We start from the raw sequence: 115,343 nt of genomic DNA, 5'->3' as shown, positions 1-115,343 counted from the left end.
CTGTTTCAGGGCAGCGAAGGCGCGTGCACCGGGTTCGGGTTGGCGGCGGTGGTCAACTTTCTGCTGTGGCGACGCGACCGCGCGTCCACCAAGACCAGCCCGCGCCAGCTCTATCATCTGGCCAAGCTTTATGACGAATGGCCGGGCGAAGATTACTCGGGATCGAGTTGCCGGGGCGCGTTGAAGGGCTGGCACAAACATGGCGTCTGCGCGCAGGAATTGTGGCCCTACACCGTCAAGCCCGATGGTTCGGTGCCGGCGTTCGAAGCACCCGCCGAGAATTGGGCCGTCGATGCCGTGACCCGGCCGCTGGGGATTTACTACCGCGTCGAAAAGGACGATGTCACCGCGATGATGGCGGCGCTGTATGAAGCCGGTGCGCTTTACGTGTCGGCCAATGTGCATCAGGGCTGGGCGCTGATGCGGCCCAAAGGTAAAAAAAGCCCGGTGGCGGCGTTCGAAAGCATGTCGCAACTGCCCGTGATCAAGTGGTCGGCACACAATCAGGGCGGTCATGCCTTTTCCTTGATCGGCTACACCAGCCAGGGCTTCATCGTGCAGAACTCCTGGTCGACCGACTGGGGATTTTCGGGCTTCGCCATCCTGACGTTCGAAGACTGGCTGGCCAACGGCACCGACGCCTGGACCGTCGCCCTCGGCGTACCGATCGAACACGGCGGGCTCTCCCAAAACTCGCGCCCCTCACGCGCCAGAGCCGATGTGCAATCACCGTTTCGCAACGCCCTGTCGCATTCCATTGCCAAGCGTGAGGGCTTTTCGTTGTTCACCGCCAGCACCCGCGATTCAGAACGCAAAGGGCCTGCGCTGCTGACCAAGGATCAGGCGTACGGCCTGACCATCGTCATGGAAAACAACGGCAGCATCGGCCCCCGGCTGACCGACGTGGAGAACGTTCGGGCGGGGGTCAAACGGATCGTCTACGAAGCGCCTCGCGCCTGGTACGACAAACTGCCCGCGGCCAGCAAACCCGCGGTGCTACGCATCGCCATCGTGGCCCATGGCGGTCTGAATTCCGAACAGGATTCCATCAACCGGATTTGCGCGATGGCGCCCTACTTCCTCGAAAACGGTATCTATCCACTGTTCGTGACCTGGCGCACCGGAGTGCTTGAAACACTGGCGGACATTATCCAGGACACCCTGCCGGGCGTGTTCGAGGCCGGCGGCATCAGCGACGTTTTGAAGCTGATAAAGGACAAAACCCTAGAAGGCCTTGATCGCACGGTCGAGCTGGCGACCAAAAAACTCGGCGGCGATCAGTGGAGCCAGATGAAGCAGAACGCCGAAGCCGCGGCCGTGGCGGGTTTCACCCCACGAGGGCTGGTGGAAATGGCAGACAACCTGAAAAAACTGGTCGACGACCTGGGCCCGAAAGAAGTCGAGCTGCATCTGATCGGTCATTCAGCCGGCTCGTTGATCAACGGCCACTTGATCCGACTGCTGTGGGCCCGAAAGTTGCCGACCGAGACATCGACGCTGATGGCCCCGGCGTGCACCCTCGACTTCGCCAACCAGACCTACCGCAAAGTCATGGAAGACGGCGGGCTCAAGCGCAAGGACTTCCACATTCACCTGATGTCCGACCAGCGCGAACAGACGGATAACGTCATTGGCGCGTACCACAAATCGCTGCTCTACCTGGTTTCCCGGGCTTATGAGGAACTGCAACGCATGCCGCTGCTGGGCATGGCCAGAGCCCTCGACGGGAGCTGCCAGGACTTCAGCGATCCCGATCTGGCGCTATGGAACATTGCCGCCCGGAACATGACCGAACAATGGAACAGCTTTTACTGGGGCAACAACATTCCGAGCGGTTTCGCCACAACCGGTCGCGGACTGCCGGACGCGCTCGCGCAAACCCTGCACATTTTCAACGAGCCGAAGATGAATTACGGCGCGGGCGTCAAGGCGGACACGTCCCACGGCGGGTTCGACAATGACATCAACGTCATCACCAGCATTTTTCTGACCATACTTCGACTCGCGCCGGGCTCGAAACTCGCGCAGCCGGTGGTCAACCTGAACTACTGAACACCATGCCCTTGTAGGAGCGAGCTTGCTCGCGATGGACTCAAGAGCGGCGCGTTCATTCAGAAAATACGCGCCATCGTTCACGTCCATCGCGAGCAGGCTCGCTCCTACAAGGGCGGGCGCGGCTCATTGCAATGATCGGAAATGCACAAACTGTACATCCATACAGATAAAGATTGCTCCATCGCTCATCAGCCGCCATTCTGTGCACCTCCCGGCAGCTGATGAACGATGGTGGTTATGCGGTTGTACCTCTGTGAAAAACCTTCCCAGGCCAAAGACATTGCGGCCGTGCTTGGCGCCCGGCGTCGCGGCGACGGCTGCTGGCTGGGAACGGACGTCACGGTGACCTGGTGCATCGGCCATCTGCTGGAAACCGCGCCGCCGGATGCCTACGACGCGCGCTACAAGCGCTGGGTGCTGGCGGATCTGCCGATCATTCCGGACAAATGGAAGATGACCGTCAAACCGCGCACGGCCAGTCAGTACAAGGCCGTCAAACGCTTGCTCAGTGAGGCCGATGAATTGGTGATCGCCACGGATGCCGACCGTGAGGGCGAAATGATCGCCCGGGAACTGGTGGAGCATTGTCGTTATCGCGGGCCGATCCAGCGGTTGTGGCTGTCGGCGCTGGACGATGCGTCCATTCGCAAGGCGTTGGCCGCGCTGAAGCCGGGGGCGGAGACGTTCAGCCTTTATCATTCGGCATTGGGCCGCTCACGGGCCGACTGGCTGATCGGGATGAACATGAGCCGGTTGTTCACCTTGCTGGGGCGCCAGTCCGGTTATCAGGGCGTATTGCCGGTCGGCCGGGTGCAAACGCCAACCCTGCGGCTGGTAGTGGATCGCGACCGCAGCATTGCCGATTTCGTCCCCGTGGCTTACTGGGCCATCGACGTGCAACTGCTGCACGACGGCACGGCGTTCACCGCACAGTGGCGCGCGACCTCCGACGCTTGCGACGATCAGGATCGCTGTCTCAATCAGGCGCTGGCGCAACAAGCGGCGGCGGCGATTGGCAACGCGGCGAGTGCCCGGGTGATCAAGCTACGCACCGAGCGGATGCGTGAAGTAGCGCCGCTGCCGTTCGATCTGGGCACCTTGCAGGAGGTCTGCTCGAAGAAGCTTGGCCTCGGCGCCCAGGAAACGCTCGACATCGCCCAGGCGCTCTACGAAACCCACAAGGTCATTACCTATCCGCGCAGTGATTGTGGCTATCTACCGGTCAGTCAACACAGTGAAGCGCCAGGTATTCTGGCAGCGTTGAGGCAGGCTGATCCCGCCCTCAACGCCTTGCAGGACTACCTGGAACCTCAGCGGCGCTCACGGGCGTGGAACGATGCGAAAGTCAGCGCTCACCACGGCATCATCCCCACTGCCGCCGCGAAGAATCTTGATCGGCTGGCGGGCAAGCAGCGCGCGGTCTACACCCTGATTCGTGCGCGCTACCTGGCACAGTTTCTGCCCAATCATGAATACGACCGGACCCAGGCCGACTTCGACTGTGCCGGCGAAGCCTTGCGTGCCGTCGGCAAGCAGATCGTCGAACCCGGCTGGAAACGCGCCCTGCCCGAGGCCCTCGCACCGGCCAAGGGCCGCGAAGCACCGGCGCCGCAAACATTGCCAACATTGGCCGAAGGGCGAGAGTGCGCGGTGGCCGACGTGAAGCTCAAGGACCTCTGGACCCAACCGCCCAAACCGTTCACCGAAGGCGATCTGATCAAGGCGATGAAGAACGTCGCCAAACTGGTGGAAGACCCCCTGCTCAAGCAGAAACTCAAGGACACCACCGGGATTGGCACCGAAGCCACCCGTGCCTCGATCATCCAGGGCCTGCTCGACCGTGGTTACCTGATCAAGAACGGCAAGGCCCTGGCCGCGACCCCGGCCGCTTTCAGTCTGATTGATGCGGTGCCGCGCGCCATTGCCGATCCGGGCACCACGGCGATCTGGGAACAGGCGCTGGACATGGTGCAAAGCGGCGAAATGAGCCTGGAAGAGTTCGTCACCAAACAAGCCGCGTGGATGAGCAAGCAGGTTGCCCGCTGCGCCGGCCTGAGCCTGACCATCAGCGGCCCGGCAAGCCCTGCCGGGCGCGGTGCCGCACCGTGGAAAAACAAAAGCAAACCGGCCAAGCGCAAACCCGCGACCGCTAGCAAACGCACAGCAAAACCGGCGAGCAAGGCTTGATCGAGCGATGGTCTACTGTTCATCTGATCCGGCGACATCAGGAGCGACCCCGCATGCCCACGATAGAACTGCACGCCGCACAGCGCGATGAACTGGAGACCATTGAAAACCTGATGCAGTTCTACCTGCACGACTTCAGTGAATGGCTGCCACTGAAACTCGGTGCGAACGGTTTCTTCAACATCCAGGACCAACAGGATTACTGGCGAAACCCCACCACTCGCCCGAATCTGATCAAGGTCGACGGGGAACTGGCCGGTTTCGTGACCGTGGATGACCACACCCATCTGACCGGTGCCGAATACAACATCGGCTACCTGTTCGTCAGCCGCCGCTTTCGTGGCCAAGGTGTCGCGACGTTTGTCGTTTCCACCCTCTTGAGCCAGTTCCCCGGTCAATGGCAGATTTTCCACATCGACGCCAATCAGTCCGCGCGGTTGTTCTGGGCCGGTGTGATCGACGATCTCGCCGGTGGCGCGTACACACGGCATCAGCAGCCGGTAGACGATTACCCCTGCACCTTTTACCGCTTCCAAAGCTCGCCACCATCGTCCTGAGTGGCGCTTTCCGGTTCCGCTTTCTCATTCCATTCAGCTTTGTCCGACAATATGTAGTGCTTGAAAATAATCACTACAAAACCGTTGACGCCTCCGATTTGCCCTTGCATGATGCAGACATCTCCCCGATCGGGAGTACGGCAACATGTTTGAGCAAGCTCGTCTGACCGCCGAGCTGTTTTTCCCGGATACACGCTGCCCACAAGGCAGATTGAAGAAGCTGACCTGGCCCGAACGTCCAGTACAAGGACGAGAAGCGCTGGCGATCAATCCTCATGAAGCTTGTGACCGACCCTGAAAACGTCGGTAGTGGACTGAAGGTTTTCGCTGCTTCTCTTCGTTGTGACGCTATTGCGTAGCAGTTATTCAACACGACTACATGCAACAGACGCGGAACCCCGTCATTTCGGCGGCCGACCGCTGACGTCCTGGTTTCGGTGCCAGGGATCAACTAACCGATGGGCTACCTGTATTAGCGAATCAACTTTGAAAGATCACCAAATGGTCAAGGGGCTTTATTATGAATCTGAACAATCAACCTACCATCGACGAACTGGCTCGTATGTTCGCTGCGCAAAAAGACAGCCAGGACAGCCATATCCTGTGGATCAGCAAGTCGGGCCAGGTGCATATCGACTGCCTGTCGCCGCATGCCCATGAAGCCGAGTTCGACCAGAACAACCAGAACCTGCTGGCCCGACTGAAGATGTACCGTCGCGGCCAGGGCTATGTCGGCAAGAAAGCCGCAGCCGACAAGGACTTCATCGGTAATGTTCTGCAAACGCTGAAACAGGCCTGGGCCTCACTGCAGAACCAGAATGAAGTTCGGGTGATTGACCGGTTCTACTGATAATCCAACACCATAAAAAAGGCCCCGCTCGAATGATCGAGCGGGGCCTTTTTGTTTGTCTCCACTGTGCCAAACGAAGCTATCGTTAAGCGTATGCGCTGTTGGTCTCTGGAGACTTGCGATGAAAAATAACCTGGTATTCCTGATGTTGCTGGTTATGACGAATGCTGCTCAGGCAAACAGCGTCGCCGGTGTCCCGTCATTCGCGGTGGAGTGCCCCGGCAAGTTCCTCGTCCAGGCGGATCAGGATGGACCGGTAATGATCAACAACAAGGAAGCCGAAACCAAAGCCATCAACGATCGTCGCTTCGAAGCCAAGGGTTCCGGCATCACGTTGTCCATCGTCCTGGCCGATGACGACTCGGTGGCCGTGTCCTCCACCGGCAAGGCCCCCAATGGTGTGTGCCAATCAGTTGATGACTGACGTCGACAACACCAGTTCCATAAAGGCCGCCGACGCCGCACTGTGATAATTATTTTTACGCCGCAGCAGCGCAGCCCCGCGCTTGGGCGCCTCTCCCAGCAACGGAATCCTGTGCAACGCGCGGTCCTGAGTAGCGATGGCTTCCGGCAGGATGGTGGCGATGGCCGTGTGCCGGAGGACTTCCAGCAACGTGCTCACCGAGTTCACCTCGATCACCACTTCAGGTGTGATCCGCTCTTGGGCGAAGTACTCATCGATACGGGTGCGGGTGACGAAGTCCTGCGTCAGTAACGCAAACTCCAGCTGCGCCACCGCTTCAGCGGATAACGCGACACGGCTTTCGTACAGCGGATGATCCCGCCCCACCATCACCCCGAGCGTCTCGGTAAAGGCCGGGATCGACTCGATGTCGGCATGCCTGACCTCATTAAACGCAATGGCGATGTCCAGTGAGTCATCCAGCAGCCCGGCTTCGATGTCGTCCATCGACAACTCGAAAATCTGCAGATGGATGTTTGGATAGCGCGCCACGTAGTCGCGCACTAACGGCCCGACCAGATACGCCATGAAGGTCGGCGTCATCGCCAGCCGCAACGTCCCGCGGGACAAATCCTTCACGTCATGCAGCGCCCGTTTGCCCGCCTCCAGTTCCACCAGCACCCGCCGAGCGCACTCGATGTAGGCCTGGCCGGCGTCGGTCGGTTTGACCGTGCGCGAGGTACGGTCAAAGAGGCTCACTCCCAGGGTTTCTTCCAGTTGGCGGATCTGTTGCGACAAGGTCGGTTGGGACACGTGCAGCGCCTCGGCAGCACGGGTGAAACCGCCGTGATCGGCGACCGCCAGCAAATAGCGCAAATGTCGGAGCAACATCAGGATTCAACCTATAGGCAAGACTTATGCAAAGCATTGTATATCGGTCTTGGACGCTATGAATCAATCGGCAGAAGATGGCTTCACACCCAAGCAACGCCACCCCGACAGGAGAAACCCCATGCAACAGTCCCACGCTTACAACGACCCGAGTCTGGCCCTGACCACGTCGATCCTCGATGCCAAGGCGCGGAAAAACCTGTCGTGGCAGGACCTGACCGACTGCACCGGCCTTGGTCTGGCCTACGTCACCGCCGCCCTGCTCGGTCAGCATCCACTGCCGGAAGCCGCCGCCAAAGTGATTGGCGAAAAGCTCGACCTGGACGCCGACGCCGTTAACCGCCTGCAAATCATCCCGCTGCGCGGCAGCCTCTCGGGTGTCCCGACCGATCCGACCATCTACCGCTTCTACGAAATGATCCAGATCTACGGCACCACCTTGAAAGCCCTGGTTCATGAGCAATTCGGCGACGGCATCATCAGCGCGATCAACTTCAAGCTCGACATGAAGAAAGTCGAAGACCCGGAAGGTGGCTCCCGCGCCGTGATTACCCTCGACGGGAAATTCCTGCCACTGCGTCCTTTCTAAGTGGATACCGGCCCGCACAGAGGTGCGGGCCAAACCCGACTCACCCATGAGGACATCGCTATGAAAACGCTTATCGAAGGTTTTTTGAAGTTCCAGAAGGAAGCCTTTCCGCAACGCACCGACCTGTTCAAACACTTGGCCACCACGCAACACCCCGGCACGTTGTTCATCACCTGCTCCGACAGCCGTGTCGTGCCGGAACTGCTGACCCAACAAGAACCCGGTGAACTGTTCGTGATCCGAAACGCTGGCAATATCGTGCCTTCCTACAGCCCGCATCCGGGCGGTGTATCGGCCACGGTCGAATACGCGGTTGCCGTGCTGGGCGTCACCGACATCGTGATCTGCGGCCATTCGGATTGCGGCGCGATGACCGCCGTCGCCAGCTGCAAATGCATGGACCACCTGCCCGCCGTCAGCGGCTGGTTGCAACACGCCGAGTCAGCAAAAGTGATCAACGAGTCCCGGCCTCACGCCAGTGACGCGGCAAAGGTAAGTTCCATGGTGCGGGAAAACGTGATCGCCCAACTGGCCAACATCCAGACACATCCGAGCGTGCGCCTGGCTCTGGAAAAAGGCCTGCTGAACCTGCACGGCTGGGCTTATGACATCGAAACCGGTTCGATCGATGCGCTGGATGCCAACAGCCGCACGTTCGTGTCGCTGATCGAACACCCGACCACCTGTGCCGTGCACGGCAAAGCGATGGAAGCGGCTTGATGAATGCCGCGACTGGAGCTCGAGTATCAGGCGCTGGCTGAGCAGCGCGCCCGGTTCACGGGAGCGCTGCTCAGCCAGCTTCATTTGTCGTCCGGTTTGGTTGACGATGATGGCCTGATCTCCGGGTTTTCCTCGGCGTTCGGCGGTGTTGGAAAGCTTCCGGGCGTGAACACGTGAGTCAGCAATTCCCTGCCATCGATTTCGACGACACCATGAACCGTGCGGGCCAGCGCAACGGCCTGCTCACACTGTTTATGGGTGTTGACTCGACCACTCAACATCACCGTGCCCGCAAGGGTTTTGACATGGACGTGCAGGCCAAGGGTCGGATCGGCCAACGCTATGGCCGACTTCACCCGGGCGGTCAGCCACGCGTCGTGTGCGGCCATTTCCAGCTGATGAGAGTAATGCTCGAAGGATTGAAGTTTCATGGCGGAACCTCTGTCTCAAGACACAGACGCAGACACCGTTAATTATAGTGCGGTCTGCGCTATCGGTCGGATACTCAGCGTTTGACCGACAGATCCGTCTGCGTCATGCGACTACGGATTGTAAACACCCCATCTCCCGAGAGAATCGCGCTGCGGGCAAACAGGCGGCCGCTCTCCCAGTTCGAAAGACCCAGTTCCGGTTTGTTCAGCGCGTATTGCCCGTCGACCCAACGCGTGATCCCGTTGCCGACAAACGGCGCGTTGACCGCGTTGTAGAAACGTTCATGGGCCTCGGCATTTTCACTGATCAACGACACGGTGAATTGCGGGCTGTAGCGATTGAACAAGGCGATGGCGCTGTCCAGGTCGTCGACGATTTTCAGGCTGACTTCCGGGGTTTCTTCCCATTCCCACTCGCGGCCCAATTGATCTTCGGGCAACGGTTCGGCCAACGCTTCAGTTTGATAACCTTCGGCGCGGCAGACCTCGACCGTCGCGTTCCTCCAATCGTAAGGCAAGTACGACTGGCTGCCCTCGACGATGTGCAGCTTGCAGCCCTCATCCCGTGCGGTGCCAGCCTGTTTCAAGGCGCGCAGAAACAGCGGCACCAGTTCGGCGGCGCGGTCGCGATGAATCAGGCAGACGTTCAAGGTGTTGCAGACTTTGCGGTCCAGGGAATTGCGCACGACGGCGGCAAAACGCTGGGCGTCGGCGTCCTTGTCGGCGATCAGCCAGGCGCCACCGGTGCCATGCAGGCTGACGGCGGTGCCGGCCTGTTGGGCGATGCTGCCCAATTGGCTGACGGCACGCCCCGAACCACGGGCCACCGCCAGCGACAGGCGCCGGTCCGCGAACATGGCCCAACCGGCGGCGTGATTGACACTTTCCACCAACGACACTGCGCCCACCGGCAATCCGGCGTCACTCAATGCCGGGTTCAACGCGTGAGTGACGATGGCTTGCGCCGTGCCCAAGGCATCGCTGCCAATGCGCAGCACGGCGGTGTTGCCGGTGCGCAATACGCCCGCTGCGTCGGCAAAGACATTAGGCCGGCCTTCGAAGACGAAAGCGACAATGCCCAGGGGCGAAACCACCTGCTCGACCTTCCAGCCGTCATGCTCGACGCAGCTGATCACTTTGCCGCGCGTGGCGGGCGCATCGCGCCAGGCCCTGAGGCCCGCGATCATGTCGCGGCGCATGCGCTCATCGGCCAGCAACCGCGTGGTCGAGCGTCCACGTGACTTGGCCCATTCGATGTCAGCGCGGTTGGCAGCCTCGATCAAATCCCAGCAGTCCTGATCTTCAAGGCGCTGGGCAAAGCAGTCGAAGAACGCACTGATCGCCTGATCCGAAACGGCGGCCATCGCCGTAAACGCCGCTTCGGCCCGCTCGATCGCTACCGCCGCCGCTTTCTGGTCCGCGACGGGAATCAGCAGCAACTCACCGCTGACCTGCTCCACCAGCAAGTGGTCCCCGGGCTGAAAGCGCAAGGCCAGTTCGGGGCTGACCACAGTGACGCGGTTACCAGCGAAAGGGATCGGCGTGCCAGCGACTAGACGTTCGAGCGCAAGAGACATGAAGCGGTTTCACCATGCAGGGGGCGGCCAGAAAATGTATAGCAAATTTCCGGGAGCGTCATTAACCGGCAGGCATCCGGCTCAGTGCAACCGGTGATCGCAATCCCCGCTGCCCGTCGTCCCGCGCCCCTACGCTAATAGAGGGGCATCAGCGTTTCCTGTTTTCCGAGGAGGCCGTCATGAACGATGAATTCAGAAGTCATGGCGCGGCGCTGGACGATGAAGGTCTGGCGGATGCGCTGGACCTGGCCAAAGTCAGTGCAGCGCAACTCTGGGCCGTTTTAGCAGTAGAAACCTCCGGCAACGGATTTTTTACCGATCGCCGTCCAAAAATCCTTTATGAGCGTCACGTTTTCAGCCGGCTCACCCAACGACGGTTCGACGCACAACACCCCGACATCAGCAACAAGCAACCCGGCAACTATGGTGCATCGGAGTCGCATCAATACGACCGTCTGAACATGGCCATGAGCCTGGACAGGGACGCTGCCCTGCAAAGTACTTCATGGGGACTGGGCCAGACGATGGGGTTCAATTTCCGCCAAACGAACTCGGCGGATGTCGAGGCGATGGTCAAAAGGATGGTGGCTGGTGAAAACGAACAGTTGCTTTGCGCCATTGGCGAACTGATCGAGGGCGGTTCTGTGAAACCCTTGCGCGCCAAGGACTGGGCCAACTTTGCACGGATTTACAACGGCCCCAATTACGCCATCAACAACTACGACTTGCGGCTCAGCGCTGCGTATCAGAAGTTCTCCTATGGCGGGACGCCGGACCTGAGGATCCGCATGGCGCAGGCCTATTTGACCTACCTCGGCTGGCATCCCGGTCCTGTCGACGGCATCGTCGGCAAACAGACCCGGGATGCGATGAATCTGTTTCAGGCAAGAGAGGATCTGGATCTCACCACGGTGCTCGATGACGGAACGCTGGAGCGTTTACGCATGCGCGTCGAAGCATTGCCGCTCTGACCTGCCGGTACACCGCTAGAACACCGACCAGCCAATCCGCTGGCTCAGCAACTCCAGCGCGGCCATGCCCGCGAGCGAGTTGCCAGCGGTGTTCAGTTCCGGCGACCAGACGCACACCGTGAACTGCCCCGGCACCACCGCGACGATCCCGCCGCCCACGCCGCTCTTGCCGGGCAGGCCGACGCGATAGGCGAAGTTGCCCGCCTCGTCGTAGAGGCCGCTGGTGGCCATGATCGAGTTGACTTGCTGGGTCTGGCGGGCGCTGAGGATCTGTTCGCCGCTGTGCTTGCAGAAACCGTCGTTCGCCAGGAAGCAGAACGCCCGGGCCAGATCCACGCAACTCATGCGCAGGGCGCAATGGCTGAAGTAACTGCGCAACACCGCTTCGACGTCGTTGTGAAAGTTGCCGAAGGATTGCATCAGGTAGGCCATGGCGGCGTTGCGCGCACGGTGTTGGTATTCGGATTCGGCGACCTTGCCGTCCACCATCACCTGCGGGTTGCCCGACAGGCGCCGGACGAAATCGCGCATCGACAAGGCCGGTGCGGCAAAACGCGACTGGTTGATGTCGCAGATCACCAGCGCGCCGGCGTTGATGAACGGATTGCGCGGGCGCCCGCGCTCGAACTCCAGTTGCACCAGCGAGTTGAACGGCTGGCCGGAAGGCTCGTGGCCCAGGCGTTGCCAGATGGCTTCGCCAGAATGATCGATGGCCTGCACCAGGCTGAACACCTTGGAAATACTCTGCACCGAGAACGGCGTGTGGGCGTCGCCGGCGCAAAACAGCTCGCCATCGTTGCCATACACGGCAATGCCCAACTGATTGGCCGGCACCGTGCCGAGGGCGGGAATGTAATCAGCCACCTTGCCCTGACCGATCAGGGGCCGAACTGCTTCAAGGATCTCGTTCAACAGCGCTTGCATGCCGGGTTCCGAAGTCTCGCCCCATGGGATTGCGGGGACACTGACGCTAGACGCTGTCGGTCAGCAGCGGATCACAGATTGCCTGAACACAATCTTGTAAACACCGCTCCCACAGTGATTTGCGTTGGCTGTGTATCAGTGTGTATACAGCACCGTTCCTGACACACCCCGCCCATAAAACCCCGCACCAACGACACATCACGGATACACCCGATTGATGAAATGTGCCTGTCGATTGGCTTAGCCGATCAAAGCGCTCAACTCACTCAATGCTACGGAGTATCACCATGTTCAAGCTCTCTACTTCCTCCCTGACCCTCGGCCTGATCATCGCGGGCGGCCTGGCCCTGTCCAACGTCGCGTCGGCTTCCGAGTCCGAAGCGTTCAGCATGAAACAGCTGGCTCACGGCTACAGCCAGGTTCAGGCCGACACCGCGGAAAAACCGGCTGAAGGCAAATGCGGCGAAGGCAAGTGCGGTGCCAGCGAGTAATCCCTGCGCGGGGCCGTCGGACCCCGCATCCCTGACTGAACGGAGACCACGTCCATGAACGCTGCAATCTCGTCGGCCGTGAAAGGCCTGCACCTGAACCTTGATCGTGCCGGTAGCTGGCTCGCCTCCCTGACTTTAAGGGTGTTCATCGCCTGGGAATTCTTCGAGTCGGGCCTGGAAAAGTGGAATGGCGACAACTGGTTCGCCGACATCCAGGACCGCTTCCCGTTTCCCTTCGACCACGTGCCCGCCACGCTGAACTGGGAACTGTCGATGTGGGCCGAACTGATCTGCGCACTCGCCATCCTTGTCGGACTGGGCACGCGGATTTCCGCCATCGTGTTGATCGTGGTCACTGTCGTGGCGACCGCTGCCGTTCACTGGCCGGCCGATTGGTCTACATTGAGTGAGCTGGCCCAAGGTTATGCCATCAGCAACAAGGGGCACGGCAACTTCAAACTGCCGCTGATCTACCTCGCCGCCCTGATGCCGCTGTTGCTCTCGGGTGCAGGCAAGCTCAGCCTCGATGCGTTGCTGGCCCGATTCTTCTGGCGTCGCAACAATCGCTGAAATGTTAATGTGGCAAGCTGCACCTCCCACCTCACTTGCGTAGACAGGAGCCACCATGAGCGTGACCACCCAATGGATCGAGATCGACAGCGCCGAAGGTAAATTCGGCGCTTACCTGGCCATTCCGCATACCCAAAAAGGCCCGGGGATCGTGCTGATCCAGGAGATCTTCGGCGTCAACGAACACATCCGTTCCGTCGCCGAGCAATACGCCGCCGACGGCTACCTGGTGATCGCGCCGGACCTGTTCTGGCGCAGCGGCCACCGTATCGAACTGACCTACGATGAAGCCGGCTGGAAACGCGCCGTCGAATTGATGAATGCCACTGACGTCGACAAGGCGCAGAAGGACATCGAACTGGCCATCGACGCCCTGAAAGCCCAACCGGGCCTGGACGGCGGGATCGCTTCCATCGGCTACTGCTTTGGTGGCCTGCTCTCGTACCACACCGCCGCCAACGGGCTGGTGGACGTGGCCATCGCCTATTACGGCGGCGGCATCCAGAATCAACTGGACCGTGCCGATGAAATCGAAGTGCCGCTGCTGATGCACTTCGGTGAACGGGACAGCCACATTTCCCTGGAAGCCGTCGAGAACATCGCCGAGCGCTTCGACACCAACGATAACGTTGAAATCGTCGTGTACCCGGAAGCCGAGCATGGCTTCAACTGCTCGCACCGCGACAGCTACAACCAGCGCGCCGCAGCCGAGGCCCATGGCAATACGTTGATCTTTTTGGGTATGGAACTGTAAGGCCGACGCCCACGAAAAAGGCACCTTCATCCAACGATGAAGGTGCCTTTTTTGTTCGTGGCGATGCTTACTGGGTCACTTCTTCCGTTTGGGCAGCGACAGCCGGCTTCGGCTGAGCCGTGCGTTCATGCACATGGCGATGGGGCGTGCGGTCGATGTTAAGGCTCAGGATTTCCGGACGGCTGTAGTGACCGCGGCCATCCATCTGGCGCTTGCGAATTTCGATCTGGAACAAGTCGATGTCGGCAATGACTTCGCCTTCACCTTCGGTCAGCGCGCCGACGACTTCACCTTGTGGATCGATGATCGCGGTGTAGCAGCCGCCGGAGATCGGGCCGATCTCGCAACCGGTGTCGGCCATGATTTGTGCCTGCTGTTCCGGGTACAACCAGGCCGTCGAGTTCACCACGAAGCACGCCGACTCCAGCGCGTGCATGCGGATGCTGACTTCCATCTGCCGGGTGAACCGCTCACCGGCGAACGAACCGGGGTACATCGCGGCGTGGATCTGTTCGCCGTCTTCTATCAAGGCGTAACGCGCCAGCGGGTTGTAATGTTCCCAACAGGCCAGTTGCCCGATGCGGCCGACAGCGCTGTCGGTGGCACGCAGGCCGGAACCGTCGCCCATGCCCCAGATCATGCGTTCGTGATAGGTCGGCGAAATCTTGCGACGTGCCTGAATCAAGGTGCCATCCGCATCGAACAGCAACTGAGTGTTGTAGAGGGTGCTGCCATCGCGCTCGTTGACGCCGATGGACACCACCATATTGGCTTCTTTGGCGGCTTTGCCGATTGCATCGGTGGTCGCAGAAGGCACGACGACTGCCTGGTCCAGCAATTTGTAGTGCTCATCGCCCATTTTGAACGGGGCCTGCACAAAGGAAAAATACGGGTAGTACGGCACCACGGTTTCAGGGAAAACGGCGAACTGCACGCCCTTCTCGCCGAGTTCACGAATCTTGTTGACGACCTTTTCTACAGTGCCTTCACGGCTGTAGAGCACAGGAGCGATCTGGACGGCGGCGGCTTTGACGATGGTCATGGCGGTGATCTCATTGAGGGAATGGGCTTCAACGAGATCTAGATTACGGAAATAATATTTTGTCTTAAATGTCGAATACGCAACCTTTTAGGACAAACCGTTTCTGTGAATCAATTGGATTTAGCGACTGCTACGCAGCCGAGCGGGACGGTGCGGCGTTCCGACAAGCTCCCTCGCCACAGTAGAGCGCTCGGTTTTAGATTTTCGTTTATCGCCCGACATCAACCTCGATTGGCCCGCTGGATGACTTGCGGCGGTTGGCCGAACGCGCGGATGAACGCCCTGCGCATACGTTCCCGATCACCAAAACCCGTCTCTGTCGCCACCACATCGATGGCGTGCCGGCCGGTTTCCATCATCAGACGCGCGGCCTCCACCCGCAGGTTCTCGACAGCCTTGGCCGGTGATTGACCGGTTTCGGCATGGAATACGCGACTGAACTGTCGCGGGCTGAGGTTGGCCGCGCTGGCCAGCGCCTCGACCGACAGCTCGGACTTCAGGTTCTGCTTGGCGTAGATCAACGCGGACTGGATGCGGTCAGTCTTGGGCTCGAGTTCGAGCATCACCGAAAATTGCGACTGCCCGCCCGCGCGTCGGTGGTAAACCACTAATTGCCGGGCTACGCGCCGCGCCACTTCGGCGCCCAGATCCTTTTCAACCAGCGCCAGCGCCAGATCGACGCACGCGCTCATGCCCGCCGCAGTCCAGACGTTACCGTCGTTGATGAAGATCCGGTCTTCTTCCACCCGCACTTTCGGGTACGCCCGCTGCAATGCCGGTGCATGACACCAGTGCGTGGTCGCCCGCCGGCCATCCAGCAAACCCGCTTCGGCCAATGCAATGGCTCCGGTGCAAATGGATCCCAGGCGTCGGGTGGTCCGACTGGCGCTGCGCAAAAACTCCACCATGCCGGGCGAGACGGGACGGATCAGGTTGTCACCCATCACCAGCAGCGTGTCGAACGGACGATGGTCGAACGCAGTGGTCTCCACGCCGAAACCGGCAGAGGTCTGCACGGTACCGCCGTGCTCGGACAGCAAGGTGATGGTGTACATCGGTTGGTCGGCGGCACCGTTGGCCATTTCGAAGGCCGCACACATGGCCAGCCCCAGCACCTGGAATTCGGGGTAAACGATGAGGCCGATTTTGTGCATGGCGGCAGTCTCTTTATGACCGTAAAGGAGGCTAGATAGCTTTTCTGGCCATCGAATTTGCACTGTACGCCCGAATCACGTCTATACCTAACGGAAAGCCGCTGTCCGACAACATGAGGCGCAGGCCGTGGACACCAAGGGATCTGGCATCAATCTGGCGTTTTGGCTGCCAGGCAGCGCCGTCATCCTCAGCCTGGTGGTGTCGATGTTTGCGCTCAACCGCGAACCGTTCCTTGAGCCGCGGCCCATCGGCGCGCAATTCCAGGCGCAACTGCCCATCGAAGCAAGACTCTGGCAGGACCCTTTCGATGCAGTCGAGCGGTATCGCAAGAAGCTCACGGACAGCAAGAATCCGGATGCCGAAAAGGTATGCAGTCCCGACCTGTCGCCCCTGACCGGTGATAAAACAGCCCCCGACCTCATGGTCGCGCTGGTCGAAGGCGGTCCGTATGCCGACGAAGTCGAACGGCGGCGACGCATGCGTTATGCACTGCTGGCGGGGTTCAAGAATTCTCACCGCGTGCCCGATCAGGAGCAGTACATCCACTGCCTGAGACTCGCCGCCAACCTGTCGCTTGAAGCCCCGCAAAAAAGCGCGTTCGTCGACGCACCTTATGAAGTTTTCGTCTCCAACCCCTTCGATCCGCCGACATCACTCGAAGGGGCTGCACCGCCACCTGAGCGCACGATCGTGTTCTGGCTGAAACAGGACGCGCTCGGCTCAACCCCGCTGCAACAACTGGAAACCCTGCGCGCCAGCCTGAAAAGCAAAGTCGCGGCGGCGTGCTCGCCAACGCCGTGCGCCGAGCCCCCTGGCGATGTCGTGCTGAAAGTCATCGGTCCCTCGACCTCAACCGTGCTGCGCGACATGCTTCAGGACCAGGACATCGGCAAGGCCACACCGACCGTGGAAATCTACTCACCGCTGGCAACGGCCGATAACGAGACACTGGATCGCGGTTACCAGAAGCGTTCGCCACCGCTGGAAACAAAAGCATCCATGAAGTTGCTGCGCACCGTCAGCGACGACGGCACCATGACGCAACTGCTGCTCGATGAGCTGAAGTTGCGCCGGGTGGACCCGGCCACCGGCGTGCGTTGCAGTGAAGGCAAGCTGAGTCGAATCGGCTCGCCCTGCACTCGCGATCTGCGCCGCAGCGGCAATCGCATCGCCCTGATTTCCGAGTGGGACAGTTTCTACAGCCGTGCCCTGATCGAAAGCTTCAAGACGCAAGTGGCCAACGATGCGCGCCTGGGCCGCGATGAAAAGAACCAGCGGGACGTAGTCGATCAGTGGATTTTGCGCTTCAGCTATTTGCGCGGTCTGGACGGGCGCCTGCCGGAGGAGTCGGCGAGCAACGATAAAACCGCCAGCAGCGATGCCAGTAAAAACACCGCAGGCGCCAACCAGATAGATCTCAGTCCGCTGGAGAAGTCCGACGGCAATTCCCAGCTCGATTACCTGCGGCGCCTCGCCGATCACATCGCCAACGAGGACGCGGCCTATCGACGCAACGGCGAAAGCGGCATCGGCGCAATTGGCGTACTGGGCGTCGATGCCTACGACAAGCTGCTGGTGTTGCAGGCACTCAAAAGCCGGATGCCGTACAAACTGTACTTTTCCACCGACCTCGACGCCCGCATGCTGCAACGGGGTCAGGCGCAAACCACGCGCAACCTGATACTGGCGGCGCCCTACGGACTGACGCTGACACGCGCCTTGCAACAAGACGTGCCGCCGTTTCGCGACAGCCTGCAAAGTGCCGTGTTCATTTCGGTGCTGGCCGCGCTGGCGCCGCAATCCTTCGACGCCAAACGGGCGAAGTTCGACTACTCCAAATCGGAGCTGCTGTCGCCGGGCATTTACGAAGTGGGCATCAGCGGCTTCATTCCTTTGGCGAGCCGGCTGACCGCCTCGCGCCCGGCCAACTGCGAGGCACCGACGCAATCCCAATCCGATCGCGGCGTGCGCCCGCACGACCTGATGGCGCTGCGCTGCCTCCAGGACCCATCGCCGCCGCCCTACCCTGAGCCCTCGAAATCCATCCGCGAGCGTTTCAAGCAGGCCCAATCATTTTTCTGGGCCGGACCGCTGACGATCACCCTGCTGATCCTCGCCGGGTTCATTGTCTGGTGGCGGATCGAAGGCCCGCAGGATGATCACGACACCCGGCTGTCCTGGGTGCGAGGCGTGCCGATCACGCTGTACATGGTGGCGGCGGCCTGCGCCTTTATCGCCACGCGGTTCTGGCACGCGGAGTTTCTCTGGTTCACCTTTGTGCTGATCCTGCTAGGGATCGTCTCATCGAACCTGACCCGTCGCTCCACCAGGCAACTGGCGTCCGCCAAGGAGGCGACCGGCAGCGCAAGCACCGGTTTATACGACTCCCGGGCGTGGTACATCGTGGTGCCTTTGGTGATGTTTATTCTCGCGCTGATGCTGGCGTACCAGATGCGCAGCACGTTGACCGAAAACGGCCTCGGCGAACCGATGTTCCTGTTTGAAGGCATCAGTGCCTGGCCAACCGTGGCCCTGCGATTGCTGGCCGTGCTGATTTCCCTGTCGGCGCTGGCATGGGGCTGGCGCAACCTGCGCATCAACCGGGCCGAGATCGAAACCACGTTCCACTTGCACCTGCACATGCGCAAATACGAAATGACCTTGTGGGGACAATGCCGACGCCTGATTCGCCGGGGCAAAGGCTGGACATTGCGCCGCTGGTGCAACGAGCTGGGGCATTGCCTGCTGCGGATTTTTTTCCCGCTGCTGAGCGCCAGCGAAGAATGGTCCAAATCCTGCATCCCCGCTCAAGCCGCTTGCACGGACGGGCGCAAGATGATTTCCATTGCACGCTTCTGGGGTGAGCACTGCGTCTGCGGGTCGTTTGGCGCCCGCCTGTTGCGGGCCATTCTGGCCACATGGCTGTACGTCGTGGTGACCAGCGTACTGTTTGTCGTCTGGCCCATGGAAGGTACGCCGGTTCGCGGTGAATCAACGTGGTGGATGTGGAGCTGGCTGATTCCGACGCTGGTGTTCCAGATACTGGTGTTCTGGGTCGTGGACGCCAATCTGTTGCTGACGCGATTTATCCGCCACCTCAGCGAGCATCACGCGATCTGGCCCGGCAGCTTGCAACTGCAGCACCAGAAAATCTTCGGCACCCTCAGACATCCGTGCATCGACGAGTGGGTGGATCTACAGCTGATCGCCAAGCGCACGTCGGCGGTCAACCGCCTCATCTACGCGCCGACGGTGGTGATGTTGATTCTGCTGGCCTCGCGCAGCAGCCTGTTCGACAACTGGCCGACGCCGCCCGGCCTGATGATTTCATACCTGCTGACGGCGTTGGTGCTGCTCATCTCCGCGCTGTCGCTACGCCGCGCCGCAGAAAAAGCCCGCACGGTGGCCCTGCAACGGCTCGACGCCTACCTGCTGGAAAACGCCGACGCGACGCCGGGCTACGGGAAATTCAAAATGATCCGCGAGCGGGTCCCAACGCTCAACACCGGCTCGTTCTCGCGCTACGCCGAAGATCCGCTGATCCGCGCGCTGCTGCTGTCGCTCACCGGTATTGGCGGCTCGGCCGTTGTCGATGCGTTGAACTATGCGAAGTTTTAGCGGGGGGCGCGCCCGGCAATCAATGCCGGGTCATCAACCCATGCAGCACACCGAACCGCAAGCCGGGTTCGGAAGGTGTCATGTGCGAAACGCCGAAGACCTTGAACGCCGCCAGCATCAGCACCAGTCCACCCGGCAGAATGCTCAGGCGATGACTCTGCAAACCGGCCAGTCTGAGCTGTTTGACGTGCCCCACTTCCAGCAGGCGCAACGACAGGCGCAGCAGGCCGCTGTAGGTGATTCCGCTTTGGCCTTCGTCGTTCAAACCGTTGGCCTTGAGGACTTTGGCCAGCATGCGTGCGGTGCCTGAAGAACCGATCACCTGCTGCCAGCCCAGCGTGCGATAACGGCGCGCCACGCGTTCGAACTGCAGCGTGGCGACACGCTCGGCCTCCAGCAGTGCCGGGGCCGTGATGCGACCACCTTGAAAGTAGCGCGCGCCAAAGGTGCCGCTGCCGATGGCAATGCTCTCGGTCAACAGCGGTTGAGCGCCCTGCCCCAGAATCAATTCCGTGGAGCCGCCACCGATGTCGATGACCAGTCGCTTTCGCTCGGTGCCGGGAACCGTATGGGCCACACCGGCGTACACCAGCCGGGCTTCTTCATGCCCGGAAATCACATCAATCCGAAACCCCAGATGCCGTTCGGCGCTGGCCAGAAACAGCTGGGCGTTGTCGGCTTCGCGCACTGCGCTGGTGGCCACCGCCCGCACACGACCGGGCTCGAAGCCACGCAGCTTTTTGCCAAATCGCGCGAGTGCCTGCCATCCGCGATCCAGCGCCATTTCGTCCAGCGCGCCGCCCTGAAACCCCTCCGCCAACCGAACAGGTTCACGCAGGGTCTTCACTTCCTGGATCACCAGTTGCTGGTTCCGTTTGACCGACTGGCCGATCATCATGCGAAACGCGTTGGAGCCCAGGTCAATGGCCGCAAACAGGGAGGCGTCCCCTTTCATTGAGGTATTCCTTGCAAAATTCTTCTGTCAGCCGACCCAGGTCCGCTGAACGTTCAAGACGGTTTGCAAGAATTTTTACATGGGTTCGATGACACCCAGATGACACCCTCTACCGAGCCTCTCCACCCTTGGGCTTATAAAAGAGAAACATGCTGGTCTGGGTGGTCTCGATGTATTTGCTGGCCCAATCGGGTTTCACAGTGCGGTCGTGAAAATATATCGCGCCGTTGGTTCGATCGTTGAGCTGCTTGTTGAGCGCCTTGCGCGCGATTTCCTTGGCGATCGCGTATTGGGTTTCTTCCTCAACCTGATCGGAACGCCCGTCACACCACCAGGAAAACTGGCAGTTCTTCGTTTCAGAACCCTGTTTGACCACCGCGCACACCGTGTCCGGAAAGCCTTCATGACCCAGGCGATTCATGACCACGCTGGCGACGGCTTCCATGTCGGCGGACGATTCGCCTTTGGCTTCCCAGTAGATCGAGCGCGACAGGCAGGTGATTGCATCGTCCAGCGGTGACGCTCCGGCCGGATCGACGGCCTGCACTTCGGAGGTGGTAATCGCTTCGGACTTGGGCACCGGTACATCGGCCCCCTTCTCTGCCGCTTTCTGTTCCAGCACTTCGGCCTTGTTTTCGGCCACTTCCTTTTTCTGTTCCTGTTCAGTCGCCAATGCCTGGCCGCCGAGTAGAGTGATTGCAAGGCAGGTTGCTATCCAGATAAATCGCATGATCGACCCTTCTGAGTGAGCCCGATTCAAAGCAACATCATGTCGACGCTGTACCGCGTCATCGTGGCGACATGGCTTGATTGTAGTTGCCAATTTTCATTACATAAGACGGCCAACAAACTGAATTTCGGTGTGAAAAGGCATTGCGCTCACAGGGGTGAAATCGCGCATCATGGGCGCAGTCAGATCAAGGGAGATTTCCATGCGTGTCCTGTCATCCGTTTTGCGTCTTGCCACGTTGTCATTGGGTTTGTTGTTTGCTGCGAAGGCGTTGGCGGCTGACGAGAAACAACTGATTGATTCGATCAACGATTACCGCAGCCAGATGCAGCGTTGCGCGGGTGAGGTATCGGCGGAACTGCCGCCGCTGGCGGGTGATCCACGTTTGGCGTTGTCTGCCACCAGCATCGGCAATCTGCAACAGGCCATGGTCGCCGCGAATTATCCGATGAAAAATGTGCAGGCGATCAGCCTGTCCGGGCCACGTGATGCAGCATCGGCGATGAAAGCGATCCAGGAGAGCTTTTGCCAGATCGTGCTGGACCCGCAATTCGTCGACATCGGTGTGAGCCGCCAGGACCGTGAATGGCGCATCGTGCTGGCCCGTCCACTGTTGAGCGCACGCTTGGGCGACTGGCAGGCGGAAGGTCAGAAATTGCTGGCCGAGCTCAATGTCGCACGCGGCCGGCCGCGCCAGTGCGGCACGCAATCCTTCGCCGCCGCCACGCCGCTGACCTGGAACGCCATACTGGCGACGGCGGCCGAGACCCATTCGCGGTCAATGGCCAACAACAATTACTTCGACCACAAGGACCGCGATGGTCGCACGCCGGGTGATCGGGCAGAACTGGCGGGTTACAGCGGCCAGCAGATCGGCGAGAACATCGCTGCCGGGCAAGACACCGTGCGCAAGGTGGTCGATGGCTGGGTCGCCAGCCCCGGTCACTGCGCCAACCTGATGAACCCGCAATTCCAGGAGTTGGGCGCGGCATATGCGGTGGACCCGAAGAGTGATTCGGGGATTTACTGGACGGCGATGTTTGGTACGCCGTAAGCCTTCGGATTTCCACGCAGCAACCCGGACTTCATTAATGGAGTCCGGATTCTTTAATCGGTAAACCCTTCATAGATTCCGTCGATCAACTGGTCATCTATAGTAATTGGACGCCCCGGCCCGTTGCTTCTAGCCTGCGCACACATAATTTCGTGAACAGCGCCCCACCTCCAATGTGGGCGCCTGCGCAGGCAAAGCACAATGATCGTCCGACCCAAGCCCAATCTGATCAACATCCTCACGTCGCTCAAGGGCTCGATCGCCAAGAAGATTGCGTTGCGCTGTCTGATGGTGACGCTGCTGGCCGCCGTCATCGTGCTCGGTGAAACCCTGCAACCCAACTATTTTGCCAAGGTGAACGCGACGCCCTTCACCCTGCTCGGTCTGTCACTGTCGATTTTCATGAGTTTTCGCAACAACGCCTGTTATGACCGCTGGTACGAAGCACGCAAAGCCTGGGGCGAAATGACGGTCGCGATCCGTTCGATGATTCGCGAAACCCAGATCATCAAGGATGCGAACGAGCGGCAAAAAATCCTGCACAACCTCTGCGGATTCGCCCATTCGCTGAACGCAAAACTGCACGCAAAAAGTGAACGGGAGGCTGCCGGCGACTGGCTTGAACCGATGCCGGAGGGCAACGTGCCTGACTTCAGCGGGCGTATTTTGAACCATGTCGGCCAGCAATGTTCGGCACTCGGCGAGTCCGGGGCGATCAGTGAGTGGCGCTATACGATCATGGCCAACCACCTGACGAGCCTGAGCCGGTCGCAGGCGGTCTGCGAACGAATCAAACAGACGCCACTGCCGTTCGCCTACACCCTGTTGCTACACAGAACCACCTACCTCTTTTGCGTCTTGCTGCCCTTCGCCATGGCCGAACCGCTGGGTTGGCTGACACCGGTTTTCATCGCCATCGTCAGCTATACGTTCTTCGGACTGGATGCGATTGGTGATGAGTTGGAGGATCCGTTTGGTCGTGATGAAAACGACCTGCCGACCCATGCGATGGTGCGCAACATCGAGCGTGAAGTCCTCGCGGCGCTGGGTGCGACACAACTTCCCCCAGCCCTTGAGCCCGTGGATTTTGTGTTGAGCTGACGCGCGATCGCCGAGTAGTACCTGGCGAATTCAGGCGTCCGCCTGGACCACCTCGATCCCCAGTTTTCGATAGTCTCCGACATCGCCCGACGCACCGCGAGGCGGCCTGCCAGCCGACCTGATTTCAGGTGTACGCGTTCCCCTGTGGGAGCTGGCAGGTGAACGCCTCGCCTGCTGCAAGAAGTCCATGAATATCGGGCGTTCGGCAAAGTATTTCAGACTGAGCGTTGGGTCTGGGCGAAGATCGTGCATTTATCCGTATGCTCCGCATCATCTATACGAGGTTAACGTCGTGCCCCGAAAATCCTGAGTGAGGTGGCGCGGGATTTATCGGTAGCCGAGCAAAAACATGCAGCGTAGTTCCTGTTCAGGACGAATGCATGAACGTTAGTGCAGAGTGGCCGGTGGCGCCGATAATTTCGAAGGGCAGCGATGCCCTGCCCGGTGCAATCAATGTCCGGCGATCACCAACGCAAGAATCCGAATGCCTTCTTGAATCTCCTGCGTCGTCAGGCCGGCATAGCCCAAAATGAGCCCCGCGGGTCGCTCGGACGCTGTCGACGCGGGGCCGGCAAACAGCGGCGAGAGCGGATAAACCCCGACCCCGCGCTCGAGCGCGGCCGCCTGCAACGAGGGCTCATCCCGAGCGCGAAGTCCCGGCAACAGCAGCACGCCATGCAGACCCGCGGCCATGCCGACCAACTGCCCCTGCCCCGCCAGATGCTGTTCAACCGCATCCAGCATTACTCTTCGCCGCCGTTCGTTCTCCCGACGCAGGCGGCGAACGTGGCGCTCATACATACCGCTTTCGATCAGCGAAGCCAGCACGTTTTGCTCCCAGCGCGATGAGTGACGGTCCGTCAGCCGTTTGGCTTCGCGGAAAACGTTAACCAACTCGCGCGGAAGAACCAGATAACCCAGCCTGAGCTGCGGTGACAGTGCCTTGGAGAACGTGCCGACATAAATGACGCGCGCCTCCGTGTCCATGGATTGCAGCGCGTCGATGGGACGCTGGCCATAACGAAACTCGCCGCCGTAATCATCCTCGATGATCCACGCGCGCTGTCGACTCGCCCACCTCAGCAGCTCCAGGCGCCGCGAAACGGGAAGCACCGCGCCCATGGGAAACTGGTGCGACGGCGTCACATAGGCCAACCGCACGCAGTCGTCTTCCGGCAGAGCGCTGGTATCCAGCCCGGAGGCGTCGACGGGGGTTGGCAACGCCGTCGCGCCGGTGGCCTCAAAGCAATACCTGGCCATGCGGTAGCCCGGCTCCTCAAAGACGAAGGCGTCTCCCGGGTTCAGCAGCAGCCGCGCGCACAGGTCGAGCCCCTGTTGCGAGCCATGCACCACGAGGATCTGGTCCGCCTCGCAGGTCAAACCTCGTGCGCGTCGCAGATAGCCTTGCAGCGCGCTGCGCAAACGCTCTTCCCCTTCGGGCTGGCCGTAATAATGGTTGGGCTGACGCTTGACCAGTTCGGCGCGGTAGGCGCGCTGCCACCCCAGGGCCGGAAAATCCCTAGAGGCGACCGAGCCGTACTTGAAGTCGATACGGACATGCGGAGTCGTCACGCTGTACGGCTTCAGAGCGGCCACACGCTGTCCGTACAGGGAAAGCGCTGGCGGCAAATGCTCGCTCGACGCGGCGTCCGCTTGGGTCTGCCCGGACGGGGTACTCCTCACGGAGCCTACCCGGGCGGCTTTTCCCGCCGACGTCACCACGAAACCCTCGGCGGCCAGTTGTTCGTAGGCCGCCGTCACCGTGGTTCGCGACACGCCAAGTTCGGCCGCCAGTGCCCGCGTCGATACAAGCCTGGAGCCTGCTGCGAGCGTGCCGTCTTCTATTTGCAGGCGCAGCCTGGCGTAGATACGGCGTTCCACGCCGCGTGCGGCTGCATCCGGTCTGGTTGAAAACTGGCCCATGGGAAAACCTCAAAACTGGCACTTTTTATTGTGCAGGTCGTGATCGAGATTATGGGTTCTCATCATTGCGAGTGAAATCCCCATGTGTCCGCACCCGGGTCCATCTCAAAAGGTTTTTCAGGCCGATAAAAACAGGGAGGCCGCGCCGTGGAACTGACTGTCACTACGCTCCTCGTCACGTTCGCCGGCGTCTTTCTGATCTGTTTCATGAAAGGCGCATTCGGCGGCGGCTTTGCCATTGTCGGCATCCCGCTCCTGTCACTGGTGATGGACCCGATCACCGCCGGTGGCCTGCTCGCGCCGTTGTTCATCGCAATGGATGTGTACGGCCTGCGTTACTGGAAGCCGTCCACCTGGTCAAAACCGGACCTGAAGTTGCTTGTACCCGGCCTTGTCGTCGGCATCGGCGTCGGCTATCTGCTCTTTCGCGTGCTGGACCACCGCGCGATCGCCATCGTAATGGCAGCGGTCACGCTGTTTTTTGTCGGCCTCTGGTTCAAGGCCGGCGGAGAAGTCAGGGTACGCCCGCGCTCATCGCCCAAGGCCGTGGCCGCCGGCCTCACATCGGGTATCACGACCATGGTCGCGCATTCAGGCGGGCCGCCGCTGGCGATGTACCTGCTACCGCTCGGCTTGAGCAAGCAGGTTTATGCCGGAACGACCAGCATGTTCTTCACCGTGGGCAATCTTCTCAAGGCTACCCCTTGGTTGCTCCTGGCCAGACCGACGGGCAGCGTGCTGAGCCTGATGCTGATCTGCCTGCTCGCCGTGCCTAGTGGTGTCTGGCTGGGCTGGCGGTTGCACGCAAGACTCAACCAGCGTCAGATGTACCGCGCCTGTTACGGCTTGCTGGTCGTCACGGCCGTGAAACTTCTGTGGGATGGTGTCGGCGGGTATCTCGCCTGAAACGGGTGCGTCGGGTATCGAAGCCGTCGGCTACACTTTGCTGTCCGCGCAGGGCAGCCGAGTGGCCAAATCCCTGTCTCCCGACCTGGAGGTATCCCATGAGCGATAACACCGAACTCACGTCTTTCACCGGCTGGGCCGCAACGGCGGCCGGTGCTCCGCTGGAACGCTACAGTTACGATCCCGGCCCATTGGGAGAAGATGAAGTGGAAGTCGCCGTGGAGTATTGCGGCGTCTGCCACTCCGACCAGTCGCTGATCGATAACGATTGGGGCATCAGCCAATACCCGTTTATCCCGGGCCATGAGGTGGTCGGCCGTATCGTGCGAATGGGCACACAGGTACGCGGTCTCGAAACGGGGCAACGGGTGGGCATCGGTTGGTACAAGGGCAGTTGCATGCATTGCTCTTCGTGTATCGGAGGTTCCCATCACCTGTGTGGCACGGCTCGACCCACCATCATCGGTAGCAACGGCGGCTTCGCCGACCGCGTGCGTTCGCACTGGGCCTGGGCACTTGCGATACCGGACGGCCTCGATCCGGCCATGGCCGGCCCGCTGTTCTGTGCCGGCTCGACGGTGTTCAACCCGCTGGTGGAATTCGACGTCAAACCCACTGACCGGGTCGGTGTGGTGGGCATCGGCGGCCTCGGTCATCTGGCATTACGCTTCCTCAATGCCTGGGGCTGCGAAGTCACGGCTTTCACTTCGTCATTGAGCAAGCAGGACGAAGCCAAGCGTCTGGGCGCGCACAACGTCGTCGCCTCCACCGACAGCACTGCGCTGAAAGCCATCGCTGGCACCCTGGATTTTCTTCTGGTCACCGCCAACGCCGACCTCGACTGGGCGGCCATGCTCGGCACCCTGCGCGGCAAGGGTCGCCTGCACTTCGTTGGCGTCGTGCCCGGCGCGATTCCGGTGCATGTGTTCGACCTGATTCCTCAACAGAAGAGCCTGTCCGCCTCGCCGGTCGGTTCGCCCGCAACCACGGCGACCATGCTGGAATTCTGCGCACGACATCAGATCCTGCCGCAGGTCGAGCACTTTCCCATGAGCCGGGTCAACGAAGCCATCGATCACCTGCGCAGTGGCAAGGCGCGTTATCGCGTCGTGCTCGACGCCAGCAAATGACAGGTCGGCGCGTCGGGTAACACCGCATGCGCCCTCATCCAGTTTGACCATGACCAGCGTAAGTGGAATTACAGTGTTGGGTCATGGTTCTTGCTGTCAGAGGTTTCGGTCGATGACTGGCGCATGTTGCGCCATCAGTTCAACCACCCAATCGATGAACACGCGCAGCTTGAGGCTGATATGCCGGTTCGGCGGAAAGGCCACGTAGAGCGGCATCGTATCGAGGTGCCAGTCTTCGAACAGCGGCACTAACTCGCCTCTTGCCTCAAAGGTTTTGGACATGTACTTGGGTAGCCAAAGAACACCCAGCCCGGCCAGACCGGCCGCAAGATAAGCATTGCCATCGTCGACGGCCAACACGTAGCGACCTTTGATCTGCACACTTTCACTGTGATTGCGCATGGCATAGGGCACCGGTTTACCAGTGCGCTCCCACAGGAAACCGACGATTCGATGATCCGACTCTTCCAGTTCTCGCGGATGCGAGGGCGTGCCGACCCGAGCCAGATAGCTCGGTGCTGCAAAAACGCCGAGCGGCAGATCAGCGACTCGCCGGGCCATCAGCGACTGATCCGTGAGTTCACCACCGCGCACCACGCAATCGACGTTCTCGTCGATCAAATCGACGATGCGATCGCTGACACCCATGTCGATCTGGATGTCAGGGTATCGCGCGTAAAACTCAGGCAATGCCGGCATCAGAATCATGCTCGCCAGCGGGCTCGGCACATCGACTCGCAGCCGGCCCCGGGGCAACGCCGAGGCGCCGGACAGACTGGTTTCAGCGTCATCGATGTCGGCCAGCAGTTTTATCACCCGCTCGTAATAAACGGCGCCATCGGCGGTGACGTTGACCTTGCGCGTCGTGCGGTTGAGCAATTTGACGCGCAACCGCGCCTCCAGTTGCTGTACCAGTTGGGTCACGGTGGTCTTGCTCATGTGTAGTGTTTCTGCAGCCTTGGTGAAGCTGCCCGCCTCCACCACACGCGCGAATGCCTGCATCGCATCAAAACGGTCCATCGCTGTCCCTTGTATCGATCAGATTGTTTGTATTTTCCAAACAGTGATCGCCAAGGTTGCTCGTTTATCGCCCGGGCGCAAGTCCTTACAGTCCCTTCAACGTTAGTTTCGGGTCAGTTCCGACCCCTTGATGGAGGTACTTTATGACAACGCGCGATGTGGCTTTTCCGTCCGGTCGCCAGGCGCTTTATGAGCGCAATCGCTACTCGCCGGCGATTTGCTCCAATGGTTTTTTGTTCGTGTCGGGGCAAGTCGGCAGCAAGGAAGATGGATCGCCCGAGCCCGACCTGGAGAATCAGGTCCGGCTCGCCTTCAACAACCTTAACGCGATCCTGGTCGCGGCCGGTTGCACCTTCGACGACGTGATTGATGCCACCGTCTTCATCGTCGATCCCGAATCGACGTTCGAAACGATCTGGAAGATCGTGCCGGAGTTCTGGGGTAGCGCGCCGCACCCGACGCTAACCGGGATTGGCGTCACGTGGCTGTATGGTTTCCAGTTTGAGATCAAGGTGATCGCCAGACTGCCGGAAACCGGCGAGAGGTGATCTGGCGCCTGCGCGGTATACCCGGGCAAATGGTGGCCATTGCTCACGGTCGTTAGGTTGCCACCACCCGGTCCTCTTCGAAGACACCTGCCAACTTATTGAAAGCAACAATATCGAGCGGTCGGCTCAGGAAGTAGCCTTGACCTTCATCGCAAGAAACCGCTTTCAGCAATTTCAGGTGTTCGGCCGTTTCGATGCCCTCTGCCGTAACGGTGAGTGACAACGCACGTCCCAAGCCCACGATAGCCCGGATGATAGCCTTGTCATCCTCGCTATCAACCAGCCTGTTCAAAAAGCTGCGGTCAATTTTCAGGCCATCGAAAGGGAATGCGCGCAGGTAGCTCAGGGAAGAATATCCCGTTCCAAAGTCATCCATCGATATCCGTACGCCGAGCCGCTTGAGCGTACGCATCACCTCAAGTGCGCCGGTGGCGTCTTCGAGCATGACGCTTTCGGTAATTTCCAGCTCTACTCGGGCAGGGTCGATCCCAGAGTCACAAAGTGCTGCCTGAATGCGCTCGACCAGATTGCCTCGTTTGAATTCGATCGGTGAAAGGTTGACTGATACGAACAACCTCTCCGGCCACTGTGCGGCACAACTGCAGGCGGTCTTGATCACCCAATTGCTCAAGGAAAGAATGAGCCCGGATTCTTCGGCAATCGGAATAAACGTGTCGGGTGGTATCAAACCGCGTTCAGGATGCTGCCACCGGACCAGGGCTTCGGCACCCATCATCTGCCCGTCAGCGATACGATAGCGTGGCTGGAAATGCAGCCGCAGCTCTCCGTGTTTGATCGCGAAACGCAAGTCGCTTTCCAGACGACGGCGCTCGATGATCCTGGCATTCATATCGCCCGCATAAAAGCGCCAGGTATTACGACCTGCGCCCTTGGCCTCGTACAGTGCGATATCCGCATAGCGAAGCAGCTCAGTCGCCTCGCAAGCGTCATTGGGTGCCATCGCGATGCCGATGCTGGCGCTGACGAACACTTCCTGCTCGTCGATCGCTATGGGCCGCTCGATGGACTCGATCAGGCGGCGACAAAGCGTCTCGACTTCTTCCTGGGAACCCACGTCAGTGAGGATCAAAACAAACTCATCCCCGCCGATTCGGGCGACAAGGTCCCCGTGACGCACGCAGTCAGCCAGGCGACTCGACACTTCATTCAGCACTCGATCCCCGGCGGCATGCCCAAGCAAATCATTGACCGGTTTAAAACGATCAAGGTCCAGACTGAGCATGACCAGCGGTTGATCTACGGTCGGCATCGCCTTGAGTTTGCCGTCAAGAAACTCTTGTAGACGTGTTCTGTTCGGCAGCCCGGTCAGGGCGTCGTGCTGAGAGAGAAATTCGATTCGTCGTCGGGCTTCAACTTCCTCCGTCACATCGGTAGCCGTGCCGCGGAATCCTCCACCTGTCATTTCTCGAGCCGCAAGACGCGTGATTCGCTCACGACCTTTGGTATCGACATAGCGGCATTGAATGCTGAGGTCCGGACGACGGCTCGGGATGCTGAGCCACTGAGATAACGTGCCCATTTCGGTGCTCAGCAGATCATTGATCACCGCACCGATCCAAGCCTCTCTGGACTGCCCCGTTACATATTCGAATCGCTCTGACAGATAGGTGAAACGCCAGTCAGCATCTATTTCCCAAACCCAATCCGAGCTGGCTTCAACGACATCGCGAAAGCGCGCTTCGCTGGTGGCGAGGGCGTCCTGACTGTTTTGCAGCGAGGCATAGCTGACATCAAGCGCCAGCGCACCCGCGGTCGTGCGACGCAAAATGGCCCACGTCATCAGGCATACCAATAGCGCGGCGATGCCGATCAATGGCAACCCTACTCCCAGTAGGCGCAGGCCTGGCCTCGACGAACTCCAATGCAGGCTGCCGGCCGCGCCGTCATTGCCCAGCGGATAAATAGTCGTAACGCCGAAGTCCTCGGGTGTGGCGACGTGCAGATGACTGACCCCAAAATCGTCGCCGATTCTTTCGAGCCTGGTGCTGTTCAACAGACTGACGAAAATCAACACCGACGGAGGTCCGTCGTCAGGCTCCACGGTCGGGTCAGTTCCCGGCGTAATGGCTGCTGCCGCGACGAGGGCGGGTACACCTGCGATATTGATGAAGGCGGTTGTCGGCGTTTCTGTCTCCGCTCCCGCACGCGCCTTATCGAGAATCCCGGAAAGGGACTGCTTGAGCCACTCTGCCGCTTCCACGGTTTTCAGCTCGCCCTTGATCACCGAGTAAACCGTACGATTGGCGGCATTAACGACAAACAACCCCTGGAATCCAAAATCCGCGTAGAGCGTAGGTCCGACGTTCTGCCTTACGAAGGCCCAGTCAGGGTCCACTTCAGCATGCAGGTGCTTGTACGCATCGCCCCAAAACGCGTAATCCTTGACGGTTGAACGCAGGGATTTTTTCAGCGATTGCATTGCCTTCTTCGTGTAAAACGCGCTTTCGACCTCCTCCGTGCGGTCTAAATCATGCGCAAGATAAACGAGTGAATAGCTGGCAAGTAGAAATACGGCTACCAATAAACCTGCGAACTTGAACAGCGAGGCGCGTGCCAGCCTCACGCTTGAGCGATGCGAGGGGGAATGGACGATAGAGGAGAGATTGTTCGGCATAAATTCCCGCTGGTCGTTGACGCAAGTCAGTTGCATATCATGCTATCGGCTGCTTTGGCAGAACGATGAGCAGCGGTAACCATGAGTGGCCGCTTTCCGTTAAAGTTTATGGTTCTGCTCCCAACACGATAAAGCCGTAAAGAAATTTTTCCCGGGAATGATCTGACGCCCGCGCAGTGCATGAATTGCAGCACCCTTTGTTGTCAGTTCAGCATTAAAATCCGCCGGTGCAGTCCACATTTTTAAGGATGATCAAGGTATGTCCACGCCCGACACTTCCCTGCAAGACACCGCCGCGCCAGAAGGCGTTTGTTATGGCTGCGGCGGCAGCAATCCGCACGGGCTGCACATCAAGAGTTTCTGGCATGAGGACGGCGTGCATGTCATTGCCGAGCACCTGCCCGAGGCCAAATATTGCGGCTGGCCGGATCTGGTTTACGGTGGATTGATCGCAATGCTGGTCGATTGCCATTCCAACTGGACGGCGATGGCCTATCACTACCGGATGGAAAACCGCGAAGTCGCCAGTCTCCCGCGCATCAACTGTGTCACTGGCAACCTGGGCATCAAGTTCATCAAGCCGACGCCGATGGGCGTACCGCTGACCCTGCGTGCGAAGGTGGAAGGCGAGGTCGGACGCAAAACCCGCGTCATCTGTGAGGTCTACGCGGGGGAGCTGCTGACGGCGGTTGGGGATTCCGTTTTCGTGCGCGTCGACACCGAGCAACTGGCGGCGGTTGCACATGGCCGGTAGTTTGCAACCCTCTTCAAAAACCTGAGCGATACAAGTTGGGCTACCAGGCTTTTCTTGGGTGCCGATTCCTTATGCTGCTATGCCAACTGGATAGATCCATGCCGCTAGAAACCCGCAACTTTATTCTTGAGACCCTTGAAGACCTCGGCATCGGTGATTTCCCTGCCCGCCCCTTCGACTGCGCCTTCGAATTGCTCGCCGCACCACCCAGCCGCAAGCGCCTGATCGTGATCGGCTTCAACGGCTCCCTCGCCGACGCCATCCACACCAATGCCGGCGCGGTGCACGCGGGCTACGAACAACCCGAGTTTTCCAATGTCGCCCATGGCCTGGAAGGCGGCTGGGGTTCGAAGACCCTGGCCCGGCGATTGACCGAGCTGCCCACCGAGCTTGGTTTTGACTGGCGCGACACCCTCTATACCAATGCGTTGCTGCTGTGCTCCGCTGATGCCGCGTCCATACAAAAAGTTGCGCAGCAATCTTCTGCGGCGAGCCTGGAATCGCTGACACGCAAATCAATGGATTTTTTCGAGCGGGTGACGGTGCCACTCGCGGAACCCGAGTTGATCATTGCTTACAGCAACGGCTTGGGAAGCCCATCGGCGGCCAGGATTCTGTGGGAGAGGTTTGGCAATGGAGAGGCACTGGATCACGTTGACGCTTCTTCCTACCGGGCGACTTATGGATTCACCGCCACCATTGGCAGCCGCAAGATTCCGGTAGTGGGGATTCGACATATGTCCAGATTCGTGCCGAGCGTTGAGGCCATCAAACTGGCTTGGGAACGGCAGAAAGCGTGCATCGGCAGTCAACCAGGCCCGTGTTAACGTGCGTACACCCTCATTTTTAAGTCACACGCCCATGTCCATCGCTGACAATCTTCTCGCTTTTACCTTCGCTGCCACGTTGCTGACCCTGACGCCAGGGCTCGACACTGCATTGATCTTGAGAACCGCCACGGTGGAAGGCAAACAGCAGGCGTTGCGCGCTGCGTTGGGAATCAATACGGGTTGCTTGTTGTGGGGCGCGGCGGGCGCTTTTGGTCTGGGCGCTTTGATTGCGGTTTCGGAACTGGCCTATGACCTGTTGAAATACTGCGGTGCCGCTTACCTTGCGTGGCTTGGATTGAACATGCTGTTGCGTCCGCGCAGCGCTCTGTCGCCCATGGAAACGGGCGCAAAGCCAGAGGCCAACTGGTTTCTGATGGGGATGACGGGGAAAATACCGGTGGCGAAGGAGCGTTCCTTCTTCGGGAAGTATTCGGCAGTGGCCTTGATCGCAATCGGGATGACGGCCAGGCCGAACGCACCGCACACCGCCGCGATGCCCTCGCCCATCGGCACTTATTTGACCAACCGCGTTTCCCTGGACGGCCTGTAACCGAAGTACGAGCTGTAGCACTTGCTGAAATGACTCGGCGACACAAAACCACACGCCACCAGCACATCCACCTGGGACAGCTCCGTGTGTTGAAGCAGTCGACGCGCTTCGGTAATGCGCAGTTCCATGTAATAGCGCTGCGGCGTGGTGCCGAGTTGTTCCTTGAACAAGCACTCCAGTTGTCGACGAGAACGACCTGCATAGACCGCCAGTTGCTCCAGCTCCAGCGGCTCTTCGAGGTTGGCGTCCATCAGCTTTACCACCTCGCGCAAGGGTGCGCTCACACAAGCATTTTCCGTCGGTTTGATGCGCCGGTAGCTTGACTCTTCGAACGCGAGGATGTCTTCAATACCCTCGACAATTCGCCCTGGCTAAAATTTCATTCGGCAGAATGGGTCAGCTTCCAATCAACGCCAACAGTGTGTGGAAGACGAAACGCATAAAGAGTCAAAAATGCAATCAGATAGGGGGGCTCTTACCCAGACGATATTGCAGATGAACATACTCGGGCCCTGCCTGCTGTCTTCGCTTTGTAAAGTTGGTTGTCAGCAGCTTCTATTAAAGCCTGGAACTCAAGATCACCAGTGGGCGTCAATGTAGCGACGCCTAGAGAAACAGTCACTACACGATCTACATCAGAAGCAGAGTGCTCGATACCCAGTGCTCGGATACGCTCTTGCATTTTTTCTGCAATTTCGACCGCCCCAGAAAGACCTGTATTGGGCAGGATGCAGGCAAACTCTTCGCCACCATACCGAGCGACCAGGTCAAAAGGGCGTCTAACCGTTTCAAATAACGCTTGTGCAACGGATTTCAGACAGCCATCTCCGGCCTGGTGTCCGTATCGGTCGTTGTAGCGTTTGAAAAAGTCCACATCCACCAAGATGAGCGACAGCGGCTTTTGCTCTCGATAGCACTGACGCCAATCCGCCAATATGTCCTCATCGAATTTGCGTCGATTGGCCACTCCAGTAAGGCCATCCATCAATGCCATGGAACGTAGCAGATCATTCTGTAGCTTCAAGGTTAGATGTGTTCGCACACGGGCTCTAACAATGGTGGGATTGATGGGCTTGCTGATGAAGTCCACCGCGCCAAGTTCCAGACCTATCACTTCATCTGACTCCTGCCGCTGTGCGGTGATGAAAATGATGGGAATGTCCTGGGTCGCAGGGTCAGCCTTGAGTCGACGGCATACTTCATGCCCATCCATACCCTCCATGACGACGTCCAGCAGAATCAGATCGGGCAGTTGACCCCGGCATACCGTCATCGCCTGCACTCCGCTGGTGGCCATGAACACATCGCAATCCCCGCGGAACAGCTCATGCAACACCCGGATGTTAGTCGGTTGGTCGTCGACTATGAGGAGTTTTGGACGGTTATAGGGATGCGGCAACCAAGTTTTCATCGACTGTTCCTTCAGGCTGATATCAAAAGTTCACGACCAATCGGCATCGCAGCGGAAAAGTCTAGCGACTGCACTATGACCACAAATTCGTCGAACCGTGGGCGTAGGGATGGCTGCGTTTTCGGTGCCAACGCGCCTGCCAGCTCTATGGCTTGAAGGTTGCCCGCTTCAAGCAATACCAAAAGCTCCTCTAGTGACTTTCTCCATTGCATCGGCGCCATTAAGTCCTCGCCAGCCTCGATCTTTACACGCGGGTTCTGACTAAACTCAACATTCAATTGCTCAAGGCTTTGTTGCAATAACTTGCTCAATTCGTCAAACCATGTCGCGTCAGCAAAGAATTTCGCGACAGACTCTGCATCTGCGTGTTTTAGTGTGTGCTCCAAGTTGCCTGCCAGCAGCGACAGCGCCTTGGCCCCCATTGTTCCACTGCTACCTTTAAGGGTATGGAGCACGAAAGCTGCCCCCGAGGCATCTTGCCGCTGGATCTGATCGTGCAACCGGGCAAGCTGCTTTTCCGAATCCGGACCAAAGTTACCCAGTACATTGCGGATCAACTCAAGGTCATCGCCAAAGCGATCAATGATTGACGCACGAGACTCGATGACACCTTCTCCTGTATCGGCTTGCTCTGAGGCTAGAGATCTCCGGCTATCCTCCCGGCCCGCTTGGATGAGCAGCGTTATGACGAGTTGCTCAAGGTCTATGGGTTTGCAGACATGATCATTCATCCCCGCAGCAAGACAGGCCTCACGGTCGGTATTGGAGGCGTTCGCGGTCATCGCCACAATCGGCAGTGCTGCAAAGTGTGGATTCGATCGAATACGACGGGTTGCCTCCAAGCCATCAATATCCGGCATCTGAATATCCATCAACACTGCGTCGAAGGGGACATCCTCAGCCATCACTCTTCTCACCCCTTCCAAACCACCTTCAGCCAGTGTCACCTGAGCGCCTTCCCCCGTCAGTAACTCCTCGGCAACCTGCCGATTGAGCATGTTGTCTTCCACGACCAATAGCCGCAGTCCAGCCAGACGTTGCGGCCTGCCAAGCGTTAACCTGGACGGGGGGGGCTGCTGGAGGCCTTTGCCGATGACCGCTCGCTGAACAGCGTCGGCCAACTGCCTGGGGGTGACTGGCTTGGTGAGAAATCCCACGAATGGCGCGTCTCCCGCCTGGTGGGCGTCGGCCAGCACTTCACGGCCGTAAGCCGTGATCATTATGACCATGGGCGGTGGCAGGCCATTGCCCCCCTTATGGATCAATTGAGCGGCGCTCAGCCCATCCATATCGGCCATCCGCCAGTCCATCAGCACCACGTCGTAGGCTTCGCCCTGGGCCTGGGCTTTCTTCACCCATTCCACCGCTTGCGTGCCACCACTCACATGGTCTGCCTTCCACCCCAAGGCATATACGTTTCGCAACAGCAATTCACCCGCCATGGCATTGTCGTCGACTACCAGTATCCGTATGGACTCATTGACTCCAGGACAGGCAGCTCTCGGCAGCGAAGCCTGTGCCATATCCAGGGTTATGTCGAACCAGAAGCGACTTCCGACGCCCTGCTGGCTCTCCACTTGAAGCTCACCGCCCATCAAGGTGACCAACCGCCTGCAGATAACCAAGCCCAGACCGGTGCCGCCAAAACGGCGGGTGGTTGAAGCCTCGGCCTGAGTGAATCCTTCGAAAATGCGCTGAAGTTGCTCCGGGCTGATGCCGATGCCGGTATCGGAAACGGCGATGCGCAAGCCCACAGCGTTTTTCGTGCGTATCAGTTGCTGGACGCTGACCACGATCTGGCCTTCCAGGGTGAACTTGAGGGCGTTACCCGCCAGGTTGATCAGCACCTGTTGCAGCCGCAGGCTATCGCCTATCAGGTCGTTGGGTAGATTGGCGTCAAGGTCGAACATGACCTCGACTTCTTTCTGACCCTGATTGCCGGCCAGCACAACGGAGAGGTCACGCATGAGCGATTCGAGTTCGAACGGGTGCACATCGAGTTGCAGCTTGCCGGCCTCAATCTTGGAGTAATCAAGGATGTCATTGAGCAAGACCAGCAGTGACTTCGCAGCGGACTGTGCTTTGGTCACATAGTCGAGTTGACGACCATTCAGGTCAGTGTTCTGCACCAACTGCAACATGCCCAGCACGGCGTTCATCGGCGTGCGTATTTCATGGCTCATGTTGGCCAAAAAGGCAGACTTGGCCGCACTCGCGGTATCGGCCTGTTCCTTGGCGTACAGCAGATGGGACTCCAGCTCGCGCTGGGAGGTTATGTCCCGATTGATACCTGTCACACGCAAAGCCGCACCGCTCGGACTGCGTTCGACCTGCGCGCCTGCCTGTATGAAGCGGACCTGGCCGTCCGGACGAACGACACGGAAAATGGTGTCGTACACACCAGCCCCCTCGACTGCGGCACTCAGCTTTTCAGCCGCTGCCAACACATCGTCGGGGTGAACTCGCGAATACCAGTGCTGATAGCCCAGACCATTATTGCGCAATGTCAGCGGCTGACCGTAGAACTCGAACATGCGATCATTCCACTGCAAGGCATTGTCCGCCAACGTCCAGGACCAGACGCCCAGTTCGGCTACTTCAGCAGCCATCACCAACTGATCATGAATCGCCATCAGTTCACTACGTTGTTTCTGCGTCGTCTCCAGGCTCGCAGCCAGCTCCTTTTCCGCCGCTTTACGTTCGGTGATGTCCACCGCGATGCCCAGGTAGCCGCTCAATTTCCCGTCGTCATCACGCATGGAGGTGACCACCAGCGTGACAGGAAACCGCGAGCCATCCTTACGTATGTAAGTCCACTCCCGGGTTTCTGCACCTTCAAGCTCGGGTTTATGGGTCAAAACACGGAAACCTTCGATTGTCTGAGCGTACTCCTCGCTCAGTTCAACGCTACGAGCAGCGAGTTCCTCTCGCACATGTATCGATTCAGGTGTGTGCTGACCCAGCAACTCATCGGCGTGATAGCCCAACAAATGCTCGGCGCCTTTGTTGAACACACGGATAACGCCATCGAGATCCGTCGCAATGATCGAGACCTCAGTGGCCGAGCGCAGCACGCTGCCTAACAATAGATTGAGATGCCGCAACTCGGAAGTTCGCTGCGCAACCTGCTCCTCCAGGTTTGAATTGAGTTCGAGAATTCGGGCCTCCGCTGCTTTTTTCGCCGAGATATCCCTTAACGTCTTGGAGGCTCCTACGACGCGACCACCCTCGCCAAAAATGGGTGAGATGCTTACGGAGACATCAATCAGCCGGTTATCTTTGCATCGACGTTGGGTATCAAAGCTCCTTATCCGTTCCCCCGCGCTGATACGCGCAAGGATATGGGCTTCCTCAGCTACAAGCGCCTCAGGAACAACCAGGCTGACCAGTGACTGCCCCACTGCCTCCTCGGCGGTATAGCCAAAAAGATGCTCGGCTCCCTTGTTCCAGTTGGTGACGAAGCCATCGAGAGTCTTACCGATAATGCCATCGGCCGAGCTTTCAACGATGGCGGCCAGTCTTGCTTGCTCGGCGAGTATCTGCCGCCGTCGTTGTTGACTGACGCTCACGACTCCAACCAGAGTAGCTAAAAGAAATGTAAGCAAACCACCAATCAAAAGGACGACCTTCGGCGAAACCTGATGCAGACGCTGGAGGAACAACGGGTGCGCGCCGAGTTCGATTTGCCATCGCCTCCCGTACACCTCGCGCTCCACCTGATGGGTCATCAATGTTTGACGGCTAGTCGAGTCGTCGGTGCTTTGATAAAACACCTCCTCTCGTCCGGGGACGGTGATATCCCTCAATCGCAGATGGACCGATTCATTTTCCACGCGCAGACCGTTGAGCACCTCCTCGGTCAGCAACCCGGTGAAGCTCCAGCCAAATGCCGCTGCCTCTCGCTCTGCAACGGTTGATGGAGTCACCCCTTCACGATAAATGGGTAACAGCACCAAGAAAGACTGCTGCGGCTTTCCTAGGCCGATTACCAGTGTGATGGGGGCGGTAATCCGTGCCTGACCGCTTTGCATTGCAGACTGGGCGGCCTCACGCCGAACTGTTTCCGAAGCAATGTCCAAGCCAATTGCTGCCTGGTTACGCTCAACGGGGTGGACATACTGGATAACGTGACGTTCGCCTGAATGGGGTGAAAACTGGCGAATGGAAAAATCGGCTTTGCCATCAGCTCTAGCACGCTTAAGAAACTGACCTTCGTCTTGCTCTTGTACACGTCTTATAAAACCAAACCCGAGTGCGCCGGGAAACTCAGTAGCAATATCGCGAGTTTGGCTGTATCGGAGGAAAATTTCGCGATTGAGACCATGTTCTCCCGCAGTCAGCACGGCCCCACGAGCGCCTCGTAATCCGTATTGATAAAGCCGGAGTCGAGTCAAAACCGAGTCTGCTGCATCCTCGGTAGCCGCAATGACCGCTTTTTGGGCCTGCTGTTCGTTGAAACGTTCAAGGGCCCAGCTCCCGAGAATGCTTGCCCCTACCCCCACCACCAGAGTAATCGCTACTCCCCAGCTCAATGCAAAAAACTTATGTTTTCTCACCGGCGGTGCCCCCATTACAGAAAGCGTCATTATGTATAAATGTTCTAACCCTCTTAGCGGGCCGTCTGCTACTTATCCGCAGGAAACAACCCCCCCAAGGATAAAAACGACACTTCTGTGTCGAGCAAAACCACATCGGGCATGCATTGACGAGTGCTCTCCCCCGGCACCATTCGCCTTGTAGCATAGCTAATCAACCTATTGCAGGTTCCAATTGGGGGCACTGTCGCTGCTATGCTGGGCTTTCTCGAAAGGATTCGACACCATGCCAAGCGATTATTCACTGTCCGATGTACTGGAAAGGTGTAGTGGTCTAATGAAACCGGACACCTATTTAGGCGAGAATGCTCGCCAGATCGAGGTGTCAGATGACCAAACAACGCCGTTCCTTTTCTACTGAATTCAAACGCGAGGCTGCCGACCTAGTGCTCAAGCAAAACTACAGCTACATCGAAGCCAGCCGTTCACTCGGCGTCGGCGAGTCGGCACTACGCCGTTGGGTCGACCAGGTTCAGCAGGAGCGCAAAGGCGTTACCCCGCAGAGCAAAGCGCTGACACCGGAACAGCAGAAAATCCAGGAGCTGGAAGCCCGGATCGCCCGGCTTGAACGGGAAAAATCGATATTAAAAAAGGCTACCGCGCTCTTGATGTCGGAAGATCACGAGCGTACGCGCTGATCAATCAGCTGAGCGTCCATGAGCCGGTTGATTGGCTATGCAACGTATTTGAAATCAACCGCTCAAGTTACTACGCCCACCGCCTCAAGCGCCGAACGCCGGATGTCGAACGACTTCGGTTGCGCAGCCGGGTGAGCGAGTTGTTTTCACAAAGTCGCAGTGCTGCCGGCAGCCGTAGCATCCTCTCGTTGATGCGTGACGATGGTGAGCAACTCGGTCGGTTCAAAGTGCGCAGCTTGATGCGTGAGCTTGACCTCGTCAGCAAACAGCCAGGTTCTCATGCCTATAAACGAGCGACGGTTGAACGATTGGATATCCCGAACATCTTGAATCGGGATGTTCGATGTCTCGGCACCCAACCAGGTGTGGTGCGGCGACATCACCTACATTTGGGCCCAAGGGAAATGGCACTATCTGGCGGTCGTACTGGATCTTTGCGCGCGCCGAGTGGTGGGCTGGGCGTTGTCGGAAAAGCCGGACGCTGAGCTGGTTATTAAGGCGCTGGATATGGCCTACGAACAACGTGGAAGACCTCAGGGCCTGCTGTTTCACTCGGATCAAGGGTCGCAGTATGCGAGTCGTTTATTTCGCCAGCGGCTGTGGCGTTATCGCATGCGTCAGAGCATGAGTCGTCGGGGGAATTACTGGGATAACGCGCCGATGGAGCGCGTGTTCCGCAGCTTGAAAACTGAATGGATACCGACCACGGGCTACAGAACTGCTCAAGAAGCCCAACGCGATATCAGCCATTTCTTGATGCATCGGTACAACTGGATTCGGCCCCATCAATTCAACGGTGGGCTGGCGCCAGCTCGGGCCGAATGAACGAGCCCCATGAAACACAGGACACCGTTTCCCCCTTACGATAAGGGATAGGCAAACGGTTATGTTTATGACTAACAGCAACGATAAGAGTGGGGAGCTTTTGGGCCAGGAGCGGCGTCGCCGCTGGAGCCCAGAGCAAAAACTGGCCATGGTTCGCGAAAGTCTTGAGCCAGGACAAAGCGTTTCGGTGGTGGCTCGGCGCAACGGCATCAATGCCAACCAGCTGTTCCTGTGGCGCAAGCTGTATCAGGACGGCAGCCTGTCGGCGGTCAGTGCCGGTGAAGCCGTGGTGCCTGCCTCGGAACTGAGCGATGCGCTCAAGCAGATCCGTGAACTGCAAAGGATGCTGGGCAAGAAAACGATGGAAGCAGAAATCCTCAAAGAGGCCGTGGAGCTCACCCGGTCGCGAAAATGGATTGCGCACTCACCCTTGTTGCCGGGGGACGACCAGTGAAGCTGGTCAGCGAATGTCTCGGTGCTCGCAATTAACGGTTCGACAAGCAATCGGTATCGCCCAAAGTACGGCGATGCAGGCCCGTGAACGATGCTGAACTGGTGGTTGAAATCCAGCAACAGGTCAGCGAACTACCCAGCTATGGCTACCGTCGTGTCTGGGGATTACTGCGTCGCGCACGTGAAACCCAGTCGCTGCCGGCGATCAACGTGAAGCGGGTTTACCGGGTCATGCGTGATCACAACTTGCTGCTGGAGCGTCGACTCAAACAGCCCGGGGTGCCGCGTCGGCACGAAGGCCGTATTGCGGTGCAAACCAGCGATACACGTTGGTGCTCGGACGGTTTTGAGTTCCGCTGCGAGGACGGCGCCAAACTGAGCGTGACCTTCGCCCTGGACTGCTGTGATCGCGAGGCCATCGGCTGGGTCGCCAGCCCGACCGGGTACAGCGGCGATGATATCCGCGACTTGATGCTGGAAAGCGTGGAGAAGCGCTTCGGTGATCAACTGCCGACAACGCCGGTGCAATGGCTAAGCGATAACGGCTCGGCGTACACGGCCGAACAGACGCGCCTGTTTGCTCGGCAGATCGGTTTGCAGCCGGTGACCACACCTGTGCGCAGCCCGCAGAGCAACGGCATGGCCGAGAGCTTCGTGAAGACGATCAAGCGTGACTACGTGGCGCACATGCCCAAGCCGGATCGAGAAACGGCGCTACGTAACCTGGCAATTGCCTTCGAACACTACAACGAGCAGCATCCGCACAGCGCCTTGAACTATCGCTCGCCGAGGGAATTCAGGCGCTTGGCGGCAGCATCAATTTAACAGGGCGTTGGTGTCCGGTTTTGTAGGGGCAAATCCAGAGGACGCGCCATGAACACTATTGCTACATACGGCCAGCAGTCAGTCATGAGGAACTGATGGACGACATTACCGAGGATGAGATCGAGGGCGCCGATGAGTGAAATAGATTATTCCGGCGAGCGTCTTACGCTCGCGCGGAAGGCGATCATCGTTGACTGACTTCGGGATGTTGGAAGGCGAACTGGAGATTCCCAGCCGCTAGGCGTTGGCCAAGGATGACGCAGCGGAATTAGCCTGTTTCGAATAAGCTGCCCCCAAGCCTGAGGCACAGCAGGACTAAGTGAACAATTCGAAAGAGCTTCCGGCTTAGTTGTATGGCTGATTAGGTGCATCTTCCGCTCGGCATACAAGATCAATCATCAGCGTAAAGACTCACTGCGCGACGCAGCGCATCTCGCACATGTGCGCGGATAACGGGAGGTCCAAGCACTTCAATTTCGTCCGCGTTGCTGAGCAGGAACAGTCTCAAACCCTGAGTATCGCGCAGTGTGCAACTCAGATCCCATTTCCGATCGAATGATTGCACCATAATCTGGTCAGCTGCCAGTGGATTTTCCGAAAGTCGGTTGTGCAAATTGCTGCCTAGCCGAAGCCTGAGCTCAACGGGTTCGTTGCCATGAATAGTCATGAGGTGTTTTTGGGCTTCGAGCGAGTTGACGTCGTAGCCATCAGGCTCCGGTATATACCGGCTGCTTTCTGTAACTGCCACCACACGATGCAACATGAGAGCGCAGAGTGTTTTCGGACCATTGCTGCTGTACTTGCCTCGCTTTGTTCCGGGCTCGGGTGTGCAGCCCTCTGGCCACTCCTCGTCCAGCACGTAGGCAGATAGGTAGATGTTCGAGTCCTGGTAAGAGAGCGCCAAGGGTTTCAGGTGATAGACACACTCGACGCCCCCGGCATCCCGGGGGAGATATGTGATCTTTAACGGCTGATTGAACCAAAGAGCATCTTGAATCATGGCCACATGGGCTGGGTCGGATCGCCCGGGCTGCAGAACTGTGAAGCGTGTACCGGTAGTGATGCGCTTCGCCCACTCCAGCGTTCGAAAAGGTGCTCTGCTCATGACGCGATCAACGTAGCCACGGAGCTTTTTCAGCATCTCGGGCGGCGCCTGCAAACCAAAACGAGCCGCATGATCAATGATGGCCGATACGGTCATGGCTTCGGTTGGCAAGAGCGTCAGATCGAGGCCAGGCCCTAACCACACCCAGAAGTTGGCTCGCAGATCCGAGTCCATCTTGACCTGCCTCACCTCGCCGATACGTTCAAGCGCCTCAAGATCCCGTTGCGTACTTTTGGGAATGTGGTTCTCAAGCCCTAACTCGGTGCAGAGACGCTCATGCAGAACGGTGGTTGACTGCGGCTCCTTGTACTCGAGCAAAATTTTGCGCAGGCAATCTCGTCGATCAAACAAATCCACTTTATTTTCCACAGTCATCCTATTGCGGACACGATCTGTCCCTATCCGATGTTTTGATGCTCTGGCTGGCAGGCAATCTCGCTAATCGTAGTGCCAGCCCACAGGAGTATTCATGAATCGCCAAACCTACTTCGCCCTTCCCCACGTGTCTCAGTTCATTGACTGGCTCGCGGCAGAACTCGACTCTGAATCGCGGTTCAAGCACGAGTATGTTGATCGTCGTACGGGTGCGCAATGGTCGTGTAACAGCTTGTTCGACGCCTTCGCCGGCTACCGCTGGAATCATCCGGGAAACTCGCGACTGGCGTTCAACCCCGGTAACTGTTCCATGAGCAATGGCCTTGCCCTGGCTGCATTGCGCAAGGACCTCGAAAACATCAATGGGAATGACAGCCGCGCTCTTAATGCTGCCCTTGGCGTGATGAGCTGGGGTGGCGTGAGTGCGGGCAACGCGAGCTGGCTCAAGGCGAACAAGGAAGGACTGGCGGGTCTGCTGGAAGCGGTACAGGCAGCAATGGACGCCGGCGATGAGCTTGCTCCAGTTCTGCGCTCCAAGCACCTGCGCTTCAACTCTGGAATGACCAAAGTTTACTCGCTGCTCTGCAAGAACTTCGTCATCTATGACAGCCGCGTCGCCGCAGCGCTCGGCTGGCTGATAGTGAAATACTGCCAATCTCAGGGCCTCCTGAAAGTGCCGGAAGCGTTGTGCTTCCCTTGGGCAGCCGCGAAAGAAGCGCCCAACGCAACTGCGCCCAAATGCCGCAATCCAGGTAAAGGCAATCTCGAATTCAAGGGGCTGCGCTCGGGAGCTCATCACGCACTCTGGAATCTGCGAGCGAACTGGGTGTTGAGCGCGGTGTTGGCGAATCCTGCTACGAAAGGCAGCCCTTTCCATTCGGTCGCCTCCCCCCACGATCCGCTGCGCGTCCTCGAAGCAGCGCTGTTCATGATCGGCTATGACCTCGGTCTTCAGCGAGTAGCTGTGGCCGCCTGACGACGGGAAGATCTGCCCTCGTTCCATGGACGAGGGTCATCACTGAATCATTGAGGTGACCGATGAAACGCTTGAATCCGATACAGACCCTGATCGTTGACCTTGCCGCGAACGGTGTGCGCGCCATCGACCTGAAACAAGCCGTAGTCCGCAATTTTCCGCAATTGGAGGAGGCGCAATACCAATCGGCGCTGTTGGGCCTGCAGGAACTCGATTGCCTGGTGGGCGAGGAAATGGAGGGAGAGTGGTTTTTCAAAATCCTCGATAAAACCCACCCTGACTATCAGCCTCTTGAGTACAGCCCCGAGTTTGCGGAAAAAATCATCGCTGCGTCCTGCGGGAAGTTTGTAGAGATCGACGTCGACAAGTTCCTTGCACAACTGGACGTCATGATCGCCAAGGCACAAGGCACTGACTCGGACTCGGACTCGTCGAGCTGATTACCCAGTGACATTTTCAGCCTGTGCAACATACTTTCAGAGGGACAATGATGAGCATCAAGGGAGACTACGTATCGGTTGAAAAAGATGAGTTCGAGGGTCTGACTACCATTGAACATTCACGTCATTGCCGCCATCGCGGGGGCGAGAATGAACTCACGCTGTCCTGGCGTCGTAGTATTCGCCGGACCTCAGACCGCATGATTCTGGATCTTGAAATAAAGACGTCTCGCTCGGGCGGCTGGCTTCCTTCGCAGCTGGTCGTACTGGCGGATGACCAGCGAATCGAACTGGACTATTTCCCCAACAAAGTCGGCGAATACCGCCGCGGTGAACTGTATGAAATCGGCCTGTTTTTTCTGGACCCCTCACCTCGGATGTTGCGCACGCTGTGTGACGCGGCGTCGCTGAAACTCAAGCTGTACTCGAGCGAAAAGAATGAACACATGCTACTACCCGAGCAGTTTTCCACCCAGCTACAGATACAGGCCCGGCAGTTCTACAACAATGCGTTCGATCAGACCAAGTACACGGACGCGGTCTCCGGAGCTGCCCCACAGACGGAGGATGATACCTTCGCCGAGCACATCGCCCGCCGCGAGGAGCGTTACCGGTCGTTGTGCAACCACCGGCTAATATGGGGCCTGGTGTGGCTCGGCATCTTGGGCGGGTTGTGCCTGATCCCGGCGGTCTCGAAAGTGAGTCTATCGAGTAGCGCGACCGATCTGGCAATCATTGTCGCGCTGTTGAGCTCTTTGATCTGGGTTGTACCGCATGTGCAAATTCTCTGGATTGAACAGCAGAAAAACAAAGAGTGCCCACGCTGCCATCATCGTGCGATAAAGCTCACCGGTTACCGGGAAAATGTCTATCAAGTGCGATCCGTGGAGCAGATTGTGAATGATCGGCTGACGGGCAAGCGGAAATCGCGACAGGTGACCGTCACCGATCATGAGGTGACGCAGGATTTCGCTTGCATAGATTGTCGGCACACATGGACGCGAACTCATATTTCGCGGGGCTTCTAGATTAAAAATCAGCAGGGAGCGTAAACGTGTCTGGAATGCAGATTACATTTGGTATGCAACTCGATGGCCAGCGGTCGATACGGCCTGGTAATCGACTTGGATCTGTGACGGTGGGTCCGCAGGGGTTGCTGGAAATTCTCGAAACACAGCTTGGGCTGGTTGCGCCACAGCCTTGTGCCGTCCAGCGAGCAGCAGCGTATCGAGATTGCCTTGCGCACGGTGGCGATAACAAACACTTCTACCTCGCCAGTTTCCTGGCCGATGAATTGGGCGTGGCTGCCGAGCTTCTCTCGTGGCGTGACGATTTATATCTACACGGCTGGGATGGCAATGACTCGCCCCATGCAAGTGCACGAATCAGTGATCTCGCCCATGTGGAACAGCGAGCCAAGCACTGTGTCGCGCCCTCGGTAGGTGAGCGACTGCGATGCATAACGCAAGCTTTGCAGACGCGTCGCACGCCCATTGAAAACATCCTGTTGGCGGATGACTGGCAAACGTACCCGCGCGCCTGGCAAGCCGTGCTCCAATGTCTTCCCTATGCAGCCATCGAACGAACTGCGGGGCGCGCGAAAGGCTTTTTAGGACAGTTACAAGCACAGCTTCAACGAAGTTTTGCTGGCGAACAGGTTGAACCGTTTATCTGGCAAGACGACGGCACAGTACACGTTGTACAGGCACAAAGCCGCGCCCTCGCGGCCAGTTGGCTCAGCCGCTCATTTAAGGACATCGAGTCATTACTGCTGGTTTCTAGCCAGGAAGGTGATTGCCTTGATGCGCACATGGTTGGCGCCAGCCGAGCTCGCCAGGGGCTCGATAGCGCAAGCACATTGCGCCCCGCGTTCCAGGTGTTGCCACTGGCATTGGAGCTCCTCTGGGCGCCTCTGAACTACCCATCCCTACTGCAATTTCTCACGCACTCAATATGCCCGATTCGTACTCATGCGCGTCGCAAGCTGGCGGCCAAGATTGCCACGTCACCTGGGGTTGAGGGCGTTCTCTGGGAAGACGTCCTGGACAGCCTCAGCCAGCACTATGGTGAAGAAGCCTCGCAGGTTCTGGAGTCCATAACCGCCTGGATAAAGTGCCCGACCTACAGCAAAGACCAGGGAGCCCCCTTGGACGACGTGCTGCGGCGAGTCCAACGACTGAGCAACTTCTTCCAAGGGCGAATGGGGCACGCCCAAGCGTCACACCATCTCGCGGCTCGTGCAGGTTACGCACAGTGCGCAGCCGTGGAACAGGCGCTTGAAACCTTAGTCGCCCAGGGCGTGCATCTACTGCGCCCACGCCAGTTGCAGCAAATGGTGGAACAGGCTACCGAGGCTGGAGACGATAACCCTTTACTGGCGGCGCAAGTGGGGGCGCAACTGGCGATCTCACGACCCGCAGCGGCTATCGAGCACGCGGACACCGTGGTGTGGTGGAACATGACGATGCCGGTTCTTACTGGCCATTCGGTATGGTCCAACGCAGAACTCAATCAACTTGAGCAAATGGGTGTGGCCGTGCCAACGGGCACGACTCTGCTTGCCCAAGCCACCCAGGACTGGCTGCGCCCACTCATGGCGGCGGACCGCCAGTTGGTGCTGGTACTCGGGAGACAGAGCGAAGAACCCCACCCTTTATGGCAGATGGTGGAAACGCTGGTCGATCATCCCAAAGTCAAGGCACTGGAAGAACTACTGATTGCCCCAGGCCCCTTGTTCCAGCCTCATCGGCTGGCCCCTCTGCCATTGCGCAAACGCTGGTGGAAGCTGCCTGACCGAACGCCATTGTCAACTGTGGAAAACGCGTCTTTCTCGAGTTTGAATCTGCTTCTGTTCAATCCTTATCAATGGCTGTTGCATTACGGAGCGCGCATTCGTCCTTCGCAAAGCCTCACCTTGGGCGACAGTTTTCAACTGAAGGGAAAGCTGGCTCATCGAATAGCAGAGCGCTTTTTCGTTTCACAAGATGCCTTGAACAAGAGTGATAGCGATTTTTCAGCCTGGTTCGCGGTGCACTTCGACCAGGTGATCCGAGAGGAAGGCGCGCTGCTGTTGATGGACGGCCGCGGCGCTGACTTGGCTTCCTTTCGCCACCGGGTGCGACGGGCACTGGAGCAGTTGCGGACTCATTTTTTGGCTGCGTCAGTGCAAAGCGTCATCTGTGAAACGCTGCTTGAAGGACAGTTTGCAGGGGGCGTACTGGCCGGATCGGCCGATCTGATCATCACCAAAGCGGACGGTCATCAGGCGGTCGTCGACATGAAGTGGGCCGGAGGCAAGACCTATCCTGATCAACTCAGGACCAATCGTCATCTTCAACTGGCGATCTATGCTGAGCTGCTGCGCCAGGCCACTGGATCAATGCCTTCAGTGGGGTATTTCATACTCGACTCCGCCCTCCTTCTGACGCCGGATGACCGAGCATTCGCGGACTCCGAGTGTATTCCTGCAAACCCACCAGGCACCACGCGTGAGCTATGGCAGAGCTTTATAGAAACTTGGGCATGGCGCCAGGCGCAGATTGCAGGTGGGGTATTTGAAGTGGCCTTGAAGGATATCGAAGCGGACGAATTATCCGTCCCGCCCGCTGGAGCAATGTCGATGGAATACCTCAAAGAATCGTATAACTCTTACCTGACGCTGGCCGGGTGGGAACAATGACCATGTCGAGCCCACCTCGTATCACCTTCATCAGCGCTGGCGCAGGCAGTGGCAAAACCCACCGACTCACTGAGATCCTTCATCAGGAACTGATCAGTGGTGATGTCGCCCCGGCAGGCATCATCGCCACCACGTTCACCCGAAAGGCGGCAGCGGAGTTGCGCGAGCGAGTTCGTGGTCATCTGCTCAAGCAAGGTAACACGGGCCTGGCTACGGCAATGGGCCTGGCCCGTATCGGCACAGTGAATAGCCTCTGCGGCCAGCTACTGGAGAGGTTTGCATTCGAGGCAGGTATGCCGCCTCAACAACGTGTATTGGAAGACAGCCAGGCAAAAGTGCTGCTGAACCAGGCCATCGATCGTGTACTCAACGGCGAAATGCTGGACGGTTTCCTCGCTGTTGCTCGTCGTATGGGACTGGAAATAAACGAACAAACGGGAGAATTTAAAACTCACAACTGGCTCGACGACCTGCGTCAGATACTCGGCCAGCTGCGCACCAATGACATCGACCTCGAATCAGCCAAGGGTTTTGCTCAACGTAATGCCGATGAACTGCTCGCCCATTTTCCGGCACCTACATCCTCAGACTTGAAGGATGAACTGCTCTCCTCCATTCCCGATGTGCTCGCTCAACTGATAGCCGCCGATAGCGACATTGGCACCACGCGCACCTATATTTCATTGCTCAAGGATTTCCAGCGGTCACTGCGGCAGGACAGCGCTCGCTGGAGTGATTGGGCAAAGCTGTCGAAGACCGAACCGCAAGCAAAGCTCAAGCCTTTGGTGGAACGTATAAGTGAAACCGCTGCGCGCTTCGCCGAGAGTCGATCCCTGCACAACGACATCCAGGACTACCTGGAGCAGGTGTTTAGCCTGGCAATCCGTGTTGTGAAGGTCTACGGCGACGCCAAGCGTGAGCTGGGTGTACTCGATTTCGCAGACCAGGAGCATGAACTACTTAAATTGCTGGATAACCCTGCAGTAGTTCAGGTATTGGAGGAAGAGCTGGATCTGGTCATGGTCGATGAATTCCAGGACACCAGTCCGATGCAACTGGCGATTTTCCTGAAATTATCGCAGTTGGCTAAACGGGTTTACTGGGTGGGCGATATCAAACAGGCCATTTATGGCTTTCGCGGCAGTGACAGCACTTTGATGCAGGCCATCCTCAAGTCGCTTCCACAACTCGGTGGGGAAAAAGAGGTCCTGACTCAATCCTGGCGTTCTCGGCCTGAACTGGTTGATCTGGTCAACGACGTTTTTGCGCCTGCATTCGAGCCCAATCTGGCTGCACCCGAAGTGCGACTTTCAGCCACTCGCAAGGACTGTCTGCCCGGAACCGCGTTCGCGAACTGGAACCTGGACGGTAGCGATGTCGTTCAGCACATGGAGGCATTAGCGGTAGGTATCCAACACCTGATCGATCAAGGTCACCCCGTATTCGATAACGTCAGTAAATCCATTCGAAATGTTCGCCGTGGCGACATCACGGTCCTTTGCTACTCCAATAGCAACGTGTCCAAAGTAGCCAGTGCCCTCGCCCAGGCCGGGCTCCCTTGCACTACAGCCCAGCCAGGATTATTGGCCAGCGCCGAGGCGACCCTGGCGCTGGCATGTTTGCGTCGCTTGAATGATCCTGCCGATACATTGGCCACTGCCCAGATCGTTTCACTTACCGGTACCGAGGAGCCAGAAACCTGGGTCTCTGAGCGACTGCGTTATCTGGATGCCGAGCATCCGCAGACACAGTGGCGTGAACTGGATTTTGAAGACCACGCCGCCCACCCGGTGATCGCCTCTATCGCTTTGTTGCGTGCGGACCTGGCGCTGACAACGCCCAAGGAAGCATTGCAACGCCTCATCGCAGAATGCGACCTCCTTTCCCTCGTCACTGCCTGGTCCTCCTCTGTGGCTCAAGCACAACAACGCCTGGCTAACCTTGATGCATTACTCGATCTCGCCCAGGAGTATGAACAGCTTTGTCGAAATGGGCTGGGCGCTGCCTCCATTTCCGGACTGATTCTTTGGCTAGGCGAAATCGCGAAGAGCCAAAGTGACGCACTACCGGTACCGGTTCTGGATGCTGTGCAGGTGATGACCCATCACGCCAGCAAAGGGCTGGAATGGCCCGTGGTCATCTTGATGGATTTGGCACGTGATTTCGGGGATCGCTTATGGTCTGTCTCTGCGCGTTCAAACAGCGTTTTCGACCCGCACAGACCCTTGAATGATCGGTTCATCCGCTACTGGCCATGGCCGCTTGGCAAACAGCAAAAAGTGCCGATAGCCGAGAAGATAGCGAACTCTGAAGCAGGGATCATGTTCAAGCACGAGGCTACAGAAGAGGCCAAGCGCCTGCTCTACGTCAGCATGACACGTGCCCGCGACCTGCTCGTTATCGCGTCTCCCGCAAAAAAAATGAGCGGTCCATGGTTCAACTGCGTCAAGGCGCCTTGGTTGATACTTGCGGATGGCGAACATCAATTGACGTTACCCAGCGGTTCAACGCTGCTCGCAAACGCCCAAAAATTTTCAGCTGGGAGTTTACCGATTCCGGAAATTGGCAACGATGAGGCACTTCACTGGTTTGCACCGAGTCCGGCCAGCGAACCGAAACTGCCACTGATCTTCCGGCCCTCCAATAGCGAATCTCGCACTCTTTCAGCGCCCCGCGATAAATGCCAGATAGGGACACGTATCGCACTGCAGGGCAGCCCAACGATGAGCATCTTGGGTGCAGCGATCCACGCTAGTCTTTGTCTATCATTCGCCGACAAGGATCAGCCGATCGTCCTGGACGACATTCGTCGTTTGCTGACGTCCCATGACCTTCTCGAACAGGTGAATGCGCAGCAGCTCTACGATCAAGTCGGTGCATTCCACGACTGGATTGGATCTCGATGGCCGGCGTCACGGGCAATGGCAGAATATCCGGTACAACAAGTGTTAGAGAATGGCCAGGTCCTGAATGGGCGTATCGACCTGCTGCTCGACACCCATGAAGGCTGGGTACTGATCGATCATAAATCGAACCCGTCACCGGCCGCACGCTGGGATGAACTGGCCGAGGAACACATCGGCCAACTCGAGGCTTATGCCAGGGCCATCCATATGGCGTCGGGCAAGCCGGTGACACAAGGATGGATTTTCCTGCCCACCGCCGCCGGCGCGGTGCGGGTATTTTGAGCACTAAACGACTTTGAGCGAGCGACACCCTGATGGCGGCCCAGGTACGGGCCGCGCTTTTACTCAACGGTAGTTGTCTGGCTCTCGACGTCCGATCCTGAGCCCGAGCGGTCGGCCCAGGCAAACATCGCCATTTCTACGTCTGCCACTCGCCAGCCTGTCTGTGTTGGCGCTGCCGGCAGACTGCATTCTGGCCGGGCAATCTTCGCCGCATCTAGTTGCGCAACCAACTCAGCGCAAAAAGCCTGGAATGCGACATAGCCTCGGACCATTGAGTTTTCATTACTGTCGTAGATCCTGCTCAACAACCCGGCGTTAAGCATTGCTTCGCGTATGCGCCCATCAAGGCTTGCGTGCATGTCCGGTTGCAGAAACCGCAACAGTTTCGACGCATAGGTCAGCCCGCAACCTGGGATCTGAAGCGCCGCAGTGATCGCTGCTTTGGGATTACCAATGTTGGCCACCACCGGCGCGAAGATTCCCAGCAGTGACACGTTGCCCAGACCTATCTCAAATCTCATCCGGGGATCGTTCTTTCCGGCCCCCCACGCGAGAAGCTCACGGACATAGTCTGTCGGTGCACCAGTCATTAATGTCTGTTCAACCAGCCAGCCGCCCCGCTCTTCTAACGACTTAATCCATGGGAAGGTGGGATACTTGTCGCCCGGATAACCTCTAGCCTTGTGGTTCGCGTTCGACCAGTTGTAGGCACGAAAGAAGGCGGGAAACTCATTGATATTGATGACGGACACAATGCTTCCTTAGCGCTGTCCAGCGCCAGTAAATATTTGCTAGAGGTTAAAGGTTAAAGGTTAAAGGTTAAAGGTTAAAGGTTAAAGGTTAAAGGAACGACGTTTTTTGGTGATCAGACACCTCTATCTGGCGAGCATTGCCTAAATGGGTGTTCGGTTCCATTAGACCACTACATTCAGTGTCATCCACGGCAGCATGCAGTCGATCAATCTGCTTTTTCAGTGCTTTTTTCGATTTGAGGCTGGATGTGTTTTAGCCTGCCATTGACTTCCACTGATCGAAAGATGGAAGGCCATTCATCCAATTGAATGAACAAGTTCTTGAGGACCGGGCTTTTTAGAATCCTGGAGTAGTTAGACGTCAAGCGCGCTTTTCTGAGCTGAACCTGGGCAGGAAAACCCCTGCCCTCCAGTTCCTGAATCATCACCTCCAGATCCCGAGCGGGCGTAGTCAGCCTTCCCACTTCAGCTGCCGCGATGTTCAGAGCCGCCACCTGGCTCATGGAGCGCATCGGTCGGAGCAAACTCCTGATACGCCTCACGGCTATCCTGAGATCGTGCAGAGCTTCGCTATCAGTCCGTGCCTCCAGCCGAGCACGGGCGTGATACAGGGCAACCTGAAGGGCCAGTATCTCAGCAACGAACTTGTCGACGAATGCCATTCGGTCATCTCGTTGAAACGGAATTGACACGAGCTTAGCAGAAGCATCGATCATCAAATATTGACTCTCCTTGAGAGCTATCGGCGACCACTTGAATCCAGAGTCGTTTGCGGCCCTTCGCGCAGGCAGCTATCGGCCAAAAGCGGACATTATCCAATTTTAGTCAGTGTCCAATCACGCCTGAGTAAGCATGCTGGGAGTCCGGTTGATTGGCTTATTAGCCCGCTGCGTAGGCACACTTTCTATGAGATTTTTTACTGTCTCCGATCCAGAGATCATTAAACCTTTAAAGCATGTATTCGAACCGAATCGTATTTGTAGTTCGAAGACGCGATCGCGGTTCGCAATAAAAGGCCCCAGCTTTGTCTCTTCAACCACGAGCTTGAATATTCCGGATTCTGGACCGCCTTATGGATAGCGTCCATGTCATGTATCCACGACGAACTAAATTGTCGCGTAAATCCAGTCCAAAGCACTGTTGATATTTGAAATCCGGCCGCCTCAAGAAATTTCGTGAGCGAATTCTGCGAAAAAAAATGTATATGCCTAGGGACATCCGTCCACGGCCAAGCGGGTCCAAATTCTTTGAACCCGGCAGCTTCACAATTTGGAACTTCAACAATCAACTTACCTCCTTTGGACAGTAATCCGTGAGCACGCTCCAGCGCCTTTGTGGGCGAAATGGTGTGTTCAAGGACGTGGGACAAAAGGACGTAATCGTATTCGCCGCCAACCTCTATAGGTGGCGCCTCAGCTGTCCCTGAATAAACGGCACCAAACTGAGCGGCTACATTGCGAGCATTGGGATCTGGATCTACTCCAACGACGTTAAATCCCGCAGCTTTCAGTTTCGACATATTGCTTCCGCTCCCACAGCCGATATCAAGCAATCGCCCTGGCCGACCGACCTCTGCGGGTGAAAAGTCACAGCCCTTGTCGAATCGCCAAGCGGCATGGTTACGGACACGCTCTAAAAAGCTGTGCGGGTTCGTTGAAGTACTAGGAGCGCCATGAGTGTAATACTCAATATCGTAGAACCGAGCGACTTGCTCTGGAACAAATTCGGCAGCGATTTTTCCATACATGCAACGCATGCACCAAACGACAGCATAAATCGCTGAGTGATTCGGACGCCGGTAATCGTTCGTTTTAAATAAACGCCGCATACCGCCCTGGCAAATTGAACAGTGTGACAAAACAGTAGATTCGATTATTGTCGACATTGCTAAGCCGTCCCTTTTCAGTGGGCTAACTGTATGTGTGAATTACATACCTTGTCCTCTCACCTACCCCTGACGAGGCCGGACACTGTGACAGTCGGGTGAACCGCTGAAGTGCTACACACCTTAGGCGGAAAGCCCATTCTGCTCGATCCATTGAGGCATCAGACGAGCATAGCTACCCATTTACCATTGTTCCACCCACCGTCCGCTATGGGTCCAGGCTGTGTGAAAACGCCAGTGATTGTCTAACCTTCAGATCGTCTAGATCGTATCGGGGGCGATCATGAAGCGATTCATTGAGGGTGAGACTCGGACGCTGAGCGTGAGGCCGAGCGCAACGTCGAGTTGATGTGGCTGACGGGGCGTTTGGCTCCGGACTTCAAAACCATTGCCGACTTTCGCAAAGACAACGGCAAAGCCATTCGCAGCGTATGCCGCCAGTTCGTAGTTCTTTGCCGCAACCTCAATCTCTTCTCCCAATCGATCATCGCCATCGACGGCAGCAAATTCAAAGCCGTCAATAATCGCGACCGCAACTTCACTCAGGGCAAGGTGTAGGCACGCATGCAGCAGATCGAGCAGAGCATTGATCGCTATCTGGCGGCGATGGATTCGGCGGATCGGGCAACGCCCGAAGTGGCCGAGGCCAAAGCAGAGCGGCTTAAAGAAAAGATAGAAACACTGAAAAAGCAGATGCAGAAACTCAAGGAAATCGAGGTGCAGCTCCACGAAAGTCCAGACCAGCAGATCTCCCTCACTGACCCAGATGCACGCTCAATTGCCACGAGCGGCCGCGGCACCGGAACGGTTGGCTACAACGTACAAACAGCTGTCGACGACAAACACCATCTGATCATTGCCCATGAGGTGACCAACGTTGGTAATGATCGCGGGAGCCAAAGCAAAGGGGCTTGCAATGAGGAGGAGTCCATATACAGTCATTCTGCGGCTACCCCTACGGTCGGCAACATTACTGTGGAGCGTGGAAGCTCTGTTGGCGGTTAGCATTCGCCAGTAGCGTCTGGCAGTCGCCTCACATCTGTGGCGGCCAGTTATGCGACTCGCCCTGGCAGTCCTTGCACCAGGCATACAGGGCGTCGTACATGACCAGGCCATGGCGCAGCATTTCATGATCATCGGCGAAGGTCTGCGACAATCCCAGCGAGATGGCATACAGCCCTGCCGACTGAGGAGTGAGATCGAGCCTTGAGGTATCGGCACCGCGCACTATCTGCGCCAGTTGCTGCAAGGCCAGCTCATCCAGTTGGTACTTCTTCAAGAACGCATCGAAGGTACACAACTCGCCTTCATGAGTGAGTTCGACACCGGGGATGTCGTAAGGCGTAGCGCCTTCCTCTCGCGCCAGGCGCAGCACATCGCCACTCGGCGCATAGAGAAACTCCGGCGCTGTGTCGATAAAACGGACGATCAGCCAAGGGCAGGCGATCCGATCAATCTTCGGGCGTTCGCGGGTGATCCACTTCATACAGCACCTCCTGCCTACCGGGATAGGCTCCGGGTGGGCTGGCCAGCGCTGTGCCAGCCAGCAAAACCATCAATCAAGTAGCGCGCATCCAGCCCCATGGCCTCCAGTGTGGCGGCAATACCCTGGCTGATTTCATGCCCCTTGGCGCAATAGAGAATCACCGGTCTGTCCCGTGGAACCTGATCCTTCCAGGTGAATACATCCTCGGGATCACGCCAGTGTGCGCCGGAAATTTCTTTGGCATCGGCAAGCCGAACGCTCGTGCGGCGTACATCCAGCAGGCTGAACGTCCGGCCAGCAGCTTGCCATTCCGCCAGTTCGCATATCGAGATTCGGCTCATCCTCCACCCCTCAGTTTTGCAGCAGGTATACACCCAGTCCGACCAGCGCACAGGCCACAAGCACTTGGATCACGCCGCGCTTGAAGCGAAACAAAGCAACGGCCGCTGCCAGTGCGATCAGCGCCGACGGCCATTCGAAATGACCGCTGAAGCCTTGCGGCCAGAGCACGTGATAGCCGAAGAACAACGCCAGGTTGAGGATCACCCCGACCACGGCGGCGGTGATGCCCGTCAGCGGTGCGGTGAACTTCAGTTCGTTGTGGGTCGACTCCACCAACGGGCCGCCTGCCAGGATGAACAGAAACGACGGCAGGAAGGTGAACCAGGTGACCAGGCTGGCGGCAACGGCACCGGCCAGAAACACCTGATCAGCGCCGAATACCTGCTGTACATAAGCACCGACGAAACCGACAAAGGCCACCACCATGATCAGCGGCCCCGGCGTAGTCTCACCCAAGGCCAGGCCGTCAATCATCTGCGTCGGTGTCAGCCAGCCGTAGTGGCCGACTGCGCCTTGGTAGACATAGGGCAGTACCGCATAGGCGCCGCCGAAAGTTAGTAGCGCTGCTTTGGTAAAGAACCAACCCATCTGCGTCAGTGTACCTTCCCAGCCAAACAAGGCCGTCAACACCCCCATGGGCAAAGCCCATAGCGCTGCACCGATCACCACCAGGAGCACCAGGTGCGGCCAACGGAAGCGCGCATGCTCGGGTGTCGGGGTATCGTCATCGATCAGCGCTCGGCCAAAGGCCTGCTTGGCAGCGCCGTGTCCGCCACCGATGCTGAATTTCTCTGGGGCGAAGCGCCCGCCAAAGTATCCGATCAGTGCCGCGCCCAACACGATCAGCGGAAACGGCAGGTTGAGGGCGAAGATCGCCACAAAGGACGCGGCGGCAATCGCCCACAGCCAGTTGCTCTTCAGCGCTCGCGAGCCGATGCGGTGAGCGGCCTGCACAACGATGGCGGTGACTGCTGGCTTGATGCCATAGAACAACCCGGCCACCACTGGCACTTCACCGAAGGCGATATAGAGCCAGGACAAGCCAATCAGGATGAACAGCGACGGCAGCACGAACAGTACACCGGCAATCACCCCACCCCAGGTGCGATGCATCAGCCAGCCGATATAGGTAGCCAACTGCTGGGCCTCCGGGCCGGGCAGCAGCATGCAGTAGTTGAGGGCATGCAAGAAGCGCCGTTCGGAGATCCAGCGCCGACGTTCCACCAGCTCCTGGTGCATGATCGAGATCTGCCCGGCCGGGCCGCCGAAACTTATGAAGCCCAACTTGAGCCAGAAAGCGAAGGCTTGCCAGAAGCTGACTGGCTGCGGCGGTAGCGCCAGTGTTTCGGCGTTCTGCGCGGCTGTTTGCGTCAAGTCGAGGGTACTCCTTTGTCGAAGCTGGCCAGCAAGCCGTCAAAAATGGCGGAAGCGGCGGTCAGTAATTGATCGTCTTGGGTCAGGGTTTCGCGCAGCCCGGCTAGCACGCTCTCGATACCTGCGGCCTCTGGCGGTTGTACGCCGCCCACGTCGAGGTAATGCACCAGCAGGCCCAGCCGTGCGATAGCGGGTTGCTCCAGGCCAAAACTTGCCGCCAGTACCTCGAAGGTCACGCGACTGCCGACATGACTGAAGGTCGCGCCGTCGAAGTCGAAGCCCAGTGCATCGCTTGGGCAATCCTCAGGACTGGCCAGCCACAGAATCCTGGCCTGCGGATCGATGCAGCGGCGGATCAGCCAGGCACTGGCCAAGCGATCTACCCACGGCCGCTGTCGTGTCGCCCAGGTGCGCCCCTGGTAGTCGGATGAACGCAGCTGTGTGATGACACCGGCCATGGCATGCGGCTCATCCGGAGACAATGCGCGTGCGCAGGCTAGCTCCAGCTCTTGCAAGGCTTTATCCGTTTGCCGCTGTGCCTCGCCAGGGAAAAAGTCGATTTCGACCAAGCTGGCGAAAGCTTTGCGGAGTTTGCGTACCTGCTTGAGCGTGACCTGCACGGTATCGGCGGTCAGGGCGTTCCGCGACCGCATGACCTCGGCCAGTACGGTCGCGTAGTCCTCGCTGCGATCAAACAGGCTGGTAAAGTTCGCACCTTCAGGCTCTTCGAAACGCAGCACATGGGCTGCTCCGCCAGCCTCACGCACATCTGAGGCCAAACCATCCAGAGTGGCGAGGCAGTCGTCGCGCTCAGGCATCAGATAGACACCATCACGCAGCACCGCTGCACCGGAGGCTTTCAACGAGCGCCAAGCCCGCTGCCGAACGGTAGCGTTCTCGGTGGGCAAGGAAAGGATGAGGGCTAATAGTTTCATTATGTAGAGATCAAATCAATAATGACTTTATCTCTACATAGTGATCTTCGGCGAAGGAGATCGCAAGCGCTTACGCTGTGCCTGCCTGTTTTCGGGGCAGGCCAGCATCACCAGCGGAGTAGATCACAACCACTGGAATGGCTGGGGCAGAACCTCCAGCACAGGCGGGTCACAATCGCTGGAATTGAGTGTCAGCATCACTGGAATACACAATGAATGTCTTCAAAGGTAACCGTCCGGGCATCCCGTCTGGACTGCCCCCGCCAAGCTAAGAGATGGTGTCCACCTATACAAGTGGACACCATCCTAGTCGCTCCGCGAAGCGCTGCGCATTAGCGCTTGGTCGACCGGTAGGCGAGGCTTCCTTCAACTACTGCTTCGTCTTGCCCTGCCCGGGAAACAACGACTCGAATCGCGGCGTCGCCCGAGCAACGAAACCCAGCCCCTGGTGCATGATGAAATAGGCGGCGACGTCATGCCGCTCGGCGAAGGCATAGCCCTCCTCCGGGCCGAGCACCATCAACAGCGTATCCAAGCCATCGGCATGCAGCGCCGAAGGGTCGACCACCGACACTGCCGCCAGCGCGTGCTTTACCGGCCTGCCGACACGTGGATCGAAGGTGTGCGAATAGCGCTGGCCACCTTCCTCGAAATAGTTGCGGTAATCGCCGGAGGTGGTAACGCCGTAGCCATCCAGTGCAATGGTGCGCTCCACTTGCTGCTCGTGCCCGCCGCTCGGCACCTCGAGGGCGATGCGCCAGGGCGAGCCATCCGGCTTGCGGCCGACCCCCTTGAGTTCGCCGGTGATCTCGACCAGATAGGCCTGGATACCCAGGGCCGAAAGCCTATCGCCGACCCGATCCACCGCATAGCCGGCAACGATACTGTCGAAATCCAGTTGCGCCGCCACATCCTTGCACAGCTTTTCGCCCTCCAGGCGCAAGTGCTGGTGCCCTACCCGTGCCCGCTCCCGTGCCAGCGCGCTAGCATCCGGCACCTGCTTCCCCCGTGACTGCGGACCGAAGCCCCAGAGGTTCATCAATGGCAGCACCGTCAGGTCGAAAGCCCCGCCACTCTCGCGGAACAGAAACTCACCGTACGCCAGCAAGCGACGCATATCTTCCGGCAACGCCTGACAGGCGCCGGCCGGCAGATCGTTGAAGCCGGAAACCACGGAGTCGCCGCGCCAGGTGGAGAACTGCTGGTCGAGCGCCCCGAGTATCATCTCGACTTCGGCCTTTACTCGCTGCGAGTCGGGAGTCTGCGAGGTGCGTACATACTGGATCGAATAAGTGCTCCCCATGGTCGGTCCGGAAACGCGCTCGATCCGTTCGCCACAGCCGTACAGCAACGTCAACAGCATCACCAGCAGGCTTACGCGCATCAATCAACACCTCTCTGATCCCGGCTGCCCCTTCGTGGCGCGCTTTTTTACCCAAACTGCGGGCACCACTGCTTACAAGAGTAAAGCTGCATTGCCGGAAATAGCGCCCGGCACGCCCCGCACGTTGGCGCTACCCGCCCCGATCACTGCCTGACATCGTTCCCACGCTCCCGCATGGGATGACCAACCGTTCATCAGCAAATCTGATCAAAAAATGAACAAAGCCTCCATTCGGCACTCAGAGTTCCGCGGGTGATCAATTGTCCCCCTCCCTTTCCGCTCAACGTCCCGGAAGCAAAAAAACCATTATGTGCATTAGCGCATAGGAGTGTTTTTTGCCCAAAAATTGGAGGACAGAAAATGTCTAGCCATTCGTTGCAGAGCGTCGAACGCATGCAGAGCCGCGTGCGCGCCCAGCGTCAGCCGCAACAGAAACCCTTCTGGCGCAGCCTGCTGGCCATCGCCTCACCCTCACAGCGTAGTTGGCACGGAGGGATCGAGCTCAGGGGCTACAAAGAATTATCCAACGCCACGCCGGTTGCCCCGGTCGCGGTCGGAAACATACAGCTGGCGATTCCGCTCGAGCGGGGTCGCCGGTCTGTCCAGCCTTGCGTGCAGCCGGGACAGCATGTGCGCAAGGGCGAGGTGATCGGTATTGGCGATGACAACACCCCTTGGGTGCATGCCAGCACCTCCGGCATCGTGGAACGGATTGATCTCGCGTTCGCGGCCGACTCGGCCGAGCCGGTCATGGCCGTCATTCTGAACGCAGATGGTCTGGATGAGTGGATCGAACGCCCAGTGCTGGGGCTACCGCAAACGCCCGAGACGCTGGTCGAACGAGCATTGCAGATGGGCATAGTCGGCCTTGGTGGGGCGGGTTTCCCGACGGCCCTCAAGCTGGCCGGCGCCCAGCAGCCCGATCTTCTGCTGATCAACGGTGCCGAATGCGAGCCCTTCCTTACCTGCGATGACCGTCTCATGCGCGAACGTGCCGAGGCGCTGATCGAGGCCGCTGACTATGTCGCCGCACTGATGGGAATAACCCTGACCCGCTTCGGTATCGAAACCAACAAACCTGAGGCGATGGCCGCGTTACGCGCCGCCGCTCGCCAGGCGCGCACCCGGGTCGAGATATGTCCGCTACCGGCGCGTTACCCGGCAGGGGGGCAGCCGTTGATGATCAAGAGCCTTAGTGGCCGCAACCTGGCGCCAGGGACTCTGCCCGCCGATATCGGCGTACTGGCGCTGAATGTCGCGACGCTCTACGCACTGGGCCGGGCCATCTTCCACGGCGAACCACTGGTAAGACGCGTGCTGACGCTGACCGGGGACTGCGAGCGCCCCGGGAATGTCCTGGTGCCGGTGGGTTACCCGGTCAGCGCACTGCGCGCAGTTGCTGGCGCGGCCCCCGAAGGCCAGTTGACCCAGGTCGGCGGGCCGATGATGGGACAGCCGTTACCGGCCCCCAGTGCCGTCATCAGCAAGACCAGTAGTTGCCTGATATTCGGCGCCGAGCGCTACTTGCCGGCACCTCAGCCCGCAGGCAGTTGCATTCGCTGTACGCGCTGTGTGGATGTCTGCCCAATGTCGCTTAGACCGCTGGATCTCTACGCTGCTGCCGAACGCTTTGACAAGGCCAGCCTGCAGGAACTGCGATTGGATGCCTGTATCGAATGCGGCAGCTGCAGCAGCACCTGCCCGAGCAATCTGCCGCTGCGCGATCGTTTCCGCCAGAGCAAGACGGAGCTACGTGCATGAGCCTGATACTCCGTCCTACCGCGCACCGACAACTCCGCACAATGATGCTGCTGGTCAGCCTGTGTCTCCTGCCGGGCACCGCCCTGTACGCCTGGCAATTTGGCATCGTGGTCTGGTTGCAGGCCTTCTGGTGCGTGCTGCTCGCCCTGGGCTTCGAAGCCGGCCTGCTGCGCCTGCGCGGACGTAATGTCCGCGAGGGTTTGAGCGACCTGAGCTGGCTGGTGCTAGGCCTGATACTGGCTCGGGCATTGCCGCTGCTGGTGCCGCTGTGGATGATCGCCCTGGCCAGTTTTGCCGCGCTCGCACTGTGTAAACACGGCAGTGGAGGCCTGGGTCGCAACCGCCTCAACCCCGCCATGGTTGGCCTGGGGATCATCGCTATCTGCTTCTACCAGCAATTGTACCCTGCGCCTTCGAACTATGCCCCCTGGACTCTCACCCTGGACGCCAAGGCGGTTCTTCTACAACAGTTGCAGCTGGCGCCACGCCTTAACCTCGATGCGTTCGCCGGCGCCACTCAGTTGGCCAAGAACCAGTTCACACTGATCACCCCCAATCTGTCGGGGTATGGCTACATTGCCGGCGGTTTGCTACTGGCAGTCCTGCGGGTGATCCGAATCGAGATTCCGCTGGCGATGCTCGCGAGTACAGTATTGCTGTGCATGGCAGCCGGCCATAGCCTACAGGAAAGCCTGTACAGCCTCAGTCTCGGTGGCTATCTCTTCACCGCCTTCTTCATCGCCACCGATCCGGTCACCAGTCCCGATACACGCACCGGTCGCATCCTCTTCGGCGCGGCCATTGGCGCGCTGACTGAATTGATTCGCGAATTCGGGCTTTATGCCGATGGTCTCTGCTTCGCCGTGCTAGCCGCCAATCTGCTGGTGCCGCAGATCGACCGGTTGGTGCTGCGCATACAGCGCCCCGTACATACGAACACCTGACACTGAGAGCGTGCGCAGCGAGTAGCCCGCGCCTCTTCGGCGGGTACCCAACACACCTTGCGTGGTTAGATACGTGCCCACTTATGCGGCAGCAGTTCGCTAATTTCACTCGACCGCTGTGTCGGCAAGCGCGTGAGAACGTCCTTCAAGTAAGCATACGGATCATGCCCATTGAGCCGTGCCGACTGGATCAAACTCATGATCGCAGCCGCACGTTTGCCGCTTCGTAACGAGCCCGCAAACAGCCAGTTCGAGCGCCCAAGTGCCCATGGCCGGATCTGGTTCTCGACCCAGTTGTTGTCGATGGGTACTGCACCGTCATCGAGATAGCGCGTCAGCGCTATCCATCGCTTGATGGCTGTAATCCAATGCCTTGTCGATAGCCGATCCTTCAAGCACAAGCTGCCTTTTGGCGATCATCCAGGTATGAAGTGCGTCGATGATCGGCGCTGCTTTTTCTTTCCGTATTCGTTGCCGGACATCCGGTTCCAGCTCGGGGACTTCGCGTTCAACTTCGTACAAGGCCGCGATGTGGTACGCCGCTTTTTCGGCGATTTGGCTCTTGTTGGTCGCATGCAAGTCGAAGAACTTACGCCGTGCATGGGCCATGCAGCCGATTTCGGTGACACCCAGTTCGAAGCCCGCCTTGTAGCCGGCGAAGTCGTCGCAAACCAGCTTGCCGTTCCAGTTTGCCAGGAAGTTTCGGGCATGCTCGCCAGCACGACTCGGGCTGAAGTCGTAAACGACCGCTGCCAGATCGGAGAACTGGCTGGTGGCGTAGGCCCAAACGTAGGCACGGTGGGTCTTCTTTGCGCCCGGCGTCAGCATCTGTACCGGCGTTTCGTCGGCGTGGATCACGTCTTGTACGAGTACTGCTTCGCGCAGAGCATCCACCAGCGGCTGTAGTTGCACACCGCACGCACTAACCCATTGCGCTAGGGTTGAGCGGACGATTGCCAGGCCGGCGCGCCCGAAGATTTTTTCCTGACGATAGAGCGGCAGATGGTCGGCGAACTTGGCCACCATGACGTACGCCAGTAAGCCCGCCGTCGGGATGCCTTTGTCGATGACATGCGCCGGTACCGGCGCCTGGATCAGTGTTTCGCACTGTTCGCAGGCCCATTTCCCACGGATGTGACGCTCGACGGTGAACACGCCCGGCGTGTAATCAAGTTTTTCACTGGCATCTTCGCCGATACGCTTGAGGGCACAGCCGCATTGGCAGTGGCTGTTGTCCGGCTCATGGTGGATCAGTGTGCGAGGAAACTGCGGCGGCAGCGCAGCGCGCTTGGGCTGCTGGTGAACTTTGGCTGCGACTGTTGCCGGTTGCAGCGCCTCAAGCTCGGCTTCGATAGCGGCGATATTGGTGTCGATCAAATCGTCGAGCAGGCTGGCTTGGCATGGGCTCAACTGCTCGCTACGCTTGGCTAACTTGAAGCGCTTGAGCAGTGCGATCTCGTGGGCCAGCTTCTCGTTGACCGACTTGTGATGGTTGATCTGCTTGTCCATCGTCTCGACGCGCTGCATCAACTGCGACGCCAAGGTGCGCAGTTGTTCGGGGCTTAGCTGGTCGAGATTCGGAAGCGAAGTCATGCCGCCGATTTTGCCAGAGAGGGCTGTTGGCGGCGACAGACTGATGGGCCAATTGCGCTGGCAAGCAGGCCATGACTGGACTTAGAGCACCGAGATGACACCTCCGGTGCCGACGCGCTGCCAAGGCAGTCCGAGTACCAAAACCTGAAGTTGCTCGGCATCCAATTCAACTTCGGAGCCATGCCGTACGCCAGGCCAAAAGAATCGCCCTTGGTGCAAACGCCGCGCTGCCAGCCAAATCCCCACGCCGTCGTGCACCAACACTTTCATGCGATTGGCGCGGCGATTGAACAGCGCAGTGGCGCAGACCACGCCCACAACCTCCACGGTATCGATTAGTACTTGTGCCAAGCCGCTGTAATGCCGGACCGTAAAGTTGCAAGCAAAGAGCCCTGTCATGGTTGCGAGATAAGGCTTCATCAAGCTGTAGCTGAGTGAGCGTCGGCGGTAAACCTCCTCTAGATCGGCCTCACACATCATTCCCCAGCGATCAGGTGATCCTGGCAACTGGAACGTAACCCCCTTGCCGACCACCGGAATGTGCCGATAGTCCGAGTAACCGGGATAAGTCACAAACAGGTTGGAGCCCATGCGGATGGTTTCCGACAGTTTTAGCCTTCGTGAAATCGTTCTTGATCAGCGCGGATGCGGTGCTCGCATACCTTCAGCGAGAGTGTCCCCCGAGGGGCGATGTGCAGTGGTTTTATAAACCGCCCCCCTTCAGAAAGCCAAGCCTTACGGCTTCGGCAACCCTCAAATAGTTTGGGTAGAGGCCAACTGATGTTTTTACACAGTCTCGGCCAGAAGGGCGGTTCGAGTGGCAGCGGCGCCGGGACGGGAGCTGGTTCAAGCGCTGGCGGTGGCAACAGCGGACAATGACCACCATGGCTCGACAAACTCCAGGCTACCGGCTGCACGTTATTGATAGCTACCCCGGTACCGAGGATTTTTGCGCACCGACACTGCCCGCCCTACCGGCGACTGCAAGTGCCACGCAACAAGCCAGTAACGAGAATGCGGCGAATGCGCCCATCACATGCAGATAAGGCAACACGTGATTCCAGGCTCGAGCCACCCCCAGGAAAGCGGCGAATAGCCAACCACTCATGGAAAGCGCGCCCAACAAGGCGAGCCGCGTGCGGCCTGCACTGCGCAGTGCTACGAATGGAGCCTTTTGCAGCAGCGGGAAGCCGACTCGATGCAATAATGCACCGTTCAGGCTAAGCAGCGCGACGACAGTCACCTTGGCCCAGAGTTTCTGATTGAGCAGATACGCGTCGCCTTCATTGAGATAACCCTGAAGCACCAGCAACAGTCCGCTTGCCCAAAGGGCCAGCAGTGCGAGGCTGACGATCCTCTGAGTTTCATCAAGGTACTCAAGCCTCGCCTGGTCCAGTATTTCCTTGCGCCAACTCCAAAGCTTGTGATCCGCCTGCAACACCCTCCCCAGGGCAATACACGTAGCGAGCAGATGACCGTATACGAGAAGCATTTTGAGCATTGCCTTGACCTTATTGTTGTTTTGGCGCTGCGTTCCCTGCTTCGCTGAATTGAAAGCTAATGATACAAATTTGCAATTGCATTTTCAAGATGAGCATTCATTCATAGGTGCTGGCACCGACCGCGATACAACTGTCGTCACACATAGAGGCGGTCATTCCTGTGGCGGATGAATGTAGCCGGTCGGCAACCACCACAACACTGGTGTTCGAAGCAGGTCTATGCCACAAAATTTCATCACGGCCCCCTCACAGCAAAAGTCTAAGTTCACACCTTGAATTTTGCGCCACCTTTGTGAAGTGGGAAGGCAGCTAAATAGCCGCCCTCGGAAAACACTAAACTACGAAACGCCCGCTGAACGATTTAGCCAGTCTGTTGGATCGACCGGTTGAATCCACAGTTGATTTCCGACAGTCGTGACAGGCAGAAATCGGCCAGAAGCAGCCATTGGAATGCGCGTCGCAGAGCAGTTTGTAACCTTTACCGCGGATGTCAGGTCAGACTGAGCAGCGCTGATTCAATTTGCGTCCTCCAACACATTCAAGAGATCAACGAACTGGCCTGTCAGCTTGTGATGCCTGTCGAGATAAATCAAAGGTCGGCACTGCTCATGAGATTCACGCATCTTGACCGAACTGCCGAGATACACCGGGAGAATCGGCAGCCCTTCCTTGATAAGTTCTTCGACCAGATTGCGGTGAAAACCCGTGGTGCTCAAATAGTGATTGATGACAATCCCTTCCACGATCAGTGACTCATTGTGGTCAGCCTGTAGCTCTACCACCTGTGCCAGCACCTGGTACAACGCTTGGCGAGCAAAGGTATCGCAATCAAATGGAATCAAAACCGCATCCGCGGCGATGAGTGCACTGAACGTATAGAAGTTCATCGCCGGAGGCGTATCGATGTAAACCCGGTCGTAATCCTGGGAAATGTCGTCCAACAGCCGGCGCAGCTTGTTTATCTTGAACTTCGCTTCCAGCTTGGGCTGCAAATCGGCAAGCTCGCCGCTGGCAGTGATGAGGTGAAGATTGTCGTAGGGTGTCTCAACAATCTGAGCGCGGCTTTTTTTGGCTGCCGGCCCCGAAGACAGCGTTTGCTTGAAAAAGTCCGCAATACCCACCGGGATGTCATCCCCGGTCAGGCCGGTGAGGTAATACGTGGAGTTGGCTTGGGCGTCCAGGTCGACAACGAGCGTCCGGTAGCCTTCCATTGCGCTTGCAGCAGCCAGGTTGCACACAATACTCGACTTGCCTACCCCACCTTTTTGATTGAAAACAACACGACGCATCAACACCATTCCTGCGGCAAAAGATTCCAGTCTATCGATTTCCTGCGAATCCACAGCGGCAGCTTGATGAATTTTATATTGCAGTGCCCGTGCGCACTGGCTGCAACGAACAGTTGCTCTGCTACGCTCTGCTACGCTCTGCTACGCTCTGCGAACCCACTCACAAGCGAGGACGATGATGTCTTTTGTCGACGATTTTGTGGCTCAGATCATTTCCCTGGAAGTCTCCCTCTATCACTCACGCGCTCGGCTGCAAGCCAACAGTGACAGCGAGGCACTGCATGTTCTGAGGATTGCAGTTCGGAAAATACGCAGCTTTTTGCGACCGCTGCGCAACATGCCGGAGGTTGTAGAATTGAACCAGGCTGCAGCGGTAGTCGGCAGAGCGACTACTCCTACGAGAGATCTGGAGGTCATCATTGGTGAACTGCAGAAAATGGGGTATCCGCGCCAGGCGATGAGCCGAAGTGCAACCTTGACAGAGCAATATCGGAAGATCGCCGGTAGCCCAGTGCTCGACAAACTGTTTACCGAACTAGATCGATGGCCTGAGTTGTTCAGGACTGCCGAGAGAGCCGGCGAGCTGGCTGATGTCAAAAGACAAATTCAGAAAGCTCTGAAGAAAAGAATCAATTAGTTGATCACGGGCCTTCGGGACAAGCATTTTGACCGGCACGAACTGAGAATCATCGTGAAAAACGCGAGACACCTCTCCGATGCTTTTCCAACATTGTCACCGCTCAAGGCAAGATCCAGAGCGCAACTGAAGTCGGTGCAGGCGTCGCTCGGCTCATGGCACGATCATTATCAATGGTGCCTGCGGGCCGAGTCTGAACCTGATCTGCTCGAAATCGCACCCTACTGGCAAGTCGCGTCAGAACAGGCACTGGCCGATGCCGAGTTGAAACTGGCGTCGCTGCTTGACCACCTTGAGAAAGATCTGGCGAAGTTAAAAGAATAACGTCACCCCCCTTGAAACCCTTGCTGTAGAGCCTCCGATACATTTTTAATCATCTAAGAAATGCGCTACCCTCCGCAGCCTTAACAGCAAAAGGTTTGCAGATGAAAATCATGATTGAAGCGAATGAGCAAGGAAGCGGCTGCAAGGTCTGGCTTGGTGGAACGGCGGTTTCGTTCCCCAACCTAGAGGACGCTAAAGCTTACATCTCCCAGCTCGAAGAGCGGATAGAGGCGGCCTCTCATACTTTTGCCCAGGATGCTGGAAACCCGGAGGTTCGGTAAGCCATTGAGGACGCTTCGCAAACGACGGTCGTGCGAACGAGTCTTCCGCTCAAGACCGGATGACATTGAAGGGGAGCGAATCGAGACAAGTTCTTTTCACCGTCCGCTTTGGGTCCAGGCTGTGTGAAAACGTCATCGACGAATTGAATAGAGCGTTTCTATGTGAAATCCGTAAATGTTTGGCTGATTGGCAGAGCTAGATTTTGTGTACAGGCGTGATTTTCGCCCTGTTTCTGGAAGCCCTAAAGGCTCGACTACGTTTTCACACAGCCTGGGCCAAAAGCAGCCTATCGATTTCGCCTAAGAATTCACAGATGATCTACAGGCTGCGAGGGAAGCCGACAGCAGCGAAGTAATCGCCTAACCTGCGAGCTGGGCCCGTTCAGATTCATCCAGGTGCTCCAGCAGCACCGCTATCGTTGCATCCCGCAGCTTGATTGCCTCTATCCACCCCGGCCCCTGCGCCAACAGCGGAGGGCAGACATTGACGTGGATTGCACCGTGGCGCGGGAACCACTGACCGTCGCGCAGCACCCTGCGCGTGCCGCGGATTGCGACCGGCAGCAGCGGCACGCCGACACGCGCGGCGAGCACGAAGGCGCCCATGTGGAAGGTGCGCAAGCCTGGCTCGCGGGTAAAGGTCCCCTCGGGGAAGAACACCAGCGGCTGGCCAGCCTGTAGCGCCTCGGCCAGGGGCTCGGTGTCTGCGGCGCTGCGCTGCAGGTCGAAGCGTTCGACAAAGCGGGCGCCGAGCTTGCGCAGGAACAGGCCGGCAATCCAATGCTCAGCCAGTTCGCGCTTGGCAACGAAGCTGAACTGCGGGGGCAGGGCTGCGCAGAGGATGATGCCGTCGAGGTAGCTGGCATGGTTTACGGCCAGCACGCTCACCCTTGACTCAGGCAGGCGCTCCAGCCCCGTGACGCTGACCGGCACCCCCGCCAGGCGCACGAACAGCCGTGCGGCTGCGCGGGTAAAGCTGCGGCACCAACTCTGGCGCGGCAGGAGCGCGACGCCCAGCCAGGTCAGCGGTGTGACCAGCCAGAACAGCAGCCAGATGTATGCGGCATACAGCGCGGCACGGCAGCTCCGCCAGCTGCGGCCGAAATGCCCGCGTACGGCCTGCAGCACCAGGCGCAGTAACTGACGCCACACAGCGAGGTGCGGCCGATCCACTTCGCCACGCTCATACAGTTCGCGGCTGGCAGCACGGCGAATCTTGCCGCTGGAGGTCTTAAGTACGCTATGCGGTGGCGCCAGAACGATGTCGTCGGGCGGCACACCGGTGAGGTCGACCACGATGCGATTGACCTCCTGCTGCAGGCGTTGCCGCGCGGCAGCTTCCTTCTCGTAGCTTTCCGCCAACACCACCAGGCGCTCGGTGCCGGTGGCCGGGTCAGGACTGCCGAACACCGCAATGCAGCCTTTGCGCAGACCGGGCAAGTTGCCGACCGCCGCTTCGACATCATAGGGATAGATGTTGCGCCCGGCACGGATGATCAGGTCCTTGGCGCGGCCGGTCAGGTAGACCTCACCGCCTGCCATGTAGGCGAAGTCGAGAGAGTCGAACCAGCCATCGCGCAGCACCCGGCGGGTCTCTTCGGGGTTACGGTAGTAGCCACCGGTGGTGGACGGCCCGCTGAATTGCAGGTGACCTTCGCTGCGCTCGGGGACTTCGACCCCGCTGCCATCGACGATGCGAATCTGATGGCCCGGCAGCGGCCGGCCGCTGGAGACGAAGCGCAGCGTTGCGCCGGCTTCGGCGGGCAGTGCATTGCCGCGGGCCTGGAACGCCTCGCGCTCCACCCGGTCGATCAGCGGCCCTCGGTTCAAGGGAGGAAACGCCACGCCCAACGTGGCCTCGGCCAACCCATAGACCGGCGCCAGCGCGGTGGGCGCCAAGCCATAGCGAACGAAACGCTCGGTGAAGCGTTGCAAAGTATCCGGGCTGACCGGCTCGGCACCATTGAAGGCCACGCGCCAACTGCTTAGGTCCAGGCCCTCGAGGTCGGCGTCAGCGAGTTTGCTCAGGCACAGTTCGTAGGCGAAGTTGGGCGCAGCCGACAACGTGCCGCGGAAGCGGTCGATGGTCCATAGCCAACGCGCCGGCCGCGCAAGGAAAGCCAACGGCGACATCAGCACCAGGCTGTAGCCGTAATACAGGCTGCCCAGCCAGGCACCGATCAGGCCCATGTCGTGGTACATGGGCAACCAACTGACAAACACGTCCTGCGGCCCCACCTTCAGCGCCCTGCCCATCGCGCGCAGATTGGCCAGCACGTTGGCATGGCTGACCATTACACCCTTGGGCTGGCCAGTACTGCCCGAGGTGTACTGCAGGAAGGCGATGTCATCCGGTTGCCGCGCCGGTGTGACGCACTTGCCCCCCTCGCCTGTCAGCTCGGCCACACTGGCGATGCGAGTCAGACTCGGTACCTGCGGCTGGAGCAGTCGGGCGAGCAGCTTCGCTTGCGGCACAATAATCAGCACTTTGACTTCGGCGTTGCGCAGGATGCCGGCCTGGCGGCGCAGATGATCCTCTATCTGCGACAGGCGTAGCGGTGGGTAGATGGGCACCGGTACACCACCGGCCAACAGAGTTCCGAAAAAGCCATGGAGAAAGTCGCGCCCGGTGGGCAGCATCAGGGCCACGGTCTGACCCGCCTGCAAGCCACTGCGTTGCAGTCCTGCGGCAACGGCCAGAGCGTCCTGGTGCAAGGCGCCATAGCTGATGTCCTCCGGCTGCTCACTTTCATCCAGCAGGCGCACATGGGGACGTTGCGGCTGATGGCGCACATGCCATTCCAGCACCTCGATCAAGGTCCGCGCGGAGTCAGGAGCCTGCCCCGTTGCTGTCAACGCCTCACTCGAGTCGCTGGAGGGCAACTGGCGTACCGCCTCGGCCTCATTTCCACTGTGCAGCACGCGCAGCACATCGCCGGGCGTGTCCGCCGAGGCGAACAGTGTTTCGGGTAAGCGCACACCGAATTCGTGCTCGATACGTGACCACAATTCGACTCGGGTCAGACTGTCTACGCCCAGGTCCCGGTCCAACACGCTGTGCAAGGTGACGTGCAAACCTTCTGCCACCTGCGGGCGCAACTCGACCACGGTGCGCTGGACAATTTCGAGCAATTTCTCCGCGTCCCCATCGGAACGGGGAACTGCGCGTGTTTCTGGAGGCGGACGAGACATCGGCGGCCCCTCATGACAGGACACTCTGTGTGTAGATCCTTGCCAATTGCCATTATGCGCCTATGGCGGCGACTGGGAATGCCATCATCGATTGCTGCGCTCGCGGGATGGCGGAGCCAGGGCTAGGCTCTCAAGGACGCAGCGCCTATAGAGAGATCGCCATGCCAGCCAGCCTTGCCCCCGGAGTGACACGCCGAGAAGTCTGGGCCTGGGCGATGTTCGATTTCGCCAACTCCGGCTACACGACAGTGGTGATCACCGCCGTGTTCAATGCCTACTTCGTCGCTGTGGTCGCCAAGGGCGAAGCCTGGGGTACGCTGGCCTGGACCAGCGCCACTGCCCTCTCCTATGTCCTGATCATCCTGACCGCGCCGCTGATCGGCGCCTACGCCGATGCCTTCGCCTGCAAGAAGCGCCTGCTGCTGTTCAGCACGCTCGGTTGCGTCGTCTTCACTGCTGGACTCGCGCTGGCCGGGCCGGGGGAGCTCGGTGTCGCGATCCTGTTCATCGTGCTATCCAACTTCTGCTTCGGCTGCGGCGAGAACCTGATCGCCGCCTTTCTGCCCCAACTCGCCCGTGCGGAGGCCTTGGGCAAGGTGTCCGGCTGGGGCTGGGGGTTCGGCTATCTCGGCGGTCTGGTCAGCCTGGGCGCCTGCCTGGCCTTTGTCAGCTGGGCCCAGGCGCAGGGCCAGACTGCGCCGCAGTTCGTGCCGGTGTGCATGCTGATCACTGCGGCCCTGTTCGCCATAGCCAGCGTACCGACCTTCCTGTTCTTGCGCGAACGCAACCAGCCGCAGCCAGGGCGCGGCGATATGCCTATTGCACAAGCGGCGCTGGCGCGCTTCGCGCAGACGCTGCGCGAAGCCGACCACTATCGCGACCTGCTGCGCTTCCTTGCCTGCACCGTCTGCTACCAGGCCGGGATCTCGGCGGTGATCACCCTGGCGGCCATCTATGCCAATCAGGTCATGAGCTTCAGTACCCAGGACACGCTGCTGCTGATTTTCGTGGTGAACATCACGGCCGCCATCGGTGCCGTGCTGTTCGGTGGGCTGCAGGACCGCCTCGGCCATCGCGCCACGCTGGCGCTGACCCTGCTGGGCTGGCTCGGCATGGTCGGTCTGGTCTGGTTCGCCAGTGGCCCCGGGCTGTTCTGGCTGGCGGCCAACCTCGCCGGCCTGTGCATGGGCTCAAGCCAATCGGCCGGCCGCGCGATAGTCGGTCTGCTGGCGCCGCCGACGCGCCTGGCGGAGTTCTTCGGCCTCTGGGGGCTGGCGGTCAAACTGTCGGCAATCCTCGGCCCCATGACTTACGGCCTAACCAGTTGGCTGTCCGGCGGCGATCACCGCCTGGCGATGCTGATCACCGGCAGCTATTTCGTTGTCGGCCTGCTGATCCTGGCCGGCGTCGACCTAGAGCGGGGGCGGCAGGCAGCTGTCAGCTGTACCGAGAGCTTCGAAAAGTGAGAGGGACTATCCATATCGGGTCAGTTTTCGTCTGTCGCAACTGCCTCCTAGTCTGCAGGTGCATGTTCCACCCTCGCTGACAGCTACCTGCCAACCGTTACCAGTATCGGTGAAGGCGGGACGGACTATCTATATTGGGTCGGTTTCTGCCCGTCACGGTAGGCAGAAACCGGCCAATAGCAGTCAGTCGGGGGGGGCTACTAAATCAGGGACGAGTCAATCACTAATACCCGGAGGTGGCCCAGGCAAATCGAGAGTCACTTCGTCTGATTCGATGGATAAAGACCGGCAAGCCGCGCTATCACAACGCCAACGTAAAAGACGCCTGAAAATTCTTCGACCATCACAAGTGAGCGGGCGTGGTTAGTCAACGGAAGAACATCACCGTAACCAGTGGTTGTGAGCGTCGTAAGGCTAAAATAGATCAGTTTGAAGAAAGTGCCGGGCTGTACGAAATCGAGGTGAGCAGGGCCGAATGAGCCAGCGCTGGATATCTCGACCAGGGCATAGACGAAGGACCAAACGAAGGCCAGCATGATGTAACCCGCAAGCGCGCCATGCAGCTTGTCGGCTGTAATTGGTCCGCGCTTGAGAATATAGCGAAGCACTCCGCTGAACGAGACTGCAAGGGACGCTGCATAAGCTATCCCGGCAAGTTCAAGAATCGCGATACTTTCAGCCAATAACGCCGCCCATTGAAGGCCAACCCCAAGTAACGCCAGGCCCAGTTTGAGGATGAACCCCCGCCGAGTCTGCCTGGTGGCGAAAGCGCCCACGAGCAGCACGATCGAGAACAGAATGCCGAGCAACGTGCGAGCAAATATACCTTCCTCTAGAAAGGGAAACAGAAGGATCAATCCTAGTAAGAGCAGCAATAGATAGGTGCAGGGCCCTAGCCCTATAACCATCTGAGCTAAATCCTCGTCGGATTCGGGATTATCTTGCGGATTTGTCATACCGGTTTCCCAGAGGCCGAAATAACGCTCAAGACTTGACGTTGCACGGTTGAAATCCGACCTTGCTTAAGAATAGTCGGCAGTGAAATTCTAGTCGCGAATGCATGTGAGAGGACTCAGCCTGACAGACAGCCAAGGGTCGATTGGAGCCCTCGCGACGGGCAGCAATCGGCCAATATCTGTGTTTCCTGATCAGAAGTCGGGTACCCTTTCCTAGAGCCCCAGGGCGCACCCGTGGGCGACTGTTCAATGAGGGAACATGTATCAACAAAAGACTAACCGCAGAATGTGGCAGTTCAAACCGATCCTGCTAATGTCCACACTCTATCTGCTGGCTCCGAGCGCCGTATCGGCACAGGAGACGCACGAGACGATGATAATCATGGTCGAGGATGCGGCCGCTCCATGGTCAAAGCGTGACGGCACAGGTTACGCCAACGACATAGTGGTCGCCGCCTTCAAGGAAATGGCGGTTGAAGTGCAGCTCAAAGTCGTGCCCTACGCCCGCTGCAAGAACATGGTGCTCAATGGCGCGAGCGTGGCCTGCTTTAACATGAGTTGGCTTCCCGAATTCGAGGGCAAGATCAAACTGGCTTCGCAACCAATCTTCACCGTCAATAACGACATCTTCGAATCGATCAAAACCCCCTTGCCGAAACCTCGGGAAGGTACATGCACGTTGCCGCCCGGTACTGTAGTGGGCACCGTCAGAGGCTACGAATATTCACCTCAGGCTACAGCGCTACAGTCTGCCGGGGTGGTGTTCGAGAGCACCGACTCTGACGTGCAGAACCTTAAGAAACTCGCCGCCCGGCGCTTATCGGCCGCTATGATAGTGACCAATGACCTGGAAGCAAAAAAACAGAAGGCCAAACAGTCGGGCACAGAAGATGCCGTTCAATTTGCCTTCAATTGCGGAGTGGAAACCTCGACCATAGGTTTTAGTCTCACTCACCCGGACGGAATGCGGGCAATGAAAATGTATGACGAAGGCTATCGACGCATACAGGCCAACGGCGTGCTCACGCAAATTCATGCGCACTGGTTTCCCTCGCAGCCTTTAGATCATCTGTGAACTCTTAAGTGAAATCTGTCAATCCACAACGAACAACCTGGCACCAATGGTGCTGAACGATCGATGCCCCTCAGCGTTGCTACCCACCTGATAGCTCATCCCGGCGGTGAGCGTGAACTGGCGACCATCCTCCAGCTCCGTGTGCAACTCGCCTTCCAGGCACAACAGGATATGACCTCTCCAGCACCAGTGATCGGCCAGATAGCCGGGACTGTATTCAACCATCCGCACGCGCGTCGAACCAAACTGGCAAGTTCGCCAGTAGGCGGTACCGGTTTGTCCAACATACTGGACAGATTCGATAGCCGACCAATCGGTCGTACCAAAGGGAACACCCGCTAGATCCATGGTTGCCTCATCAATGAAAGAGTGTCTGTGGACCGTACCCATCCTGCGATACTCTCGATAGACACAGATGCCTCGCATTTATGAGATACAGGCGTCCACTCAAGCGTGAAGGCCAGAGGCAATCACACTCGCATACACCGCTCGGTCAACATTCCCGCCGGAAAGAATCACCCCGACCCTTTTGCCTGCCATGGTTTCACGCTCCTGAATCAGCGCTGCCAGGGACGCCGCACCGGCGCCTTCAGCGAGGTTATGGGTATCGGTGTAATACACGCGCATGGCCTCGGCAATCCGGCTCTCGCTGACGGAGACGATTCGCGCCGCCGCTGCCGCGTAGATGGCAAAGGCCTCGGGAACTGGCTTGCGCACGGCGAGGCCGTCGGCGAAGGTATTCGCCGAGGCGGTTTCGTATAAGGCTCCAGCGTCAAACGATAACTTTGCGGCCGCAGCCTCTGTGGAAACCACGCCCACCACTTGGGTGTTCAGACCCAGTGCGTCGCGGGCGGCGATCACTGCGCAAATCCCCGAGCCACAACCTATCGGCACGTAGACGGTATCCAGACCCGGCGCCGCCTTGAACAGCTCCAGCGCATACGTGGCCACGCCTTTGACCAGCTCGGTGTGGAATGGCGGCACGAGGTAGAGGCCATGTATTTGCGACAGGCGTGCGGCCTCTTCACGGGCTTCATCGAAATCGCGGCCGTATTCAACCACTTCGCCGCCGAAGCCGCGCATGGCATTGTTCTTTTCAACCGAATTGCCTTCCGGCACTACGATCAATGCCCGCAAACCCAGCGCGCTTGCCGCCAGCGCCAGGCTCTGACCATGGTTGCCGCGGGTAGCGGAAACGATACCCTTCACGCCTGGGTGCTCGCGTTTGAGCCAGTGCATGAACGTAATGCCGCCGCGCACCTTGAAAGCACCCGTCGGGGTGTGGTTTTCATGCTTGACCCACACAGTGCAACCCAACCGCTCTGCCAGCAATGGCCAAGGGTACTGGGCGGTCGCGGGCATGACCTGGTACACGTGGCGAGCCGCTTGTTCGATATCGTCGCGAGTCAGTCTATTCATGAAGCAGCCTCCCTGAGATTTTGCCCAGTCTAGGCAGGGGCGCACTGCGCTGGCTTTCAAAAAACTGACCTGACTTTTGTGCCTCCTCTTCACTACTATGGCGTTCATGAACCATCGAAACCGCCTGCAGCCATCGCTCGTTCCTGAACCGGTCCGCCGGGTCGAGGCCGGGCCTTGGGCGATCGAATTGTTGCCCAGCTCCGCCTACGCTGCCCGGTATGTGGCGACCCATGCGGCGATTGGTTTTGCCTTCGACAGCCAGCGAGGCCTGCACGCCATCGGCAGCGACCGAGTGCAACCCTTCGTTGCCACGCCCAACAGCCTGGCGTTCGTCCCTGCCGGTTGTGACGTGTTGTCCGAGTCATCCAAAGGCGGTGAATACCTGCGGGTCATGCACACGGAGGGTATGGAATGGATGGGGGATCATGCATTCAACAATCGCGTTGATCCGCAGGCCATTACCCTCGCACTACGAATGCGCAACGCGCTTTTGCAGGCTTCTGTGGGTGACGATTGGGAGACTTGGGCACTCGCCCTGGCTGAGCGGGCGAAGGGTCACGACGCGTGGTCAGCACCGCCAGCAGGTTCTATCACCGGCAACCGGATGCGCTTGCTCGATGAGTTCATTGACGCTGGCCTTGAGGGCCCGCTGAGTGTGCGGGCGATGGCAGGATTGCTTGAATTGTCCGAAGGATTTTTCATGCGAGCATTCAAGAGCGCGACGGGCAAAAGCCCGCATAGTTACCTGATCGACCGACGCCTCGCCAAGGCCCGTGCCCGGCTGCGCGATTCGACAGCCAGCCTGTCGGAGATCGCCCTCACCTGCGGCTTCAACTCCCAGGCGCACATGGCGACCGCGTTCAAGCAACGCCTTGGCGTGAGTCCGGCGCAATTGCGTAAATGTTGAAGGTCCGTTCAGGGCCGGGTTTTCGGATGGCAGGATATTCAGAACATAACTATACGACGATGCCCGGTGAAGCTTTTGTCGAAAAAGCAGACTGTATTACTCCCCAATTTTTGGCGGACGATGGAGCGTTTCCCGACGGGCTGCAAACGACCAGAAGCAGACTTTAGCTCTGGCACGCGGGTATGATCCGCAAAACCAGGCCACCAATGGACCCACGTCTATGCCAGCGTTTCAAATCCGGCCCTCGCCCGCGCCATTGCTCACGCAAGGCGAGACCGTTGTCTTGTTCGACGGCGTTTGCAAGTTATGCAATGGCTGGGCAAGGTTCTTGATCCGCCACGACCTTCATCGGCGCGTCCGGCTGGCGTCAGTACAGTCGCCCGAAGGGCAGGCGCTGCTGGCTTGGGCAGATTTGCCCTTGCATCAATTCGATACCATGGCCGTGATCCGCGACCGGCATTACTGGCTACGTTCGGATGCCTTCTTCGAAGTCATCGCCCTGCTGCCCGGCCGCTGGCGTGCATTGAAAGTTTTGCGAGGTTGCCCGCGCTGGCTGCGGGATTGGGCCTACGATCGCATTGCGCTGAATCGATACTGGCTCTTCGGAAAGTACGACACGTGCCTGTTACCCCATCCCGACCATGAACACCGATTTTTGAAGTTGCCAAGGTGAGCGTTCTGGAACGCGTCCACTGGATCGCCCGAGGAAGCCTGGTTTTCATGTTTGGCTACCATGGTCTGGTGCCCAAGTTGCTATGGCTGAGTCCAGGCGAGCGGACCATGATCGAGGCGCATGGCATCCACCAGGTGGAGTTATTTGCCTATAGTGCCGGGGCTGCGGAGATTGGCCTGGCCTTATGGATATTGCTCGCGCGGCGCAGTGCCTGGCCGCTTGTCGTCGCCTCGACGGCGCTGCTCGGCCTGCTACTGGATGTCGTGATTTTCAATCCGGCAATGCTCAGGGACGCCTTTAATCCCGTCACACTCAATGTGGCCGGACTTGCCCTGTGTGCAGTGACCTGGAACACCAAGGCTTGAGCAAAAGCGGGCTAGCCAGGCGTGACGATGTCTTCCCCTTACAGCAATAGCTCAATCAACCGCCCCGGCGTCATCTTCGTCACCATCATCATCACAATCACAAACATCCAAAAAAACCCGAATACCCCCATCCAGAACCATTTGTTGTACACGGACCGATATTCATCATCGAGCCCCCTCCCCGTCTCAACCGCGCTCGAAGCCATCACGTACAACCGCTTCTGAAGCACCAATACCGGCAGCCAAAGCGAACCCACGCAAAGGAAGATGATTAACGATGTCAGCACCCACTCCGTGGTCAGGGGAAGTTCGGCAAGCTTCATCTGCAGGTAGCCCGTCGCTATCTGAATAAAACCTGCCGGTGTGGTAATCCAAGTGTCGAACCGCACGACCATTCTAGCCACGTGCGCGATTACTTGAGGGTTGGCCGTGCGGCTGGCGGCGATCAGGTAGAGGTAGGACCCCATGCCGAATCCGAACAGGAAAACAGCGGCGATGACGTGAATGTACTTCAGGAACAGATAGAGCATGGTCAGCTCTGCTCGTCAGAGAAGTGCACGGACATGCTCAAATTTTCCGGATCGTTGATGGCGGCCATTATCGGTTGGCCAGGCAAGTAACGCCGCATTCCTGCCACGTGGTGTTGGCAGAGTGCAAAAATCAATAGCGTGGAAGCGCCCCCCCCTCGCCCGGATTCAAGCCGCCGCAACTCCTTCGATGTTGCTACTCACCTCAAACTGCCCCACTAATTTTTGCAGTTTGTTGGCATTGAGCCTCACGGTTTCCGCACTGCTTTGCAGCACGACCACCGTCTGGCGCATCTCTGTGGAGGATTGGTCGACCTTCTTGATCGTCTTGCCGTAGTCGAGGCTGCGCTTGTTGAGTTGCTGAATGATCGCAAACATACTTTCCACCGCTTGATGCAACTGCACGTTTTCCGAGGATGCATCTTCGGCCAGGCGCAGGCTGTTATCGACGTCCTTGACGCCCTCCTCCATGAACCCGACGGCTTGTTGCGTTTCGTTCTGCAGGCCTTCGACCATCTTGCGAATGTCGTCGGCGGCTCGTGACGTGCGTGAGGCGAGATTGCGTACCTCATCGGCGACCACCGCAAAGCCTCGACCATGTTCACCCGCGCGCGCAGCCTCAATCGCCGCATTGAGTGCCAGCAGATTAGTCTGGTTGGTGATGTCGCTAATCAGGCCGGTGATGTTGCCGATCTGAGTCATCCTGCTGTCGAGCAACTGCACGCTCGAAGAAGAGCGCTCGACCACATCCCGAATGGACTGCGTCCCTTTTTGAACGGCGAGAAATTGCTCTCGGGAACGGGTGACGACTTCATCCATCGCCTGCTTCATCTGTTCAGCGCTGGCAGATGCTTGTTGGATCTCGCCCAATTGGTCTTCGACGATAATCATCATGCTATGCACCGCTTCGGCGACCTCGGTGGAAGTAATACCGGCTTCCTGGCTGCGTCCCAGCATCATTTGATTGGTGGTGCCGACGTTATGGCTGGCTTTCACCACTTGCCCGACAACCGAGTCCAGACGGTCGATGAAACTGTTTATCCAGCGCCCCATGTCACCGGTCTCATCGTTGGCCATGTGCGTGGTATCCAGACGCTGACGAAGGTTGCCCTCGCCCTCGGCGATGGTCCTGACCACACTCGTCATCTCGTTCAACCTTGCCGCAAGACGTTTGGGTCCCAGCAGGCCGAACAGGACAGTGGCGCATACCATGCTCGATACCTCGACGGTATCGATCAGGCTTTGCGTCAGGCCACTGTAATGCTGGGCCATGAAATTGCAGGCAAAGAGTCCCGTCATGGTCGCGAGATAAGGCTTCATCAAACCGTAGCCGAGTGAGCGTCGGCGGTATACCTCTTCAAGATCGGCCTCACACATCATGCCCCAACGATCAGGTGATCCTGGCAATTGAAACGTAACGCCCTTACCGACCACCGGAATGTGCCGGTAGTCCGAGTAACCGGGATAAGTAACGAACAGATTGGAGCCCGTGCGAATGGTTTCGCGTACGCCTGGGTGCAGTTGCTGCGTCGCGGGGTCGGTAAAACGCAATTCCAGTTCGGTGTGTCGCTGGATCTGCACGGTTTTCCAGGGCGTGTGTACGCCACTTTTCAGATTTTCGCCGTGGGTGAACGTACCGTCCTCGAAACGTGAACGTGACAACGCGGTTCCCGGCTTGATAGCGGGATCAAAGCGTGATTGCGCCATGAACAGATAGTTATCGCCCGACTCGGCAAAAATGTGCCCGGCTTCGCGCTGGATAAGATCGCCTAGCACATCGTTTGGCACGCGACCACAGAGGCAGCCAAGGACTTTTCCATCGGCATTCAGAGGCTGATAGAACATCAACGTGACTTCATCGTGGAAGCGTGAAGACGATGCACCGATTTGTAAGGTCAGTGGATCGGTGTAAGGACCATGGAGAAACGGCCTCTTCATCCCTTCTTCCAATGCGCGGGTTTGCTCGATACGGGTTTTGTCGCGTCGATTCCAGGTCGAGACCATGACGGTGCCGCTGGCATCAACGATAAACAACTCCGAAAAATCTTCTGCCTGGCTGAGCTTGTCCATCAGTGAAGTGCTGTCGAGATGGGCGAAATCACGACCGAGGTTTTCCGCCAATTCAGCCAGGTGTTCCCACTGCTCGCGTGCCCAGTTGTGCAGCAACTGCACACGGGTTTCAGCGATAGCTTCGAACGTTTGTTCGATCACCGGATAAGCCGACTGATTGAGCCGACACGACCAACCCATCGCAATTTTTCCAGTTTTGCCAGACCAGGGTAACCAGCGCTTCTCACTAATGGATAACTGCATCGAATTACTTGATAGCGACATTAACTTCACCAACTGCGACATTCGGATGAGAAAATGCATAGCAAATACCAGGCCAATTCGAAAGCACGCTAACCATTGCCCATGGCAAGGGATGTTCTTGCTAAGCCGTGGACCCTTCTGCTTGTTTGCCTGAACGGAGTGCGCAATGCATATCCTGCTTCAACTCAGTGCGCCAACCGCACCACGCTCTATAAGAGAGCTGTGTCAGGACGATCAACGTCGCCAGGGCCTGCTAGCGAGTCCCACAACCAAACTTGTTTTCGATTTGAGACAAACGCGCCCAAAAAGCTGGAATACGGTTCTCAACGTCCGCCTACCGTCTAATCTGATAGGTACACGACTACACACACGCTGCTAGCCGCCTCTTGCAGGAAAACACCATGACCGGAAAAACAGCACGCCACTACTCGTCATGGATCCTCCCCTCCCTGCTCGCCATCAACCTTGCGTTGATGGCGGGATGTTCCGGCAAAGCTGCCACGGCTCGCTATTCGACCTCGGACGCGGGTTCGAGCTGTTATGCCAAAGCGCTGCCCACCTCCGGCGAGGGTGGCCTCGCCTGGGGGGACACTTTGAACATGGCGCGCCAGAAATCCCTGAGCAATTGCATTCGCTATGCCGGCCGCTCCGGTGGCACGCCGGATACCTGCCAGGTAGTGTTGGCCGAGTGCAGAAATTAGGCGTGCAGTCATGTGCGTTTGCGCTCATTAAACATCCGCGTAAAGCGCCAGGCAGCGGTCCCTTTTTTGGGACCGCATTTGTGCAACGACGCATGACTGGGTAGCAAGAGCATCCTGCCCTCTCCGATTCCCAGGCAAAAAAACAAAATCCCCATGTGTTTCCCTCAGCGACAACCGCCGGCCGGGCCTGCCGATGCACTACTACCAGGGCGAACTGCGCTACGACTGGCCTCTCGGCTTTTTCGCTGCGCTCAACACGCAGTGGGTGTCCAGGGTTGCGGTGGATTACGCCAACAGCTATTACGCCGATCCTTACGCGCTGTTCGGCGCGACTCTGGGTTACAACGCGCCCAAGGGCGACTGGCAGATCTGGCTGGACCTGCGCAACCTGACTGACAAGCACTACGCCTCCACCGTCACTCCGGGCTACGACGACAAAGGGCTGGACGCAGCACGATCCACGCCGGGTGAAGGTTTGGGGGTGTATGTCGGGGTATCGTGGGGTTTGCTCTGAGACTTTGCGCGCTGGCTCATCCACAGGCTGAGGCAAAAGCAGTGGCCTTACAAAAGCGAACTGGATGACCGGACCAAATCGAGTTTGACCGCCTCATATGGATAACCGTATATTCGATTATCCATATGTGCCTGCTCGTCTGAAAAGGAGTCACCATGCGCGTTCTGTTCATGTGCACCGCCAATAGCTGCCGCAGCATTCTGTCCGAAGCGATGTTCAATCATCTTGCGCCGCAAGGCTTCCAGGCGGTCAGTGCTGGCAGCTTCCCCAAGGGGCAGGTTCTGCCGCGCAGTCTTGTGACGTTGCAGGAGGCCGGCATCGCGATTGACGGTTTGAGCAGCAAAGGCAACGACGCCTTCGAAGCCAATCCACCGGATATTGTCATCACCGTCTGCGACAAAGCCGCCGGCGAGGCATGCCCGGTCTACTTCGGGCCGGCCGTGAAAGCTCATTGGGGATTGGAATATCCCTCCGAGGTGAAAGGCGACGAGGCAGTCGTGACCGCTGCCTTCCACTCGACCCTCGCACGCATCGAAACACGCTGCCGGGCCTTCCTCGCCCTGCCCTTCGCCGAACTTGATCCTGATGCCTTGAAGCGCGAACTCGACCGCATCAGCACCCTCTGACCGGAGCCCTCATGTCCCACGAACTACCCCATCTCGACGCCTCCCTGTTTGAGTCCACCAGCCGTGACGACACCGGGCACAAGCCGCGAATCCTGCTGTTGTATGGATCGACCCGGCCGCGGTCATTCAGTCGGCTGCTGGTCGAAGAAGCCGCTCGACTGCTCGAACATTTCGGTGCAGAAACGCGGATCTTCAATCCATCCGGCCTTCCTCTGCCGGACGATGCACCGACCGATCACCCGAAAGTTCAGGAATTGCTCGAGTTGATGCAATGGTCTGAAGGCCAGGTCTGGTGTTCACCCGAGCGCCATGGTGCGATGTCTGCCGTGTTCAAGGCGCAGATAGACTGGGTGCCGCTCGCACTAGGCGCCATTCGCCCGACCCAGGGCAAAACGCTCGCCGTCATGCAAGTCAGCGGCGGCTCCCAGTCTTTTAACGTGGTGAATCAACTGCGCGTACTGGGCCGCTGGATGCGGATGTTCACGATCCCCAATCAGTCTTCCGTGCCGAAAGCCTATCTGGAATTCGACGAAGGCAACCGCATGAAACCGTCCTCCCTCTATGACCGGGTGGTGGACGTCATGGAGGAGCTGGTGAAGTTCACCCGGTTGCTACGGGATCGCCCGGATCTGGTCGACCGCTACTCGGAACGCAAGGAGTCGGCAGAAGAACTGACCCGGCGCGTCAATCAGCGGTCGATTTGAACCTCAGGCATCAGGGCTGGGATGCCTCATTTTCACCGTGACGAACATTTTGACGCGGTCGTGAATTTCCTGGAGGGCATGGCGAAAAGGTTCATGCCGTTCACTGCTCGCCGGATCTTCAAAATTCCACGTCTTCACTTCGTCAGAGATCGGCATCCTGTCGGCCTCTTCCGATGACTTGTCACACAGCGTGATGACGTAGTCGAACGGCTGACCTTCAAATTCGCTGATTGATTTACTGCGCAACCCGGTGGCGTCGACGCCGATATGATCAAGCGATTCGAGCGTGCGCGGGTCGACTTCACTGGCTTCCAGACCCGCGCTGAAGGCTTCAAAGTGTTCGGAGTCGGTATGTCTGAGGAGCGCTTCCGCCATCAAAGATCGAATGTCATTTTTTGCGCAGACGAACAGCACCCGGGATTTTTCGGTCATGAACAGCGCCCCTCTCTCAAGACAGTGAACGGAACATCGGTTGCTGTTATTAGAGCAGTGATTGCGCCGAAGGGAAGTCCTGACCGATGGGCAGCATGGGCAGCATGGGCAATCCAGTGCGGATCGAAGAACTGTCATGAGGTTGTCATTTATCTTTAGTAATACTGACTTCAACCCGTTGCGGGCTCTTTAACTGGCTGCCATTTTTGGCAGCTTTTTTTTGCCTGCCGTTTTTGCCGTCTCAAACATCAATTAATCCCCGCGACCCTGCCACCACTGCTATCCCAGCCTCCCCCCAACGCTTTATAGATCGCAACTAACAAACGCCGGCGCTGGCGAGATAGAGAAAACCCTATCTCGCCACACCGGTGTCGTAGTAGTCGGCGGCTCCCACTATCAGCCCTGCGCTTTGCTCATTTTGGTGAACAGCTCGGTCGGCACTTTCTTGCCGTTGGAGGTGAACTGGTTGGTGCGGAATTTGTAGACCTCGCCTTCGGAGAGGAAACCGTCGTTGTTGGTGTCCATCGCCTTGAACTCTTCAGCGCCCTGCGGGGCCACGGCCAGCAACTCTTTCAGGGAAACACGGCCGTCGTGGTCGGTGTCGGTACGCGCGAAGGAAGCGTCGCCGCATTTGCCTTCACCGCACTTGCCTTCACCGGCCTTGGTGACCTTGGCGCCGGTTTCGCTGGCGCCGCACTTACCTTCGCCACACTTGCCTTCACTGGTCTTTTCCGCGGCGGCGAGTTGGTAGCCTTGAGGCAGTGCGTCAGCGGCGAAGGCGGACGAAGCGAGGTTCATACAGCCAACCAGTGAGACAGCGATCAGGCCAATACGGGATTTGTTCGAGAGACGGGACATGGTTATTTCTCCGGATACTGTGTGCGGTGAGGCCGCTTAGGGTCATGCCACCAGGGCGATAAGCCGTGGTGCGAGGTGCGTTTGCTTTCTCGCCAAGGCCAGGCTATTTGACTGCATCCGTGTATCCCGGATGTATCCGGTTCGAGGGGCATTTGTACTCCAGCATCTGTACAGCGGGCCCGGATACACAGCGATACACATGCCCTGCTCTTTGTGGACTGGAAGTCCCTAAATAAACCAGGATCGAACCCATCCCTGTGGCGAGGGAGCTTGCTCCCGCTGGGCCGCGCAGCGGCCCCAAAAGATCGCAGCCTTCGGCAGCTCCTACAGAGGTTCGCCTGAATCTGTAGGAGCTGCCGTGTGGTGGTCGAACGTTTTTGGACCATGATGTAGGAGCGTCGATTTAAGGAAGCATCATGGGATATCGGGTTGTTACCTCTGAGGAAAAAGCGGAAGCCATTCGCTTGGTTGTGGAGATGAATTACTCCATGCCTAAAGCCTGTGAGGCTACAGGTGTGGGGCCAACAGCGTTACGCCGCTGGGTTTCACGCTGGCGCCGGGAGCAGGAAGGAATTGTGCAAGCTCCTCGCCTACAGGATCAGGAGCTGATTGAGTCGCTCCAGGCGAAACTGGCGCTACTTGAAGCCGAGAACCAAGTGCTAAAAAAGCAATTGCCCTCTCATCTAAAGGTTCTGTTCGGTCGAACCAAGTGATTGATGGCATCAGAGGGGCAATGTCGATTCGGCGTATGTGTGTCTTGTTCGGCTTGGCCCGCAGCAGCTATTACGTGAAACGTAAAGCCGTGCGGCAGCGACCAGTTTTGGGAGATCTGGGGAGTAAACTTCGTGCGTTGCATAAGCAGCATCGAGAAGCATTGGGTACTCGCGGGCTATCCAAGGAGTTGAGGAAAGAGGGAGTTTTTATAGGGCGTTATCGAATGCGTACCTTGATCAAGACCTTTGACCTACAGCGGCGCAGGCCACGTTATGCGCACTATCGCCGGGCCACGAAGCCAGCTGTCGTTGCACCGAACATACTTGATCGTCGTTTCAATCCAGCCCGGTCAGACACGCTTTGGGCAGGTGATATCACCTACATCAGAGTGGGACATGGCTGGCTGTACCTGGCAGTGGTGATGGACCTGTTTTCGCGCAGGATTGTGGGATGGGCTTGCTCACGAACAGCGGATGCCGAGCTGTCTATGAAGGCACTGAAGCTTGCGGTAGCACTACGCCGTCCGATGCCTGAACTGCTATTTCACTCTGATCAGGGCTGCCAATACACCGCCGATCGCTTTGTTGAGTGCTTGGCAGAAAACCGGATCGTTCAGAGCATGAGTCGTCGAGGTAACTGCTGGGATAACGCAGTAGTCGAGCGCTACTTCAGGACGTTGAAGCACGATTGGATGCCGGAAAACGGATACCAGAATCATTTCGAAGCGGAGAAGGATGTGATGGATTTCATCTCGCACTACAACCATCGCCGTTGCCACTCAGCCTCGAACAACTTGCCGCCTGCGCTGTTTGAGCAGCAGGCGGCTTAATGCTCCTACGGAGTGGTGCAAAAAAACTGAACCACTACACCGAAGGCTGCGATCTTTTAAGGCGACCTACTCCGGCGGATTAATCTGCAGGGCAAATGCCTGGCCCTCCAGGAGAGTTCTATTAATTTCCGACGCGAACGGCCAAGCCCATACAGTTATGCTTTGTTCTAATTGTCCGTATCTTGCCCGCCAAAAATATTGGCTCTGCTTTGCGACGTGCGGCCATCGCTGTAGCGGGTTGGATTTGCCCCTACAAAACCGGACACCAACTCCCTGTTAAATTGATGCGGCCGCCAAGCGCCTGAACTCCCTCGGTGATGGACTCGTTTTCTGGTGTATCCGCGCACCCTACCGTTCTATCCGATCACCTTCCCAATATTACGATCTTGATGAACGGCCTGCCGGAGAAGATGACCGGGCCAGACTCGCTCATCCTGCAGCCCTGCCATACTGTTCAGCATGACCAGTGCAACCTTCCGCTTCTACGAGGAGCTCAACGATTTCCTGCCGGCCGAACGGCGGCGGCAGTCATTCACCTGCGAGTGCGCGCGAGGGGCGACGGTCAAGCACATGATCGAGGCGCTCGGAATACCGCACACGGAGGTCGAGCTTGTGCTGCTCAACGGCGAGTCGGTGGGCTTCGAGCGGGTGATCTTCGACGATGACCGGCTGGCGGTGTATCCCAAGTTCGAAGCGCTGGACATCAGCCCGCTGCTAAAGGTTCGTGCACAACCTTTACGGGTGCTGCGCTTCGTCGCTGATGCGCACCTGGGCGGGCTGGCCAGTCTGCTGCGCATGAGCGGCTTCGACACCCTCTACGACAATGGCTTCGAGGATGGCGAGATCGCTGAGATCGCTGCGCAGCAAGGACGCATCGTGCTGACCCGTGACCGCGAACTGCTCAAGCGGCGGATCATCAGCCACGGCTGTTACGTGCATGCCCTGAAACCGTCGCTGCAACTGCGCGAATTGTACGAGCGCCTCGACCTGGCGCGTAGGGCGCGGCCATTCAGCCTGTGCCTTCATTGCAACCTGCCGCTGCACGAGATCAGCCCGGAACTGGCCCGGCCGCAGGTGCCGCCACGCGTTGGTGCCCTCTATTCGCACTTCATGCGCTGCGACGCCTGCCAACGGGTTTACTGGGAGGGTTCGCACTGGCGCGGCATGTGTGCACTGCTGGCACCTCTGCTGGACCGATAGCCGAGCGCATCGGGCCGGCTGCGTTGCCTGGGATAACTGGTTTTTGCATCAGGTTGATAACGATCAGAAGCAGACGTTCAGCCTTCTCACTAAAGACCGTGAACAGAGTGAACGATGAAAGTTATGCGCGGAGGTTCGAATGTGGGCTTTAATGTCGTACTTACTATGCCGCCACGTTAGCTTCGACTCAGTACGAAGGTGGATGCGCCTAACGGCGGGTTCAGGTATGCATTTGTCTAATCAAGGAAGAAACGACATTGAAAATAGCTTTCGGCGCCCTATTGTTGACCTGGCTGACTACTATCGCATTCGCTGACGAGAACCCTGTCGGCTTCCACTCTTCCACACTGCCGGACTCGCACAATGACCGCTCACTGGAGATGGTCGTCTGGTACCCCAGTGCAACTACCGCTGCCACGCAATTGATCGGCGATGATGCGGTGTTCGTCGGGGCTTCTGCCGTTCGTGACGCGCCGCCCGCTGCTGGCAAGCATCCATTGTTGGTGCTCTCCCACGGGTACAGAGGTAACTGGAGCAACCAGATCTGGCTTGCCAGTGCTCTGGCTCATAAGGGGTACATCGTCGCCGCAATCAATCACCCTGGCACCACCACTCATGACCGTAGCCCTCAAGCAGCGGCGCAGTTATGGCAGCGGCCCGCTGATTTGCGCCGAGCCATTGATAGGGTCACGACTCAACCTGAAAAATTCGGTTTGGTCGCCAATGGCCGAATTGCAGTAGTGGGCCATTCACTCGGCGGCTGGACCGCCCTGGAGATCGCCGGTGCTCGTTTCGATGCAGACCGCTTCGCGCATGACTGCAAAGCCCACCCACAGTTAGCAAGTTGCACCGTCTATGGAAAGATAAACCCCGCTAGCACCTCAGAATCAAAGGCTGCGTTGGCCGCCGATTTGCGCGATAAACGCGTCACTGCTGTGGTTACATTGGACCTGGGCCTTTCACGGGGCATGACCGATGAAAGCCTGGCCGCGCTGCCGGTACCAGCGCTGGTGATCGCTGCCGGCGTACCGTCGCGCGAACTTCCCGCTGAGTTGGAGTCTGCCAACCTGGCCAAACGCCTGCCTCCGGCGTCAAGCCGTTACGTCGAAATCAGCGACGCAAGCCATTTCAGCTTCTTGTCGGTGTGCAAACCTGGCGCGGAGGTAATGCTCGAAGAAGAAGTACCAGGCGATGGCATCATTTGCCGGGATGGCGACAGCGCTCGCCCGCGTGAGGAGATTCAACAGCAGGTTACATCGCTGATAGCAGAGTTTCTTCAGTCATCTATCTACAAAGAAGACAGTTTGTAAACTCGTGGTACGAGAACTGCCGCCGCTCAACAAAAAAGCCGCTGCAGCAGTTTCAGCGCCCGCGCAATCTGTCAGATCGGTTGGCCAGGGATGAGCGCTCCGGGTCGATTGCAGCCCTTCACGACAGACAGCCAATAGCAGCCAGTCGAATCAAATGATCGCTCCCATTCAAAGCTTGGGAGCGACCTTGCTTCGTCAGACTTTGAAATGGCTGACCATCACTTGCAACTGGTTGCCCAGCCGTGCCAGCGCAACGCTGGAAGCGGCGGTTTCGTCGCTGGCGGCAGCGGTCTGTTCGGAGACGTCGCGCACGTTGATGATGCTGCGGCTAATCTCGTCAGCCACGGTGCTTTGTTGCTCGGCGGCGGCCGCGATCTGCTGGTTCATCGACTGGATGTCCGATACGGTACGGGTGATGTTTCCCAGTGAGACACCGGCCTTGCGAGTCAGCGCGACGCTGCTGTCGGTCAGGCTGCGACTATTGCTCATGATGCTGGCCACCTGCTCAGTACCACTCTGCAAACCGGCGACCAGCCCTTCGATTTCCTCGGTGGACTTCTGGGTACGCTGGGCCAGGCCGCGAACTTCGTCGGCGACCACGGCAAAACCACGACCGGCCTCACCGGCACGGGCGGCTTCGATGGCGGCGTTGAGGGCCAACAGGTTGGTCTGCTCGGCCACGGCCTTGATCACGTCCATGACACTGCCGATTTTGTTGCTTTCCTGCTGCAAGAGGGTCATCGCCTCGGTAGAGCGCACCACTTCCTCAGCCAGGCGTTCGATCTGCACAATCGCTTCCCCCACGACTTTGTTGCCTTCGCGAGCTTCGCCATCGGCCGTTATGGCAGCTTGCGCGGCCTGATCGGCGTTGCGCGTGACGTCCCGCACGGTGGCGGTCATTTCGTGCATGGCAGTAGCGACCTGATCGGTCTCGACTTTCTGGTTGTTGACCCCGACGCTGGTTTGTTCGGTGACGGCCGACAGCTCTTCCGCAGCGCTGGCGATCTGTGTCACGCCGTCGCGAACGCCGCTGATGAGGTTACGCAGGGTCTCGCTCATGTGCTGGATACCTTGTTGCAGCACGCCCAGCTCATCGCGGCGGGTGACCACCAGGTTCCGGGTGAGATCGCCAGCAGCAATGCGTTCGACGACGCCGAGGGTTTCGCGAATCGGACCGGTGATCTGGCGAGTGATAATGACAGCGGCCAGGATGCCAAACAGCAAGGCCAACAAGGTGCTGCCCACCAACAGCGTGCGAGTCTGGGCGGTGTCGCTGTCGCGGCTGTCCAGTTGCAACTGGTAAAGGGCATCGCTGCGGCTCCATAACACGAGCCCCTGGTCGACCAGTTCTTTGCTCGCCAGGGTAACGACGTTGTTAGCGGTTTTGTAGGCCTGCAAGGCAGTGCGGTAGTTGCCCAGGGCACTTTCGAACTGGCGCAAAGCGTCCTGCTGGGTAGCACTGAAGTACTCACTCAGCTGTTTCAGGCCGTCAATTGCTTCATTCAGTTGCGTGACAGCCTTCTGCTCAGTACTCGGGGTGCTGTTTGCGGTGTAAGCGTTGACTTCGTAACGGGTCAGCAGAAACTGTTCCTTGGCGCGGCTGATAGTCTGAAAACGTTCGAAACGGTCCGCGTCGCCCGGAGGTAATTGCACCACGCTGCTGTAGATCGCCGTGATCTGCTTACCGGCTGCTTCGGCGTTATCACTCATGGCCTGCCGTGCGTTGTTTGCGGCGCGATACCCGTCGCGCATTTTATTCAGCGTTTGCTGGAAGTTGCTGATAATGGCCGCTTGTTCTTTGAGCAGCTTGAGGTTCTCCGGGCGAGTGAACGTGTTGATCAGTTTTTGCTGCTGGGCGATGAACGCATCCAGGTTGGTCTGCACGTTCTGGGCGGCGCCTTCATCGCCATTGGACAGCAGGTATTGCAGACGGGCCACGCGTACCTTGCCCAGCAACGTGTTCAACTGGGTGATATCGCCCATTCGGTCGCTACGCCACACCAGGCTGTCCACGCTGGTCCAGCCGGCCAGGGCCAGGACGGTGGTTAAGGCCAAAACCAGGCCGAATCCCAGGCCCAGCTTGAGGTTGACGCTAAGATTACCGAAAAATTTAGTCACTTTTATTCCTTGCAGGACGCTGCTATTAGTGTGTGGGTATCTGGGGACCTGTCCTCAGGTCGTGATGCCTCATAGCCATTATCGGCAGAATATGTTTCTGCTGAAACGGTTTTTTATATTTTTTTGTTGACTTTTTTGCATCATTTCGGTGCGAAATTTATCGATGATTACTCCACTTAGCAGAGCGGTACGTGGATTGCCGAAGTGAGTTATTGGATGATCGTCTTCGCCCCTAATACAGGCAGTAGTCGATGACGCTAGATACCAACATCATCGCAGACCAACACACCGCTTCAGCAGTGCAGGAAGTATTTTGCGTGCTCGCCGGAACGGTCTGGGTAAAGCCGTAAACCAGCATTAAGCTGATAAACGAGTGCATCGGATTGACCGGCGCACTTCGTGACCATGACTTGCAAAGAACTTCCGATTGCTGCCGTGGCGACAGGCAGCAATCGGGCAGAAGTCCGATGGACACCGTACTGGCGAAACGAAAGCATGCGACTATGAATGCTCGACAATGGATCTTGTCAGCTTTGTCTAGTTACCCTTTGGGCATGTCGTGTTTATCGTGAACGCCTTGATAATTAACAAGGTCGTTTATGCGACAGCCTGTCGCGTTCGAATGCGGCATGGCATGTCACCCAATAATAGTTATTAGCCTTATATGAGATCGTACACTTGAAAAAAATAATATTAACCGGATGTATTACCTTGGTCTTAACTGGCTGCACCTTTACGGGTGCCAATAAAATTGCCCCTGGTCAATAGATGATCACAAGCCATGGCAGTATCTTCAACTCTAGAGAAGGCTTGTTAGAAAACATAAACCAGAAAGCCGCAAAGGTTTTTAATGGAAAGTCTTACCATCTGGAGGGTGACACAGGCGCTAATATGGTCATCGCCACTCCAACTCAGATTGGCAGTACTCCAACTACAGTCCTTGGACTAAAAGCAATTTGCGAAGATGGCAGTTAATAGCCTGACTATGCGCTCACTTCGGTCACTTGGTAAAAGTCTGTCAAACACGACCGTCCGTTAGGGGTCGCTAACCGCCTATCGCCAAGGGCAGCAATCGGCCCAGAGTGTGTAAAAACGCTCATTGCCTCATCGTCTTGGGTCATCGACGTTCGTTTGCTGAGCGATAGCACGGTCAATGTTGCGGGTCGCATCGGTCGCGACCTGGAACACGTCAATGCGGTTTTTACAGCCTCTGGGATGGGCCAAAATCAGCCTTTTTTAGGCCGACAGCGCCTTCATCAAACCGTGAGCACCGATGATTTTCATGACCCGTTTCATGTTGTAGGCGAGCACATTCAAGCTCATCTCCGCACTCACCCCGGCCAGCTTTCGCGTCAGGAAGTGCGTCGCTCCCATCCATTGTTTGAGCGTCCCGAAGGGATGCTCAAACGTCCGTTTTCGGACTCGCATCATCTCTGGTGCTTTGCTCAGCCGATGCTGCATCTCCTCCAATACGTCTTCATGCTCCCAGCGTCGAACTCGTCGTTCCGTGCTCGGTGTGCACTGCGATTTCAACGCGCAGCCCTGGCATTTCGAACTCCAGTAACGATGCAATTTCAGGCCTTTTTCAACGTAGGAATAGTGCCAGATCAGCGACTCTCCAGCCGGGCAAATGTATTCGTTTTTTCCCGCGTCATAGAGGAAGGCATCGTTATTGAAACGCCCGTCAGCCTTGGCTCCAGAGGTCATCGGCTTGGGCACATAGGCGGTGATGCCTGCATCGTGGCAAGCCAGGATTTGTTCGCTTTTGAAGTAACCTCGGTCAGCCACTACCGACAACGTATCTGACGCCATCGCCTCGCGGGCCTGCTTGGCCATCGAGCTGAGTTGATCGCGGTCTGAACCGACGTTAGTCACCTCGTGCGCAACGATCAAATGGTGCTGAGTATCGACCGCTGTCTGCACGTTGTAGCCGACGATTCCCGTGCCACGCGTCATCATGGAACTGTAAATCCTGCAGATAGACCGCTTTGGAAGAACAACCGGACTTTATCGTGCCGAAAATCGAGGCATTTCTGGCCGAGAAAAACCAACAAAAAAACCGATGTACGATCGCACTCACTGGGTGATGAGCCATCATACATCGGCGGTTAATCACTCGTCGGGGGATCACTCCACAGCGTGACGACCCGCAGCCATCTGACGGGCTACCTTTGCCACACGGGCACCGAGGTGTTCGGCGGTCAGCAGGTCAGCTTTCGGTGGACCGAATTCAGCACTGACGTCCGCATCAGACTGGGCTGCTGCACCGAGCCAGAAGCTGTGGCGGTTCAGCATGTCTTCCGTGGTTTTGGTGCTGTTGTGACCCGGTGGAAGACCCAAGTTGATCCAGTGCATGCCGTGCTGCGCGGCGAAGATCGACAGTTGCTGCAAGGTTGCCAGTTTGTCACCGGAACGGGAGGCGGCATTGGTAAAACCTGCCGCAATCTTGTTGCCCCATACGCCACCCTTTGCGAAGACAGTCCGCGAGGTCGCGTCCATGAAGCCTTTGAACTGGGCGGAAGCGCTACCCATGTAGGTTGGAGAGCCAAAGATGATTGCGTCAACACCTTCCAGGGTTTCCCAGTATTGGTCGATATCGTCAACACTGATCAGCAAGGCTTCGGTACCAGCAACAGTGCTTGCGCCTTTAGCAACGGCCTCAGCCTGTTTGGCGGTGTGACCATAGCCACTGTGGTAAACGACGGCAACGCGGGTAATGTCAGTCATGGTGCAACCCTCGGTAGTGATCAGTAGGTCCGCCCATGATTGGTTGCGGATTGAGAGTGATCATCTGCCGATACCATTCGAATGACGCACCAGATTTCTGGCCTACTCGTTCGAGGATTTAGAACATGTTGTCGATTGAAGACCTAGCGCTGTTGGAAGCCATCCGCGAAACCGGCAGCCTGTCCTGTCGCGGGCTGTGGCGCATTCCTGTTTCTCGACGACGTTCACTTCGGTCTGGAGTGTGCCCAGACTCTCCAGCGTCACCCCCGTCCTGTGGGGGTTCTGCTTTTATGGCCGTGTAAAACGCGCTTGATTGTTCCGCCTAACGTCCAGCAACTCCTCTAACCGCGCTCTAAGGGTGCTGCTGACGCTTCACCAACGCTCGGTTAATCGTTAAAGGGATGTAGACGTCAGCTGTAGTCGGCTCAGGTGCAGTGCCGGGCGACTCGAAGTGTCCGTTCAACCGGTTGCCGGAAGGATCTTCAAGGTTGCCGAAGACCGCCAGCGTGTACCGCGAATCAGCCCAGGGAACGTCAGGTGTAAAGGTCCATCTTTTTTCGCCAACTTCCAGGCGAGCGCGTCCCCGGACTCGGCGATTACTCGAGTTCGCAACCGCAAGGTAGTCGACATCTCGACCGTCGATGGGCGCGTCCAACTCCACCACCAGCGGCTCGCGTGTTCCTGCATGCACGCTTCCGACGTTCCAGCCAGACGGGCGCGGGCCATCGTGGTCGTCCGAACCCACCTTCCAGCGCTTGATTTCCTGACCGTCCAACATCAACACAACCACTCCGTCGGCGTGGAGCACAGGTCCGACGGTGTCATGGGCGATAAGCCCGCTCTTCACCCGCCCAGGATGCAGAAGCACCGTCAAGATCTTGCCGCTGGGGGACCAAAGCTCCTGCTCGAAGAATGGCTTGTCGATAACATTACCGTTGGCCTGACGCAGTTCCAACCGAGGCAGGACCTGCTCGCCAACCGGCTGTGGGAACACCAGGGAGATGCGCAGCAGGTTCGCTGGCACCTCCGGTCCGGACGGTTGAACGGTAACAGGCACTAGTTGAGCCGCGACCGCCTGAGCACCGACCGCAGTCCACAGGGCCAACGCGCACAAAGTGCGCAACGCATTCGTCATACCGACCTCACTCATGCGTGCCGATGAGTTCGGGGAACCCTTCCTGCTTCATCAGGATGTCATGGGCAGGCTTGAAGTTCTTAAGCTGGAACTCGACGTTGTTGTAGCGGTATTGCGGAAAGTCGTACTCGGAAACGAAATCGGTTAGCCGGAACAACATGGCTTTGTCGAACGACACCAACTGTAGGGCATCAGTCTCCAGCGCACGGCGCACGACGATGAAGAACTGGTCGTCGAGGTTGTCGATACGGGTGGCCCCCACCAACGGTGCCGGAGTCTCCTGCACGCCAATGATTTCACCGGCAGGAACGGGCTTGTCGATGCCGGGCTTCTCATTCGCAGCTTGGATTTCGTTGACCGGGATGATGTTGCCCGAGCGGTGGTAGTTCAGCAGCATCAGCATGTCTTGCGGCTTGCCGCTCGCGTCCTTGGCGCTGTACGAGATCATGTCCGCGGGCGTGTTGCCGTAGCCCAGTTCTGCGATAGCTTTGCCCCTGATGTGCGCACCGTCCTTCAGGTCCTCGAGCGGGATAGTCACGAGCGGCGTGCAAACATAGGCGGCGACGACGTAAGGCTTTCCGCCGAGTGTGGCGAACGATAGCGCGCGAATGGGTGCGCGCGTTTCAATCTGATTATGCGTGGTGTGGTAGATCTCCACCGACGTCATCGTTTGTTTGTCGGTGAACGGGTACGGAATGCGACGTAGCGTCGACGCGAAGTCCTGGTTCGACAGGCCCGCAACGAACAACTCGCCGTTGTTCCATTTCATGTCAGTGACGGTGAAGCTGCGCTCCGGTGTTTCCTTCCAGAACTCGACCTTGGAGTTGTTTGGATTGTTCAGCGTCACCGTCGTCGATTTCATGCTCGCAAGGTTGAGCTTGCGAACCTTCTGGTCGGCAGTGACTGCGACAAGCGCCGGTGTATTGTTCGCCCCGACGCTCACTGCCAGGTAAACCTCGCCCGAGCCCGGGCGCGCTGCCATGTCTTCAACCTTGACCTTGCCGGCGCCCAGTGACTTGGACAGCAACGTCTCCAGGTCCACGATGTTGAAGGTCCCTTCGCCCTTCCTGGGCACAGGCGCAGACAGCGCCAGCGCATGCACCTGGGCGCCTTTCCAGTCGGCAACAAAGAGAATGTTATCGGGGCCGAATGCGAGCCGCGATACGGACTTCACACCGGCAGCGAAGGTTGCGGTGGCCAGCAAAGTGGACGCGACGGCGACAAGCATCTTTGTATACATCTTAATACTCCTACAGGTGGTGAATTGGCGCCTGAATCCACGTGGAAAATACTCAGGCAGTTGGAATTGCATTTGGCGTCTATGCAGAGAACGGATATGCCCAGTAATCAAAGACTGCGTCGAAGTTTGTGGTGACGTCACGCGAGTTGGCGCTGGGCCGGTTGCAATGAGAGGTTGCCTTAGCGAGCAACGGCCTGAGCTAAATCGCCCGCCCCGGCCAGCCGCTCCTTCAGGAAGTGCAACAGCGTACGGACCCGCTCCGGCAGGTGCTCACGACTCGGGTATATGGCAAACATCTTGCGCGGCTCTGCTCGCCAATCGTCCAGCGCTGTCTCCAGCCGACCCTCGGAGATTTCGGTCCGCATCATCACTCGGGGAACCAGTCCAACGCCCACGCCCCGCAGCATTGCATCGATCAACATCAGGCTATTGTCCGCGCGGAAGTTGCCACGAATATCCACGGTCTGTGGGCCGCCAGGCCCGTCGAAGTGCCAGCGCGTGGCGTCGCTGCCGAGCAGATAGGGCAGGCAGTTGTGGCACGCCAGTCCCGACGGATGTTCGGGCTTGCCATATTGGCGCCAGTAGTCCGGTGCCGCGGCCACGGAACGCTCTATCACCATCAGCGGCACCGCGATCAGCGAGGAGTCATCGAGCTGCGCCTGGCCGCGCAGCGCTACATCAATGCCGTCGCGTACCAGGTCGACGGGCCGGTCCGATAACCTCAGCTCGAGCTCGATGCCCGGGTAGGCCGACTGAAAGGCATGCAGATGGTCGTTGAGGAAGGCCAGCGTGAGCGACACCGGCACCGCCAGTACCAGCCGGCCGGAGAGCTCACCGCGGGCCGCACGGATCTCACCCAGCGTGCATTCGGTGTCGTCCAGCACGCGTCGGCAGTACGCGTAGAATTGCTCACCGGCCTCGGTGAGCTGCATGCGTCGCGTGGTACGAGCGAGCAAGCGGCTGCCTGTCCACTCCTCGAGATGCACGATGTACTTGTTCACCATCGATGGCGAGTAGTCGAGATCGCGTGCCGCTGCGGCGAACCCGCCCGTCTCGACAACGCGACAGAAGCATTGCAGAGCCAAGTGTCTGTCCATGAATCTCTCGCGGTAAGTGCCCCGCCACCACATGCCTTGCCATTGCATCGACACGATGATGAAAGTGTAGTCGAGGGCGAACGCCAACATGACTGGCAGCACCATGTGGTGGCCTTGCAATTGCCCACCGGCGAGCGCTGTTGAGTCGTGGGCGTGCCGCCAGGACCAGTAGAGGACGACGATGCGGGGCATGACCGGGCTCCTTCAAATGCTCGAATGGAGGGATGGGGACGCGATCAGGCCGGTTCGCGGGTCGACCGCTGCCGTGTCGAAACGCAGGAGTTCGGCCGACGCCGACGTCTGCAGCTGCAACTGAGGCGCGCCGTTGAAGAACACGATTGCGTCGCCGTCCTGGAGGGCGACGCGGCCGAGGCCGGTGCCGTGCACTTCGATGCGCCCCTGCATCAAGTGCAGGTAGAGACCGCCCGTGATTCGTGCCGGTATCTCGAGCGTCTGGCCCGGTTCGGCGCGGCCAAGGGCGAGCACCACGTCGACGCCAATGTCCAGCGCACCGTCCTGCGGCTGCGGCGACACGAGGGTGCGCCAGGCGCCGGGTGTGGGCGTCTGGTACGCGAGCCGTTCGACGGCTGGCTCAAGACCAGTGGTAGACGGCGCGAACCAGAGCTGGAAATGGTGGTCGACCTCGTGCGATGAGATGTTCCACTGCCGATGGCGGATGCCGCTTCCAGCGCGCATCCACTGCAATTCGCCGGGATGTACCAACATCTCGCGGCCCTGGTTGTCGCGATGCTCGACGGCGCCGCTGCGCGGCAGCATGACGATTTCGAGGTCGTGGTGCGGGTGCATCGGGAAGCCGGTGCCCGGCTGCACGCGGTCGTCGTTGAGCGCCAACAGCGGGCCGAAGCGCATGCGATGCGGACTGACATAGTTGTCGAAGCTGAAGCTGAAGCGCGCGTCGAGCCAGTCGGTGCGCATCGTGCCGCGCTCTGCACTGCGGCGGATCTCGAAGAGACTCATACCGACGCCCCCTGGTCACGGTGGACCGCAAGTGGCATGGCGGCCCGCGCCGGCCGCTGCAGCAGAAGCAGCGCCGCGAGCACCAGTGCGGCCGCGGGCCACACCTTCCACGGCAGTCGCTCGCCGAAGGCAAAGGTTCCGATCGTCACCCCAGGCAGCATCATCACGTAGCCGATGAAGCTGAAGGTCACCGGTTCGGCCCGCCGTTGCAGCGCGAAGTAGAAAAGGTAGCCAACAATGAGCACAGCGGTCTGCAGCGCCAGCCAGGCGAGGGCCGGGATTGTCAGCGGCGGCACGATGGAGTCCAGAGCAAGGGCTGCGAGCGCAAGCATCGACGACGAAGCCAGCAGCGTCATCGACGACAACCACTCGCCGCTGACGTCGGACGGCATGTGACGCGCGCGGTAGATATTAGTTGCGCCGATTGTGACGGGAATGGCCAGCGCCATGGCCAGCAGCGCGGGCGTGGCCTCGAAGGAACCACCGCGGCCGGCGAGCATCAGCAGGGCCCCGGACAGACCGAGCCCGACTGCGACCCCGCGGCGTAGCGCAAACCGCTCGAGCCCCAGCAGCAAGGTGAACAGCAGCGTGAACACCGGCGGCAACGCCAGCGAAAAAGATGCGAAGCCGGCGCCGGCGTGCGAAGACAACCAGAACACTGCGGACATCGGCAACGCGTGGCCGAACAGGCCGGCGACGCTGCCAAAGCGCACCAGGCGCGGCAGGTCGGCAGGACGTCCTTGCCGAAACAGCCCGATCGCACCGAGCAGCAGGCCGGCTGCCAGCGTGGGCCATAGTGCGAAAGAAAGTGCACCCACGCCGTGGTGCGCCGCTACCTTCGCGATAGGAGTACCGAGGCCGAGCGTGATACCGCTGCCCAACAGCAGGGGCCAGAGTCGAGACAGGTTCATGAGATGAAGGCTCCTCGTTGATGTCCTGCTCAGTCTGGACACCAGGTTGCTGCCGATCTAGAGGCCCCCTGGAACTTCACCTTTCACGCTGAGTGGGGAATCGACGTAGCCCGCTTGACCTTGTCACTTTGGCCAGGTCGACAGTAGTACACGCACGCAGTCGGCTAATAATTGCTTGCCATGAATGTCTGCAATGGGTCGCTTGAAGACATTCGGGTATGGGCAAAGCGTGGCACAGTTTCCGGGGATATTTCGACGTCGTAGCGTCGCCGCGGCAAGGAATTTTATTGAGTTGGCATGGCTGGGGAATAGCAGTTGCGAGAGAAATAAATCTCATTCGCCATTTATCTGACGCTCGTCTGAAAATCGTCGGATAAATGGCGTTTCGCGTTGAGCTTTTACCCTCCTGACCTAGGCTCAAGCCATGTGGGGAGGAGGTGCAGTCCATGCGCAAATTATTGATTGGCTCGTCGATGCTGGCGTGTCTGGTGGTGCTGGGTGGCTGGTTGAGTCGACCACAGCCGTTGCCGGTCAGGCTGCTAGAGGTTGAGCGGGGGCCAGTGGAGACGCTGGTGGCCAACACTCGCGCGGGTACGCTGAAGTCCTGTCGACGCTCGCATCTGTCCTTCAATGTCGGCGGCCAGGTTGCCGAGTTGCTGATCGGCGAGGGCCAGCGGGTCCAGCCGGGTCAGGTGCTCATGCGCCTGCGGCAGGGCGAGCAACAGGCCCGGCTGCAGGAGGCCGAGGCGCGGCTGGAGGCCCAACGCAACGCCCGCGAACAGCGCTGCCAGCAGGCTCATCTGGACCGGCGCGACCTTGATCGCCTGGGCCATCTGGCCGACCGCAAGTTGATTGCCGCCGATCGCCTCGATCAGGCCGAGACCAAGGCTCACCTGGCGAAGCTGATGTGCAGTGCCAGTGCCGTGCTGATCCGCGAGGCCGACGCCAGCCTGCAGTTGCAGCGTTCACTGCTGGAGCAGACGACCCTGCGTGCGCCATTCGCCGGCATAGTCGCAGAAATCAACGGCGAACTCGGCGAGTTCGTCACCCCTTCGCCGCCGGGTATTCCCACGCCGCCGGCGGTCGACCTGATCGACGACAGCTGCCTGTATGTCGAGGCGCCGATCGATGAGGTGGACGCTGCCCGGGTTCGCCCCGGAACCGCCGTGCGGATCAGCCTTGATGCCTTCCGTGGCCAGCATTTCGCCGGCCGCGTCAGCCGCATCGCGCCCTATGTGCGTGAACTGGAGAAGCAGGCGCGCACCGTCGATGTCGAGGTGCGCTTCGACCAGCCGCCGGCCGATCTGGTCCTGCTCACCGGCTATAGCGCCGATGTCGAGATCCTCTTGGAGCAGCGCGCACGTGCTTTGCGCATCCCCACCGAGACCCTGCTGGAGGGGCAGCGCGTGCTGCGATATGATCCGAGCGCCCGGGTGTTGCGCGAGGTGGAGGTGCAAACCGGGTTGAGCAACTGGCGCTGGACCGAGGTGCTCGCAGGGCTGGACGAGGACGCGCGTATAGTCGCCAGCCTCGAGCAGGAAGGGCTCAAGGACACCGTGGCGGTGATCCCGGTGGATGCGGCGGAGACTGAGCAATGATCCGCCTGCGCGGCGGCAGCCGCAGCTTCCAGTTGGGCGAGCAGCAGGTGATGGGGCTGGACGGCCTGGATCTGGACATCGCCGCCGGTGACTACATGGCGGTGATGGGCCCGTCGGGCTCGGGCAAGTCAACCCTGCTGAACATCCTCGGTTTGCTCGATGCGCCGAGCGCCGGCGAATACTGGCTGCAGGGCGAGGCCACGGCGACGCTGAGCGAGGCGCGGCGCGCCCAATTGCGCAGCCAACTGATAGGTTTCGTGTTCCAGTCCTACCACCTGATCGCACGGCTGACGGTGCTGGAAAACATCGAGCTGCCGATGGTCCTCGCCGGCATCGGCGCGGCGCAACGGCACAAGCGCAGCAGCCAATTGGTGGCGCGCCTGGGGCTGGGCGAGCGCATTGCCCACCGCCCGGCCGAGCTGTCCGGTGGTCAGCGCCAGCGCGTCGCCATCGCCCGGGCGATGGTCATGCAACCGGCGCTGTTGTTGGCCGACGAGCCCACCGGCAATCTCGATAGCCAGGCCGGCGCCGAGGTCTTCAGCCTGCTGGAGGAGCTCAACGGCGAGGGCCTGACCCTGATAGTGGTGACCCACGACGCCAGCCTGGGCGCCCGCGCGCAGCGCCAGTTACACATGCGTGACGGGCGGATCCACAGTGCTGCGCCGCAGCGGGCGCTGGTCTGATGCGCGCTGCCGATGCCCTGGGCTTCTGGCTCGGCGCCTTGCGTGGGCATCGCTCGCGCAGCCTGATGCTGCTGCTGGCCATCGCTATCGGGGTGGTTGCGGTCAATCTGCTCACCGGTCTCGGCGCGGGGGCGCGGGCCTTCGTCCTGAACGAGTTCTCGCTACTCGGGCGCGACATCCTGATCGTTTTCCCGGGCCGCAAGGAAACCACGGGGCGCATGCCGCCGCTCACCGGCCTGACACCGCACGAGTTGACCTTGCAGGACGTCCAGGCCATCACCCAGTTGCCGGGCATCCGCCGGGTCGCGCCGCTGCAGGCCGGGCAGATGGAGGTGATAGTCGGCAACCGCAATCGTGAGGTGCTGACCCTGGGCACCACCCGGGACTTCTTCGCCATTCGCCAACTGACGGTCGTCCAGGGCCAGCCCCTGCCGGCGCTGGACCCTGAGCAGGCCGAGGCCGTCTGCGTGATCGGCGGCAAACTCCGGCGCGAGCTATTCGGTGCGCGCCCGGCCCTGGGTGAATGGTTGCGCGCCGGCGACCGGCGCTTCCGGGTGGTCGGCATCCTCGGTGAGCGGGGCGAATCCCTGGGGATGGATTTCGCCGAGATGTTGATCATCCCGGTGGCCAGTGCCCAGGCCTTGTTCAATCGCGAGGGGTTGTTGCGGGTGTTTGTCGAGGTGCGTGGTCCGAGCTTTCTCGACCGTAGCAAGCGGCTGATACTCGCCGCGCTCAAGGAGCGCCACGAGGGTGAGGAAGACATCACCCTGATCAGCCAGGACAGCCTGCTCAGCGCCTTCGACGAGATACTCGCGGTGTTGACCCTGGCGGTGGCCGGGATTGCCGCGATCAGCCTGCTGGTGGCAGGCATCCTGATCATGAACGTGACCTGGATTGCGGTGAGCCAGCGCAGCGCCGAGATCGGCCTGCTCAAAGCCATAGGTGTGACGGCGGCGCAGCTGCGCCTGCTGTTCCTCGGCGAGGCGGCGCTGCTCGCCCTGACGGGGGCGCTGGCGGGGCTACTTCTGGCCGAAACCTTGCTCTGGCTGGGGCGCCTGGCGTTCGATCTGCCGCTCTATGCACCCTGGTGGGCGCGGGCTAGCGCGGTGCTGCTGGCACTCGGCACGGCGCTGCTGTTCGCCTGGCTGCCGGCCGCTCGGGCCTCGGCGCTGGAGCCGGTGGCGGCGCTGCGCCCGCCGGGAGCGCACTGATGCGCTGGCAAGATGATTTCCGGCTGACCAGCTCGGCGCTGACCTGTCGACCCTTGCGCAGCCTGCTGACCCTGCTCGGGGTAGCGATCGGGATAGCCGCCGTGGCGCTGCTCACGGCCATAGGCGAAGGCGTGCGCGGCTATGTGCTGGAGAACTTCTCGCAGTTTGGCACGCGGATCATCACCGTGCGCCCGGGCAAGACCCAGACCAGCGGCCTCGGCGGTCTGCTCGGCAGCGTACGGCCACTGACTATCAGTGATACCGACGCCCTGCGGCGCTTGCCGCATGTCGAGGCGGCGGTGCCGATCATTCAGGGCAGCGGGGATATCCAGTTCGGTCAACTGAGCCGGCGCAGCGACATTCTCGGTGGCGGCCATCAGCTGGCGCAGGCCTGGCGCATGCAGCTGAGCCTGGGCGAGTTCCTGCCCGTGGCTCGTGACGGTCGTTCGCCGCCCTATGTGGTGCTCGGCCATCAGCTGCGTGTCGAGCTGTTCGGTGCACGCAATCCGCTGGGCGAGCTGATCCGCGTCGGCGGCGTGCGTTTCCGGGTGATCGGCGTGATGGCGGAGAAGGGCCAGTTGCTCGGCTTCAACCTCGACGATATCGCCTACATCCCGGTGGATTGGGCCGAAAGCCTGTTCAACCGCACCGGGGTGGTCAAAGTCCATGTGGTGTTCGGCGCCGGCACCACTTCGCGTGCGTTGAGTCGGCAGATTCGCCAGGTGCTCGGCGAACGGCACGGCGTGGAGGACTTCAGTCTGAGCACCCAGGACGACATGCTGCGCAGCTTCAACCGCGTTCTCGGCACCCTGAGCCTGGCCATCGGTGCCTTGGGGGGCATTTCCCTGTTGGTCGGCGCCGTCGGCATTCTCACTATCATGACTACCACTGTGGGCGAGCGCACGGCGGAAATCGGCCTGTTGCGAGCGATTGGTGCCAGTCCGCGGCAGGTGCTCGGGCTGTTTCTCGCCGAAGCGACGCTGCTGTCCCTGGCCGGTGGTCTGCTTGGTCTGCTGTTGATGGGCCTCCTGCTCGGGCTACTGCACCTGGCCATGCCGAGCCTGCCCTTGGCGCTGCAGCCGCTGTTTCTGCTGCTGGCGCTGCTGCTGGCGGCGGTGCTCGGCATTCTCGCCGGCCTGGCTCCGGCACTGCGGGCGGCCCGCCTGCATCCGGTGGTGGCTCTGCGCAGTGAATAGCGGCCAGGACAATGAGCCTGACGGGCTAGCTGTACGCTGCGTGACGATAACGAAAACGCCGGCGCTGGGCCGGTGATTTTAATTGGTTGGCGGTGGCAAAAACTGAGTGCAATACCTGACCGCTTCGGTAGGGTGTTGCCATGTCTTATCACGAACTCAGCGTTGAAGAGCGCGTCACGATCCAGATCGGCCAACTGCACGACATGAGCCAGCGCGAGATCGTCCGTCTGTTGAACTTTGGTCCCGACTGGCGGGGCTTTCGTTAACCTGGGCGACATTTCCTATTGGTTTGCCTTGTGGTTCGCTTCTTCGCGCCAGTTGCTTTCAGCGCTAGCCTTGGTGGAACCACGGACATCTATTAGGCCACCGCGAAATTCCGCATACGCACGGTATGACTTCCCATCCTTAACTACCCAACCCTGGATCTGCTCACCGTCAATCATGAGTGAAAACTCAACTGCTGCGCTCATAGCCTACGGCCTCATGTGGTTACTGATGAGGCCAGCATGCCGTCACGACAGTGAGCAATGAGCTATTCCTCGAACTTCAGGCTTGGAATATTCCGGTGGTTCTGAGTCGATTGCGGTCCCACGCTCTATCAACAGCAGCTGGGAATTCGTCAGATAAAATCAACAGGTCCCGATCGTCACAGCGGCGACAATCCCCATTGGGGAAACGCCAAGAATCGTTCTTCGCCACATACACGGGGTGCGCACCGTAGATATTCAGATGTTCAGCAGCCCCATGGGCACGCTCGGCGATGACGTAACGAACTCCGTCGACCAAGGCAGGCAATCGCGAGAACTCCGGCAACAAGTCCTCAGAATTCGGAGTGTCCATAGAGGATAAATTCCTACAGGTTTACGTTGATCGCGAACACCAGGACAGGCTCAGAGCCGAAGTGCGGGTGAGTGATAGTAGTCACGCGATATCCGCGCCATGGAAGAGACAATCGCCGGGGTTGATCACCACGCGCTGGGTAGCCCTTGGTCAGCTCGATGCGTTCATAGCTTCGGCCTTCCAAGCGCTTACGCCAATACGGCGTTAGCAGGCGAAATTCTTCAGGCTTGGTGCCCGCCTTGATCGCGTCGAAGTATTCGCCCTTGAGGGCCAGTGTCAGCGTAGCCAAGTCCGACTTCCCTAGAACAATTCGTTGTAGTCAGCTGAGCCACTCTGCACCCGGCAATTTGGCTCTGCCCTTGCCGCCTTGTGGGCTTTCACCTTCGCCCAAGCTACCAAAATCTTGACGTTCGATAATTCTACGTTTTAGTCAAAGGGTAGTTACGGTTTTGCTCCGACCCGGCGTTGAGCGAGTCATTTATCGGGGTTTCGTAATCGATCTTATGGCAACCCGACCTGCAATTAAGGCAGCGATAGTTTCTAGCGACTCGCATCATCTCTGGTGCTTTGCTCAGCCGAAGCTGCATCTCCTCCAATACGTCTTCATGCTCCCAGCGTCGAACTCGTCGTTCCGTGCTCGGTGTGCACTGCAATTTCAACGCGCAGCCCTGGCATTTCGAGCTCCAGTAACGATGCAACTTCAGGCCTTTTTCAACGTTGCTGTAGCGCCAAATGAGCGTTTCTCCAGCCGGACAAATGTACTCGTTTTTTGCCGCGTCATAGATGAAGGCATCGTTATTGAAACGCCCGTCAGCCTTGGCTCCAGAGGTCATCGGCTTGGGCACATAGGCGGTGATGCCTGCATCGTGACAAGCCAGAATTTGTTCACTTTTGAAGTAACCTCGGTCAGCCACTACCGACAACGTATCTGACGCCATCGCCTCGCGGGCCTGCTTGGCCATCGAGCTGAGTTGATCGCGGTCGGAGCCGACGTTGGTCACCTCATGCGCAACGATCAAATGGTGCTGCGTATCGACCACTGTCTGCACGTTGTAGCCAACGATTCCCGTGCCGCGCGTCATCATGGAGCGGCTGTCTGGATCGGTCAGTGAGACCTGTTTGTCCGGCGTTTCATTGAGCTGGATTTCGATCGCCTGAAGCTCTTTCATTTGCGTTTTGAGCTTGGCGATTTTCTCTTCCAGCCGCACGGCGCTAGGCTCGGAAGCTGTTGGTTCTTGCCGATCGGCAGCATCGAGTGCCGCTAGATAACGGTTGATACTCGATTCAATTTCTTCCATTCGCCGTTTCAGTTTGGCGCTGGTGAAATTGCGGTCGCGGTTGTTGACTGCCTTGAATTTGCTGCCGTCGATGGCGACCAGATGTTCTCCGAACAGTCCCAATTGCTGACACAGCACAACGAACTGGCGACAGACGCCTCGGATGGCCTTGCTGTTGTCTTTTCGGAAGTTGGCGATGGTCTTGAAATCCGGCATCAAACGCCCGGTCAACCACATCAGCTCGACGTTGCGTTGAGCTTCTCGCTCCAAACGTCGGCTCGACTGGATGCGGTTGAGATAGCCGTAGATGTAAATCTTCAGCAAGATCGCGGGGTGGTAAGCAGGCCGGCCAGTATCGGCTGGAATGGCACCTTCAAAACCCAGATTGACCAGGTCCAGTTCGTCGACGAAGACGTCGACTACACGCACCGGATTGGTATCGCTGACGTAGTCGTCGAGGCTCTCGGGAAGTAAGGTGCCTTGGCCTCGATATTCACCTTGGATAAAGCGCTTCATGGGCGATCCCTGCGATGAAATCCTCAGAAATCATAGCAAGGGTTCGCGGAGGCGTTTTTACACACTCTCGGCCAAAAGCAATGGGATGGACTCCTCCTCACTTCGGCATCTTGAGTGCCAGACTGAAGGTGCGAACCACAGTCAACAGTGAGAAGGAGTCCACACATGAAGCTTATGCGCATTGGGGTCGACCTGGCCAAGAACGTATTTCAGATCCACGGTGTGGATCGCCATGAGAAGCCGGTCTGGCGGCAGCGTCTGTCTCGTGATCAATGGCTTCAAACGGTGCTGGAGAAGATCGAACCTGGTTGTGAGATCGGCATGGAGAGTTACGGTGGCGCCCATCATTGGGCGCGGCAACTCGAAGCTCGCGGATTTCGAGTCAAGCTGATCGCACCCCAGTTCGTTAAACCTTATGTCAAAAGCAACAAGAACGACGTGAACGATGCCGAGGCGATCTGTGAGGCGATGAGCCGTCCCACCATGCGATTCGTCGCCATCAAGACGATCGAACAACAGGATATCCAGGCGACGCATCGCATCCGGGCCGGCTTAATCGAACAGCGGACGGCCAAAGCCAATCAAATCCGTGGGCTGGTTGCCGAGTACGGCCTCGTTGCACCGAAGGAATTACTGATGCTGCGTCGTGCGATACCGTGCTGGCTAGAAGATGCAGATAACGGTTTGACGGCTCGCTTTCGTTGTCTGCTGGATGGTTTGTGGGGCGACCTTCGTGCGCTGGATGAACGCGTATGCAAACTCGACGGCGAGATCACTGCGATCGCGACAAGCGAGCCCTCCGCCGTCCGTCTTCAACAGCTGCGCGGCGTCGGCCCAATGATCGCCACAGCGCTCGTCGTCGCTCTCGGTGATACCCGTCAGTTTGCCAATGGCCGACAGTTTGCCGCCTCGCTGGGACTGACACCGAGGCAACACAGTTCTGGTGGTAAGGATCGATTGCTCGGTATCAGCAAGCGCGGTGATGCGTATCTGCGAACATTGATGGTGCATGGCGCGCGCTCGGCGCTACGCACAGCCAAATCCAAAGAGGATCGACTCAGCCAGTGGGCCGTTCGTTTAGCCGAGCGATCACATCCCAATGTGGCCGCTATTGCGCTGGCCAACAAAACTGCACGCATGGCTTGGGCGATGCTGCGTCACGGCACTGATTACCAACCGGATCAGGCAGCGGCCTGATCTATTTACCCGACGTGTTCCACGAGAGAAACAACTCTTAACCACGATTGCAAAGCAACCTGAACGATGGCAAACCGGTCGAACCGGCGTCGGCAAAACCCTCTAATGTCTAAGTGCGAAAAGCACGAAAAAGCAATCGGGAGCTGACGCGCGAATAGCCCATCATGGCCCTGCATCGAAACGATGCTGTATTTAGAGGCCGAATATACGTGTGCAGTCGGCGCGGGAGCCAAAGCAAAGGGGCTTGCAATGAGGAGGAGTCCATATACAGACATACGTTTCCATCTGTTCGAGAAGAAACTTTTGCCCGTGCCCTCACGGTTTTGCCAGAAAGGTCAGGTCTAAGGCGAACAAGCGGGGATATGTGCGATTACCTACTCAGCCTTAGTCAGTAGCGAAATGAACTAGGCTTCCTGAACCACTCATCAAGGACGGCCGTCATGCCAGACAACTCAGAATGCAAGATCGCCACGGCAGATGCTCTGACCTTAATCGTGCACAACCAACACGCCCTAGGTGCGGCAATAGAAGAGATCACCAAGTGGCTTGCAGAGAATGGCGTAGAGAGAGTTGCAGTTAACGCAGTCGTGGCCATGGAAACACTAGACACAAATGCGAAAGCGATTACGGATGCAATTATGCGTCTACGGCGGTCTTAGTGAACTGACCCTGATTCTATAGACACAAATGACTGGTAGCTCGGGAGCGAGACCTGTCATTCACGATCAATCAGCAGCTATCGACCCAAACCGGTCAGTAGTGACTGACAGCAATCGGCCCAGGCTATGTAAAAACGCATGCATCGTTTTAAAGTCTGCGTTGCTACGTAAAATCTGCCAGCGCTCGGTTAATCAGCAGACCAGAAATTTGCGTAGGAGCGCGACTTTCGTTCCGATTCCGACTGTCAATCTTGTCTTAAAGCGTTTTTACACAGCCTGGACCAATAGCGGCCGTTCAGCATCAAATGAAATTGGGACGCTGTTGCCTGACATGCCAGATAGAAATCACCAAACGGCAGACGGTCAACCCCTCCTTGGATACTTCTAACAAATCTAAAAACTCTCGTGCCAAAGTTGGAAATCACGACTACTTGCTAAACTTTCACGCCGAGACAAATCCCCATCTCGATCAAACTTTGCCAAAAATGTACTGCTTGGAATTGGCATCGAGCCTAAAACTCTCATGCCATTTCCAACCTGACAAATATGCCGATCAAAACCTAAAAATCTATCATGTGATTTCTTTACAAAAAACTCCTCTTTTGCTGATACAAGTGTCAAGCTTCCTATAGCCTTCCAATAAGCTGGTATCTTGAAGACCCCCTTATAAAAGGCGTCATGTACTCCAGTATGGAAATCACTATCCTTTTCGCCGCCGTGCGAAATAATCCTAATATTAAATTTCTTATCAATCTTAGATAAAAAACTAAAGAAATTCTTCATAGCCTCATCTGTAGAGTCGCGAGACGCCGCTTTTCGAATATTTTCAAAAAAATAGCGATCTACAATAGTTATTTTCTTGGAGTGTCGCGCTAGCGCCTCAAATCGGGTATCCCAAACCTGTTTCGGGGTGTCCGACTCTAGTATTTCCGACTCACTTAAGCCTAATGAATTCGTGATATTTATTGACTCGCTGCACACTCCAGCTGCAAGCAATTCAAAGCTGGTTTCGGTGCAGAAATGTTTATAACTATCCTGGGTACCCAATTGCAGGCCTGCGGCTTCTTCAGAAAAAGCCGTTTTAAAAACAGAGCTTAATTCACAAAGTTTTGAAAAGTCCGTGTAATCAGAAAAATCCCACCACTCACGATCGACTTCGTATTTTTTGCCGTACTCTAAAGCTTCGAGCCATCTTTGACGAAATTTCGGAGGTAAAGTATCAATTAATTTCAATACGTCAGAAATCCCTCCACGCGGAAGAACCAACACACCCACATCTAGCCAAGAACGAGTGATAAAATCGTGCGCAGCACTATTAGCATCGTCATTCAATGTCCTAGCACTGAAGAAGTCGTGATCCAGAGAGAATTCGGAGATCATTTTCTTCCCCTGAATTTTTCCGTCAGTCTCTCTTCAAAAAAACCGTCAGGCCATGGATCAATGAAATCACCTTCACTATCCATCCGGATTTGTGTTACCTCACCACCAGAAGATGTAGGTTCCACATAAAGAACGGTGACTTGTCCTGGCGTTACTAAACCTTGAGACATCATCCCTTGAAGTCTAAGTATAAGCGACTCGCTGTGAGTCTCTACAATCCATTGATTACTTTTGCATGTAGCCACGAAAAAGTTTGCCAGATGCGCTTGTAATCTAGGATGCAGGTGGATTTCCGGTTGTTCAACACAGATAATACTATCGTCTCTAACTAAACCCTCCACTAAAATAGGAAGCATTTGCCCGATGCCAAAGCCAACATCCGAGGGGCCTACTTTAACTCCAGTTCTTTTGTCTTTCAGTTGAAGGCAAATGACTGGCCCGGTTACATCCGTACCAATACTTTCTGATGAGAGCTCATAAGGAACCTCAAACTGAGTAAACCAAGAATTTATATCATCCTGCATTTCAGGTCGTTCATAAATAAACTTAGCGACATTTTCACCTTGCTTGCCGACTGATTCGTCCTGATCTGCCTTAGGGGCATAGAACCGACTTGGATGACTTCTGAGAGGACCAAGATATGTAATAGCACCAAACTTGTTTTTAAGGTCAGAAGCCAGGCTACTAAAGGCAAAGTTCAATTGAACGAAGTTATCAACTGAGAAACTTGAGCTCGCTCGACTCTCCATTACTGCCATCGAAGGCGTAGCGTAATTTAAGTCACTTCTGAAGTTTACAGCATCTAATACTTTTTTTGGATTAGCATCTTTTGAATTTGCATTTGGATGATTAATTAAGTATTCATAAGCTGCAGAATAGCCGCCTTCACCAAAAATAAATGTTCTTGATGCAGCTAACCTTTTTGCTGGAAGCCGCTTCCTCAAACCTTCGGCTTTCTCTGCTGCCGCAGCCCTATCCTTGGAATTCATTATTTCCGATGGCTTTTCAAGTTTAACAAGCTCTGCCATCTCGATTTCCATAGCACGCAAGAGCGTAGATTTTACTGTGCTTGCAAAAACGACAGACGAATTTGACTCGTTACTCACTTTTACAGACATTGAATCAAGGTACGAAAACCCCTTGTAGTCCACCTTTCCATCTGCATAGTTGTAAACTAATTCAAACTCTTTTCTTCTGTTCTTTCCAAAAACGTCAAAGCCATACTCAGCAATTGATTGTTTTTTATTAGGGAGATATGAAAAGCCGAATGAAATTGCACGTTTTAATTCATGACCGTGAACCATGGACGAATAGTCGCCTAGATCAACAAATTCTCCATTAGAAACCAAGCCGCCTTGCACATTGGGCCGCGTCAGCGATTGCTTTAGTAGCATAATAGAATGAATAATTGAGCTTTTCCCTGAGGAATTAGGCCCATATATCAATGTTATCGGAGCCAACTTGATTTTTTGGCTGCCTGAAAATGCTTTGAAATTTGCAATTGATAAGGTTTCTAACATACTCATCCCTGACAATAAAAAATTTTACTATGAAATATAGCGATCAAAAAACTGAAACCAAATAACTTTGCACGCCCAAATTTTTTCGCCGAAGCCATCTGCTAGGGCTGAAGCTTTGCCCTCACCAACTGCGTTCTCGGAGAAAAACTACGCTAAGACGATAGCAATTTGCCACACCACAGTCTATTCGCCATTCTGGTCAAATGGCGGCTTCTGGCCGGTTTGGGTCGCTTTCTGCCTCTCGCGACGGGCAGAAAACAACCAAAACCAGTCATTCGCGATAGGCAGAAAACGGCCAGAAGCAATGGGATGGACTCCTCCTCACTTCGGCATCTTGAGTGCCAGACTGAAGGTGCGAACCACAGTCAATAGTGAGAAGGAGTCCACACATGAAGCTTATGCGCATTGGGGTCGACCTGGCGAAGAACGTGTTTCAGATTCACGGCGTGGATCGTCATGAGCAGCCCATCTGGCGGCAGCGTTTACCTCGCGATCGCTGGCTTCAAACGGTGCTGGAGAAGATCGAGCCCGGCTGTGAGATCGGCATGGAAAGTTGTAGCGGTGCGCACCATTGGTCGCGGCAGCTACAGGCACGCGGATTTCAGGTGAGGCTGATCGCGCCTCAGTTCGTCAAACCGTACGTCAAGAGCAACAAGAACGACGCCAACGATGCCGAGGCAGTCTGTGAGGCGATGAGCCGCCCCAGCATGCGCTTCGTCGCCGTCAAGACCATCGAACAACAGGATATCCAAGCGACGCATCGCATCCGGGCCGGCTTAATCGAACAGCGGACGGCCAAAGCCAATCAGATTCGTGGGCTGATCGCCGAGTACGGCCTCGTTGCGCCGAAGGAATTACTGATGCTGCGTCGCGCAATACCGTGCTGGCTAGAAGATGCCGATAATGGTTTGACGGCACGCTTTCGTCGTCTGCTGAACGGCTTATGGGAAGACCTGCGCGCACTTGATGAGCGCGTGAGTGAACTCGATAGCGAGATATCAGCGATCGCGGCAAGTGACCCAGCGGCCGCCCGTCTGCAACAGCTGCGTGGCGTCGGCCCGATGATTGCCACCGCACTTGTTGCGGCCATCGGTGACGCCAGTCAGTTTGCCAATGGTCGACAACTGGCCGCCTCGCTAGGGTTGACGCCAATGCAACACAGCTCTGGTGGGAAGGATCGACTGCTTGGCATCAGCAAACGTGGAGATGCTTATCTGCGAACGTTGATGGTCCACGGTGCGCGGTCGGCACTGCGTACAGCCAAGTCCAAAGACGATCGACTCAGCCAGTGGGTCGTCCGCTTAGCCAAGCGCTCCCATCCCAATGTGGCCGCTATCGCATTAGCGAACAAAACTGCACGCATGGCCTGGGCGATGCTGCGCAACGGCACTGATTACCAAGCGGATCGGGCTGCGGCCTGATCCATTCGTTCCAAAAGAAGCACCCACACCACGATTACGAAGCAACCCGAGCAATGGCAAACCGGTCGAACCGGCGTCGGCAAAACCCTTTAATGTCCAGGTGCGTAAAGCACGTAGAAGCGATTGGGAGCTGACGCGCGAATAGCCCATCATGGCCCAGCATCAAAACGATGCCGCAGTAAGAAGCCGAATATACGTGTGCAGTCGGCACGGGCGCCAAAGCAAAGGAGGCTTGCAACGAGGAGGAGTCCATATATGGACATTCGAATCAGGGCCGCTTCTGGCCGTTTCTGTTCCTCCGTAAATGACAACTGCAAATGCCGACCGCTAGCTGTGATGACGTAAATACCTAGCTCCCCTACTCTGAATCGCATTGAATTACCGGCGAAATTTGAGATGTGGTGCCAAGTTAACGCTGCACTTCCGTTATCGTATTGTTTGGATGATTAGTAACCGAGCTGGCCACCGTTTAGCGATTCCAATAGCGTGCATCATACGAGCTCGAAGGACATCCGTTGGATGCCGAGCGGGACCACTGAAAAAGTAATGAATTAAACGAGCGCGAAGCAGAAAGCCTATAAAGCGTAGCTGCTTTTAGTAATCGTAACGTGCGACAAAGCAAAAAAATGGTTAGCCCTTGCAATATTTTAAAATTATTTATATTGCAAAAAAATCTAAATTGCGATTTGATTTATCTTCAGCCACCAACTAGTTTTTTTAATAGTTTAACCAATTTGCCACGCGACAAAAAATCAAAATCAAAACCGGTATATAAAGCAGTAAAGCCTCTTGTTTTTTGAAATGCCGGCTTGCGTCCCGGTATAAGATTTGGATGCGAAAAAAATCGTTGCACTTGGATACAGCAAATAAGTCTCCATATGAGACAGTGGATACAACAAAAAGGCTATCGCATCCTTAAAACTTTACAACGGACGCCATTGGAATGGGTGATGAAGATGACAAAATTGCTCTATTTTGGCGTAATTTTGCTCGCCATCCTTGGGTTTCATAAGTCTGCGCAAGCAGGCGTTTTTATGTGTAACGATACGGCTAACAAAATTTATGTTGCGATCGGCTATCAAGAAGACAAGAAATGGTATTCACAGGGTTGGTTTACATTTAAACCACGCGAATGTAATGCCCTAAGGCTGGGTGTCCCGCAAAATCGATATTTTTACTATTTCGCTGAGACTGAAAGCCAGAAATCCACTTGGGGCGGAAAGAACAGCCCAAACGCTGGATTTTTTTGCACGTCTGATAAAGTGTTTCACTATGAAAATGTGGACACAGACTGTCCAGGCAAAAACTTCAAACGTATCGACTTAAATGGCGCTGATCAGTACACATTTACTCTCACCGAGGGTAGTGACCCCAAAGCAGTTGCATTAAATTGCCAATCCGAGCTTTCGGAAGGGCGCGAATCATTTGCTAGGTGCTGGATGCATGGAATGGCAACGGAGAAGCAAGCAGAAATTCTTAATTGCTGGGATAAAACTGATACCAAAGCAGCCTTTGCGATATGCGCCAATCGTGACAGACTCACCCAGCAACAGTATGAAATTGCAAACTGCGCAGCTAAATATAATGCCGATCGCGTTACCACTAAATTTGCCCGTTGCATCTCGCAAAACACATTGAATGAATCGGATCAACGACTTATGGGCTGCGCCCTTAATCACAAGGGAGACTACCGCGCAACGCTTGAGTGCGCCGCTCTTTCAAGTCTTTCTGATGATCAAAAGCGTATCTACAACTGCGTCTCCGCGAATACCGATAGCTACGTTCAAACAGGTGTTTGCCTAGCCGGCGACCGATTGTCCCCCGAGCAACAAAGAATCACAGGCTGCGTGCTGAAAAACCGGGGCAGCTACACCCAGATGGGTGTCTGCGCGGCAGGCGGTAATCTCTCACCTGAGCAACAGGCATTCGTTTCTTGCG

Annotated in this window: 92 protein-coding genes and 12 pseudogenes (2 of these 104 cut by a window edge); 55 read left to right on the top strand and 49 right to left on the bottom strand. The window is 57.9% G+C overall.

All coding sequences use genetic code 11. The annotated features are described in order from the left end of the window. From ACYZTL_RS01145 to ACYZTL_RS01125, 5 genes are all read left to right on the top strand, one after another. Positions 1 to 2,052, top strand: partial view of a C1 family peptidase gene (locus ACYZTL_RS01145; protein WP_461950198.1) — the 3' portion only. Its footprint begins 177 nt before the window's first position; 2,052 of the gene's 2,229 nt are visible here — the last part of the coding sequence; its start codon lies off the left edge, out of view; it ends in the stop codon at positions 2,050 to 2,052. Between the two features lie 240 nt (positions 2,053 to 2,292). Continuing rightward, on the top strand, positions 2,293 to 4,242 hold the full coding sequence (locus ACYZTL_RS01140) for a DNA topoisomerase III (protein ID WP_461950197.1): 1,950 nt from the start codon (positions 2,293 to 2,295) through the stop codon (positions 4,240 to 4,242). A 53-nt stretch (positions 4,243 to 4,295) separates the two neighbouring features. After that, positions 4,296 to 4,799: a GNAT family N-acetyltransferase gene (locus tag ACYZTL_RS01135; RefSeq protein ID WP_461950196.1), complete on the top strand. Its 504-nt coding sequence runs from the start codon at positions 4,296 to 4,298 to the stop codon at positions 4,797 to 4,799. 520 nt (positions 4,800 to 5,319) lie between these two features. Beyond that, positions 5,320 to 5,649 (top strand): hypothetical protein, encoded by a 330-nt coding sequence (locus ACYZTL_RS01130; RefSeq protein WP_461950195.1) that lies wholly within the window; start codon positions 5,320 to 5,322, stop codon positions 5,647 to 5,649. A 121-nt stretch (positions 5,650 to 5,770) separates the two neighbouring features. After that, a complete protein-coding gene (locus tag ACYZTL_RS01125; RefSeq protein ID WP_461950194.1) occupies positions 5,771 to 6,073 on the top strand; it encodes a hypothetical protein in 303 nt (100 codons plus the stop codon). On the opposite strand, the gene cynR is transcribed toward ACYZTL_RS01125, so the two are convergent. Beyond that, positions 6,059 to 6,943 carry a transcriptional regulator CynR gene (cynR, locus tag ACYZTL_RS01120; RefSeq protein WP_461950193.1) on the bottom strand — a complete coding sequence of 295 codons (885 nt, stop codon included), beginning with the start codon at positions 6,941 to 6,943 and terminating at the stop codon, positions 6,059 to 6,061. The genes ACYZTL_RS01125 and cynR overlap by 15 nt on opposite strands. 121 nt (positions 6,944 to 7,064) lie before the next feature. On the opposite strand from cynR, the gene cynS reads away from it, so the two are divergent. Together cynS and ACYZTL_RS01110 are read left to right on the top strand one after the other, a co-directional pair. Beyond that, entirely contained in the window at positions 7,065 to 7,532 is a 468-nt protein-coding gene (gene cynS / locus ACYZTL_RS01115) for a cyanase (protein WP_461950192.1), read from the top strand. Positions 7,533 to 7,592: 60 nt separating this feature from the next. Next, positions 7,593 to 8,252, top strand: a complete 660-nt coding sequence (locus ACYZTL_RS01110) for a carbonic anhydrase (RefSeq protein WP_461950191.1) — start codon at positions 7,593 to 7,595, stop codon at positions 8,250 to 8,252. An 80-nt stretch (positions 8,253 to 8,332) separates the two neighbouring features. Here ACYZTL_RS01110 and ACYZTL_RS01105 read toward each other — a convergent pair whose 3' ends face one another. After that, positions 8,333 to 8,683, bottom strand: a complete 351-nt coding sequence (locus tag ACYZTL_RS01105) for a BON domain-containing protein (RefSeq protein ID WP_461950190.1) — start codon at positions 8,681 to 8,683, stop codon at positions 8,333 to 8,335. 74 nt (positions 8,684 to 8,757) lie between these two features. Next, positions 8,758 to 10,260, bottom strand: coding sequence for an aldehyde dehydrogenase family protein (locus ACYZTL_RS01100; RefSeq protein WP_461950189.1), 1,503 nt, complete (start codon positions 10,258 to 10,260; stop codon positions 8,758 to 8,760). Positions 10,261 to 10,439: 179 nt separating this feature from the next. On the opposite strand from ACYZTL_RS01100, the gene ACYZTL_RS01095 reads away from it, so the two are divergent. Continuing rightward, positions 10,440 to 11,231, top strand: a complete 792-nt coding sequence (locus ACYZTL_RS01095; protein ID WP_461950188.1) for an N-acetylmuramidase domain-containing protein — start codon at positions 10,440 to 10,442, stop codon at positions 11,229 to 11,231. Between the two features lie 15 nt (positions 11,232 to 11,246). Here ACYZTL_RS01095 and glsB read toward each other — a convergent pair whose 3' ends face one another. Then, a complete protein-coding gene (gene glsB / locus ACYZTL_RS01090; RefSeq protein WP_253427531.1) occupies positions 11,247 to 12,155 on the bottom strand; it encodes a glutaminase B in 909 nt (302 codons plus the stop codon). Positions 12,156 to 12,442: 287 nt separating this feature from the next. Between glsB and ACYZTL_RS01085 the strand changes: the two genes are divergently transcribed. The 3 genes from ACYZTL_RS01085 to ACYZTL_RS01075 are packed head-to-tail and all read left to right on the top strand — an operon-like array spanning position 12,443 to position 13,970. Next, positions 12,443 to 12,646: an HvfA family oxazolone/thioamide-modified RiPP metallophore gene (locus tag ACYZTL_RS01085; RefSeq protein ID WP_046048963.1), complete on the top strand. Its 204-nt coding sequence runs from the start codon at positions 12,443 to 12,445 to the stop codon at positions 12,644 to 12,646. 54 nt (positions 12,647 to 12,700) lie between these two features. Beyond that, positions 12,701 to 13,216, top strand: coding sequence for an HvfX family Cu-binding RiPP maturation protein (locus tag ACYZTL_RS01080; RefSeq protein WP_461950187.1), 516 nt, complete (start codon positions 12,701 to 12,703; stop codon positions 13,214 to 13,216). 55 nt (positions 13,217 to 13,271) lie between these two features. Beyond that, on the top strand, positions 13,272 to 13,970 hold the full coding sequence (locus ACYZTL_RS01075) for a dienelactone hydrolase family protein (RefSeq protein ID WP_461950186.1): 699 nt from the start codon (positions 13,272 to 13,274) through the stop codon (positions 13,968 to 13,970). Positions 13,971 to 14,037: 67 nt separating this feature from the next. Here the strand turns inward: ACYZTL_RS01075 and ACYZTL_RS01070 are convergent, their stop codons facing one another. Together ACYZTL_RS01070 and ACYZTL_RS01065 are read right to left on the bottom strand one after the other, a co-directional pair. Next, complete coding sequence (locus ACYZTL_RS01070) at positions 14,038 to 15,012, bottom strand: nitrilase-related carbon-nitrogen hydrolase (protein WP_461950185.1); 975 nt, start codon at positions 15,010 to 15,012, stop codon at positions 14,038 to 14,040. A 221-nt stretch (positions 15,013 to 15,233) separates the two neighbouring features. Beyond that, entirely contained in the window at positions 15,234 to 16,166 is a 933-nt protein-coding gene (locus ACYZTL_RS01065; RefSeq protein ID WP_461950184.1) for a GlxA family transcriptional regulator, read from the bottom strand. Positions 16,167 to 16,293: 127 nt separating this feature from the next. Between ACYZTL_RS01065 and ACYZTL_RS01060 the strand changes: the two genes are divergently transcribed. Then, entirely contained in the window at positions 16,294 to 19,785 is a 3,492-nt protein-coding gene (locus tag ACYZTL_RS01060) for a hypothetical protein (RefSeq protein WP_461950183.1), read from the top strand. A 19-nt stretch (positions 19,786 to 19,804) separates the two neighbouring features. Here the strand turns inward: ACYZTL_RS01060 and ACYZTL_RS01055 are convergent, their stop codons facing one another. Next, a complete protein-coding gene (locus tag ACYZTL_RS01055) occupies positions 19,805 to 20,740 on the bottom strand; it encodes a Ppx/GppA phosphatase family protein (protein ID WP_461950182.1) in 936 nt (311 codons plus the stop codon). 109 nt (positions 20,741 to 20,849) lie between these two features. Then, on the bottom strand, positions 20,850 to 21,470 hold the full coding sequence (locus tag ACYZTL_RS01050) for a cell wall hydrolase (protein WP_461950181.1): 621 nt from the start codon (positions 21,468 to 21,470) through the stop codon (positions 20,850 to 20,852). A gap of 202 nt (positions 21,471 to 21,672) precedes the next feature. On the opposite strand from ACYZTL_RS01050, the gene ACYZTL_RS01045 reads away from it, so the two are divergent. Together ACYZTL_RS01045 and ACYZTL_RS01040 are read left to right on the top strand one after the other, a co-directional pair. Continuing rightward, entirely contained in the window at positions 21,673 to 22,524 is an 852-nt protein-coding gene (locus ACYZTL_RS01045; RefSeq protein WP_461950180.1) for a CAP domain-containing protein, read from the top strand. Between the two features lie 201 nt (positions 22,525 to 22,725). After that, complete coding sequence (locus ACYZTL_RS01040; RefSeq protein ID WP_461950179.1) at positions 22,726 to 23,625, top strand: bestrophin family protein; 900 nt, start codon at positions 22,726 to 22,728, stop codon at positions 23,623 to 23,625. A gap of 450 nt (positions 23,626 to 24,075) precedes the next feature. Here the strand turns inward: ACYZTL_RS01040 and pdxR are convergent, their stop codons facing one another. Further along, on the bottom strand, positions 24,076 to 25,548 hold the full coding sequence (gene pdxR, locus ACYZTL_RS01035; RefSeq protein ID WP_461950178.1) for a MocR-like pyridoxine biosynthesis transcription factor PdxR: 1,473 nt from the start codon (positions 25,546 to 25,548) through the stop codon (positions 24,076 to 24,078). A 147-nt stretch (positions 25,549 to 25,695) separates the two neighbouring features. Between pdxR and ACYZTL_RS01030 the strand changes: the two genes are divergently transcribed. Together ACYZTL_RS01030 and ahr are read left to right on the top strand one after the other, a co-directional pair. Beyond that, entirely contained in the window at positions 25,696 to 26,454 is a 759-nt protein-coding gene (locus ACYZTL_RS01030; RefSeq protein ID WP_461950177.1) for a sulfite exporter TauE/SafE family protein, read from the top strand. Between the two features lie 98 nt (positions 26,455 to 26,552). Further along, positions 26,553 to 27,584, top strand: a complete 1,032-nt coding sequence (gene ahr, locus ACYZTL_RS01025; protein WP_461950176.1) for an NADPH-dependent aldehyde reductase Ahr — start codon at positions 26,553 to 26,555, stop codon at positions 27,582 to 27,584. Positions 27,585 to 27,680: 96 nt separating this feature from the next. Here the strand turns inward: ahr and ACYZTL_RS01020 are convergent, their stop codons facing one another. Beyond that, on the bottom strand, positions 27,681 to 28,604 hold the full coding sequence (locus ACYZTL_RS01020) for a LysR family transcriptional regulator (protein ID WP_461950175.1): 924 nt from the start codon (positions 28,602 to 28,604) through the stop codon (positions 27,681 to 27,683). 143 nt (positions 28,605 to 28,747) lie between these two features. Between ACYZTL_RS01020 and ACYZTL_RS01015 the strand changes: the two genes are divergently transcribed. After that, positions 28,748 to 29,152, top strand: coding sequence for a RidA family protein (locus ACYZTL_RS01015; RefSeq protein ID WP_461950174.1), 405 nt, complete (start codon positions 28,748 to 28,750; stop codon positions 29,150 to 29,152). Positions 29,153 to 29,204: 52 nt separating this feature from the next. Here ACYZTL_RS01015 and ACYZTL_RS01010 read toward each other — a convergent pair whose 3' ends face one another. Next, on the bottom strand, positions 29,205 to 31,787 hold the full coding sequence (locus tag ACYZTL_RS01010; protein ID WP_461954233.1) for a bifunctional diguanylate cyclase/phosphodiesterase: 2,583 nt from the start codon (positions 31,785 to 31,787) through the stop codon (positions 29,205 to 29,207). Positions 31,788 to 32,046: 259 nt separating this feature from the next. Between ACYZTL_RS01010 and ACYZTL_RS01005 the strand changes: the two genes are divergently transcribed. The 3 genes and pseudogenes from ACYZTL_RS01005 to ACYZTL_RS00995 all read left to right on the top strand — a co-directional run. Continuing rightward, entirely contained in the window at positions 32,047 to 32,541 is a 495-nt protein-coding gene (locus ACYZTL_RS01005; protein ID WP_461950173.1) for a PaaI family thioesterase, read from the top strand. 98 nt (positions 32,542 to 32,639) lie between these two features. Then, positions 32,640 to 33,368, top strand: coding sequence for a hypothetical protein (locus ACYZTL_RS01000; protein WP_461950172.1), 729 nt, complete (start codon positions 32,640 to 32,642; stop codon positions 33,366 to 33,368). A 34-nt stretch (positions 33,369 to 33,402) separates the two neighbouring features. Beyond that, positions 33,403 to 33,765: pseudogene (locus tag ACYZTL_RS00995) on the top strand (LysE family translocator); the annotation flags it as partial. 119 nt (positions 33,766 to 33,884) lie between these two features. Here the strand turns inward: ACYZTL_RS00995 and ACYZTL_RS00990 are convergent. The 3 genes and pseudogenes from ACYZTL_RS00990 to ACYZTL_RS00980 form a co-directional block, all read right to left on the bottom strand. After that, positions 33,885 to 34,283: pseudogene (locus ACYZTL_RS00990) on the bottom strand (helix-turn-helix domain-containing protein); the annotation flags it as partial. Between the two features lie 113 nt (positions 34,284 to 34,396). Then, the gene (locus tag ACYZTL_RS00985; protein ID WP_461950171.1) at positions 34,397 to 35,332 is read right to left on the bottom strand and encodes a diguanylate cyclase; all 936 of its coding nucleotides are present in this window, start codon (positions 35,330 to 35,332) and stop codon (positions 34,397 to 34,399) included. 11 nt (positions 35,333 to 35,343) lie between these two features. After that, on the bottom strand, positions 35,344 to 39,918 hold the full coding sequence (locus tag ACYZTL_RS00980) for a PAS domain-containing hybrid sensor histidine kinase/response regulator (protein ID WP_461950170.1): 4,575 nt from the start codon (positions 39,916 to 39,918) through the stop codon (positions 35,344 to 35,346). Between the two features lie 338 nt (positions 39,919 to 40,256). On the opposite strand from ACYZTL_RS00980, the pseudogene ACYZTL_RS00975 reads away from it, so the two are divergent. Beyond that, positions 40,257 to 41,390: pseudogene (locus ACYZTL_RS00975) on the top strand (IS3 family transposase). A 67-nt stretch (positions 41,391 to 41,457) separates the two neighbouring features. Then, positions 41,458 to 42,668 (top strand): annotated as a pseudogene (locus ACYZTL_RS00970) (IS3 family transposase). Positions 42,669 to 43,059: 391 nt separating this feature from the next. Here ACYZTL_RS00970 and ACYZTL_RS00965 read toward each other — a convergent pair. Next, positions 43,060 to 44,142, bottom strand: coding sequence for a helix-turn-helix transcriptional regulator (locus ACYZTL_RS00965; protein ID WP_461950169.1), 1,083 nt, complete (start codon positions 44,140 to 44,142; stop codon positions 43,060 to 43,062). A 100-nt stretch (positions 44,143 to 44,242) separates the two neighbouring features. Here ACYZTL_RS00965 and ACYZTL_RS00960 point away from each other — a divergent pair, with 100 nt between their 5' ends. The 5 genes from ACYZTL_RS00960 (at position 44,243) to ACYZTL_RS00940 (ending at position 52,431) form a co-directional block, all read left to right on the top strand. Next, positions 44,243 to 45,124, top strand: coding sequence for a hypothetical protein (locus ACYZTL_RS00960; RefSeq protein WP_461950168.1), 882 nt, complete (start codon positions 44,243 to 44,245; stop codon positions 45,122 to 45,124). A gap of 62 nt (positions 45,125 to 45,186) precedes the next feature. Further along, positions 45,187 to 45,564 (top strand): hypothetical protein, encoded by a 378-nt coding sequence (locus ACYZTL_RS00955; RefSeq protein WP_461950167.1) that lies wholly within the window; start codon positions 45,187 to 45,189, stop codon positions 45,562 to 45,564. 47 nt (positions 45,565 to 45,611) lie between these two features. Further along, on the top strand, positions 45,612 to 46,592 hold the full coding sequence (locus ACYZTL_RS00950) for a hypothetical protein (RefSeq protein ID WP_461950166.1): 981 nt from the start codon (positions 45,612 to 45,614) through the stop codon (positions 46,590 to 46,592). 35 nt (positions 46,593 to 46,627) lie between these two features. Next, entirely contained in the window at positions 46,628 to 49,243 is a 2,616-nt protein-coding gene (locus ACYZTL_RS00945; protein WP_461954232.1) for a PD-(D/E)XK nuclease family protein, read from the top strand. After that, a complete protein-coding gene (locus ACYZTL_RS00940; protein WP_461950165.1) occupies positions 49,240 to 52,431 on the top strand; it encodes a UvrD-helicase domain-containing protein in 3,192 nt (1,063 codons plus the stop codon). The genes ACYZTL_RS00945 and ACYZTL_RS00940 overlap by 4 nt, the downstream gene beginning before the upstream one ends. Before the next feature lie 59 nt (positions 52,432 to 52,490). Here ACYZTL_RS00940 and ACYZTL_RS00935 read toward each other — a convergent pair whose 3' ends face one another. The 3 genes from ACYZTL_RS00935 to ACYZTL_RS00925 all read right to left on the bottom strand — a co-directional run bounded on the left by ACYZTL_RS00935 (position 52,491) and on the right by ACYZTL_RS00925 (position 54,930). After that, positions 52,491 to 53,183, bottom strand: a complete 693-nt coding sequence (locus ACYZTL_RS00935) for a hypothetical protein (RefSeq protein ID WP_461950164.1) — start codon at positions 53,181 to 53,183, stop codon at positions 52,491 to 52,493. 206 nt (positions 53,184 to 53,389) lie between these two features. Beyond that, the gene (locus ACYZTL_RS00930) at positions 53,390 to 53,899 is read right to left on the bottom strand and encodes a CHAD domain-containing protein (protein WP_461950163.1); all 510 of its coding nucleotides are present in this window, start codon (positions 53,897 to 53,899) and stop codon (positions 53,390 to 53,392) included. Between the two features lie 224 nt (positions 53,900 to 54,123). Continuing rightward, positions 54,124 to 54,930 carry a class I SAM-dependent methyltransferase gene (locus ACYZTL_RS00925; RefSeq protein WP_461950162.1) on the bottom strand — a complete coding sequence of 269 codons (807 nt, stop codon included), beginning with the start codon at positions 54,928 to 54,930 and terminating at the stop codon, positions 54,124 to 54,126. A gap of 456 nt (positions 54,931 to 55,386) precedes the next feature. Here ACYZTL_RS00925 and ACYZTL_RS00920 point away from each other — a divergent pair. Next, positions 55,387 to 56,001: pseudogene (locus ACYZTL_RS00920) on the top strand (transposase); the annotation flags it as partial. A 100-nt stretch (positions 56,002 to 56,101) separates the two neighbouring features. On the opposite strand, the gene ACYZTL_RS00915 reads toward ACYZTL_RS00920, so the two are convergent. From ACYZTL_RS00915 to ACYZTL_RS00895, 5 genes are all read right to left on the bottom strand, one after another. Further along, entirely contained in the window at positions 56,102 to 56,554 is a 453-nt protein-coding gene (locus tag ACYZTL_RS00915) for a chromate resistance protein ChrB domain-containing protein (protein WP_461950161.1), read from the bottom strand. 14 nt (positions 56,555 to 56,568) lie between these two features. Continuing rightward, positions 56,569 to 56,895 (bottom strand): rhodanese-like domain-containing protein, encoded by a 327-nt coding sequence (locus ACYZTL_RS00910; RefSeq protein WP_461950160.1) that lies wholly within the window; start codon positions 56,893 to 56,895, stop codon positions 56,569 to 56,571. 10 nt (positions 56,896 to 56,905) lie between these two features. Then, positions 56,906 to 58,237 carry a chromate efflux transporter gene (gene chrA, locus ACYZTL_RS00905; RefSeq protein ID WP_461954231.1) on the bottom strand — a complete coding sequence of 444 codons (1,332 nt, stop codon included), beginning with the start codon at positions 58,235 to 58,237 and terminating at the stop codon, positions 56,906 to 56,908. Between the two features lie 29 nt (positions 58,238 to 58,266). Then, positions 58,267 to 59,208 carry a chromate resistance protein ChrB domain-containing protein gene (locus ACYZTL_RS00900; protein WP_461954230.1) on the bottom strand — a complete coding sequence of 314 codons (942 nt, stop codon included), beginning with the start codon at positions 59,206 to 59,208 and terminating at the stop codon, positions 58,267 to 58,269. Between the two features lie 367 nt (positions 59,209 to 59,575). Beyond that, positions 59,576 to 60,589 carry an FAD:protein FMN transferase gene (locus ACYZTL_RS00895; RefSeq protein WP_461950159.1) on the bottom strand — a complete coding sequence of 338 codons (1,014 nt, stop codon included), beginning with the start codon at positions 60,587 to 60,589 and terminating at the stop codon, positions 59,576 to 59,578. A 360-nt stretch (positions 60,590 to 60,949) separates the two neighbouring features. Here ACYZTL_RS00895 and rsxC point away from each other — a divergent pair, with 360 nt between their 5' ends. After that, complete coding sequence (gene rsxC / locus ACYZTL_RS00890; protein WP_461950158.1) at positions 60,950 to 62,350, top strand: electron transport complex subunit RsxC; 1,401 nt, start codon at positions 60,950 to 60,952, stop codon at positions 62,348 to 62,350. Beyond that, complete coding sequence (locus tag ACYZTL_RS00885) at positions 62,347 to 63,294, top strand: RnfABCDGE type electron transport complex subunit D (RefSeq protein ID WP_461950157.1); 948 nt, start codon at positions 62,347 to 62,349, stop codon at positions 63,292 to 63,294. Before rsxC ends, ACYZTL_RS00885 begins: the two co-directional genes overlap by 4 nt. Before the next feature lie 65 nt (positions 63,295 to 63,359). On the opposite strand, the pseudogene tnpC reads toward ACYZTL_RS00885, so the two are convergent. The 4 genes and pseudogenes from tnpC to ACYZTL_RS00865 form a co-directional block, all read right to left on the bottom strand. Beyond that, a pseudogene (gene tnpC, locus ACYZTL_RS00880) lies at positions 63,360 to 64,887 on the bottom strand (IS66 family transposase). 81 nt (positions 64,888 to 64,968) lie between these two features. After that, a pseudogene (tnpB, locus tag ACYZTL_RS00875) lies at positions 64,969 to 65,490 on the bottom strand (IS66 family insertion sequence element accessory protein TnpB); the annotation flags it as partial. A gap of 325 nt (positions 65,491 to 65,815) precedes the next feature. Beyond that, entirely contained in the window at positions 65,816 to 66,388 is a 573-nt protein-coding gene (locus ACYZTL_RS00870) for a hypothetical protein (protein ID WP_461950156.1), read from the bottom strand. Positions 66,389 to 66,904: 516 nt separating this feature from the next. After that, on the bottom strand, positions 66,905 to 67,678 hold the full coding sequence (locus tag ACYZTL_RS00865) for a ParA family protein (RefSeq protein WP_461950155.1): 774 nt from the start codon (positions 67,676 to 67,678) through the stop codon (positions 66,905 to 66,907). 178 nt (positions 67,679 to 67,856) lie between these two features. Here ACYZTL_RS00865 and ACYZTL_RS00860 point away from each other — a divergent pair, with 178 nt between their 5' ends. The 3 genes from ACYZTL_RS00860 to ACYZTL_RS00850 all read left to right on the top strand — a co-directional run bounded on the left by ACYZTL_RS00860 (position 67,857) and on the right by ACYZTL_RS00850 (position 68,920). Continuing rightward, complete coding sequence (locus ACYZTL_RS00860; RefSeq protein WP_461950154.1) at positions 67,857 to 68,315, top strand: CHAD domain-containing protein; 459 nt, start codon at positions 67,857 to 67,859, stop codon at positions 68,313 to 68,315. Further along, positions 68,316 to 68,639: a hypothetical protein gene (locus ACYZTL_RS00855; protein ID WP_461950153.1), complete on the top strand. Its 324-nt coding sequence runs from the start codon at positions 68,316 to 68,318 to the stop codon at positions 68,637 to 68,639. A 101-nt stretch (positions 68,640 to 68,740) separates the two neighbouring features. Further along, positions 68,741 to 68,920: a hypothetical protein gene (locus tag ACYZTL_RS00850; RefSeq protein WP_461950152.1), complete on the top strand. Its 180-nt coding sequence runs from the start codon at positions 68,741 to 68,743 to the stop codon at positions 68,918 to 68,920. Between the two features lie 360 nt (positions 68,921 to 69,280). Here ACYZTL_RS00850 and ACYZTL_RS00845 read toward each other — a convergent pair whose 3' ends face one another. Next, positions 69,281 to 72,052, bottom strand: coding sequence for an AMP-binding protein (locus ACYZTL_RS00845; RefSeq protein WP_461950151.1), 2,772 nt, complete (start codon positions 72,050 to 72,052; stop codon positions 69,281 to 69,283). Positions 72,053 to 72,327: 275 nt separating this feature from the next. Between ACYZTL_RS00845 and ACYZTL_RS00840 the strand changes: the two genes are divergently transcribed. Next, positions 72,328 to 73,578, top strand: coding sequence for an MFS transporter (locus ACYZTL_RS00840; RefSeq protein ID WP_461950150.1), 1,251 nt, complete (start codon positions 72,328 to 72,330; stop codon positions 73,576 to 73,578). A 257-nt stretch (positions 73,579 to 73,835) separates the two neighbouring features. Here the strand turns inward: ACYZTL_RS00840 and ACYZTL_RS00835 are convergent, their stop codons facing one another. Continuing rightward, positions 73,836 to 74,534 carry an ion channel gene (locus ACYZTL_RS00835; protein ID WP_461950149.1) on the bottom strand — a complete coding sequence of 233 codons (699 nt, stop codon included), beginning with the start codon at positions 74,532 to 74,534 and terminating at the stop codon, positions 73,836 to 73,838. A 259-nt stretch (positions 74,535 to 74,793) separates the two neighbouring features. On the opposite strand from ACYZTL_RS00835, the gene ACYZTL_RS00830 reads away from it, so the two are divergent. Then, positions 74,794 to 75,609 carry a substrate-binding periplasmic protein gene (locus tag ACYZTL_RS00830; protein WP_461950148.1) on the top strand — a complete coding sequence of 272 codons (816 nt, stop codon included), beginning with the start codon at positions 74,794 to 74,796 and terminating at the stop codon, positions 75,607 to 75,609. Between the two features lie 18 nt (positions 75,610 to 75,627). Here the strand turns inward: ACYZTL_RS00830 and ACYZTL_RS00825 are convergent, their stop codons facing one another. Together ACYZTL_RS00825 and ACYZTL_RS00820 are read right to left on the bottom strand one after the other, a co-directional pair. Further along, positions 75,628 to 75,957 (bottom strand): DHCW motif cupin fold protein, encoded by a 330-nt coding sequence (locus tag ACYZTL_RS00825; protein WP_461950147.1) that lies wholly within the window; start codon positions 75,955 to 75,957, stop codon positions 75,628 to 75,630. Positions 75,958 to 76,056: 99 nt separating this feature from the next. Then, positions 76,057 to 77,028 carry a threonine dehydratase gene (locus ACYZTL_RS00820; protein WP_461950146.1) on the bottom strand — a complete coding sequence of 324 codons (972 nt, stop codon included), beginning with the start codon at positions 77,026 to 77,028 and terminating at the stop codon, positions 76,057 to 76,059. 106 nt (positions 77,029 to 77,134) lie between these two features. On the opposite strand from ACYZTL_RS00820, the gene ACYZTL_RS00815 reads away from it, so the two are divergent. From ACYZTL_RS00815 to ACYZTL_RS00805, 3 genes are all read left to right on the top strand, one after another. Continuing rightward, positions 77,135 to 77,935 (top strand): helix-turn-helix transcriptional regulator, encoded by an 801-nt coding sequence (locus ACYZTL_RS00815; protein WP_461950145.1) that lies wholly within the window; start codon positions 77,135 to 77,137, stop codon positions 77,933 to 77,935. Positions 77,936 to 78,155: 220 nt separating this feature from the next. Then, complete coding sequence (locus ACYZTL_RS00810; protein ID WP_461950144.1) at positions 78,156 to 78,608, top strand: thiol-disulfide oxidoreductase DCC family protein; 453 nt, start codon at positions 78,156 to 78,158, stop codon at positions 78,606 to 78,608. A 47-nt stretch (positions 78,609 to 78,655) separates the two neighbouring features. Next, positions 78,656 to 78,973, top strand: a complete 318-nt coding sequence (locus tag ACYZTL_RS00805) for a DoxX-like family protein (RefSeq protein ID WP_461950143.1) — start codon at positions 78,656 to 78,658, stop codon at positions 78,971 to 78,973. Positions 78,974 to 79,011: 38 nt separating this feature from the next. On the opposite strand, the gene ACYZTL_RS00800 is transcribed toward ACYZTL_RS00805, so the two are convergent. Together ACYZTL_RS00800 and ACYZTL_RS00795 are read right to left on the bottom strand one after the other, a co-directional pair. Beyond that, a complete protein-coding gene (locus ACYZTL_RS00800) occupies positions 79,012 to 79,503 on the bottom strand; it encodes a DUF2269 family protein (RefSeq protein WP_461950142.1) in 492 nt (163 codons plus the stop codon). A 165-nt stretch (positions 79,504 to 79,668) separates the two neighbouring features. Then, entirely contained in the window at positions 79,669 to 80,319 is a 651-nt protein-coding gene (locus tag ACYZTL_RS00795) for a methyl-accepting chemotaxis protein (protein ID WP_461954229.1), read from the bottom strand. A 1,895-nt stretch (positions 80,320 to 82,214) separates the two neighbouring features. On the opposite strand from ACYZTL_RS00795, the gene ACYZTL_RS00790 reads away from it, so the two are divergent. The 4 genes and pseudogenes from ACYZTL_RS00790 to arsH all read left to right on the top strand — a co-directional run bounded on the left by ACYZTL_RS00790 (position 82,215) and on the right by arsH (position 84,358). After that, positions 82,215 to 82,514, top strand: coding sequence for a hypothetical protein (locus ACYZTL_RS00790; protein ID WP_461950141.1), 300 nt, complete (start codon positions 82,215 to 82,217; stop codon positions 82,512 to 82,514). Positions 82,515 to 82,683: 169 nt separating this feature from the next. Further along, positions 82,684 to 83,028 (top strand): annotated as a pseudogene (locus ACYZTL_RS00785) (TonB-dependent receptor); the annotation flags it as partial. Positions 83,029 to 83,183: 155 nt separating this feature from the next. Next, positions 83,184 to 83,654, top strand: coding sequence for an arsenate reductase ArsC (locus ACYZTL_RS00780; protein ID WP_461950140.1), 471 nt, complete (start codon positions 83,184 to 83,186; stop codon positions 83,652 to 83,654). Positions 83,655 to 83,665: 11 nt separating this feature from the next. Further along, the gene (gene arsH, locus ACYZTL_RS00775) at positions 83,666 to 84,358 is read left to right on the top strand and encodes an arsenical resistance protein ArsH (RefSeq protein ID WP_461950139.1); all 693 of its coding nucleotides are present in this window, start codon (positions 83,666 to 83,668) and stop codon (positions 84,356 to 84,358) included. Between the two features lie 3 nt (positions 84,359 to 84,361). Here arsH and ACYZTL_RS00770 read toward each other — a convergent pair whose 3' ends face one another. Next, on the bottom strand, positions 84,362 to 84,790 hold the full coding sequence (locus tag ACYZTL_RS00770; RefSeq protein WP_461950138.1) for an arsenate reductase ArsC: 429 nt from the start codon (positions 84,788 to 84,790) through the stop codon (positions 84,362 to 84,364). 396 nt (positions 84,791 to 85,186) lie between these two features. After that, positions 85,187 to 85,648 carry an HvfA family oxazolone/thioamide-modified RiPP metallophore gene (locus tag ACYZTL_RS00765; protein ID WP_461950137.1) on the bottom strand — a complete coding sequence of 154 codons (462 nt, stop codon included), beginning with the start codon at positions 85,646 to 85,648 and terminating at the stop codon, positions 85,187 to 85,189. Positions 85,649 to 86,064: 416 nt separating this feature from the next. Here ACYZTL_RS00765 and ACYZTL_RS00760 point away from each other — a divergent pair, with 416 nt between their 5' ends. From ACYZTL_RS00760 to ACYZTL_RS00745, 4 genes are all read left to right on the top strand, one after another. Continuing rightward, the gene (locus ACYZTL_RS00760; protein ID WP_461950136.1) at positions 86,065 to 86,361 is read left to right on the top strand and encodes a transposase; all 297 of its coding nucleotides are present in this window, start codon (positions 86,065 to 86,067) and stop codon (positions 86,359 to 86,361) included. 35 nt (positions 86,362 to 86,396) lie between these two features. Further along, complete coding sequence (locus tag ACYZTL_RS00755; protein ID WP_461950135.1) at positions 86,397 to 87,191, top strand: IS3 family transposase; 795 nt, start codon at positions 86,397 to 86,399, stop codon at positions 87,189 to 87,191. Between the two features lie 459 nt (positions 87,192 to 87,650). Continuing rightward, on the top strand, positions 87,651 to 88,391 hold the full coding sequence (locus tag ACYZTL_RS00750; RefSeq protein ID WP_461950134.1) for a Mut7-C RNAse domain-containing protein: 741 nt from the start codon (positions 87,651 to 87,653) through the stop codon (positions 88,389 to 88,391). A gap of 257 nt (positions 88,392 to 88,648) precedes the next feature. Further along, positions 88,649 to 89,701 carry an alpha/beta hydrolase family protein gene (locus ACYZTL_RS00745; protein WP_461950133.1) on the top strand — a complete coding sequence of 351 codons (1,053 nt, stop codon included), beginning with the start codon at positions 88,649 to 88,651 and terminating at the stop codon, positions 89,699 to 89,701. 195 nt (positions 89,702 to 89,896) lie between these two features. Here the strand turns inward: ACYZTL_RS00745 and ACYZTL_RS00740 are convergent, their stop codons facing one another. The 9 genes and pseudogenes from ACYZTL_RS00740 to ACYZTL_RS00700 form a co-directional block, all read right to left on the bottom strand. Continuing rightward, positions 89,897 to 90,601 (bottom strand): methyl-accepting chemotaxis protein, encoded by a 705-nt coding sequence (locus ACYZTL_RS00740; RefSeq protein ID WP_461954228.1) that lies wholly within the window; start codon positions 90,599 to 90,601, stop codon positions 89,897 to 89,899. A gap of 201 nt (positions 90,602 to 90,802) precedes the next feature. Further along, positions 90,803 to 91,684: pseudogene (locus tag ACYZTL_RS00735) on the bottom strand (methyl-accepting chemotaxis protein); the annotation flags it as partial. A 1,371-nt stretch (positions 91,685 to 93,055) separates the two neighbouring features. Beyond that, a pseudogene (locus ACYZTL_RS00730) lies at positions 93,056 to 93,781 on the bottom strand (transposase); the annotation flags it as partial. A 165-nt stretch (positions 93,782 to 93,946) separates the two neighbouring features. Beyond that, positions 93,947 to 94,537, bottom strand: coding sequence for a flavodoxin family protein (locus tag ACYZTL_RS00725; RefSeq protein WP_461954227.1), 591 nt, complete (start codon positions 94,535 to 94,537; stop codon positions 93,947 to 93,949). A 361-nt stretch (positions 94,538 to 94,898) separates the two neighbouring features. Next, complete coding sequence (locus ACYZTL_RS00720) at positions 94,899 to 95,681, bottom strand: Ig-like domain-containing protein (protein WP_461950132.1); 783 nt, start codon at positions 95,679 to 95,681, stop codon at positions 94,899 to 94,901. Positions 95,682 to 95,688: 7 nt separating this feature from the next. Continuing rightward, positions 95,689 to 96,921, bottom strand: a complete 1,233-nt coding sequence (locus ACYZTL_RS00715) for a hypothetical protein (RefSeq protein ID WP_461950131.1) — start codon at positions 96,919 to 96,921, stop codon at positions 95,689 to 95,691. Positions 96,922 to 97,100: 179 nt separating this feature from the next. Beyond that, positions 97,101 to 98,210, bottom strand: coding sequence for a LysR family transcriptional regulator (locus ACYZTL_RS00710; RefSeq protein ID WP_461950130.1), 1,110 nt, complete (start codon positions 98,208 to 98,210; stop codon positions 97,101 to 97,103). 12 nt (positions 98,211 to 98,222) lie between these two features. After that, entirely contained in the window at positions 98,223 to 98,996 is a 774-nt protein-coding gene (locus ACYZTL_RS00705) for a pirin family protein (RefSeq protein ID WP_461950129.1), read from the bottom strand. After that, on the bottom strand, positions 98,993 to 99,907 hold the full coding sequence (locus ACYZTL_RS00700; RefSeq protein WP_461950128.1) for a DMT family transporter: 915 nt from the start codon (positions 99,905 to 99,907) through the stop codon (positions 98,993 to 98,995). The genes ACYZTL_RS00705 and ACYZTL_RS00700 overlap by 4 nt, the downstream gene beginning before the upstream one ends. A 446-nt stretch (positions 99,908 to 100,353) precedes the next feature. Between ACYZTL_RS00700 and ACYZTL_RS00695 the strand changes: the two genes are divergently transcribed. From ACYZTL_RS00695 to ACYZTL_RS00675, 5 genes and pseudogenes are all read left to right on the top strand, one after another. Beyond that, complete coding sequence (locus ACYZTL_RS00695; RefSeq protein WP_461950127.1) at positions 100,354 to 101,505, top strand: efflux RND transporter periplasmic adaptor subunit; 1,152 nt, start codon at positions 100,354 to 100,356, stop codon at positions 101,503 to 101,505. Continuing rightward, on the top strand, positions 101,502 to 102,188 hold the full coding sequence (locus ACYZTL_RS00690; RefSeq protein WP_461950126.1) for an ABC transporter ATP-binding protein: 687 nt from the start codon (positions 101,502 to 101,504) through the stop codon (positions 102,186 to 102,188). The genes ACYZTL_RS00695 and ACYZTL_RS00690 overlap by 4 nt, the downstream gene beginning before the upstream one ends. Further along, positions 102,188 to 103,399: an ABC transporter permease gene (locus tag ACYZTL_RS00685; RefSeq protein WP_461950125.1), complete on the top strand. Its 1,212-nt coding sequence runs from the start codon at positions 102,188 to 102,190 to the stop codon at positions 103,397 to 103,399. The genes ACYZTL_RS00690 and ACYZTL_RS00685 overlap by 1 nt, the downstream gene beginning before the upstream one ends. Beyond that, complete coding sequence (locus tag ACYZTL_RS00680) at positions 103,399 to 104,595, top strand: ABC transporter permease (protein WP_461950124.1); 1,197 nt, start codon at positions 103,399 to 103,401, stop codon at positions 104,593 to 104,595. The genes ACYZTL_RS00685 and ACYZTL_RS00680 overlap by 1 nt, the downstream gene beginning before the upstream one ends. Positions 104,596 to 104,735: 140 nt before the next feature. Continuing rightward, positions 104,736 to 104,840, top strand: a pseudogene (locus ACYZTL_RS00675) (helix-turn-helix domain-containing protein); the annotation flags it as partial. 301 nt (positions 104,841 to 105,141) lie between these two features. Here the strand turns inward: ACYZTL_RS00675 and ACYZTL_RS00670 are convergent. The 3 genes and pseudogenes from ACYZTL_RS00670 to ACYZTL_RS00660 form a co-directional block, all read right to left on the bottom strand. Next, on the bottom strand, positions 105,142 to 105,435 hold the full coding sequence (locus ACYZTL_RS00670) for a hypothetical protein (RefSeq protein ID WP_461950123.1): 294 nt from the start codon (positions 105,433 to 105,435) through the stop codon (positions 105,142 to 105,144). A gap of 13 nt (positions 105,436 to 105,448) precedes the next feature. Further along, positions 105,449 to 105,724, bottom strand: coding sequence for an ASCH domain-containing protein (locus tag ACYZTL_RS00665; protein WP_461950122.1), 276 nt, complete (start codon positions 105,722 to 105,724; stop codon positions 105,449 to 105,451). 250 nt (positions 105,725 to 105,974) lie between these two features. Next, positions 105,975 to 107,228 (bottom strand): annotated as a pseudogene (locus tag ACYZTL_RS00660) (IS1182 family transposase); the annotation flags it as partial. Between the two features lie 165 nt (positions 107,229 to 107,393). On the opposite strand from ACYZTL_RS00660, the gene ACYZTL_RS00655 reads away from it, so the two are divergent. Together ACYZTL_RS00655 and ACYZTL_RS00650 are read left to right on the top strand one after the other, a co-directional pair. Further along, entirely contained in the window at positions 107,394 to 108,425 is a 1,032-nt protein-coding gene (locus ACYZTL_RS00655; RefSeq protein WP_461950121.1) for an IS110 family RNA-guided transposase, read from the top strand. A gap of 440 nt (positions 108,426 to 108,865) precedes the next feature. After that, positions 108,866 to 109,084, top strand: coding sequence for a hypothetical protein (locus ACYZTL_RS00650; RefSeq protein ID WP_461950120.1), 219 nt, complete (start codon positions 108,866 to 108,868; stop codon positions 109,082 to 109,084). Positions 109,085 to 109,477: 393 nt separating this feature from the next. On the opposite strand, the gene ACYZTL_RS00645 is transcribed toward ACYZTL_RS00650, so the two are convergent. Further along, positions 109,478 to 110,464, bottom strand: coding sequence for a hypothetical protein (locus ACYZTL_RS00645; protein WP_461950119.1), 987 nt, complete (start codon positions 110,462 to 110,464; stop codon positions 109,478 to 109,480). Next, the gene (locus tag ACYZTL_RS00640; protein WP_461950118.1) at positions 110,461 to 111,984 is read right to left on the bottom strand and encodes an AAA family ATPase; all 1,524 of its coding nucleotides are present in this window, start codon (positions 111,982 to 111,984) and stop codon (positions 110,461 to 110,463) included. The genes ACYZTL_RS00645 and ACYZTL_RS00640 overlap by 4 nt, the downstream gene beginning before the upstream one ends. 389 nt (positions 111,985 to 112,373) lie before the next feature. On the opposite strand from ACYZTL_RS00640, the gene ACYZTL_RS00635 reads away from it, so the two are divergent. Continuing rightward, positions 112,374 to 113,405 carry an IS110 family RNA-guided transposase gene (locus ACYZTL_RS00635; RefSeq protein ID WP_461950117.1) on the top strand — a complete coding sequence of 344 codons (1,032 nt, stop codon included), beginning with the start codon at positions 112,374 to 112,376 and terminating at the stop codon, positions 113,403 to 113,405. 950 nt (positions 113,406 to 114,355) lie between these two features. Continuing rightward, positions 114,356 to 115,343, top strand: the 5' portion of a protein-coding gene (locus ACYZTL_RS00630; RefSeq protein WP_461950116.1) for a DUF1036 domain-containing protein. It continues 323 nt past the right edge of the window; the window shows 988 of its 1,311 coding nt (coding positions 1–988); the start codon lies at positions 114,356 to 114,358; the stop codon falls past the right edge of the window.

The organism is Pseudomonas sp. LB3P81 (assembly GCF_054897965.1).
This window is presented reverse-complemented; position numbering and strand designations above follow the sequence as displayed.

What these genes read in the sequence shown, in the direction of transcription:
- ACYZTL_RS01140 (WP_461950197.1), top strand. Translation starts at nt 2,293, where the DNA reads ATGCGGTTGTACCTCTGTGAAAAACCTTCCCAGGCCAAAGACATTGCG.
- ACYZTL_RS01135 (WP_461950196.1), top strand. Translation starts at nt 4,296, where the DNA reads ATGCCCACGATAGAACTGCACGCCGCACAGCGCGATGAACTGGAGACC.
- ACYZTL_RS01130 (WP_461950195.1), top strand. Translation starts at nt 5,320, where the DNA reads ATGAATCTGAACAATCAACCTACCATCGACGAACTGGCTCGTATGTTC.
- ACYZTL_RS01125 (WP_461950194.1), top strand. Translation starts at nt 5,771, where the DNA reads ATGAAAAATAACCTGGTATTCCTGATGTTGCTGGTTATGACGAATGCT.
- cynR (WP_461950193.1), bottom strand. Translation starts at nt 6,943, where the DNA reads ATGTTGCTCCGACATTTGCGCTATTTGCTGGCGGTCGCCGATCACGGC.
- cynS (WP_461950192.1), top strand. Translation starts at nt 7,065, where the DNA reads ATGCAACAGTCCCACGCTTACAACGACCCGAGTCTGGCCCTGACCACG.
- ACYZTL_RS01110 (WP_461950191.1), top strand. Translation starts at nt 7,593, where the DNA reads ATGAAAACGCTTATCGAAGGTTTTTTGAAGTTCCAGAAGGAAGCCTTT.
- ACYZTL_RS01105 (WP_461950190.1), bottom strand. Translation starts at nt 8,683, where the DNA reads ATGAAACTTCAATCCTTCGAGCATTACTCTCATCAGCTGGAAATGGCC.
- ACYZTL_RS01100 (WP_461950189.1), bottom strand. Translation starts at nt 10,260, where the DNA reads ATGTCTCTTGCGCTCGAACGTCTAGTCGCTGGCACGCCGATCCCTTTC.
- ACYZTL_RS01095 (WP_461950188.1), top strand. Translation starts at nt 10,440, where the DNA reads ATGAACGATGAATTCAGAAGTCATGGCGCGGCGCTGGACGATGAAGGT.
- glsB (WP_253427531.1), bottom strand. Translation starts at nt 12,155, where the DNA reads ATGCAAGCGCTGTTGAACGAGATCCTTGAAGCAGTTCGGCCCCTGATC.
- ACYZTL_RS01085 (WP_046048963.1), top strand. Translation starts at nt 12,443, where the DNA reads ATGTTCAAGCTCTCTACTTCCTCCCTGACCCTCGGCCTGATCATCGCG.
- ACYZTL_RS01080 (WP_461950187.1), top strand. Translation starts at nt 12,701, where the DNA reads ATGAACGCTGCAATCTCGTCGGCCGTGAAAGGCCTGCACCTGAACCTT.
- ACYZTL_RS01075 (WP_461950186.1), top strand. Translation starts at nt 13,272, where the DNA reads ATGAGCGTGACCACCCAATGGATCGAGATCGACAGCGCCGAAGGTAAA.
- ACYZTL_RS01070 (WP_461950185.1), bottom strand. Translation starts at nt 15,012, where the DNA reads ATGACCATCGTCAAAGCCGCCGCCGTCCAGATCGCTCCTGTGCTCTAC.
- ACYZTL_RS01065 (WP_461950184.1), bottom strand. Translation starts at nt 16,166, where the DNA reads ATGCACAAAATCGGCCTCATCGTTTACCCCGAATTCCAGGTGCTGGGG.
- ACYZTL_RS01055 (WP_461950182.1), bottom strand. Translation starts at nt 20,740, where the DNA reads ATGAAAGGGGACGCCTCCCTGTTTGCGGCCATTGACCTGGGCTCCAAC.
- ACYZTL_RS01050 (WP_461950181.1), bottom strand. Translation starts at nt 21,470, where the DNA reads ATGCGATTTATCTGGATAGCAACCTGCCTTGCAATCACTCTACTCGGC.
- ACYZTL_RS01045 (WP_461950180.1), top strand. Translation starts at nt 21,673, where the DNA reads ATGCGTGTCCTGTCATCCGTTTTGCGTCTTGCCACGTTGTCATTGGGT.
- ACYZTL_RS01040 (WP_461950179.1), top strand. Translation starts at nt 22,726, where the DNA reads ATGATCGTCCGACCCAAGCCCAATCTGATCAACATCCTCACGTCGCTC.
- pdxR (WP_461950178.1), bottom strand. Translation starts at nt 25,548, where the DNA reads ATGGGCCAGTTTTCAACCAGACCGGATGCAGCCGCACGCGGCGTGGAA.
- ahr (WP_461950176.1), top strand. Translation starts at nt 26,553, where the DNA reads ATGAGCGATAACACCGAACTCACGTCTTTCACCGGCTGGGCCGCAACG.
- ACYZTL_RS01020 (WP_461950175.1), bottom strand. Translation starts at nt 28,604, where the DNA reads ATGGACCGTTTTGATGCGATGCAGGCATTCGCGCGTGTGGTGGAGGCG.
- ACYZTL_RS01015 (WP_461950174.1), top strand. Translation starts at nt 28,748, where the DNA reads ATGACAACGCGCGATGTGGCTTTTCCGTCCGGTCGCCAGGCGCTTTAT.
- ACYZTL_RS01010 (WP_461954233.1), bottom strand. Translation starts at nt 31,787, where the DNA reads ATGCCGAACAATCTCTCCTCTATCGTCCATTCCCCCTCGCATCGCTCA.
- ACYZTL_RS01005 (WP_461950173.1), top strand. Translation starts at nt 32,047, where the DNA reads ATGTCCACGCCCGACACTTCCCTGCAAGACACCGCCGCGCCAGAAGGC.
- ACYZTL_RS01000 (WP_461950172.1), top strand. Translation starts at nt 32,640, where the DNA reads ATGCCGCTAGAAACCCGCAACTTTATTCTTGAGACCCTTGAAGACCTC.
- ACYZTL_RS00985 (WP_461950171.1), bottom strand. Translation starts at nt 35,332, where the DNA reads ATGAAAACTTGGTTGCCGCATCCCTATAACCGTCCAAAACTCCTCATA.
- ACYZTL_RS00980 (WP_461950170.1), bottom strand. Translation starts at nt 39,918, where the DNA reads ATGACGCTTTCTGTAATGGGGGCACCGCCGGTGAGAAAACATAAGTTT.
- ACYZTL_RS00960 (WP_461950168.1), top strand. Translation starts at nt 44,243, where the DNA reads ATGAATCGCCAAACCTACTTCGCCCTTCCCCACGTGTCTCAGTTCATT.
- ACYZTL_RS00955 (WP_461950167.1), top strand. Translation starts at nt 45,187, where the DNA reads ATGAAACGCTTGAATCCGATACAGACCCTGATCGTTGACCTTGCCGCG.
- ACYZTL_RS00950 (WP_461950166.1), top strand. Translation starts at nt 45,612, where the DNA reads ATGATGAGCATCAAGGGAGACTACGTATCGGTTGAAAAAGATGAGTTC.
- ACYZTL_RS00945 (WP_461954232.1), top strand. Translation starts at nt 46,628, where the DNA reads ATGCAGATTACATTTGGTATGCAACTCGATGGCCAGCGGTCGATACGG.
- ACYZTL_RS00940 (WP_461950165.1), top strand. Translation starts at nt 49,240, where the DNA reads ATGACCATGTCGAGCCCACCTCGTATCACCTTCATCAGCGCTGGCGCA.
- ACYZTL_RS00930 (WP_461950163.1), bottom strand. Translation starts at nt 53,899, where the DNA reads ATGATCGATGCTTCTGCTAAGCTCGTGTCAATTCCGTTTCAACGAGAT.
- ACYZTL_RS00925 (WP_461950162.1), bottom strand. Translation starts at nt 54,930, where the DNA reads ATGTATGGAAAAATCGCTGCCGAATTTGTTCCAGAGCAAGTCGCTCGG.
- ACYZTL_RS00915 (WP_461950161.1), bottom strand. Translation starts at nt 56,554, where the DNA reads ATGAAGTGGATCACCCGCGAACGCCCGAAGATTGATCGGATCGCCTGC.
- ACYZTL_RS00910 (WP_461950160.1), bottom strand. Translation starts at nt 56,895, where the DNA reads ATGAGCCGAATCTCGATATGCGAACTGGCGGAATGGCAAGCTGCTGGC.
- ACYZTL_RS00895 (WP_461950159.1), bottom strand. Translation starts at nt 60,589, where the DNA reads ATGCGCGTAAGCCTGCTGGTGATGCTGTTGACGTTGCTGTACGGCTGT.
- rsxC (WP_461950158.1), top strand. Translation starts at nt 60,950, where the DNA reads ATGTCTAGCCATTCGTTGCAGAGCGTCGAACGCATGCAGAGCCGCGTG.
- ACYZTL_RS00885 (WP_461950157.1), top strand. Translation starts at nt 62,347, where the DNA reads ATGAGCCTGATACTCCGTCCTACCGCGCACCGACAACTCCGCACAATG.
- ACYZTL_RS00870 (WP_461950156.1), bottom strand. Translation starts at nt 66,388, where the DNA reads ATGCTCAAAATGCTTCTCGTATACGGTCATCTGCTCGCTACGTGTATT.
- ACYZTL_RS00865 (WP_461950155.1), bottom strand. Translation starts at nt 67,678, where the DNA reads ATGCGTCGTGTTGTTTTCAATCAAAAAGGTGGGGTAGGCAAGTCGAGT.
- ACYZTL_RS00860 (WP_461950154.1), top strand. Translation starts at nt 67,857, where the DNA reads ATGTCTTTTGTCGACGATTTTGTGGCTCAGATCATTTCCCTGGAAGTC.
- ACYZTL_RS00850 (WP_461950152.1), top strand. Translation starts at nt 68,741, where the DNA reads ATGAAAATCATGATTGAAGCGAATGAGCAAGGAAGCGGCTGCAAGGTC.
- ACYZTL_RS00840 (WP_461950150.1), top strand. Translation starts at nt 72,328, where the DNA reads ATGTTCGATTTCGCCAACTCCGGCTACACGACAGTGGTGATCACCGCC.
- ACYZTL_RS00835 (WP_461950149.1), bottom strand. Translation starts at nt 74,534, where the DNA reads ATGACAAATCCGCAAGATAATCCCGAATCCGACGAGGATTTAGCTCAG.
- ACYZTL_RS00830 (WP_461950148.1), top strand. Translation starts at nt 74,794, where the DNA reads ATGTATCAACAAAAGACTAACCGCAGAATGTGGCAGTTCAAACCGATC.
- ACYZTL_RS00825 (WP_461950147.1), bottom strand. Translation starts at nt 75,957, where the DNA reads ATGGATCTAGCGGGTGTTCCCTTTGGTACGACCGATTGGTCGGCTATC.
- ACYZTL_RS00820 (WP_461950146.1), bottom strand. Translation starts at nt 77,028, where the DNA reads ATGAATAGACTGACTCGCGACGATATCGAACAAGCGGCTCGCCACGTG.
- ACYZTL_RS00815 (WP_461950145.1), top strand. Translation starts at nt 77,135, where the DNA reads ATGAACCATCGAAACCGCCTGCAGCCATCGCTCGTTCCTGAACCGGTC.
- ACYZTL_RS00810 (WP_461950144.1), top strand. Translation starts at nt 78,156, where the DNA reads ATGCCAGCGTTTCAAATCCGGCCCTCGCCCGCGCCATTGCTCACGCAA.
- ACYZTL_RS00805 (WP_461950143.1), top strand. Translation starts at nt 78,656, where the DNA reads ATGTTTGGCTACCATGGTCTGGTGCCCAAGTTGCTATGGCTGAGTCCA.
- ACYZTL_RS00800 (WP_461950142.1), bottom strand. Translation starts at nt 79,503, where the DNA reads ATGCTCTATCTGTTCCTGAAGTACATTCACGTCATCGCCGCTGTTTTC.
- ACYZTL_RS00795 (WP_461954229.1), bottom strand. Translation starts at nt 80,319, where the DNA reads ATGGATGAAGTCGTCACCCGTTCCCGAGAGCAATTTCTCGCCGTTCAA.
- ACYZTL_RS00790 (WP_461950141.1), top strand. Translation starts at nt 82,215, where the DNA reads ATGACCGGAAAAACAGCACGCCACTACTCGTCATGGATCCTCCCCTCC.
- ACYZTL_RS00780 (WP_461950140.1), top strand. Translation starts at nt 83,184, where the DNA reads ATGCGCGTTCTGTTCATGTGCACCGCCAATAGCTGCCGCAGCATTCTG.
- arsH (WP_461950139.1), top strand. Translation starts at nt 83,666, where the DNA reads ATGTCCCACGAACTACCCCATCTCGACGCCTCCCTGTTTGAGTCCACC.
- ACYZTL_RS00770 (WP_461950138.1), bottom strand. Translation starts at nt 84,790, where the DNA reads ATGACCGAAAAATCCCGGGTGCTGTTCGTCTGCGCAAAAAATGACATT.
- ACYZTL_RS00765 (WP_461950137.1), bottom strand. Translation starts at nt 85,648, where the DNA reads ATGTCCCGTCTCTCGAACAAATCCCGTATTGGCCTGATCGCTGTCTCA.
- ACYZTL_RS00760 (WP_461950136.1), top strand. Translation starts at nt 86,065, where the DNA reads ATGGGATATCGGGTTGTTACCTCTGAGGAAAAAGCGGAAGCCATTCGC.
- ACYZTL_RS00755 (WP_461950135.1), top strand. Translation starts at nt 86,397, where the DNA reads ATGTGTGTCTTGTTCGGCTTGGCCCGCAGCAGCTATTACGTGAAACGT.
- ACYZTL_RS00750 (WP_461950134.1), top strand. Translation starts at nt 87,651, where the DNA reads ATGACCAGTGCAACCTTCCGCTTCTACGAGGAGCTCAACGATTTCCTG.
- ACYZTL_RS00740 (WP_461954228.1), bottom strand. Translation starts at nt 90,601, where the DNA reads ATGACCGCCACCGTGCGGGACGTCACGCGCAACGCCGATCAGGCCGCG.
- ACYZTL_RS00720 (WP_461950132.1), bottom strand. Translation starts at nt 95,681, where the DNA reads ATGACGAATGCGTTGCGCACTTTGTGCGCGTTGGCCCTGTGGACTGCG.
- ACYZTL_RS00715 (WP_461950131.1), bottom strand. Translation starts at nt 96,921, where the DNA reads ATGTATACAAAGATGCTTGTCGCCGTCGCGTCCACTTTGCTGGCCACC.
- ACYZTL_RS00710 (WP_461950130.1), bottom strand. Translation starts at nt 98,210, where the DNA reads ATGCCCCGCATCGTCGTCCTCTACTGGTCCTGGCGGCACGCCCACGAC.
- ACYZTL_RS00705 (WP_461950129.1), bottom strand. Translation starts at nt 98,996, where the DNA reads ATGAGTCTCTTCGAGATCCGCCGCAGTGCAGAGCGCGGCACGATGCGC.
- ACYZTL_RS00700 (WP_461950128.1), bottom strand. Translation starts at nt 99,907, where the DNA reads ATGAACCTGTCTCGACTCTGGCCCCTGCTGTTGGGCAGCGGTATCACG.
- ACYZTL_RS00695 (WP_461950127.1), top strand. Translation starts at nt 100,354, where the DNA reads ATGCGCAAATTATTGATTGGCTCGTCGATGCTGGCGTGTCTGGTGGTG.
- ACYZTL_RS00690 (WP_461950126.1), top strand. Translation starts at nt 101,502, where the DNA reads ATGATCCGCCTGCGCGGCGGCAGCCGCAGCTTCCAGTTGGGCGAGCAG.
- ACYZTL_RS00685 (WP_461950125.1), top strand. Translation starts at nt 102,188, where the DNA reads ATGCGCGCTGCCGATGCCCTGGGCTTCTGGCTCGGCGCCTTGCGTGGG.
- ACYZTL_RS00680 (WP_461950124.1), top strand. Translation starts at nt 103,399, where the DNA reads ATGCGCTGGCAAGATGATTTCCGGCTGACCAGCTCGGCGCTGACCTGT.
- ACYZTL_RS00670 (WP_461950123.1), bottom strand. Translation starts at nt 105,435, where the DNA reads ATGGACACTCCGAATTCTGAGGACTTGTTGCCGGAGTTCTCGCGATTG.
- ACYZTL_RS00655 (WP_461950121.1), top strand. Translation starts at nt 107,394, where the DNA reads ATGAAGCTTATGCGCATTGGGGTCGACCTGGCCAAGAACGTATTTCAG.
- ACYZTL_RS00650 (WP_461950120.1), top strand. Translation starts at nt 108,866, where the DNA reads ATGCCAGACAACTCAGAATGCAAGATCGCCACGGCAGATGCTCTGACC.
- ACYZTL_RS00645 (WP_461950119.1), bottom strand. Translation starts at nt 110,464, where the DNA reads ATGATCTCCGAATTCTCTCTGGATCACGACTTCTTCAGTGCTAGGACA.
- ACYZTL_RS00640 (WP_461950118.1), bottom strand. Translation starts at nt 111,984, where the DNA reads ATGTTAGAAACCTTATCAATTGCAAATTTCAAAGCATTTTCAGGCAGC.
- ACYZTL_RS00635 (WP_461950117.1), top strand. Translation starts at nt 112,374, where the DNA reads ATGAAGCTTATGCGCATTGGGGTCGACCTGGCGAAGAACGTGTTTCAG.